This window comes from Lelliottia nimipressuralis (assembly GCF_041464075.1).
Taxonomy (GTDB): Bacteria; Pseudomonadota; Gammaproteobacteria; order Enterobacterales; family Enterobacteriaceae; genus Enterobacter; species Enterobacter nimipressuralis.
The window spans coordinates 2,179,789-2,295,131 of the sequence record NZ_CP167172.1; the positions used below are offsets into that span (position 1 = coordinate 2,179,789).

The following is a 115,343-nucleotide window of genomic DNA, read 5'->3' on the forward strand; positions in this document are numbered from 1 at the left end:
GCGTCATTATTGCGTCTGGACATCGTCATACCTCTTCTGTTTACGGCAGGATTTTCTTCAGCAAATGCTCAAGAGTGACCACTTCATCCGCCGTTAAGTTTTTTGTTAGTTCCTGGTGCAGTGTTTGTCCTACTAACTCATGACAGCGTTCGCACATGGCCGCACCATCGCTGGTGAGCTGCACCAGTACGCCGCGCTTGTCATTGGGGTTAGGTCGCCTTTCAATCCATCCTTTGCAGACAAGACGATCGAGCATGCGCGTGAGCGCGCCAAGGTCGACAGAGAGCACCTTTTTCAGCTCAACCGGGGTGATGCACACTTCGCAGCGAATGGAGCACAGCACTTTGAACTGGGTCGCAGTGATGTCCATCGGAGACAGATAGTCGTTGAGCAGGCGATCTTTTTTCTGGTTCACCATATGAATAAGACGGCCCAGTGGAATAATTTCGTTAAAAAGATCACTGGTGCTTTTCACAATGGTTGCCCTGGCAAGTAGTTTAATCACGGCAGATATTATTGCTCAGGCAAGTATAAGTCAACCGAATGTATCCGCCGATGCCACGATTTGCTAAAACGTTTCATGAACTTTTTTTGAGTCCTTTTAAATCATAAACATAACGCAGGGTTATCGTAATTCAGCGGAAAACACTGCTTACGTTGTCTGCGTGGCTGTGTCAGGCCATTTCACCGTATACTGTCAGTGTTGATTATGGATAAGGACGACGACGCACTATGGTGGAATTAATTCAGGCAATAGGACTTGGGCTGGTGGTGCTGTTGCCGCTGGCGAACCCGTTAACAACCGTGGCGTTGTTTTTAGGGCTGGCGGGCAACATGAACAGCGCCGAACGTAACCACCAGTCGTTGATGGCGTCGGTGTATGTTTTCATCATTATGATGGTGGCGTATTACGCCGGACAGGTGGTGATGAACACGTTCGGGATTTCGATTCCCGGGTTACGAATTGCAGGGGGCTTAATCGTCGCCTTTATCGGTTTCCGCATGCTGTTCCCGGCGCATAAAGCCCATGAATCGCCGGAAGCCAAAAGTAAATCGGAAGAGATGGAGTCTGAGCCTTCCGCTAATATCGCATTTGTACCGCTCGCCATGCCAAGCACGGCAGGGCCAGGGACGATAGCGATGATCATCAGCTCCGCGTCAACGGTACGTGACGGCACGACCTTCTCCGCGTGGGTCGTCATGGTGGCGCCACCGCTGATCTTTGCCATTATCGGCGTCATTTTGTGGGGATGTTTGCGCAGTTCCGGCGCGATCATGCGTTGGGTGGGTAAAGGCGGTATCGAGGCGATTTCTCGTCTGATGGGCTTCCTGCTCGTCTGTATGGGTGTGCAGTTTATTATTAACGGCGTATTGGAAATTATTAAGACCTACCACTAACACAGCCGGGCCTACACAATCTGTAGGCCCGGGCAATTGCTACTCTCTTCGGCAAAAATCACCCGTGATGTGTCTGTTCTTCCAGCGCCACCGGCCACTTGCGGAAGATCAGAATCGACCAGATCAACGCCGCCAGCGCCGGAATCGCCCCCAGATAGCCAATCGCTGACATAGAAAAATGCAGGCTGATCTGATTTCCCACCAGCGCACCCGCGCCGATGCCTAGATTGAAGATCCCGGAGAAGAGCGACATCGCTACATCGGTGGCATCCGGTGCCAGCGCCAGGACTTTAACCTGCATACCGAGGCCGATAATCATCATCGCCACGCCCCAGCAAATACTCAGTATCGCCAGATTTGTTTCGCTACCTGCCGCCGGCATCAGCAACACCAGACACAGCATCAGGGCACCGATAGCGCCGCTCACCAGCAGCGACGCGTGCTGATTGCCCAGTTTGCCAAACAGGATACTGCCGATAATGCCAGCCCCGCCGAGGAGCAGCAGAAGCACCGTTGCAAAATTAGCGCTAAAGCCCGCGACAACCTGCACAAAAGGTTCAATATAGCTGTAGGCCGTGTAGTGGGCGGTAACGACAATGACCGTCAACAGATAAATACTCATCAGCGCTGGGCGGCGGAACAGCACCGGCAGGCTTTTAAGCGAGCCAGAGTGTTCACTCGGTAATTTCGGCAGGAGTTTGATCAGGCACAGCAGGGTGATTAATGCGCCCATACCGATGGCAAAGAAGGTGGTTCTCCAGCCGAAATACTGCCCGACGATGCGCCCGATAGGCAGGCCGAGCACCATCGCCAGCGCGGTGCCGGTCGCCAGCAGGCTCAGCGCCTGCGCGCGTTTACCTGCAGGTGCCAGTCGAATGGCCAGCGAGGCGGTAATCGACCAGAAAATGGCGTGAGCGAACGCAATACCGATGCGGCTTATCACCAGCACGGTAAAGTTCCAGGCGAGGAACGACAGCACATGGCTGGCGATAAACAGCACAAACAGGCCAATCAACAGCTTGCGTCGCTCCATCTGGCTGGTCAGCAGCATAAACGGCAGGGACATCAGCGCTACCACCCACGCGTAGATGGTCAGCATGATCCCGACCTGCGCAGTTTCCATCTGGAAACTTTGAGCGATATCGGAAAGCAGACCCACGGGAACAAATTCCGTGGTATTGAATATAAACGCGGCAATGGCAAGCGTGACCACACGTAGCCACGCGACCTTGCGTGAAACTGTGTTCGAAGGCATAAGATTTGGGGTTCGTTGCTGAAAAGATGAGAGGGCGATCTTAAAGCCTTAACTGGCTAAAAGACAATCATTATGTGATGCAGATCTCAATATTTTGCTTATACGTCCTGTAGCGAAGGGCGTTGTTTTCCTTGAATATAAAGAACAGCACAATAAAAACAGGCGGTACGACGATGCAAGAAATTGATTTTTATCTGGTGGATGCCTTCAGCGATAAAGCCTTTGGTGGCAACGCCGCCGCAGTGTGTCCGCTGGAGGAGTGGCTTCCGGACGAGACGTTGCTCAGCATGGCGAAGCAACATAATCAGTCGGAGACGGCGTTCTTCGTGCGTACGGACGAGGGTTTTGAGCTGCGCTGGTTTACGACACTTGATGAGATTGATCTGTGCGGGCATGCCACGCTGGCGGCGTCGCATGTGATCTTCGAATATCTCGACTATCCGCATACGGAAATTACCTTCACTACCCGTTTTGTCGGCAAACTGACCGTGAAGCGCAACGGCGACTGGCTGACGCTCAACTTCCCGGCCTGGGCCAGTGAGGCCGTCGATAATCCTCCGGCGCTGCTGTTTTACTCCCTTGGGATCACCAGCGCGAAAGAGGTTCGCGTGGCGCGAGACTATATGGTGGTGCTGGAAAACCAGCAGCAGGTTGAGTCCATCAGCCCGGATATCTCATCCATGATCCCGCTCGACAAAATGGTCTGCATTACGGCGCCCGGCGACGAAGCGGATTTCGTCAGCCGCTTCTTCTGCCCTGGTGAAGGCGTGCCAGAAGATCCGGTGACGGGCTCCACCCACAGTATGCTGATTCCCTACTGGAGCGAAAAGCTCGGCAAAACGCAGATGCAGGCGCGCCAGGTGTCGGCGAGAGGCGGGGATCTGCGCTGTGAGCTGCTGGGCGACCGGGTGCTGATTGGCGGGCAAGCCACGCTGTATCTCAAAGGAAAAATCTTCCTGCGCCAGTAGTCTCCGTTTTTACGTCTACATGCCCGCAGCCTGCGGGCATGCTGCCAGTAGGGGGAGATGTTATCGCGGTTTAAATACAATGACTGTATATAATTACAGTGCCCCGCATTTTTGGCACCCTTTTTCAGGTAATCCTCAAACGAGGTACAGAGATAAGTTAAAAGTATGAACACCTGAACCGAGGTGGCAGCTATGTTGATAACAAACAACAAAAGGAGCCTGCCATGTATTCCATTACCTCTGAATCTGCCTCTCATCCGGATATTCTGGCGCTGATCGCCGCCCTGGACAGCTATCAAACTGAGCTTTACCCGGCGGAAAGCAACCATCTGGTCGATCTCACCCAGCTGGCGGCGGGGTCGCTTTTAATGATGGTGATCCGTGATAACCAGCTGAATGCCGTGGGCTGCGGGGCGATCGTGCTCAACGGCGACGGCAGCGGGGAGATGAAACGGGTGTACATCGATCCCACCCATCGCGGACAAAGGCTTGGGGAAAAACTGCTGGCGGCGCTGGAAGACGAAGCCCTGAGCCGCCACTGCCACACGTTACGCCTCGAAACCGGTATCAAGCAGCACGCGGCTATTCAGCTGTATGAGCGCTGCGGTTATCAGGCGCGCCCGGCGTTTCCGCCCTACGACGAAGATCCGCTAAGCCTGTTTATGGAGAAGGTGCTGGTGGCTGACGTTCGTTTAGCAGTGCTATAAACGCTTCCAGCTGACGCGTCATTGCGCCGCGTCGCCATACCAGCCAGGTCGTGAGCCAGCGCCAGTTTTCCGCCAGCGGCCACGCCTCCACCTGAAGATGCCCCGGCATGCTCTCCAGCATCGAGCGGGGCATCAGCGCAATACCTGCACCCGCAATCACACAGGCCAGCATACCGTGGTACGACTCCATCTCATGGATCCGCCCCGGCGTGGCGCGATCTGCGTGAAACCAGCTCTCCAGATGCCGTCTATAGGAGCAGTTGGCGCGAAACGCGTACACGTCCCGACCGCTCACCTGCGTGGCGCGCGACACCTTTTCATGCCCGGCGGCGGCAACCAGCATCATCTCTTCCTGATAGACCGGCATCCCGTCCAGCTCCGGATGCGAGAGCGGCCCGTCGACAAACGCCGCGCTCAACGTGCCCTCCAGTACGCCATCGATCATCGTGCCGGAAGGTCCGGTGGACAGGGCGAACTGAATGCGCGGATAGCGCTGGTTAAACTGCGCCAGGGATTCAGGAATCCTCACCGCGGCAGTGCTCTCCAGCGCCCCCAGAGCGAACAGCCCCTGCGGTTCATCCCCGGCGACCACCATCCGCGCCTCTTCGACCAGGGCGAGGATCTGCTTGCTGTAGCGCAGAAAGTTATGCCCGGCGGGTGAGAGGCGCAAACGCTGGTTTTCACGGATAAACAGCTCAACGCCAAGATCCGCCTCCAGCTGTCGGATTCGGGTGGTCAGGTTGGACGGCACACGATGCACCTTTTGCGCTGCCTGGGTGATGCTCCCGGTCTGCGCGACGGCGTTAAACATTTCGAGCTGAGTTAAATCCATGGCATTCTCTTTTCGTGAATAAGTGAGTCAGTATTATTCATTTTTAAGAAATAGCAGAGTGAGCCACAATCAATCAACCCTTATTACGTGGAGAAGACTATGACTCATTCACCGGCTACCCATGCGCTGTCAATTAATCCGGCTAACGGCGAAACCCTCGCGGCCTATCCATGGGCCACCGCGGCCGACGTAGAGCAGGCAATCGCGCTGGCGGATCGCGGTTTCTGTCAGTGGCGCAATGAAAGCGTTACTCACCGGGCGCAGAAACTGCGCGATCTTGCTACCGCACTGCGGGCGCGCGCAGAAGAGATGGCGCAAATGATGTCCCGTGAGATGGGTAAACCTATTTTGCAGGCACGCGCCGAAGTGACGAAATCTGCCGGTCTGTGCGACTGGTACGCCGAGCACGGCCCGGCGATGCTGGCTGCGGAACCGACGCAGGTTGAAAATCAAAAAGCGGTGATCGAGTATCGCCCGCTGGGACCGGTGCTGGCGGTGATGCCGTGGAACTTCCCGCTGTGGCAGGTGCTGCGCGGGGCGGTACCGATTCTGCTCGCCGGTAACACCTATCTGCTGAAACACGCGCCGAACGTTCTGGGGTCGGCGACGCTTATCGGCGAGATGTTCGCGGATGCCGGTTTTGCGCCAGGGGTGTTTGGCTGGGTCAACGCCACGAACGACGGCGTCAGCCAGGCGATTAACGATCGGCGCATCGCTGCGATTACCGTCACCGGGAGCGTACGTGCCGGGGCGGCGATTGGCGCACAGGCGGCTGCGGCCCTCAAAAAATGCGTGCTGGAGCTGGGTGGGTCCGATCCCTTTATTGTGCTGAACGATGCGGATCTGGATCTGGCCGTGAAAGCGGCCGTTGCCGGGCGCTATCAGAATACCGGACAGGTGTGCGCGGCCGCCAAACGCTTTATCGTCGAAGAGGGCATCGCAGAGCAGTTTACCGAACGCTTTGTTGCGGCCGCTGCGGCCCTGAAAATAGGCGCGCCCGATAACGAAGAGAACTATCTGGGGCCGATGGCGCGGTTCGATCTGCGTGATGAACTGCATCAGCAGGTACAGGCGACGCTTAACGAGGGCGCAACGCTTTTACTCGGCGGAGAGAAAGTGGCCGGTGCGGGGAATTACTATCCGGCGACCGTATTAGGCAACGTTACCCCAGAGATGACCGCGTTTCGTCAGGAGCTGTTCGGCCCGGTCGCCGCGATCACCGTGGCGAAAAACGCGGAACATGCCCTGATGCTTGCAAACGACAGTGATTTTGGTCTGTCGGCGACGGTGTTTACCGCCGATGCGCAACGTGCCGAGGCGTTTGCTCGCCAGCTGGAGTGCGGCGGGGTGTTCATCAATGGCTTCAGTGCCAGCGATGCGCGCGTGGCCTTTGGCGGCGTGAAGAAGAGCGGCTTTGGCCGTGAGTTATCTCACTTCGGTTTGCATGAGTTCTGCAATATCCAGACCGTATGGAAAGACCGCGTGTAGGTATTATTAAACTTGCTTAAAAGGCCTTCACCGCGAAGGCCTTTGTCATTTTTGTATCATGGTTCTGTCATTTGCGTTTCGTAGACTCCCACGTGTCTAACGTACTGTTACAGAAGAATATTATGAACCTAACGCAAATTTTTAGCCGTATTGCGAAGCGTCAGTTTGGTCTGCTGGCGGGCATCTTTTGTATTATCGGGCTTTTCTCCGCCCTGCAGCTCTCCTCGTCAATTCTCCTGACCGCCTCGCTTCGTGATGCCCAGCGCAATGAACAACAAAATCAGCTGACGCAACAGCAGCAAAGTAAACTGGATCTGGCGCGTGTCTCCCTGCTGGCGGCAAGCGATCTGCTCAATCGTTCGGGCGTCTATTTTATGCAGGATAAAGAGACCGGCTCTGAAGGGAGCTGGAACAGCCTGATGGATGAAGCACAAAAGGCGCTTAATGCTTCCCGGGAGGCGTGGAAGGGCTGGCTGACGCTGAATCCCCCCAAAGACGAGGCGCTGATTAATAGCTATCAGTTATTCTACGGCGCCATCAATGAGCAGGCGGAAGGGCTGGTAAAGACCCATTCCATTGACGCCTTTTTTGCCGTCCCCGCCCAGGCGTTTCAGACCGACTTTAATGATAACTACGCGCGCTATCAGCAGCTGAGCGAGCAACGAGCAGGAGAAGGGCGCCAGTCGCTGATGGATCGCCTCGCTGATTTGCAGTCGCTGTTCCTGCTGGCGCCAGTGGTCCTGCTACTGATTGCGGTGGCGGTGTGGTTTGGCATGTCGCGCTGGGTGATTGCCCCGCTGCGCAGGCTTATCGCTCATATCAACCAGCTTGCCGCCGGAGATCTCTCGGGTGCCGCGCCGGCTGTAAACAGTTTTAACCGCGAAATCGGGCAGTTGAGCGCCAGTATTAGCACCATGCAGCGCGGATTACAGCAGCTGGTGACGCAGGTGAGTGAAGCCACAACCGCAATGGTGGAAAACATCGGCGAACTGGCGGAAGGCAATCAAAAGCTGTATCAGCAATCCGCGCGGCAGGCCCAGGAGCTGAGCGACGTGACGGCGCACATCGCCACGCTGGAAACCCACGTGGAGGGCAATACCGGGTACGCGAAGCTCGCCAGCTCGCGTGCGGATGAAGCGCGTAAGACGGCGGCGGGGGGCGATATCATGATGTCGACCGTTAATGCTTCCATGCAGGCGATCGTAGAACGATCGTCAGAGATGCGCGGGATCGTCTCGATGATCGACAGCGTGGCGTTTCAGACAAACATTCTGGCGCTGAACGCCGCTATTGAAGCCGCCCATGCGGGCAATCAGGGGCGAGGGTTTGCGGTTGTCGCGCGTGAGGTGGGATTGCTGGCGAGAAAAAGCAGTCACTCGACGCAAACCATTCAGGAGCTGATTAATCATTCGTTACAGGGAATTGAAGACGGGTCGAAAGCGGTGGTGAAGCTTGAGAACAACCTGCAGCAGGTGACCGGGCTGGTGGCAAATCTGAGCGGTCTGCTTGACGATATTTCTGCCGCCACGATGAGTCAGGGGGAGAGTATTCATCATATGACGCGCCAGCTGCAGGCGCTGAATCAGGTGTCGCAACAGACGGATGTACTGGTGACCACCGCCTCCCAGGCGTCGCGTCGCTTACACGATGAGTCGTATTTACTGATGCAGGCGGTTTCGCGTTTTCGTCTTCCCGCCTGACGCGACACATTCGCCTCTGTTATACTCGCAGCCCGTTTTTGGCCTCCAGGCAAGGAGCAACATGTGGCTGCGGTCATTGATAATCAGATGCTGGAAGAGATTCTGGCGCAGGTTCGTCCGTTAATCGGGCAGGGGAAGGTTGCCGATTACATTCCGGCGCTGGCGTGCGTCAGTGGCAATAAGCTGGGTATCGCCATTTGCACCGTGAAAGGTGAGCTTTATCAGGCCGGCGACGCCGCCGAGCGCTTTTCGATTCAGTCGATCTCCAAAGTGTTAAGCCTGGTTGCGGCGATGCGTCAGTATGACGAAGACGAGATCTGGCAGCGGGTGGGGAAAGATCCTTCCGGTCAGCCATTTAACTCACTGCTCCAGCTGGAAATCGAACAGGGCAAACCGCGCAATCCTTTTATCAACGCCGGTGCGCTGGTGGTTTGCGACATGCTGCAAAGCCGTCTTAGCGCGCCGCGTCAGCGGATGCTGGAGATTGTGCGCCAGCTGAGCGGCGTTTCGGATCTGAGTTACGACGCTAACGTTGCTCGCTCTGAGTTTGAACATTCGGCGCGAAACGCCGCCATCGCCTGGCTGATGAAGTCTTTCGGTAATTTCCACAACGATGTGGCTACCGTGCTGCAAAACTATTTCCACTACTGCGCGCTGAAAATGAGCTGCGTGGAACTCGCGCGTACTTTCCTGTTTCTGGCTGACCAGGGCTTCTCCTCGCTGCATAATCAGGCAGTTGTGACGCCGATGCAGGCGCGTCAAGTCAATGCGCTGATGGCGACAAGCGGGATGTATCAGAACGCTGGAGAATTTGCCTGGCGCGTCGGGCTGCCCGCTAAATCAGGCGTCGGCGGCGGGGTGGTGGCGATTGTCCCGCACGAAATGGCGATTGCGGTCTGGAGCCCGGAGCTGGATGACGCCGGGAACTCGTTGGCAGGCGTGGCGGTGCTGGAGAAACTCACCCAGCGGCTGGGGCGGTCCGTCTACTGATGAACACCCTTGACGATCTGTTTGCCCGGCTGGGACGTTCAACGTTTCGTTCTCGCTTCAAACTGGGGGCGAAAGAGCGGCAGTACTGCTGGGACAAAGGGGCGGAAACTATCGATCAACACGCCGCGGATTTTGTTGCCCGTCGTCTGGCGGCGGCCATGCCCGTCAACGACGGCAAGCAGACTCCGATGCGCGGGCATCCGGTCTTTATCGCCCAGCATGCTACGGCAACCTGCTGTCGCGGTTGTCTCGCTAAATGGCACCATATTCCCCAGGGCGAGGCGTTAAACGCCGATCAGCAACGTTACATTGTGACGGTCATCCACCACTGGCTGGTGCTGCAAATGAACGCCCAACCTTGATGGGTTATGCATGCCGGCTATGTATGTTATAGATACGTGCTAATCTTTTATTATTCTGCTGATGACCGCGAAATAATTGCGCTAAGCAATTATATGGATTGATATTTGATGCCTTCTTCTTTGACATCCTTTAAGCCTTTTCTGCCCGATAATCCGCTTCGCAATGCGGTCGGTATTTTTATTCTGACCACGCTGTTCTATTTTATTGGCGCGGAACTGCGTCTGGTGGAAGCGCTATCACTGTTCTGGCCGCTTAATGGCGTGATGGCCGGGGTGTTTGCCCGTTACGCATATCTCAATCGCCTGCACTATTACGCGGTGTCCTATGTCGCGATGCTGATGTATGACGCGGTGACCACCAACTGGGGGATGGCCTCGGTGGTGATCAACCTCTCCAATATGGTGTTTATCGTGACCGTGGCGCTGCTGGTGACGCGGGACAGACGTCGGGGCCGCACGGTTCCGGACCCGATCAATGCCTTACGTTTGTTTAACTTTTGCCTTATCGCCGCGCTGCTGTGCGCGCTGGTGGGGGCGATGGGTTCCGTCGGGATCGACAGTCAAACCTTCTGGCCGCTGTTTGCCGACTGGTTTAGCGAGCAGTTCTCGACCGGCGTGCTGATTCTGCCGTGCCTGTTGACCGTTAAAATCCCTGAGATCAAGAACCCGGTGCGGGTAGAACACTTTATGCCCGTGGTGGCGCTGATCGTCTCTGTCCTGGCCTCGGTGGTGATCGGCGGGGCGGGCAGCCTGGCCTTTCCGCTGCCGGCGCTGATCTGGTGTGCGGTGCGTTATTCGCTTCCCGCGACCTGTCTGCTGACCTTTGTCACCGGCGGGGTGGAGATCATCCTGGTGGCGAACTCGATTATTAATATTGCCGTGGCGACGCCGCTTTCGACGCCGATGATGTTCTCTGCGCGTCTGGGCATCGCGACCATGGCAATTTGCCCGGTGATGGTCTCCGTGAGCGTGGCGGCGATTAACTCTCTGATTCATCAGGTGTCATTGCGCGCCGATTATGACTTCCTGACGCGCGTCTATTCGCGCTCAGGTTTGTATGAAGCGCTGAAACACGAAGAGTCCCATCGTCATCCCCGTTTTCTGACCGTGATGCTGCTCGATATCGACTACTTCAAAAGCATTAATGACAACTATGGTCATGAGTGTGGCGATCGGGTGCTGGCCTCTTTCGCCGGGCAGGTGCAGCAGGTGGTGGGCGAGGACGGGCTGGTGGCGCGCATGGGCGGGGAAGAGTTTGCGGTCGTGGCCAATACCGTTGATGCCCGTCAGGGCGTTGAGCTGGCAGAACGTATCAGAGAATCTGTTGCTTCGCATCCCTTCAGCTGGGGTCAGCACACGCTGTTTTTGACGGTGAGTATTGGGCTTGGGAGTGCGAAAGCAGAATCCTGGCAGCTCACGGAGGTCTTTAATAAGCTGTTAGCCGAAGCCGACGAGTATCTCTATCGTTCGAAAAAAGCTGGGCGAAATCGTACCAGTGCGCGTCATCCAGACGATCTGCGCGTCGTCGAACCGCAAAAAAGTACGGAACAGATGTAAACGTATCCATCCCAGGCAGAATGCGGCCCTGATGTTATCACTTTGCTGATAAATTGCTTGCTACGTATTTTTAAGCTCAATAAGATACCGGTGATAACACATCGGAAAAATCGCGTAATGAACGGAACTGATAAACTGAGTAAAAACCATCGCTTACCAGGGAGTCGTTTTGTTAAACGTATGTATCTGATGCGTATCCTGGGCACTTTTCTCTGCTTTATTCCTATTCTTTCTGTCCTGATTGAACATCAACGTTCAGTATGGCTAATGCTTTTGCTGGCGCTAAACGCGTTTGTCTGGCCGACCGTCGCCTGGCTGCGCGCCAGTCGGTCTTCTACGCCGCTGGCCGCAGAGCATCAAAATCTGGTGATCGATGCGGGGGCAGGAGGGTTCTGGATCGCGATGATGGCCGTGAATCCGCTGCCCTCGGTGGTGATTGCTACGATCCTGCTGGCCGATCGCCTGTCCGCAGGCGGGTTTGCCCTGATGAAGCGCGCGGCGATAGCCATGCTGGCGGTGTTTCTCGCTGCCTGGCTGTTGCAGGGCATGGCGATTATTATCACTGTTTCGCAACAGACCATGTTTGCCACCTTGCCCCTGATTGCCATCTACATCATTGCGCTTAGCGTGCTGACGGACAGTATTGCCATTCGTCTGCGGATCAAATCCCGCGAGCTGGAGCGGATCGCGATGATGGATCCGCTGCTGGATATCGCGAACCGACGCCTGCTGGAAAAGCGCATCGAACACGAGCTGAATAAACTTCAGCAGGCCTGCCGGGAATCGGCGCTGATGTTCATTGATATCGATAATTTTAAAGAAGTGAACGATCGTTTCGGGCATAAAGTCGGGGATGCGTTGCTCGCCTCGGTCTCGGAGATTTTACACATTGCCACACGTCAGACAGACACCCCGGCGCGGCTGGGCGGCGATGAGTTTGTGATCCTGCTTCCGGATACCAGCATCGATGAGGCGCACGTGGTGGCGTCGCGGATCATGGAGGCCGCCGCCATTATGCAAGATGTGGCGCATGAAACCGTCAATTGCACCCTCAGTATTGGCATCGCGGGGGCGACCCGCGAGATGTCAAACGTAACGGACTGGCTGCAGGCGGCGGACACCGCCCTTTACCAGGCTAAGCGCGGCGGTAAAAATCGAATTTTTGCGCACTGACAAGTCGTTTCTTTAGGCTAAGCTATTAAAAAGCTGCGTGTCAGGAGACATCATGAAAGCGCCCGCGATCCCTGCCAATGAATCAGACCGTCTGCTGTCCCTGCGTGATTCCAGGCTTTTGGAGTCGAACAACCATCAACCCTACGATCGCATCACCCGGCTGGCAAAACGCCTGTTTGCCGTGCCGGTGGCGAGGGTGAACCTGATCGACGAACGCTCGCTGGTGGCGCTCTCTTTAGACAATGCCATGGCCGCCGTTCTGCCGCGCAATCTCTCTTTCTGTGGGCATACGCTGTTTAACAATGCACCGCTGGTGGTGTCTGACCCGCGCCATGATCCCCGTTTTGCCGATAATCCGCTGGTAAAAGGCCAGCCTGGCGTACGTTTTTATGCCGGGTATCCGCTGCGTCTGCCCGACGGCGCTATCGTCGGCACGCTGTGTTTGATGGACTATTCCCCCCGCGATTTTGTTGCGGCCGATCTTAACGCCCTGAGCGACCTGGCAGCGCTGGCGGAAGACGAGTTCGCCGCCGCCTGTGCGGCGACGACGGATGAACTGACGGGGCTGTTTAACCGGCGTGGATTTAATCAGTTAGCGGCGTTTGCCTTATCCGGTGCCCGGCGTCGTGCAGAGCCATTGACGCTCGCCTGGATGGATCTGGACCGCTTCAGACAAATCAACGAACGTTACGGGCAGGCTGTAGGCGATGCGGCGCTGAAAGCCATGACCGAGCTGATGCGCACCTCATTCCGTGAGGCGGATCTGCTGGTGCGTTACGGTAGCGATGAATTCGCGGTTCTGTTTGCCGATACGGATGAGCAGGGGGCCTGGATTGCAATGCAGTATCTCAATGAGCAGGTCGCGGAATACAACCAGCGTGGGCTGTATCCCTGGAGCCTGACATTCTCCTGGGGAGTCTGTGAATTCGACCATCAGCAGGATGATTTGCAGCGCTGGCTACAGACCGCTCACGACAAAATCCTCGCCATGAAACAGCGATACAGTGCAGACAGCGGGCATAATAAAAGCCTATGAACGGCGCGCTTGCGTTAAATAATTGTTAAAGGCAATCTGAGGCGGTCTTTTCACAAGGAAATCCCATGACCGCCTCTCTGCACATTCACACCCTTTCACGTGACGATATTCTCTCGCATCTCGACTCACTGGCTGACATCCTCGAAAACTGCGTTAACGGTGGGGCGTCGGTGAGTTTTATGCTGCCTTTTTCGGCTGAAAAAGCGCGTCAGTTCTGGCTCGGCGTGGCGGAAAGCGTGGCCCGCCGGGAGCGCACCGTGCTGGCCTGTCGCGACGAAGGTGGCGAATTTTTGGGTACCGTGCAGCTCATTACCGATCAACCAGAGAACCAGCCGCACCGCGCGGATGTAGCCAAGCTGCTGGTCCACGAAAAAGCCCGCCGTCGTGGTGTGGCGATGCTATTAATGGAAGCCCTGGAAGCAGTGGCGGTGGAAGAGGGTAAAACCGTGCTGGTACTGGATACGGCTTCGGGCAGCGGCGCTGAGACGTTCTATCAGCGTGCGGGCTGGCAAAAGGTGGGTGAGATCCCGCGCTACGCCCTGATGCCGGACGGCGAAATGACGGCGACATCGGTGTTCTATAAGTTTTTATAATATTTTTCACAATTGCTTTATGAATTGATCAAAACAGGGTTTCATGGTCGAAAAGTTTGATAAGTTATTGGACCAATCTTATCGGGCTGTATGACTAATTAAAAAAGGAACCCCTTGTGAACACACTCAATCGTCGTGATTTTCCCGGTGCTCTCTATCCTGAACGTATCATCCAGTTTGGTGAAGGTAACTTTTTACGTGCGTTCATCGACTGGCAGATCGACCTGCTAAATGAGCACACCGATCTGAATTCCGGGGTGGTGATTGTTCGTCCTATCCAGAGCGATTTCCCGCCTTCACTGAGCACTCAGGATGGTCTGTACACCACGATCATTCGCGGCCTGAATGAGAAGGGCGAGGCTGTGAGCGATGCGCGTCTGATCCGCTCCGTGAATCGCGAAATCAGTGTTTACAGCCAGTACGACGAATTCCTTAAACTCGCACACAATCCGGAAATGCGCTTTGTGTTCTCCAACACCACCGAAGCGGGCATCAGCTATCACGCTGAGGACAAATTCGACGATGCGCCTGCCGTGAGCTATCCGGCAAAACTCACCCGTTTACTGTTTGAGCGTTTCAGCCATTTCAACGGCGCGGCCGACAAAGGCTGGGTGATTATTCCGTGCGAACTGATTGATTATAACGGCGATGCGCTGCGTGAACTGGTGCTGAAATATGCCCAGGAGTGGGCGCTGCCAGCGGCATTCACCCAGTGGCTGGTTGATGCCAACAGTTTCTGCTCCACCCTCGTGGACAGAATTGTAACCGGCTACCCGCGTGACGAAGTGGCTGCGCTTGAAACGGAACTGGGCTACCACGATGGCTTCCTCGATACCGCTGAACACTTCTATCTGTTTGTGATTCAGGGGCCTAAATCTCTGGCCGCCGAACTGCGCCTCGATAAATTCCCGCTTAACGTCCTGATTGTGGACGACATCAAACCGTATAAAGAGCGCAAGGTCGCAATCCTTAACGGCGCGCACACGGCACTGGTTCCGGTGGCCTTCCAGGCGGGGCTGGACACGGTCGGCGACGCGATGAACGACGAAGAAATCTGCGCATTTGTGGAAAAGGCCATCTACCAGGAGATCATCCCGGTGCTGGATTTACCAAAAGATGAGCTGGAATCCTTCGCCAGCGCGGTGACAGGGCGTTTCCGTAACCCGTACATCAAACACCAGCTGCTGTCGATTGCCCTGAACGGGATGACAAAATACCGCACCCGTATCCTGCCGCAGCTGCTGGCAGGCCAGAAGGCGACCGGGAAATTACCTGCGCGTCTCACCTTTGCGCTGGCCGCGTTGATCGCGTTTTATCGTGCAGAGCGTGAGGGTGAAAACTATCCGGTACAGGACGATCTGCACTGGCTGGAGCGCTATCAGCAGCTGTGGGCACAGCATCATGACAAGCAGATCAGCACCAGCGAACTGGTGAAAGCGGTTCTCAGCGTGAGCGATCACTGGGAGCAGGATCTGACGAAAGTGAGCGGATTGGTAGAACAGGTTACGCTCGATCTGGATGCGATTCTTCTGAAGGGGATGCGCGCGGCAGTCAAACCGCTGTGCTAATCCTCTCGCCCGGCTCCGGCCGGGTTTTATTTAAAGCATCATTAGTTACAACATACTAGATGTTCCCTTTTTTTATTACACACTTCAGCATCGTGCGCTTTTTGTCTCGCAGTTAAAAAGGGGCAGCAATCCTGTAACAAGCTTGCAACCGTGACGGCGATCACGTTTAATAGTCGCGCTCTTTATTGACCTGAAGCTGACTATGATTGTTCGTCCTCAACAGCACTGGCTGCGCCTGATTTTTGTCTGGCACGGCTCCGTCCTGTCTAAAATCTTTACCCGGTTGTTCCTTAACTTCCTGTTATCCATCGCTGTTATCGTGATGTTACCCTGGTACTCCTCCCTTGGGATCAAACTGACCGTTGCGCCGTTCAGCATTCTCGGCGTGGCGATCGCTATCTTCCTCGGGTTTCGCAATAACGCCTGTTATTCGCGCTACGTTGAGGCTCGCCAGCTTTGGGGGCAACTGATGATAGCGTCACGCTCGCTATTTCGCGAGGTGAAAAACACGCTCCCGGACGATCCGCATCTCAGCGAGTTTGTGCGTCTGCAGATCGCCTTCGCCCATTGCCTGCGCATGACGCTCAGACGCCAGCCGCAGGCAGAGCAGCTTTCACGCTATCTTTCTGCGTCACATTTACGCGCGGTGATGGATTCAAACTCGCCGTCGAACCGTATTTTGCTGATTATGGGCGAGTGGCTGGCGGTACGCCGTCGGGAAGGGCAGCTGTCAGATATTCTGTTCCACAGCCTCAACAATCGTCTTAACGACATGTCCGTGGTGTTAGCCGGGTGCGAGCGGATTGCCAATACGCCGGTGCCGTTTGCCTACACCCTGATTCTGCACCGCACGGTCTATCTGTTCTGCATCATGCTGCCGTTCGCCCTGGTGGTCGATCTGCACTACATGACGCCGTTTGTCTCGGTGCTGATCTCTTACACCTTTATCTCCCTCGATGCGCTGGCTGAAGAGCTGGAAGAGCCCTTCGGCGTGGAAAATAACGACCTGCCGCTGGATGCCATCTGCAATGCGATGGAGATCGACCTGCTGCAAATGAACGATGAGCCGGAAATCCCCGCCCGCGTGTTACCGGACAAGCATTACCAGCTCACGTAATGAATATTCAGGAACGCTGCAAGGCGTTCCATTCCTCGCGGGTGATTTCCCATAACTCCGAGTCCAGCTCGCCGCTGACGTAGGCTTTCTTTTCCGTTCTCACCAGGCGCATTCCACTGCTGGTAGAGATCCGCTGTGAGCGCTGGTTGACGGCGGCTTTTGGCGCACGCAGAAGCGGTTTGTTCAGCGTATTAAACCAGAAGTCCGTCGCGGCAATGCTCGCTTCGCGCATATAGCCCTGACCCTGCCATTCGGGTGCCAGCCAGAATCCCCGATTATTATCCTCGACGTCGTACAGGCAGATCAGGCCAATCAGCTGTTCGGGATTGTCTTTGCAACGAATCGTCCAGAACCACGCCACGCCATTTTCCACATCCGGCAGGGCAACGTTGTTCACGTATGTTTCTGCGCCATCGGACGGATAGGGCCAGGGTACGCTCGCCACCATATAACGAACGATCTCCCAGCGTGGATATAATGTCTGGATTTGCAGCGCATCTTCCGCTTCCAGCGGTTTGAGTAACAGACGTTCAGTGGTTAACGTGGGCGTTTTCACGATTCGGATCTCCATTATTTGTCGTTATGTTTTTGTTTGCCTTCTGCTATTTTCATGATTACCACATTCTGCTGTGACTGAATAGCCGAGGAAAATATGACGTTAAGACTGGCCGCACCGGAAGAGGCCGAAAGACTCTGGCTCGTTCGCAATCTGGCCATCCGTGCAGGCTGCCAGAGTAGCTATGATAGTGACGTGATCGCCCGCTGGACGCCGGAGGCAATGCCGGAAAGTTACCGTCAGGTGATAATCGATAATCCCTTTTACGTGGTCGACGATGAGAAGGGAGAAATCGTGGCAAGCGGTTATCTCGATCTGGCCGCCAGCAGCGTGGAAGCGATCTTTACCGTCCCCGACGCAGCCGGAAAAGGGCTGGCGGGGCGGATCATCGCGGCGATTAAAGCAGATGCACGCGCACGCGGCATTTCGCAATTAACGCTCTCCTCAACGCCCAACGCGCAGACTTTCTATCAGAAACAAGGCTTTGTAACCGTTAGCGAGGGATTTCATTATTCAAGAATGGCCGATGCGCAGCTGCGTTGTATTCACATGACCATCGATTTAACCGGCGAGGAGACCCTATGACGATAACCGTAAGGGCGTTGCGTGCAGAGGATTATGCCGACTGGCGGCCGCTGTGGGATGGCTACACGGCGTTTTACGAATGCAAACTCGATGAGTCCGTGACCGCGTCGACATGGGAAAGGGCGCTGAGCCCGCATTCTGCGCTGCTCTGTCGGGTCGCGGAAATCGACGGGAAAGTCGTGGGTTTCGCCCTGTGTGTGCTGCATGAAGGGACATTTTCAACCGCGCCCGTATGCTATCTGGAAGATCTGTTTGTCGATGCTAATGTGCGTGGGAGCGGGGCCGGAAAGGCGCTGATAGAGGCTCTCCAGGCGGAAGGAAAGCGCGAAGGGTGGTCAACGCTGTACTGGGTGACGCGTCAAAACAACCCTGCGCGAAAACTGTATGACAAGTTTAGTGAAGCGGACGATTTTGTACGTTATCGCCTGTCGCTATAAGTTCTTTTAAGGTTCACGACGGGCAACGATAAACAGGCGCGGGAAAGCCAGCAGAATCTGCCCGTTTTCCTGCAGCGGATACTGCTGCTCCAGAAGTTCAAGATAGCGATCCAGATAGTTCCGCTGCTCGTGTTCGCTCAGCTCCTGCAACCAGGGGCGCAATCCGGTGGCACTCACCCAGTCAACGATCGCCTGATGCGAACTCATTTTGTGATAGTAGATGGTGCGCCAGATATCCACGTCGCAACCCGCGTCCGTCAAAATATCAAAATAGGCATGAACGCCGGGCAGCGGATCGCGGCTGCGGTCCGGGAAACCTTGCTCATAAGCCACTTCACGCATCAAAACGTGCGATGGCTCATCGCGATTATCAGGCATCTGAATCGCCAGCACGCCGTTCATTTTGAGCAGAGAAACCAGGTGCGGGAGCAGTTCGTAGTGATCGGAAATCCACTGCAGCGACGCGTTGGCATAGACAAGATCAACCGAATGCGCCGGGCGATAGGTTTGAATATTGGCTTCAATAAACTGGCATTCGGGCAACGCAACCCGCGCCTGTTCCAGCATGGCCGGTGAATTATCCACGCCAACAATGTGTGCCGATGGCCAGCGCTGATGCAAAAGTGCGGTGCTGTTTGCCGGGCCACAGCCCAAATCCAGCACATCCGTCACCTCGTTCAGCGCCACTCTTGCCAGCAGTTCGGCGGCGGGACGAGTGCGTTCCGCGCCGTATTGCAGATATAAAGAAGGGTTCCAGTCGGCCATCATCGCATCTCCAGTTTGCGGGTTTCAGCAAGTGTAGATGATTGGCGATGGTTATGTTCAGGCGTTTAACCAGGCCTGGCCGTCAGCTTTCATTTTTCGCTCTAATTCACTGCCGCGCGTGGCAAAAACACGTTTAACCGGGAACCCGCTCTTTTCCAGCACGTAGGCGAGAGCAGCGTATTCACGCGGGTATTTCTCGGCAGTCGCCGCGTCTATCTCCACCACGCCCATCGGGAACGTAAAGGTGCCCATGTCGTAAATGCTCTGCCGATGGAACAGTTTCCAGACGCCGTCGCGTTTCTCCATCAGGTCGTAGAAACGGTTATGTCCGTTGCAGCCCACGTTCAGTTTGACGTTTTCGGCGATAATAATGGCGTTCGTCTCCACGATCGCTTTGTCACCCTTGAAGGTAATAATCGGGCTGCCCATCAGATGTTTGGTGCGGATATCCGATGCGCCCATACGCTCTGAACCCGTCACAAAATCACCGAAAAGCCCTTCAAACCAGGTGACTTCGATCGTGCCGTCAGGGTGAAAGAGTGAACGCAGCTGTTCCCATTCGTTCAAATCCCGGTGGATCCAGCCGTTGATCAGGTCGGTAATCTGCAGGCGATCTTCAGTTCTGTTTTCCATTTTTCGTGCTCCGCTAATGAAAGATGCATGGAGTATTCACCCTGCGTTCGATAACATCCAATAGAATAAAATGACAGATTAATCAGATTTAATGATTGCTGGAGGTGCGACATGGATTTACGCCAGTTACGCTATTTTCTGGCCGTGGCGGAAGAGAAGCATTTTGGCCGCGCCGCTCAGAGCCTGAACATTGTCCAGCCGGCGTTAAGTATGCAGATCCGTGCGCTGGAGGAGGAACTCGGCGGCGCGTTGTTGCTTCGGACCAGCCGAAGCGTCGAGCTGACCGAAGCGGGAAAACTGTTCCAGACCGAGGCGCGACGCACGCTGGAGCAGGCCGAGTTTGCCCGACACGCCGTTGCGCGATCCCTGCGCGGAGAGACCGGCACGGTGCGAATCGGGTTTGCCGGGAATGCCGTATTCAGCGGGAAACTGATGCGTGATTTGCGTCATTTTCGCCAACGCTATCCGGATGTGGAGATGATTTTGCAGGAGGTCCCGGCGCAGCAGCAGGTGGAAGCCATTCTCGCCGGGCGACAGGATATCGGCTACACGCCGGATCACAGCAAAACCCTGACCGCCGGAATCAGAGTGCAGAGGATAGGGGACTGGGACATTCTGGTGGCATTGTCGGACGAACACCCGCTGGCTGAGCGTCCGCTCTTCACCGTCGAGATGCTTGCCGGGCAACCGCTGATCCTCTACGACGCCCATGATACGCATGAAAATCTGTATCTCATGCTGAGCCAGCAGCTGCAAAACAGGCTGCAGATTGCGCACCGTTCTGACAGCACCCTGAGCGTCCTGGCCCATGCCGCCGCCGGAATGGGGCTTGCGCTGGTTCCCGCACCGCTGCAGCAGGTTAATATTCCCGGCCTGGTTTATCGCCATCTGAATGCCCCGGCGTTAACGGCCAATTTGCTGCTGATTAGCCGTGACACGGAGACAAGCGGCGCGGTGAACGCATTTCTGTCGTTAGCGGCACAGGGCGCTGCTCGTTGATCTGCCCCACGCCTCATTCTGGAGCGCGTTATTTGCCCCATTTCCGCGAACCGATGACGCACAGAATGACGCCTGCGGTGATAACGATCATTAACGGGCTGACGCTTTCGTGCAGGAGCGTCGCCGACAGCCCCAGCCCGAAGAACGGCTGTAACAACTGGAGCTGACCGACGGCGGCGATCCCGCCCTGCGCAAGTCCTTTGTACCAGAAAATAAAGCCAATCAGCATGCTGAAAAGAGAGACGTATCCCAGAGCCAGCCAGGCGGAATACCCGATGTGGCTGAAGGAGGCAGGCTGGGTCATCACCGTGGCTGTCAGCATAAAGGGCAGGGAAATCAATAGCGCCCAGCTGATGACCTGCCAGCCTCCGAGCACACGGGTCAGCCTGGCACCTTCGGCGTAACCCAGACCGCAGACGATCACAGCAGCGAGCATCAGCAGATCGCCAACAAGGGAGACTGTCGCGCTTTGTGAGAGGGCAAAGCCCATCACCAGAACGCTGCCCAGCACAGAGAACATCCAGAAGGCTTTTTTGGGCCGTTCACCGCCGCGCAGCACGCCGAAAATCGCGGTGCTAAGCGGCAGCAGGCCGAGAAAAACAATCGAGTGCGCCGAGGTGACATGCTGAAGCGCCAGCGCCGTCAGCAGCGGAAAACCGATCACCACCCCAAGCGCGACCACGACGAGCGGCAAAAAGTGCGACAACTGAGGGCGTTTTTCCTTAAACCCGACGATCAGCATCATGGCGAAAAGACCGGCAATGGATGCCCGCAGGAACGTCAGGAAAAAAGGATTCATATCCAGCACCGCCACACGTGTGGCGGGTAGCGAACCGCTGAAAATGATGACGCCCAGCAGCCCGTTCAGCCAGCCGGACATCGCGTTGGAATCCGTTTTATGCACTACGGAATTGACCACGAACACCTCATTATTTTCATTACGCCCGCAGGCTTGAGCATCTTTGAAGCCGATGGTAGTCTCACTAATCCGATACAATCAAAAAATTGTCATGGATACATTCGATGAAAGCCCGGTATAAAGCGATAGTGGATACCTTCGCAGCGTTGATTCGGGCGGGGACGCTCACGCCGGGCACCCGGCTGCCGACCCATCGCCATCTGTCACAGCGGGAAAAAATCTCCCTGGCGACGGCGACCCGCGTCTATACGGAGCTGGAGGCGATGGGGCTGGTGAGCGGCGAAACCGGGCGAGGTACGTTTGTCCGTGAGATTTCTGTTCCTTACGGCCACGGGGTCGATCAACAGGCCGTGGCATCCGATGTGCTGGATTTGAACTTTAACTATCCCGCGTTAGCGGGGCAGGGAGAGCTACTGCGCGAAGCGTTACGCCAGGTGTCGAACGCCGGTGATATCGAATCGCACTTGCGCTATCAGCCTCATGCCGGGAGGCTGACCGATCGCGAGATTATTGCCGGGCATTTCTCCTGTCAGGGATTTCGGCCTGCGCCGGACAATGTCGTCATCGTCAATGGCGCCCAGCACGGATTGACCGTCGCGGTGATGGGGCTGCTGCGCCCCGGCGATGTGGTGGCCGTAGACGCGCTGACCTATTCCGGGTTTAAAGCGCTGGCCACGTTATATCATCTGGAGCTGATCCCTGTCCCGTCGCGGGCTGACGGCCCGGACCTGAACGCATTACAGCAGATTTGCCAAAAACGCCCTGTTCGGGCGGTGTACACCATGCCCACGTTGCACAATCCTTTGGGCTGGGTGATGAATCGCGAGCAGCGAAAAGTGCTGGCCGGGATCGCCCGCGCCCACGATCTCATCATTATTGAAGACACAGCGTATGCCTATTTAATTGGCAGGCCACCGCCGCCGGTCGCGGTTTATGCACCGGAACGCACGGTTTACGTCACCGGATTTTCAAAGAACGTGGCGACCGGGCTACGGGTGGGCGCGGTGATCTGCCCTGAATCGTACCGTCCGGCCCTGGAACGCGCGGTTCGGGCGACCAGCTGGAATACGCCATCCATCATGACAACCCTGGTGTGTAACTGGATTCAGGACGGTACGGTGTCGCGTTTTGAAACGCTGAAAAGACGCGATGCGCGCGAACGGCAGGCGGTACTCAGGGAGTCTTTAGGCGAACTGGCGTGCATTACTCATCCAAATTCCTATTTCGCCTGGCTTCCCCTGGCTGAAGAGGCGCGCGCCGACCGGGTGGTAAAAGATCTGATGGACAACCATATCTCCGTTTCAACGGCAGAGCCATTCTGTACGGCGCAGACCATCCCCCAGGCCATCCGCATCGCGCTGGGGTCGGTGTCGATTGAGCATCTGCGCACCGCACTGGTCAAGGTGCGTGAAGCGATAGCGTTAGAGCAAAGCCGCTGAACAGAAGAGCGTAACTCAATCCACTTTCAGCATCGCTAACAAACGTTTCACCGTCCGGGAGCGTTCGAAACGACGCCAGCAGAGGGCGATATCCGTAAAGAGTTCCGGTGTGGTCAGGGCATGGTAGGTCACATCGGTCGGCGAAATGGCGGCCATCGACTGTGGCACCAGGGCGAACCCGCACCCTGCGGCGACCATGCTCAGGGATGACGAAAGCTGCGAGGATTGTAGCGTATGGTGCATATCAATTCCGGCCCGCTCGCAGTAGCTGTAAACGCGCTCGAAGAGGGCTGGCGCAACCTCCTGCGGGAATAGAATCATCGGCGTATCCCGAAGCTGGTCCAGCGCCAGCGCGTCGCACGCCGAAAGGGGATGCGTACGGTGTAACGCCACCACCATCGGTTCCCGGTCGAGTAATTTCAGCTCAAATTGCTTGCTGCTCTCGCACGGTAAACGCACAAAGGCGATATCCAGTTCCCCCTCCGCCAGCATCGTCATCAGCGAGGACATATTGGCTTCGACCTGGTGAACCGTCACCGCCGGGTTCTGAAGCTGATACTGATGAATTAGCGCAAAGATCTGCGGATGAAACGCATCAGAACTGGTGATCCCAATCGACAAATTCCCGCTTAGCCCGCGCGCAATGCCCCTGGCTTTCTCCAGCGCGGCATCGCTCATCGCGAGGATTTTGCAGGCGTCCTCATAGAACGCCTCTCCCGCCTCGGTGAGTTCCACGCCCCGCGTCAGGCGCCTGAACAGTGGGGTGCCCACTTCCTCCTCGAGCCGCTTGATCTGCTGGCTCAGGGGAGGCTGCGACATCCCCAGTGCTTTAGCCGCTTTGGTGAAGTGTCGTTCGCGCGCAACCGCGACGAAATACCGTAGATAACGAAGTTCCATATCAAAAACGTCTCAAACCCGCATGCTTTCTATATTGGAACTCTCTGCTGAATCGGGTCAACATTTATTTAACCTTTATAAATAAAGTTGAAGAGGAAACGCATGATGACGCATTCATCTGCATGCGATTGTGAGGCGAGTTTGTGCGAAACCCTTAGAGGATTCTCGGCGCAACACCCTGACAACGTGATCTATCAGACATCGCTAATGAGCGCCCTGTTGAGCGGCGTGTATGAAGGGGAGACCACCATCGCCAGCCTGCTCACGCACGGCGATTTTGGCCTCGGCACGTTCAACGAGCTGGATGGCGAAATGATTGCCTTCAGCAGCCAGGTCTACCAACTGCGCGCCGACGGTAGCGCCCGCGCGGCAAAGCCGGAGCAAAAAACACCGTTTGCCGTGATGACCTGGTTCCAGCCGCAATATAAGAAAACATTTGATGAACCGGTCAGCCGTCAGCAGATCCATGACGTGATAGACCAGCAAATTCCATCGGATAATCTGTTTTGCGCCCTGCGTATCGACGGCAACTTCCGCCACGCACACACCCGTACCGTTCCTCGTCAGACGCCGCCTTATCGCGCGATGACCGACGTGCTCGACGACCAGCCGGTGTTCCGTTTTAACCAGCGCAAGGGGGTTCTGGTCGGATTCCGTACCCCACAGCATATGCAGGGCATTAACGTGGCGGGTTACCACGAACACTTCATCACTGACGATCGTCAGGGCGGCGGGCATCTGCTCGATTATCAGCTTGAGCAGGGCGTACTCACGTTCGGTGAAATTCACAAGCTGATGATTGACCTGCCTGCCGACAGCGCGTTTTTGCAGGCTAATCTCCACCCGGGCGACCTCGATGCAGCGATCCGTTCCGTCGAAAACTAACAGGAGAATCATCGTGAACAGTGATAAACAGGCTCGTCAGTGGGCGCATGGTGCCGATATGATTGTCGGCCAGCTGGAAGCGCAGGGCGTGAAACAGGTTTTTGGTATTCCCGGCGCAAAAATCGATAAAGTCTTTGATTCACTGCTGGATTCTTCCATCAACATCATTCCCGTGCGTCACGAGGCGAATGCGGCGTTTATGGCGGCAGCGGTAGGGCGATTGACCGGTAAAGCAGGCGTGGCACTTGTCACCTCCGGTCCGGGCTGTTCGAACCTGATCACCGGTATCGCCACGGCCAACAGCGAAGGTGACCCCGTTGTTGCCCTGGGCGGGGCTGTGAAACGGGCAGATAAAGCCAAACTGGTCCATCAGAGCATGGACACCGTCAGCATGTTCAGCCCGGTCACCAAATACGCCGTGGAGGTGAGTTCTTCGGATGCCATTGCCGAGGTGGTATCCAACGCCTTTCGCGCCGCTGAGCAGGGCAGACCGGGTGGGGCGTTTGTAAGCCTGCCGCAGGATATTGTCGATCTGCCGGCCACCGGCGCGATTTTGCCCGCCAGCACATCGGCACTCATGGGCCCGGCTCCAGACGCGGCGATTAACGACGTCGCGAAGCTCATCGAAAACGCCAAAAATCCGGTCATTTTGCTGGGCCTGATGGCCAGCCAGCCCGCGAACAGCGCGGCGCTGCATACACTGCTGGAGAAAAGCGGTATTCCGGTCACCAGCACCTATCAGGCCGCCGGAGCCGTGAATCAACAGCACTTCACCCGCTTCGCCGGACGCGTCGGCCTGTTTAATAATCAGGCGGGCGATAGGCTGTTACATCTGGCGGATCTGATTATTTGCGTGGGATACAGCCCGGTGGAATACGAACCGTCTATGTGGAATAGCGGCGACGCCACTCTGGTGCATATTGATGTGCTTCCGGCCTATGAAGAGCGCAACTACGTCCCGGACCTCGAACTGGTGGGGGATATTGCCGGCACGCTAAACCGGCTCGCCAGCCGGATCAGTCATACGCTGGAGCTAAGCCCGCGCGCCACTGAAGTTCTCCTCGATCGCCGCCATCAGCGTGATTTGCTCGACAGACGTGGCGCATCGCTTAATCAGTTCGCCCTGCATCCGCTGCGCATCGTGCGTGCCATGCAGGACATCGTTAACAACGACGTGACGCTCACCGTCGACATGGGCAGTTTCCACATCTGGATTGCCCGCTATCTCTATAGCTTCCGCGCGCGTCAGGTGATGATTTCTAACGGGCAGCAGACTATGGGCGTTGCGCTGCCGTGGGCGATTGGCGCCTGGCTGGTCAACCCTGGCCGCAAAGTCGTCTCGGTATCCGGTGACGGGGGATTCCTGCAGTCAAGCATGGAGCTGGAAACCGCCGTGCGCCTCAAAGCCAACATTCTGCACATCATCTGGGTTGATAACGCCTACAACATGGTGGCTATCCAGGAAGAGAAAAAATACCAGCGCCTTTCTGGCGTGAACTTCGGCCCGGTGGATTTCAAAGCCTATGCCGATGCCTTTGGCGCGAAAGGCTTTGCCGTGGAGAGTGCCGACGCGCTGGAACCCACGCTACGTGCGGCGATGGAGGTCGACGGCCCTGCCGTGGTGGCCATTCCCGTCGACTATAGCGACAACCCGCTGCTGATGGGCCAACTCCATCTCAGTCAGATTTTGTGAACTACTTAAGGACAAAGACATGCATAAAGTTGCTCTCGTAACAGGCTCCGGTCAGGGAATTGGTAAAGCGATTGCGCTTCGCCTGGTAAAAGATGGTTTTGCGGTTGCTATTGCCGATTACAACGCCGATACGGCAAAAGCCGTCGCCGATGAAATCACCCGTAACGGTGGCAAAGCCGTTGCTGTGAAGGTGGATGTATCGAACCGCGAGCAGGTGTTTGCGGCAGTAGAGAAAGCCCGAACGGCGCTGGGTGGCTTCGATGTGATCGTCAATAACGCCGGGATTGCGCCGTCTACGCCTATCGAGTCGATCACGCCTGAGATTGTCGACAGGGTTTATAACATCAACGTGAAAGGGGTGATCTGGGGGATTCAGGCCGCAATTGACGCTTTTCGCAAAGAGGGGCACGGCGGTAAGATCATCAACGCCTGCTCCCAGGCGGGCCATACGGGAAATCCTGAACTGGCGGTCTACAGTTCCAGCAAATTTGCCGTACGCGGCTTAACGCAAACCGCCGCGCGAGACCTGGCTCCGCTCGGCATCACCGTTAACGCCTACTGCCCGGGTATTGTGAAAACGCCGATGTGGGAAGAGATTGACCGTCAGATTTCCGATGCCGCAGGCAAACCGGCGGGCTACGGCACTGAAACCTTCGCCAAACGAATCACGCTTGGCCGCTTGTCCGAACCGGAAGATGTCGCCGCCTGCGTCTCTTACCTCGCAGGACCTGATTCTAACTACATGACCGGTCAGTCTTTGCTGATTGACGGCGGAATGGTGTTTAACTAAAAAATAACGATAAGCTCTGACATGTGTTTCCCCTGCATCATTGCAGGGGCTTTTTTTATGCGCGGTTTTCTCTGTCGCCCGCTATCTGCTAATCCTTAATGCTTGACCCAGACCAGCTGTTCCACCGGGAAGCCCAGCTCACGCGCCGTCGCGAGGAAGTCCTGCTTGACCGTCTCTGGAAGGGTTGTTGAGCGAGAAAGTATCCATAAATAGTCGCGATTCGGGCCGCTGACCAGTGCGTGCTGGTAATCCTTATCCAGTTTAATCACGTTATAGCCGCCGTAAAACGGGCCAAAGAACGAGACTTTCAGCGCTGCAGTGGTGGGCGCTCCGGTGAAGTACGCTTTCCCTTCACTTTCTTTCCACCTGTTCTTAATCGGATCATATCCACGGTTGAGTACGGTAATCCCCCCGTCGCTACGCAGACCGTACGTCGCTGTAACCTGTTCCATCCCTTTTTCAAAGCGGTTTTCCAGGCGCGCGATTTCATACCATTTACCGAGGTAACGGCTGGCGTTAAAGTCGCTGACAGGCTTCACGCCCTTTGGTGGGGTCGGTGATTTACATGCAACCAGCGTGAGCGCCACAGCGATACCCGTCATCACAGGCCATAGTTTCATGCGAACTCCTTTCTTTTTAGTAACCGGGAGTTAAGTGTAGTGTAAACAACAGGTCAGAATGATTATCACAAAAAATTGAGTATTTCCTGATAAGACGGCTGACGGTGAAAAGCGAAGTTTGCTCAGGTTATTCTGTACGGGCCTGAAAAACTGAGCGCTTCCTTGAACAGTCGTTATTTCTTGATCTGTTTTCCGCGTTCATCCACAACAGGTTCACCATCTTCTTTCGTGAACGCACCGCGCTGCTCTTCCGTCAAAATATCCAGCACTACCTCTGATGGCCTGCATAAACGCGTCCCCAGAGGGGTAACGACAATGGGCCGGTTGATGAGAATAGGGTGCTGTAACATGAAATCAATCAACTGGTCATCGCTGAAAGAGTCGTCTGCCAACCCTAATTGCTCATAGGGTTCGACATTTTTGCGTAACAGCGCCCGAACCCTGATCCCCATATCTGCAATCAGTTTCACCAGCTCTTCCCGCGTGGGCGGGGTATCCAGATAGAGGATAATCTTGGGTTCCGTCCCGCTGTTGCGGATCATTTCAAGGGTATTTCGCGACGTGCCGCAGGCTGGGTTGTGGTAAATAGTGATGTTGCTCATATCAGTACCTCATTACACAGTGAAAGACAGGCGAAGCGCCAGCGCGGCCAGCGTCACAAATAGCACCGGGATGGTCATGACGATCCCGACCCGGAAGTAATATCCCCAGGTGATGGTCATATTTTTCTGCGCCAGAACATGTAGCCACAGCAGTGTCGCCAGGCTACCAATCGGGGTGATTTTGGGGCCCAGATCGCTGCCGATAACGTTGGCATAGATCATCGCCTCTTTGATGACGCCGGCCGCAGTACTGCCATCGATCGACAGGGCACCCACCAGAACGGTTGGCATATTGTTCATCACTGAGGAGAGAAACGCCGTCAGGAATCCGGTCCCGAATGTCGCAGCCCACAAACCGTGATCGGCCAGTTGATTGAGCAGAGCAGAGAGGGCGTGCGTCAGGCCCGCATTGCGCAAACCGTAGACCACGAGGTACATGCCCAGCGAGAAGATCACGATCTGCCAGGGCGCACCACGCAGCACGTTGCCGGTATTTATGGCATGCCCTTTTTTCGCGACGGCAAACAGAAGCAGCGCACCGACGGCAGCAACCAGGCTCACCGGCACGCCGAGCGGCTCGAGACCAAAGAATCCGACTAACAGCAGCACCAGAACCAGCCAGCCCATTTTAAAGGTCGCGCCATCGCGGATGGCCATTTTCGGTTGTTTCAACAGAGAGACGTCATAAACGGCAGGGATCTCTTTGCGAAAGAACACATGGAGCATAACCAATGTTGTAGCAATCGCCGCAAGGTTGACCGGGACCATTACTGCGGCATATTGCGCAAAGCCCAGTTGAAAGAAATCTGCCGATACGATATTCACCAGGTTTGACACGATCAGCGGCAGGCTGGCTGTATCGGCGATAAATCCGGCCGCCATGACAAAGGCCAGCGTGGCGCCTTTGCTGAAACCCAGCACGAGGAGCATCGCGATTACAATCGGGGTCAAAATCAGCGCGGCACCGTCGTTGGCGAACAGCGCGGCAACCATCGCACCCAGCAGGATAATCCAGGTGAACAGCAGGCGGCCACGTCCATTACCCCAGCGGGCAACATGCAGCGCGGCCCATTCAAAGAACCCGGACTCATCAAGAAGAAGACTGATGATGATCACGGCGATAAACGTGGCGGTGGCGTTCCAGACGATTTGCCAGACTACCGGGATATCTTCGGGATGAACGACCCCCGTCAGTAAAGCCAGACCTGCACCCAGCATGGCGCTCCAGCCAATGCCCAGACCCCGTGGTTGCCAGATAACCAGAACGAGGGTAAGCAGAAAAATTGCACCGGCCAATAACATCAGTTACTCCATTCATATCTATTCAGACGAATATGTAAACGCATTTCAGCATGCAGCCGGTGAAGCGTTGTTGAGCGTGTTGCGAATGTTTTCACGCTCACAGTTCCAGGCTGAGTCAATAATCGCCGCCGCCCACGCGGGCATATGTGGCGAAAGGCGATAGTGCACCCATTTCCCTTCACGACGATCGGAAACCAGCCCGGCCTCACGTAATAACGCCATATGGCGTGAAATTTTGGGCTGAGACTCTGCCGTTGCCGCACAGATATCGCATACGCAAAGCTCTCCGGACTCCCTGAGCAACATCACGATCGTTGAACGGGTTTCATCAGAAAGTAATTTAAAAAGCTGAACAGGCTGTAGCATGTTGCACCTCGATAAGATTTGACAACACATATGCTAATCCATATATGATAACTTTAAAAGTACAGCGTTTAAGAACGGAGCCATTTCATGAAACATTTACCCGCCATCGAACCACAATTCTTTGATGATACGGTCACCAGCAAAATTTCAGGCAGTGACCCAACAACGCCGCCACGCATTCTGATTCTCTACGGATCCATTCGGGAGCGTTCCTACAGCCGGTTTGCCGCAGAAGAAGCGGGGCGGTTATTGACCGAAATGGGCGCCGACGTGAAGATGTTTAATCCATCGGGTCTGCCATTGCCGGACGACGCACCGGAAACCCATCCGAAAGTGCTCGAATTGCGGGCGCTGGTCAGATGGTGTGACGGGATGGTCTGGAGTTCTCCCGAAAGGCATGGCGCAATGAGTTCGGTGATGAAAGCGCAGATTGACTGGATACCGCTGAGTGAAGGCGCGGTTCGGCCGTCCCAGGGAAAAACGCTGGCCGTGATGCAGGTTTGTGGAGGCTCGCAATCATTCAATACCGTCAACCAGATGCGAATCCTTGGCCGCTGGATGCGAATGTTCACCATTCCAAATCAATCGTCAGTGCCGAAGGCGTGGCAGGAGTTTGATGAAGAAGGACGGATGAAACCATCAGCCTGGTACGATCGAATCGTGGATGTGACAGAAGAGCTTTATAAAATCACGCTGATTCTGAAAAGACACGCAGGTTATCTGTCCGACCGATACAGCGAAAGAAAAGAGAATCACCAGGCGCTGTCGGCGCGAGTGAATCAGGCAAAAATCTGAGAACAGATTTCAGAGGGATGCTGAAAGACCGGAGTGAACGCGACTCCGGTTGTACATAATCAGCCTGATGTGGATGGCAGATTTGAGTAGTTATTTGGTTGGTGCGCATAATGTATATTATGTTAAATATGGTGGGTTTGTTCTTAAGTTCATGAGTTCCTCTCTTTCAGGAACTTACCGATGAATCAGTCAGTTGCCAAAGTTTAGTTGTGGACTTACGATGACTTCATAACACAAAAATTACGGGGCATCCGCTAAGTTCATGGCATATTCCATCTTACATTTATCGAGGAACAACCAGAGAACTCATCTCATAGTTGATGATGTGACTACCCTACCGGTCATGTTCGCCACAATTTATGGAATGAATGAACTGAGCAAGAAACATCTGGGGACTCAAGAAAACATTCTGTGTTCGCTGCGTTTCTTTTACGTCTATTACTTTAAGAAGCACAAACGAACATTTGACTACGATTTCTATCGGTCTGGCTACAATATCTCCTGTTTTATCAGGGAGCTTGATGGCTTCTTTACTTACCTGCTCGGGAAGCAGCACCTGAGTGACGAGACCGACATAATCTCTACCGGGTTTTTACATTCTGCACTCTCCAGAACCAACAAGTCCACCTATGGTAACCACGTCAGAAACGTTGGCCGATTCCTTAAGTATCTCAACTATAGATATATGAATCTGGCATACCAGGATATGTCACCTGTTGAAGCTCACCAGATTAACCAGGCGAACCACAGAGATCTCGCTGACAGAATTAAGGTCTTCAACAGAGTTGAAGTATCCAGGAACGAACCCGCACACCGATACAAAAGTATCACCAGTCAGCAAAGTGTCGAACTAACGAACATGCTAATCCCCTCCACTCCTGAATTTTCAGATATCGAGACCGGTGAATTATTCATGGCCGTGGTTAATCCCCAAAACCCATTCGATTCAGGATTTCAACAATACCGTAACTACCTTATCCACCGGTTAATGTTTAACTATGGCTTACGTGTTGGTGAAGTTCAATTGTTGTTGAAGGATTGCGTGGGGCCAACCCTTCCAGACTCACGAGGTAACATTCGTTTCATCCTGATTGTACAAAATCTACCAGATGATGTAGTTGATCCAAGGAAACAACAACCTTCACTCAAGACTGAGCATTCACAGCGACAAATCGAACTGACCGAAGATGACTTCATTATGTTTACCATTTATATGGAGCAATATCGGTTCCCATTATTTGAAGAGAAAAAAATTGATGACCATGAATTTGTTTTTATTAAAGGCTCAGGTAGGTTAACTCCATTAACTTACGATGCAATTAGAACATTTTATAAGGAAAAAATTGATCCGGCATTCATTGCCCTATTCCCTCATTATCGTTCGAAAAGTAATAAGATTATTAATAATATGGTTAATATAACACCACACGTGGGGCGACATACTTGGGCTAACATCACTCTTGAGTTTATTTACAATAGTCTCCTGAGTGAATCACTAATACTGGCGCAAGACTATGGTATTCGAGCAAGGATGAATGGAGTACTTGAACCAGCTATTGAACAACTTCGTGCTTTAGGCGGCTGGTCACTGACCAGTAAAATAAGCGGCGGATGATTACGGGACGCGACGACTCAAGAGTGAACTCCGATATCGCCATCTGCGTCCAATCACTGAGCTTCGATAGCCCTTCCTTGAATACGCGTTGCCGACTATTGCCGACAATTACGACCATGCTAATGCGATCAAGCACCGCCTCACTGCTGAAGAGATGTTCGATCGTTTTTCGCATATCCTCCACATAGCAAGTGGCAGCAAAAATCTCAGCAGCCAATCCAATCAGCATTTTCTGGATGTCGGCCTGCCGGGCAAATGTAGCTGGTTTGAGCCCAGTCGGCCAGCGAACTATCGCTGTCATTTCATCAGTATTGATCGTGTAGTCAGGTGCCAGCACTTCAGAACTATCTTGAAGTGATATAGTGAAGTTCTCTGTATGCGCTACGGCGCCGCTTTCGATTGCGGTTGCAAAAAATGCTTCAACGGATCCTATTACTGCTTCTGCGGCAAGAACTAAGGCATTGGAGCACGGGTGAAAGACTGCCACACGAATGCCCTGAACTCTTGAGACAAGGCACTGCGAGTCTGCCTCGTTGAAGATGACAGGACCATGCTGGTTGCTAGATACCGGTTGGCTAGCAAGCAAAGTAAATAACTCGGCCACCTTCTCTGGCGTCTCTTCTTGCGGTATTGATCCCTCCCGACGAAGTTCGGCTTCATGGCCGAGCGCGTAAATCAGCGAGTTTCGACTCTGTTGCAGACCGAGTCCACCAAGAACGTCAGGTAATCGCACAACGTGTTGAAGTTCTTCCGCTGTGAAATTTAGGATTTGGCTCGCCAGAATAAGATCTAACTCCGTAAGTCGCTTCGCGATACGATCTTTTGATGAGTCGTCGAGCGGAAGCATCGCCGTACAACCTCGAACTAACCGAACAGCTTCGAGAGCGTCTGGAAGATGCCGAAGTTCGACAGCAATCCAAGCGAGGGTCATAACCATGGGTACGATCGAAGCCGAAAGGTCACTGTCCTCCTCGGCTTCGATGAACATCGAAGCCATTGCAAAAATGCATGTAGCCCGCGCAGCCCAGAGCAATCCGGCACTACGATAAGCAAACGTGAGCAGTTGCAGCGCTTCGATCAGAGAATCGGCATATTCTTTTTTAGTGAGTTGACGCGCGGCTTTGCCCAACAAACGAATGATTTCGAAGTTATCTTCGAAATCGAGTTGTTGCGCTCGCTTGAGAAGCACTAACGCCCCCTGAGCCTCACCGGTACGCTCAGAAACAAACGCTGCTACCTCGTCAACCAGTTGGACATAACTACTGTCCTTACCGGCGACGAGCCCGAACACCTCAATCATTTTAGTCAAACGCTCAGCAGAAAACTCACCGAGACCTCTCGCACGCTTGACGACATCCGAGAACTGCGGCCATAGCGAACTCAGTTTTTCAGTATCTTGTTTAAGTATCGCCTGATTGACTTCTATGACGAGTAACGACGACAGGGCCTCCAAGGCATTATTTGGACGTTCTTTATTCTCAGCAATTACCTTTAACCTCTCGGTCAATCTAGATGCTCGCTCTTCAAGCCTAGCCTCTTCGACCGTCAAATGCTGATGAATGACCGAGTTGAATAGCAATTGTACTAGATTACAAAGAAACTCAAGGTTTATGGCGTGATCCGTGTCGCTCACCAGATTCGCAAACTCGTCGTACCTTCCGTTCAAATACGCGATGTCATCGAACCACCAAAAGGCGGTCCAGATGGACTCGTAGTGCGCTTCCAACTTCTGGCGATAAGTTCCATCTTGTTCAGCGAGTCGAATTGCACGAGCAAACCGACCATCTGTCTCGATTCGTGGGAGCTCTAGATTACGCGATAACTTAGCTGCCACCAGAGATTCCGTAACTCGTTGCATTTTCATCCCAGAAAATGCCTCCGGATTGCCGAGTGTTTTCTCGATGTCTTCAAGTTGCTGTGAGCGGGAGTAATCTGTGGGCCCCATACGCCTTGAGCCTGCAACCTCCTGCCCTACACCAAGGTAATTAAAGGCTAGGTCCTTACGATCATTACTGACGACCTGATCAACAATCCAACTCCGGTCAAGAATAGTGATGGTCACACCGTACTGTTTCGAAAGTTCATCCTCGACGCGGGCGCGATCCTTCGCCCGAGCAAACTGCGCTGTTACACAATAAACTTTCTGATAGCCACGCTGCGTAGCCACAATGCCTGCAACGTCATTGCGAACTTTCTCCGCCCACTTTTTCTTAGCACTGAAAGCGAATGCCCAACGCTCCTGTGCAGCATTTGCGTCCCCCATATACGTGAGAGTAGCAATCTCGTCGGCAATCGGAATAGTTTCTGAATCAGCTTTGCTGTCCCCTCCTCCCTCCGGACCGGTAGCAGGCTTCAAGTTTGGGCAGATCGTGCGTTCGCACAACTTGCGACAAAATATCTCGAAATCATGGGTCTGGTTACGCGATGTAATACTATCGAGGTGGTACTCAAGTGCCGAAGCATCGAGTTGATATGCTGTGCGATCGCTGGTATCCGAGTAAAATTCAGGACGCAGTTCGCGCATGAATTTTGATGGCGCTACCCCTTTTACTTGTTCTCTTTCAGCCATTCATTGCCTCTTAAATAAGAGTTCCGCCATCGTATACATGCGAAGAAAATGTTCGAATGTCACCATGCACTTCTGCGCCAAGCCTAGACCTCCAGCGCCCTAAACTAATGTTTCCAGCTCGCTGTAAGCCAAGCGCGACAAGCACCGTCCTGCCTTCGCTAGGTTCACCTGCAAGGCTATGCTACCTGTTCTCTGGATTTTACCCCGATTCATGGCATTCCCTGAATTTAAGTAGAGAAGGCTGAGGCCCGATACGTCTCTAATAAAGCAGCCTCGGCTCCAGTGAGGCCCAGTTTCGACCAATAGCAGCGAAGTGCGAAGGATCACCTGCGGCCCAGAATATGGAAAAAACGTCGACCAAAAGATTGAAGTTTACGCTTCCGCGTCGACTTTGAAAATTATCGCAGAGCTTTAATCTAAGAATATGATTAGAAAAAGTTGATATGTCACAGAAACGCATGTAAAAAAATTATCTCGGCTGAGACAATCAAATAATTTTGTAGGAGTAAGGGCAATATGGGAACTCCAGAAAACTACCACCTTAAGGGCTATGTAGACCACTCACTACCAGGTCAAATCGAGACGTTACATAAGGCGACGTTTTCTAGCAAAGAGGAAGTACTCACATCCAGCACGCTCTCACCTCAAGATGTTTTCATTTTAGTCGAAAGACTCCACTGGGCTTCAATTAGTGGCAATATAACTCATCATCTTGAAGAAGGTGCATCTAAAGTAATACTAAAATATCCATTTTCGCAATTTTGGGAAATTATCACTGACTCATTCGCTATCGCCCAGTACTCTAATGAGTACGGAATTGCGTTCCAGCATGATTTAAAATCAAAGCTAAAGCTGGAGAGCCTTAACTTTCCCCACTTCATTCGAATTATACTTTCAGCACATTCGATCGGCGAGGAATTTGATAGCATAAGTATTCCCCCTCACAATGCTGATATTGGGCATTTCGAGTGTCGAGCGGATATAATTTCTCATGCAGCTTATATAGAGGGTATGCTATACAAGATAATAACTGACAGCAAAAAAACCACATATAATCTTGCTGATAAAATGACATATAATAAAAAAATAGATTTTTGCGAAAAGGAGAAACTACTAAGCAATGAGCTTCTTTCAATTGTCAAATTGCTGAAAGATTTGAGAAATGAAGCTGCGCATCAGTTTTCGTTTGAGAAATGCGGCCCAACAGGAAACTATCTTAAAATTAACCCCGTCAGCGATAAGTTATTAGAGGAGATAAAGAGTTTTGTATGCGCCTGCGAAAAACGGTACTCTTTGAAGGAAGGGAGAATAAATCGCTTTGACAATGTTTTTCGAATGCTTGCAGGAGAGTTAAATGCCAAGGCCAATTTGGCCCAAATGATAACCTTAGGAAAACAATACCCAGCCGAGCTATCGAGTTACTTCTACGGATAACAGAATTTTATAAAACTTCAACTTCTAGAATGAGGGTTCGGTCTTTGTATCTGCTATGCATTAACCTCCTCCTTCTTGACTTTATTAATAAGATTGATGAGCTGAGAACCGAAGTTGCCTATAAGCTCTTCAATGATATCAATGGCGTTCTGATCGACAGAATAAACAGCGAACGCAGTTAATAAACGTTCATTTTTAACCCAGTCATGCGTGCAGAGCGGACAACAGCTCCCCTGTACCTGACTGACAAGCTGCAATCCCAGTGCGTGCAGTTCAGCGGTCTGATCATCCAGAGCCCTGACCGAGTATGTCATCCGCTTAAGTTCATCCGCTGCCTGTTGTTCTTTAACACGTAACGCAACAACCTCATCCCGCGACACGCGCCTGATACGAGACTGCCATTCCTCACGAGCCTGTCCTGAAATATACACACTGCGTGCCACATCCAGGTAGCGACTCAGTTCTTCGTAATAGCCCTGCAACGCGCCTGACGGGATATCCTTTTCAAAGTAGTTTTCAAGCAGCTGCGTATCCGTGAAACGGTGATTTGCGCTGACACCCGCCTGCTGCATTATCTGAGCATAATCCTGCGCCAGGGATCCTTGCGCAGCCATCCATTTCAGCCGTGTGTCTAGTTCCCGAATCTGACCGTCGTCACGCAGTTTTTGCTCCCCGGCATGTTGATGCTTCTGGTTGGCATCCTGCCATGCGGTGCGATGCACAAGGATTCGGGTGCGTAACTGCTGCTCCTCTCCGGATGCATGCTCAAAGGCTTCCCACCGGGCTGAAACATCAAGACAGATGGCTCCATAATTTTCCGTCTCACGTCTGTATTCCGCTATATCCGTTTGCGCACGTTGAAGGAAGGTTTCATGATTTGACTTGTCCAGCCCGGAATTCAGACTGACGGCAAGCTGCGAAATCAGCTCAGCCGCATCTGACGCAGGTTCATTTACTTTTTCAGCCTCATTGACGGCGCGGAGCTCTTCCCGGAGACGGTCTAGCCGCTGTGTCAACTGGCTGACACCGGGCAGATACTGGAGATAACTGTTGATGGACTGCTGTAGAGGTATGAGATGTCCGTACCCCAGAATGTTGGCAAAGACCTGTGAACGCTGTTCGGCTTGCGATTCATCGACCAGCAGGGATAAGGCATTAGAATAAAGCCACCGGCTATTGCGAAGCCAGGCCTGCTTTGTCAGAACCGCCTGGGGACGGTTCTTGCCCGCACCAATTTCCTTCGGAGAGAGTAGGCTAAGAAGAGACAGGGTGTTGCATTTAGTGATGACCTGTCCGTCGGATTTCTCCAGTCCCTTCAGCGTGCGCGTTAGCCGATACTGCTGACCGTTGATAATGCAGTCTGCGGCAACAAAGGTTTCTCCATCCCCCCACTTACAGGTCAGCGAACTTTCTGAAACGTCAGGTAATATGCCCGTCAGTAACCACTCCACCGCCTGACAAAGCGTGCTTTTTCCCGTACCATTTGCGGCATAAATAACGGTCAGTCCCGAGTTAAGCGGAATGGTCACCTTTCCGGGTATTCCCCTAAAACGGCTGATCGTCACGTTTAATATCTGAAGATTATACATCGCTGCTCTCCCACTTACTTCCATGGTTCAGGGCGATAGCACGCGGGGAATTTCCCGACTCAAATTCAGCCAGAAGCGCTTGCGTGCTGCCTGTGACCCTAAGGTCTACGGCAGAGATTCCCCGCTGCTCCAGCGGGGCAAGCCCCAGCATTGTGACGCGACCGATGCGTTTCCACTCCCCATTTTCCATCCACACGAAATGCTTTCTGACCAGACGGGTATTCTGCTCAATATCTGTAATCATGCCGTCAGGGACACAGTGAACTGACGGCATCGCATATATTACGCTTGCATCAATGACCCTACCCGTGCCTTCACGAGTCCGGGCCATAGCGTCCGCAATCCTTTCGCTGACGATCAATTCTCTTTCCATCTGGTCAGGTTTCGCGTTTAAAGGCCACAGCAGCATGCATGCATATTCGGATTCCCAGTAAAGACTGCCTTCAGACAAACCCTCAAGGTATTCTGCCGGAAATGTTTTCCTGAAGAATCCGGCAAAGGCTGCTTTTGTTTCAAATTCAGCAATCAAACTATCCATTTTTTACCGTCCATAAATTGCTCAGATAGCACTCAAGCTCAGCCAGATCGTCATTTCGCGTCCGGCTGAGCAGAGGATTAAGGGGGAAAAGCCAGGCTCTGCGCGTTGAACGTGGCGCAGCGAAGGAGTCAGCCTCCGCCGCAGGTTCAGCAATATTGGCGCGAGTTAGATCCTGTCGGATTGAACGACCGTGTGAAGGTAGGTCCTCTTCCACATCAGCAAACACGCTCAGGTCGCAATGCTCCCCCCCATCCTGTATCCATTGGGTCAGTATGGCGTCAACCTGCGTGTCACTCATTTCATCAGGTAACCATCCCATCACGGACTCAGGTGTCCCCACACCGTTCCATAAAAGATGCCCCGTCACGGCATGATTACCGTTCCAGCTGAGGCTGGGGTGCATTGAAAGGTAGCTTAGCGCTCTGATCACTTTACGAATGCCCCGGCGCTGTTGAAGGAATGTGTTCATCTGCGGATAGACATAGGACCTGGGCCCGCTCAGTGCATAATGAACAAAATAGCCGGCATAGGGAGGGGCACATGTCACCAGCGCGTGCCGAAATGCATTCACCCCCTCCTGTACAAGGAATTGCGGGGGATCAGTGAAGGGATCCAGCAGCACCCGCTGAAGCTCAAGTTGTATACCATCGGCTACCTCGTAAAAACACCCATTGTGCCATTGCCACATGTAAGAGGATGTCGCGGTAAATTCATCACCCGCCGAATTAAACCGAAGACAAAACATCGCAGAGGTCACGCTCTTATCCCGGATTAACAGGGCCGGAATCGGCCCGTTATCGGCGTGAAAAAGATCATCACCTGCACTGGCTGGGTAAATTCCTGAGGCATAACGTATGCCGTCCGTAATCTCCACTTGTGACTGATGGCAGAAAATGACCCCTAGAAAACGCTTCTGCCGTAGGCTCTCAAAACGGCGGATTTGTGCGTTAAAATGCTCCTGTGTCAGCGCACAGGATGATGAGACCAGAAGGACGTTGGGTCGCCGGTGACCGTCATCAGCAATGCTCAGAGAGAGACGGTCATCCAGTACCGTGCCGGAAGAACCGGCCGGAGTGTAATAATCGGTGTTCAGAACGGGCCAGAGATTCACATCATTAAACGCCAGGCGAAGCGCGCGCCCTGCATAACTCAGCGCGGCATCGCAGTCGCAGGTTTCCAGTAAAATAAAGCGGTGAATATCGCCTACACCGGACTTTACCCAGCACCAGCCCGCCTGATACTGAGCCCTTCCCGGGTAAAGACCCTCGCTGTCAGCAGAAAGCCAGCCGTCGTTTTTCCAGGTGTTTAGCATGGTCCCGGGCACGATGCCGCAGCCTGCCTGTAAAATAACGGTGCCCTGACATTCACTGATAAGCGCATCAATGGAGCACTGGTCAGCAGGGTCAAAAGCATTCGCGGGGCAGACCAGCATGACCGGATAGTTTCCGGCCACCTCGGGCATTTTATCTTTTAGGAATTCGCCCAGCATACGCACAGAAAGTCTTTCACCCGCAGGAAAAATAAATGCGTTCAGCCGGCCTGCGGATAACAGGTTTTCATTTCCGTAATGGGTATAAACGTTTTCTGCATGCATGGCGCGTACATCCGCCGCAATAGCGCCCTCTGGATAAACCTCCCGGAAAAAATCCAGAACGCTCTGTTGAGAAAAATACACTTCACGGCGAAAATAGATGCTCATGAGGTTGTCGGACGCACGCACAAGTGGCGAGAGCGATTCACGGGTGTAAAGCTCAATATTCAGTCGCTCAAACTGCGGATACACCATGTCATATAATGCCTGTCCGGTTTTTTCCTTAAGCAGCGGGGATTTTCTGAGCAACGCATATTTGTCCCGGACGGCAACCAGTGCTTTGAGGTAATCCGTTTTTCGGCCGATAAGATCGGCCAGCGCAGTAGAGTTTCGCTGGAAATACTGCTGTGTTTCGCCGTTAACGTTATCAGAAACTACGAGAATATAGCGGAATGGGAGACCGTCAGGAGGAAGCAAATCACTTATCACCAGACTGCGCAGGCAGATTTTTATCCACTCATCGCGAACTTCTGGCATGGTAAACGCTTTCGAACTGTACCGTTTACATTGTACGATGCCCGCAATCACTCGGTCTTTCATCAGTTGAACGTCTATACCGTTATCGGAACCATCATTTATCCGAAAGGCAGTGTCATACCAGTCCCAGGTCGCCTCAACCTTTTTCTCATCAAATAAATCCCGGACGATTAATTCGAATGCTCTGGGGTCAAGCGTGCCAAAAGGCAACTGTCCGCAGTCATGAGCATAAATATCCCGAGCGTTGTCGTGAGCCCGCGCTCTCTCCCGAACATCGTCTTCATCGCTGTAAATATGAATACAGGCGTCCATTCACCATCCCTTAGACAACGTAGTCAATATTTTTTGTATCATTTTAAGGCACTTTACTCCCAATTGAGTCGGGCACAAAACCTGAAATGCTAAAAATTTCATCGCCATCAGTAACAGGTATTTACCGCACGCCATGTTTTAATGCCTAGCAGGGCTATCCCGAATGGATGAGATCCGGATTCAAAAATACACTTGCTGCAACCTGCTGAATCAGAAGGGGATGTGCTTAAGCGTTAGCTTCAAGAATTTCAGGCGCGTGGCTGGCAGATCCTTGCGAGATTCGCAGTTGCCCAATGTTAAATCTATACGTTGGAGCGCATTCAGGTTAAAACCTGTGAGGGCCCGGGCGGCGCGACTGACCTTTCAGCTTCTCCCTCCAGGCAAATAAGGATGGCGAGAACGGCTCACGAATCCAGCTCACAGGGGAATAAGTCATCAGAAATCGTTATTGACCTGCTCCCTATCAATTAACATATTTCAATGTTATCAATGTCTGCTTTTGGCACAAAGCGGACTCCCGCGCTCAAGGCTCTGGCAACTAAGATATAGCTCCTACAAGCTTTGCCCTTCCCTTCCCAACAACCAAATCGCTTGCCTGGAAGCAGTGTTAGGGGATAACACGATGCGCTCTGGAACGCGATGATTCTGAAGCGCGCTACGACCTCACCATCTCCTTCCATGTACCGGAGAACAGTGTCGATCTGCTGATTCCAGTACAGAGTAAAATGGATACGCTCATCGCCAGTCAGGTCGAAATGACGTCCTGAAAAAAGTGATGCGTTTTAATCTGAACCTCATCAAAATCCCCCCTCTGGCCCGGACTTAGACTTACCGGGTTATTTCTTCGCCAGGAGAAGATAGTGGCTTAAGACGAACGGTTTTTCTGACGGGGTGACCTCATGTTGTATTAACAAACGGGGAGCAGGTCATGGCCATGTACATGACCGGTGAGCTGGTACATCATATTGATGAAATTATGACTCTTTTTTACGTTGGGAGCCCCTCAGACGTACTGCTCTGCGGGGTGATTAGCTGATGAATAACCGTCTCGCCAGCAAACTCTGCCGAATCACCAGGGTATGCCTTTCGAGCCTGATGGTTTGGAGCTACGCGTAAGATAGCATTGCTGGTTTTGTCACGTAGATGCACTGCACAGGCGTGAACGGGAAAGTCGGAATATCACGAAATTTTTTTGCGAAGCCATCTTGTTAAGCCACTGTCCAGAATGAGTTCGGCTAACTTATCGGGGCCAATTAATGTAATGCCGTCGGCTTTGATACTTTCGGATAAAGATCCGCTGTGCCAGATAAAAAACATTCTTTTATAAGCAGTAGTTTCCCTGAAAACTTTTTCATACTCTCTAAGAGCGTCAACGTTCGCTCGCGATTTTATCTGCACAATTGCTCTCTCACTGGTAGTGGGCAATTCAAGCTCGAGATCCAGCGTTTTTTGTGTTTTTCCGACAATGCTGGTGCGTCGCCAGCCACTGGTTGAAAAAATAAGGTCAATCAGTAGTTCGAAATCCTGCCAGGTCAACAGTTGACACAGATTTTTAATCGCGGTCAGATACGCCTCCTCAGCCTTTTTCGCAGCTGAAACGGCAGGTAGATCCTCATCGTTTATTTTTCGAATAACATAATCCTGTGCGCTTACGTTGCATATCGTTCCCCGGTATCCCTGAACTTTTAAGAGGTCTCCGCTCAGGTGATCTGTCGTTAGCTGCACACCAGCGATACTTGTATTCTTCCACCCCTCAACTGTCTTTCGGAGTCGACTACCATCCTCCAGGACATCTACCGGGCCAGTGGGAAGACACCAGTAGAGAAACCCACCCCAAAAAGTGATGAATACTGTCTCTGCTCCTGCCGTGTAGAAAGTTTTAATCTGCCTTAAATCACTGGTCGCGACGGCTTTCCGCATATCACGGATATTGAGCCAAATATCATGGACATCTTCCCATCGCCCCTCAACACAGAGATTGTCCGGGGTTTCATGATAACCAAACCGAAGTGTGCCATTCGAAAGACACTCGCGCTCCCATTCACCAGCCTCGCCAAGCTTGATAAACTGCACTACTGTCGGGGTGATTTTTTCCATAATGTTCCGGCGGGGTTAGGGTATCTGCTGATATAAAACAGGAGATGTTCAGTTATTTCAATCCAAACTGGCAATGCGTCGTGAGAGAATCTATGCAGACGTCAACACTCTATGTCATCGGAAATGGCTTCGATCTGTGGCATTCCATCCCGTCAAGCCTGGGGCATTTTAAGGACTTCCTCCGGACATCAAGTCCGGCTATCTACCTGGACGTTGAAGAATATTTGCCCGTGGGTGATGACTGGTGTGATCTTGAAACTGCCTTAGCTGGTTTTGATGCCGACATGCTTATCGACAATCTTGGCCATTTCATGAGTTCTTACGACGATGAGGACTGGAGTGATGCCGGTCATCATGATTTTCAGTATGAGGTGAAGCAGGTAGTCGGACGCCTTTCTAAGTACCTGCGTTTCCAATTCGGAGTGTGGATCCGACAGTTGCCGATACCCTCGTTTACAAATGCACCTAACCGTCTGTCAATGCTGGATCCACAGGCTTTTTTTCTGAGCTTTAATTACACCGATACTCTCAGGCGAATCTACAGAGTCGAACCAGAGCGTGTTCTTCACATCCACGGTTCTGCTGAAACGAGGGACGATGATTTAATTCTGGGACATGCCTGGGAACCTGGATCCCGCCGCTCTCTCAACGAAAGATCCGATATAGCTGAGATTGATACCCGGCTCATGGAAGCGAACAGCACTATTGATAACTATTTCTTCGCGACTTTTAAGCCTTCACAGAAGCTCATAGCTAAACACCGGTTTGTTTTTGAGGAGTTGAGTGAAGTAAAGAAGGTGGTGATTTTAGGACATTCTCTTTCTGAAGTTGATGCGGCTTATTTCCAGGCTCTTTTTCAGCAGAAATCCGTTGCAGCGGCACAATGGGTAATAGCGTGCCGCAGCGAAGAAGAGTGGGATGAGAAATCCCGCAACCTTGAACTAATGGGTATCAGACCAGCTTCTGTCAGAAAAGCGGTCTGGGATAAGCTGTAATTGTGTCCAGCGCCTGATAGGTTCGATCGTATCCCCATCTGAAACTCGAGCCAAAGAATTACGATCTCCTTTCAGAGGCAAATTAACGACAGCTTAGAGCGTAAAACTGGCGGTCAGATACTTAGAGCCTCTTAACAATCATTCATTTCACATGGACAAAATGTCCTTGGGCGGCGTCAGTCCGGCGGCCTTTGAACAGGCCTCGTCGTGAGGACAGGAAATGTCTACTGTTGTGGGGTCAGTCCACACAACTCAAACAATAATGGCTCTGTCGCGTTAGACGCAACGCAATTTCGCCCTGTCAGGGAGTTAAATTTTTCCAGATGTCATAGCCGATATAAGCTAGCGTTGAGGTAGCAAACAGGGCAAAAATGATGACAACGTAGCGGAATCTACCCTGACTTGCGACAATTTGCGCCTCCAGATAGCTCTTTTGCTGGCTCACTGCCTCGGTCAACGCCTGCTGGCTGGTTTGCAGAGACTCAATTGCCTGGGTTAGTGGGGTCAAATGCTGCACCAGTGCTGCCGGGACGTCGGAAGACAACGTTTCAAGGCTGCTTAACACTTGCCTCCGATCGCTTTCCTGCCGTTCCGCGAGCCTGGTTCGCGTCGTTTGCACTCCTTGGCTCACGCCCTTTAGCTGCTGGTCAAATTCGCTTATCGACTGCTTTATTTGCTGTTGGGCCTGCATGATACTTTCCAGCCGTTCAGCCAACCGCTGGTCACGCTCTCGTGTCGACTGTTGCTCGCTGGCATTCGCAGCGCAGGTTTCCTCCAGGAAGCGGTTAGCATTCAGCAGTTGCTGCAATAAGGCCTCAGCACTGTCGATACCCGTTTGCTGATACTGCTGTATTGCTGCCTGGACACTCTCATTTTGCTGGCCAAGAACATCCGACAGTTTTTCAAAGACCTCACCGGTCGCGGCTTTCAGCTGGCTATCATAGTGTGCCGATTGTTGGCTAAGCGCGGTACTAATATTCTGTTTTTTTTCTTCAACCTGCGTCGAAATAAAATCTCTCAGCTTACTTATCGCCCCAGGGACATCGTCGTCTTGCAGCTCACGTAACGATTTTTTCAGTGGATTAATGATTTCTTCGGTGTTTGCACCTACCGCATTAATGGCATCATTGATTTCTTCAACCTTATCTTTGGTGTCCAGAACCTCTGTGTTGAGTTTTTTTAACGAACTCTCAAGGGGATTGAGCGGCTCCTTGAGTATTTTTACCATTAACTCGGCGAGCGATTTTTCTTTATTTTTTATTTCACTGGTCACGTTCATGCCTTATCCAGAATACTTTTCAGTTAAATTCATTAAATCTTCCCGCTGATTTTTCAACGCAACGCAGGAGAAAACTTGTAATAACGCATCACAATCATCACGTTCCTGAAAGACTGAATCCAGACGCGTACTTAATGTTTTGAGATACTCTTCATCTAGAAAGTGAACAAACTGCTCACAGCGGACAAGATCCTCTTGTGATTCAACAGCAATTCTCTTTAACTCGTCTTCGCACGATACGGCCTGTTGCTTAAGTGATATCTGTTTCTGAAGGGATTTATTCTGCTCTACCCGCAACTCCTCGAGAATTACCCCATCTTTGGTGAGTTCGCTTTTGTATTGATTATGGACGTTCTCTGCGGCAGTCATCCATTGTGAGGTCCACAACCGAATGACTTCCACTTTGGCATTATCAGCGGCATAGATGACACTGTTTTTATCCGATAAATAATTCGCAGAACTAAGATAGGTGTCGATCCAGTAGTCATTGAGCCTATAGCGAATAGCACTGAAGTTTTCATCAAGAATATCCTGAACCGCCTGTCTCGTAGGTTCAACTTTGTTGCGGGCCACTTTTTGCCAGTAGACCGTCTTATTTTTCACATCCAGCTGGATATTCTTAATTTTAGAGCAATAGTCGGCGATCATGCTATGTAAAGTGGTACATTTTTCACTGCTGTAACTTCCCTTCAATTTAAAGTTTGCGGCCTCTTCCGCAGCTTTATCGATAAGCCGTCGGCTGACAGGTAAAGCGTTATCTTTTAATAACCTCTCCGTTTTTTTTAATTTCTGTTGCGTCTGAGTAATAGCGTTTTTCCAAACCGTCAGTTTATCTTTTGTCTCTTGTTGCTGTTTTTTTAGCCCCAGCAGTTCTCTTTCGATTGCCGCCGTTTTTTCCTCCTGGATATATTTAACGCTGAGGTGGGTATCCAGGGTACTTCGCAGCCGTCCGAGTGGGCTTGTCGATGTTGCAATTTGTTCCAACAGTTCGCTACGCAAGTGGCTGACCATGGGGGCAACCCGGGCGTAAAGGGCGGTATCGTTTTCGGCCATACTCAGCCAACTGCTGCCAAACTCGAGCGGAAAGTAGAGGTTCCGATCTTTCGCCGCGTCGCTTAGGTTGCTAAAGCGTTCAATCTGTTCAATAAGGCGCTGACGTAACTGCGCGATATCGATAGCCGGATCGTTGCGAATCAGCGTCTTCACCGACTGCGCTGAGTAAGAATAGGTCGTCACGATACGAAACCGATGCGGCATCGCCTGCCAGTCCTCAATACCCGGCAGGGTGATAACCTGTGGCTGCAGGAAGCTCAAATCGTCGCCACGACCAATCAGCAGGACCAAATCAGCGAAGGGAAGATAGGTCTTCGCCATGTGATTTACATGCTTTTGCTCTTCCATATTGGCGGGATTATCACCAGGCAGATCCAGAATACGCACGCCGGGCGCTCCCGAAGTTTTTATCCTGAAAAAACGCCTCGGAATATGCACAATACAGGGAGAATCAACAACCAGTTCACCCCGTTCCATCTGCTTTCTGAGCTGCGCTAAGGTCTCTGTCATATCGTCGTCAGAGGCAAACCAGTGCGTTTTCGATTGCACAAACAATCCCCAGCGCTGGTCCGTTGAACGACGATATTCCATGGCGGTGGCGGTGGATGATTTTCCAGCTTCCCGCCCGCCGCGTAGCACGTGCGATAGCGTTGCCATCTGCTGCAGATCGATACCCATCAGGTCGAGCAGTAAGGTGGTTTTGCCGACCTGCGTCTTACCAAATATGACCACGTACGGTTCGGCATCGCTTTCCTTAAGTTGTATCCTTTCCTGAACGTCATGACTTAATGTCTTAATCAGCCGATCGTAGGCGCGAAAAGCCCACTCCGACTGCCGTGACTCTAACCGCTGCCAATAATCAATAACTTTCCCGGACGTCATCTCACTCACCACGGCTGGTGATTAATACTTGCAGGCCCGTAGCCGATGAACCCAGCTCATTGCGCAGGTCGTCGATAAGGGCATTCACATCGGCGATGGCTTTCGCGAGCCGATCCTTGCGCATCAGCATTTCGTCCATGTGATAACGCGCACGTAACGTTTCGCTAATCCGCTTACGCGCCGCGCTCATCGTGTCATCGAATTGATTGCGTAAATGCTCAATATGGTGGTCATGAACACTGGCAAGCATGACGTGTGCCTGGCTGCTCGCTTTTTTCTCAAAAGTACGCATTCGCGTTACTGCAGCCGCGGTCACGTAGGCCGCCGCCACAACGGCTGTTACCGCAACGGCAGCAGGATGCATCATCACCGGTGCGGGGGGAAGAGGTGAACCCGTCGGGTCAGCAGAAGGCTTATCCTGGCCAAAGAGCGCGCCGAGAATATCGGAATCGCCATCGCTGACAACGTCAATCGCCAGCACCGCGGCCAGTGATTTTATTGCAGTCTTGCCAAGATCAACCCCTGCGTTGAGAGTTTGAACCCCTTCTGCCGCGACGTTACCCGCGGATGTCTCACCATCGTCCTGCTCAAGCGTGACGTAGGGCCGCAGCTCTTTGCAAATCTCAGGCATGGCGTACACAAGGCGGGTGTACTCTAGCGAGAGCACCGGGATCAATTCCACGCTCTTCCTCAGCTGTTTATTCACCACTGGGATGTTTTCCGCATTCGACGTGGCACCATGATTTAGCAACATTTTGATATTACTTATTTTTTCCGCATCCAGCTGTTCGTGTTGCACGGGCTGCCCGGCGCTATTCATATAGCCAAGTGCTACCAGCTTCTCCAGCTTCGGTGATGCAGGCAAGTTTGGGCGATCGTTGCCGTTTGGAATGGGCTTGAGTTTCGCCGCCGTCAATTGTTGCAGACTGTTCACATAGTCGTCGAAGAAATCAGCTGATGCGTCCTGCCATGAATCCTGAACAAGTTGCTGCAATTTGCCTTTTGTCTCACTGGTGGTATCAAATGCATTCGATATCCAGTTGGCAAATCCCTCATGCTCCTTGACCAGCCTACGGTCCATATTAGCCTTCGCCGCCTCAAAAGTTTTAGCGATGCACATTTTTACCTTTTTGGTATGCTCCTCCCGCAGTTCCTGCACGGCAGTGTCAAACACTTCCAGAGCTTCGGCCAGCACCTGGCTGCCATCGTCCTGGCCGCCTTTATCACTGTGGTAATACAGACGTGACTGGGTACGGATCATATTCATGACGCGCGGCAGATCCTTACTAACAATCCCAGTAAGGTGGGTTAACTGGAGATAACGGTTGGTTTGTCCGGAAAAGTTAAGGTCGTCAATGGCCCGACGAAGGTGCGGCATCCATTCTTTTACGTATTCCGGATCGTCGGTGCCGGTTAAAATAATGTTGTTATCGGCATATTCGGCAGCGACATTGAAGGTTTCGGCCGCGCTTTTTCTTAATTCAGCTTGACGTTGCGGATTGTGGCGCAACGCTTCTGTCTTGGAGATAACAATATAAGGTTTACAATTCTTAAGCTCTTTTTCCAGCATATCTTTGACGATTTCGAGCTGCTGCTGGTTTGCCAGTCGCGTCTCATCGGTCACGATAATACAACCGCCTGCCGCTATCATCGCCTGACGCATCAGTTCCTGCCACTCACGATTTTCACGCTCTTGTTTTTCATAACCAGGAAGCAGTAACCAGGCCTGGTTATTGCGGGTAAAATATCGCTGCGGTACCTTCAGTATCGGCAGTAAATCCCCGGCATCAGGATCGCAGACCGCGCGCTGAAACTCGTTGACGTCGACGCCGATATCATCCAGCGTCAAACCATTTCCAGTTTCGACCAGGCGGCGGACGTAACCCTGCGCTACTTTAGTCTCACGACTCTCGAGGATCAGTACCGGCATTTTCTCGCCGCGTCCTTCATTACTGCGTAACCAGCCGCTATTGTCATGATGCAGGTTATACAGGCTCGCCATCAGCGTTGTTTTACCCGCCCCTTGCGAGCCGCCTATCGCCACGATCCAGGTATCGGCGAGCACCTCAGCAAGCAGCAGTCGTCGCATGACCTCAAGTAATTTTTCATCAAGCTCCTCACCGTCAAGTGCGGAACAGGCCCCACGTAAACGACGCAAAGCATTATTCAGAGCCTTGAGCTGAATTTCAGGTGATTCCATTGGCATTTCTTATCCTCAGTAGGTCTTAATTATCCATCCTTATCGGTCGGCCCGTAGCCTGGTACGATAAGAACAACGGCGGTTGGTTTTGAAGTTGGAGTGAGTAACGTTCCTTTCAAAGAACCTTTTGTCCCAGCAGCATCCACGACAGTTTCGGAAAAGGTCACCGGCACAGCCACCAGTCGTACAAATGTACACGCGCTTAAAAAAGCAATGGAAGCGGTAATATGTATCGGTGATGTTCCTGTAATAATTAGCGCACCAGTCAATTTATATTAAAAATATGACCTGCTCTTCATGGATTAATACATCAGCGGCGTTAGTAAAGTCCGCTCCTGGCACACGTCAAAGGTCTCATCCGCATAGTCAAATGCGCCCTGAAGGGACCAGTCGCTCACAGGCTATAATTAGAAGCTTGTGTGTAGTCACTGTAGTTGCTTCAACGGATAAGAATTGGAGCTGCTGGAACCGTCGCTGTAGGCCTCAGTAATAATGATTTTTTTACCCTCAACAGTATATCTGACCGTGCTGTCTGCAGGATCATCCCGCCAGCGACCGGTGCTGTCAGGATTGTCAGATGCCCACATCACTTGATTGCCGATAAGTTTGCACTTGATGGCCCAGCGGGTTCCATCGTTCTGTCGGATATAATGTACGTAAGCAATACCTGACTCGACTTTATCCAGCCGCATGATTTTGAGGTCACGACCGAACATTGCCGCAGAAACAGCCTTGCAAACCTGACCCACCGTCACTTCAGAAGCCAGTACCGGAGCAGCAAACACGAGCGGAACAAGAAGCAGCAGTTTATTCATATGGATCCATCCTTTTAGTTATGTTCTTGAATAACGCTTATCGTATATTTCGGCAACCTGAAACATTTCTTGACGAATATTTAGCATTAGGATGACAGGACTGACTAATAAAATCCCTGGCGTAATCTCACGCACTCCCTGACGGTTAGCCCTGCTCCTGCTGTACATCCTCAGCGTGGTACGCGAACAAAACATCGGGCATGAGGCCCGTTTTCTCTATGGTTGCCAGCACGGACTGCGTTGAAGCCTCAGCGATAACCTTCATCGCTTTATCACGAATTTCGACATACGCTGGGTCTTCACGGGGCACGAAAGGCTCAAGGAGGTGGGCGATGGCTTTACCGTTAACAGAAAGGCTGAACGTGCCAGCGGCACGATCCACATTCCAGATGTAGATGAGTGGCCATAAACCCAGTTCGTCGCATTCGGCCTCACTGCGGATCCCCGGCAGATACACAGGCATTGACAGCTTTTCATCACTCAGCGTCAGCGCGATAAACTGTTGCGCCGTCAGTCGGGAACCCTGCCCGGGCGCAGCGTCAGGTTTTTTCTTTTTAAAGAATCCGAACATGGTCTTTCCTTGTTTATGATGAATCGGAGGGATAGTCACTGTCTTACAGAGCGGATGAATCAGAGCGTCACGGACCACAGCGCAGACTCGCGGTAACTCTCATTCGGCAAAAGTGATTTTTACACATTTCATGTCACCAGAAACGAGAATTACTTATCGCTTTTCCTGGCAAGACAGCCATGATGATGGCCAACACATTGCTAGCGTGGATGCTGGCACTATCACGAAGCAACGAGGGAGATTCCTTCGATTACATATGCAGCATTATTGGTTGCCGTTTTATTGGGAAGTGGAGTCGTCACTTTTCTTAACGTCCTTCTGCCCTCTTCCGCCAGATCGAACCTCATAAAGTTGTTTAGAAATCAGCAGGTATTCAATGGCAGGCCATGCTGTGGTTCACGCTGCATTTCAAAGGCGTCACCAACATCAGCAAATGCTCCGGACAAAGACGCGCAGTTCATTTGGGCCAGATGCCCAAACGTCCTCTTCCTGCTACTAACCAATCCTGTCATGCATCCATTTGATATGGCCCCTTTGAGCGAAGAACGGAAGTTAAAGTCGCGATGCCAAATTTATCTCGCAATATAAACCCGCCCCACAAAATGGTTTACAGCCCCACCGGTTGACAACGATCTTGACACTTACCGCCCACGGAGAGAACACCCCAAAAACTATCTTGGGATGTTACAATTTCCAGTGGGCTTCTTGTGTGGAATACCCTCTTTTAGAATAGGTTTTTAGTTAGTCGCACATCTTATAAGATCCAAAATTTGGGAAATATAGAGTGTCTCTTCAACAACTTTTGTTTTCTTAAAATGTTCAGAATGAAACTTCAAATGTTTTTCCAGCGTATTTGTCCAAGAGCTATCTTTTAGGTTTCCTTCAACCTCAATAATTTTCTCAAAACAGAATATCATTCTGGCCACGTACCAAACATATTGATCATACATAGGGTCTCGCTCCTGTCGACAATCTGCGCTATAACCTTTCGAAAAATGAGGGTTCTCCATCGCTAGTTGCAAATATGCCTGGTAGGCCGTATCTGCAATGGTTTTCTTAGCGATTTCTTTGTTTTCACTGATAGTTGATTTGGCAACTAAAATTGCCCAAATAGCTACCCCAGCACTGACTAATGGAGAAGCAATGGTAGCTAACTTAACTAATGTTTCCATATAAATCCTTAATGTTTTCGATTAAATCCAGCAGGCTGGGTTTTGGTTTTTTTATATTCTTTAATCTTTCGTCTAAATGCTGCTAAATCTATATCAGCAGTACTAATTGCTATTTGACCAGTTCCATGAGCATGAGAAATCAGTTTGTGATGTTTCTCTTTGTATGGGGCTTGCATTGTTGAGCCACCATATTCTCCAGTATTCGTAATAACAACATGCTGATACATATGCCATTGTAGAGCTGAAGCCATATTGTCAAACGTGTCTACATCTTTATTGTACGCTGCAATGACAAACATATCAGTCAAATCTCTCAGATCCGCAGCAAGCTTTATATCTGTCGCATCGTAACAAATCGCACCAGTTAATTTAAATGGTCCTTCGGTGTGACCCTCAATAGAAATAATATGTTGAGATGGTCTATATCCATGAACACCCAGAGTCATTTCACCACTGGTCATATGAAATTTCCCTTGATCACGAACACGCCATTGAGTCCCCGATTCGGACGAATCTGGAATAATCCAGCGAGCTTTGTTAACTATTTGACCATCTTGTTCACAGAAGACAAAACCGCAAAAAATGATGGATCTGGTTCTAAATGCCAGTGCTCTTACTATATCTTCATCTTCCGGGTGAACAGCCAACTCAGAAAAGACAATCAGATCAGCGGTACTTGTATGATTTCTAGACTCAGTTTTAAGTTTTGCATCTAAAGTCTGCTCTGTCAGTTTACAAATTTCTGCAAGGTGCTCTCTGTGTTTCCAACGCACCTCTGGATTATCAAGTGTTACGTCAGAAGGGTGAAAATGCTTATCCTTCGGAAATAATTGCTGAACCGTAACAATTCTAAAATAGTTAGATGCCAATTCAGGTCTGCTGACAACAGTAGGTAAGGTCGGAACACTCGATGAAGTGCATATTTGCGTGTTCAGGTAGCCTAACCTTTCCAACAAGCATTTTTTAAACTCACCAAGGCTGGTAATTGACAATATATCTTCTTGATTTATATATGAAGATGAAAAGCCGGGCCATTGCAATCCATGCTGAAGAAAGCTTGCAAACCAATCAGTTATAGTTGCATATGAACCAACAATTGACTCTGGTGTATGTAACATTCCCATACGTCGCTTGTAAAACTGAGAATGGATCCCATCATACTCTACTCTATCAGGCTTTAAATCATTTCGCTGTGTGTAATCTACATTACCTAAAGCAGCACTTCTTAGTACACTGCAAACCCAATATATTTTTTTTTCATCATTGTTGGCTTGCTGACAATTCACCAACCATTTAGGGCTTTCATAGCGAGGATCTTGAGCTATTTTATCTATCGAACATGAAATAATAGAATTTTGGCGCCATAATTCAGTCCATGATGTTAAATGGCCTTCTAATTTCACTTTTATTTCATGTGGGGAATACTGCTTTCCATTAGATTGCCATACGTTTTTCTCTGTATCTTCTAAAAGATTAACTAATGCTATACCTAGTTTGAGAAGCGCATGTTCGTATTTAAATGGATTTTCCTTAAAACTTATCACTGAAGAAAGATAGTGGTCCGAACCATTTGGTTTCGACTCATTTTTTGGTATGGCCCATCTAAATTTGTTGATCCTAACTTTATCTTGCGTCCTAACAAACTCTTTCCAAATGCTATTCCAAAACTCACCACCACGGTAAGCAAATTTCTCGACGATTGAGTCTACTACTTCAGTAGTATTTGTATGAGAAAGTAAAAAAGCAACATTTGCTTGGTAGTCTTTACTAATCTGAGCAGATAATTCAAATAGGTATCCATCACTACTACTCAACGGTTCTAAATGTCGTTTAATTAAGACATGTTGAAGCTTTGAAAGATCAGAAGAAGATTTTTTACTAGCTATAAATGGCTTATTGATCACTGCAAGATAAAATAGTGCTTGCTGATATGCGTAGTTTGGAATAACGGATCTACAAGAAAGTAGTTTATGGGCAAATGATGTAACTTCACTCATCAATTTCTTATAATCAGAGGTACACTCAGGGGATAGTTTTCGATAGATATCAACAACGCTACGAAATATATCAGAGAGAAGATACAACATGATATATCTATCGCATTTATCACGATTACGTTGTATTCTTAAGAATATAATTTCAAGAATTGTTTTATAAGCATCTAGATTAGGGTTTATGGTTATCGCTTTGCGGAAAATAACCATAATTGATGGATCTTTTAACCAGGTTTTTAATAATTTTTTTGCAATCAACGCAGATTCATTATCAAACTGCTTTCTTTCTGCAGGTGAGATTAGTTTGCTTTTATTAGCCAAACTGGTTTCCAGCCTATGGGCAGAAAATCTACGTAAAGATTCTAATTTAATCGATTTATCATTGTTAAATCCAGAAAATAAACCATCTGCATCATCTAAAAAATTATCTTGTTCAGTCAATAATAATTGTTGGAGCGCCGGTATGTTATTATCTAATCCATTACGCTCCGGAATACTCGAAGTTCCTACTTCATTCTGGATTTCATTGATTCGATTTGTAAGGCTACTTCCGTTATCAATATCTGAGAGTCCCAATATATAAGTTTTTTTATCATTGATTTTTAAATATGGTTCGTTACCTGACTCATCTTGATCTAACGTTTCATCGAGGATCCTCTGAACTAACTCATGAATGGATTTCTTAATTTCCTCATTTGTTAATGCTTCTCCAGAAATCACCAATCTAATATCATCGACGTATCGACAATAATCATGCAGTACAATTTGGCTATCGTCTATCTTAGTACGGAGGTTAGAAGTTAAAGATTCGTCAAACTCAATGAGATATGCGTTAGCCAAAGCTCCGGCAGATGCTAAACCTTGTGGGAGTCCAACATTTTCTTCTCCAATATCCAAATTTTTAAGTAAAGATAAAGAGTCTTCAGGCCACTCCCAATTTAAAATCTGACTCGCTAAATCCCAAAACTCATTCTCATTTATAATATTATGACCATAATGGTCAGAAGATATTTTCTTAAGTTTTTCTAAGAGCTTGCTTATTTTTATAGAACCGAAAAAATTTTTCAGATCCAAACTGACAATATAAACATCATCAATTTCACTAATTTTATTTACAGTTTCCCTACCTATATAGACAGGTCTTTGTAGAAAGTTTCGATAATCGGAGGAGAATTTCCTATAATACTCGCTACCGCCCCAACGAAATCTCGCCCTTTCATTGTCCCAATCACAGACAAGCCTATTTCCGTAACTAACAACCTTTTTATTTACATGCTCAGCATAGCCAAGATTACGCAATGAGCAGTCTTTCTGTCTCGTTTCTATCGCATCAGCAAGACACATGGTTACTGCTGTTGCAAAAGACTGATCCTTAATAGATATATTAGCTAAAGGTCTTAGTTTTCTATCATCTTTATTAGTAGTCCACTTACCTTTATTAAAGAACCAGCTTGCTCCTTTTGGAGCTGGTATTAATTCAATATCACTTTTAGACAGATTCCTATTTACGGCCTCACTTGACCAACTAGTGACCTCATCACTAATATCAAACGCACACTTGTCTAGCGCTAAAAGATCTGCATACCAATTATGAGTTCTTACAAAACGATCCGTTTTTTTCCAAGCTAGCCCTAAAATAAATGAGTCCTTAAGGTAGTCAAAGTTTGGTTCGAGGTTGTAATACTTTTTATTAAGTAGTTTCATTTTTTCTCAACTTAATGCTAAGCGTTTTACTCATTTCAACTACAGTATTGAAATTCACTGTTTGTATCACCTAATATAACTATACTACCGTTCCTGAATCGAATAATCCACGGGAAGTGTCAAAAGTTTGTCATGTCTAATGGGCTCACCTGATAAATCAGTCGTGTCTGTCATGCCATAAACCAAGTGGTTTTCCGGTTCTTTGGATGATAAGACAATCCCCCAACCAATCGATATGGGCATAAGTAGAATATTCTCCCACTCTAAGACATTTCGATGAAGCGTTCGAGTTTTACTGAACGCTGCATCAAGACCATTCTCATATAAGCCTTGGGTGATACTTAAGTTTGGTTATCAACGTCCGCTTCTGGCACAAAGCGGACTAACTAACGGATCTGAAGGTCCGCTGTGAGCGATAAGCGGGCCTAAATAAAAATGTGATATTAATCACGAAATCTGAAAGGCAGGCTCATGAACAAACAATCGCAATTTTGTATAAATTATGGCCCGATTTTCACACAGTTATGAACTCAAACTGAGTTCATAACTGTGTGATTTTGATTGTTTCATGAATAAAGTTATTTTAATACAGGATATTGCAAAATTTTTTGATTATAGATTTAGTTATGTAGCACCCGTAAACCCAGAATAGTTAAATGCGGGATCTAATAAAACAAACGCATTACCAGACCAGCTCTACTCTTCTACAGCTGCCTTTACTCCCCTTGATGCACGATATGGCTTGAAACTGCACGCAATTGACGATTAACATAAGCCTCGAAACAAAATACGCACAAACGTGCAAACTCATGCACTCTTACTTACTGAGGTTGATATGACACAACAGTTGATTTTAATCGCCGGCCCCTATCGTAGCGGCACCGATGGCGTGCAGGCGCGCATTGATGAAAACCTTGCCCGCCTTGAAAACGCGGCGTTAGCCGTCTATCAACGTGGCCACGTTCCGGTTATCGGCGAATGGCTGGCCTTACCGTTGGCAAAAATGGCAGGCTCGAAATCGATGGATGATGAAATCAGTGAAGCGATGCTCTATCCCGTCGCGCACCGACTCATTGCAAAATGTGATGCTATCTACCGGATTGCCGGCGCGTCCAAAGGTGCCGAAATGGACATTGAGGTGGCGCAAACGCTGGGGGTTAAGATTTACACTGCGCTTGAGGATATCCCACAGGTTTGATGTTGCCTGCTGGCCTGTCGGCGTACCGACAGGCCGGATCATAAAAGCTTTTCGCGTGGGTTATGCCTCTTCCCGTTCAGAGGTCATCACCACGGAAATCCCCTTTTCTTTTACCGCGTTAATCCAGGCTCTATCGGTATCGTCTTCAACGACAATAGTGTTCACCAGCGAAAGATCGCCAATCACAAAAGATGACGCGGTATTGATTTTTTCGGGGGAAGCCAGCACAACCGTTTCGGCGGCTCTGCCGGAAAATGCACGTTTGATGCTCGCCTCTTCAAAATCACCGGTCGTCAGGCCCGCATCAGGATGGATGCCGGTCACTCCCATAAAGAACAGGTCCGCATGGATTTTTTCGATGCCTTCGATAGCAGCCGCGCCGACCGTAACAATAGAGTGTTTATACAGACGACCACCGATCAGGATAACCTCAATGGAGGGATGTTCGACAAGTCCCAGCGCAATGCCTGGGCTGTGCGTGACCACGGTTATCTTCAAATCAGGAGGTAAAAACCTAATCAACTCTGAAGTGGTCGTGCCGCCGTCAATGATCACCACCTGGCCGTCAGAAATCAGCTGCGCACCTTTACGGGCGACATTTTTCTTGGCATCCATCTTTACCGATTTACGCTCAGCAAACGGAGCAATGGCCGAGGATGACGGCAGCGCTCCGCCGTGAACTCGCTGTAAACGCCCTTCTGCCGCCAGTTCGCGTAAATCACGCCGAATGGTGTCTTCAGACACCGTGAAGAGCGTGCTGAGCGCTTTCGACTGGACCTGACCTTCAGCCTCGAGCTTTTCAAGGATCAATTGTTTTCGCTGTGTTGTGAGCATAAGGAACTCCTGATATTGCACGATTAGTCTTGAAACTGCACGACAATGCTGTTTATGATAATTACTCTACGTAAGGAGGAACAAACGTGCAATCAAAACGTGCAGATGTACGCATCATTGAAAGTGAGACACTGTCAGATAACTGGTACATCCTGAAAAAATATACCTTTGATCTGCATCGGCGCGATGGTGAATGGCAGCGGCAAAATCGCGAAGTTTACGACCGGGGAAACGGAGCCACCATCCTGCTTTATAACCGGGATAAAAAGACAGTGATCCTGACCCGCCAGTTCCGCTTCCCTGTCTTTATTAACGGGCACGAAGATGACCTTATTGAAGCTGCTGCGGGCTTGCTTGATAACATGGATCCGGAAAGCCGGATTAAAGCAGAAGCGGAGGAAGAGACCGGCTATAGCGTTTCCCGCGTTGAGAAAATTTTTGAAGCTTACATGAGCCCAGGCTCCGTCACTGAAAAACTCTATTTTTATCTCGCCGAATACCAGTTGAAAGACAAAACCAGTGAAGGCGGTGGACTCAAAGCGGAGGGTGAAGATATCGACGTACTGGAAATGACGCTGGAAGAGGCACTGCGCGGCATTGAAACGGGCAGGATTGTCGACGGGAAAACCATCATGCTGCTTTATCATGTTGCCCTGAAAGGCATTCTGTAAATGCCGTAGGACAGATACCTGCCGCAGTGCAGGTGTCTGCGGGTGTTAAGCATGCACAACGGAGATGCAAAGATGGCCGACTGGAACCCTTCCCTTCACCTGTGACGCGGAGCCGAACGTATTCGGCCCCGCCGCTGAATTGCTCGCCAGAATTCCCCTGTATGATGTGTCATTGCTCAACGTCAGCCCTGAACAACGTTATGACCGGGCCTCTTTAAGCAGTTGCTGGATAACTTTTTCCTGCTGTTCATAGTTACCTTCGCCAAAAGAGGTATACCGTAACTGCCCTTTGGCATCGAAATAGTAATGTGCCGGCCAGTACTGGTTTCCGAAGGCGTTCCAGATCTGGTAGTTATCATCCGTCACGACCCGATACGGCAGTTCCCATTTCTTCACCGCCTTTTTCACTGACGAGAGCGGTTTTTCCCACGGATATTCAGGCGTATGCACGCCGATTACCACCAGACCCTGGGACTGATATCGCGTGGCCCAGTCGCGGACATGCGGGAGCGTATGCTGGCAGTTGATACAGTCCCAGGTCCAGAAATCAATCAGTATTACTTTACCCCGCAATGATTCAGACGTGACAGGGTCACCATTAATCCACCCGGTTCCTCCACTTAACGAAGGCAACTGACTCATGGGTTCGGTCATTACCACCGGCCGCAGTTTTACTGGGGCAGTGGCGGGCTTAGCCAGGGTCAGCAGCGTCGTTTCAAGACGGTCTGCCACTCCATTTGCACCTTTCAGCACCGAGTTCATCCCCGTGGCGTTGAACGCAACAGCCGCTAACATCACCACACCCGCCCCCTTGCGCAATCTCTCCATCAGCGCTGATTTGGCCCGCAGCGGTGCCATCAATTTTCGACCACCGGCCATCAGCAGGCTCAGCATAAGCGCACATCCGCTGCCATACGCCGCCAACAGCGCGCCGGTGGTGATGGCCGAATGACCCGCAATATTGATACTGAAAATAGCCCCGAGGATCGGTCCGGCACAGGGAGACCAGAGCAGACCGACGGCAAGTCCGGCGAGGAAAGCGGAAAACATTCCACGCGTTTGTCCGCTGCGGGTGTTGAGGATATTGCCCGCGTTGACCGCAGGCCCGGCTACACGCTGGGCGAATGATGGGAAAATTAAGGCCAGCGCGGCCGTACCCAGAATAATGAGTGCCAGCCAGCGCCCTATTATCGTGGCATCCGTGATCCATTCGCTGGCAACAGTGACAACCATCGCCACCACGGTAAACATCACGATCATCCCTGCCAACAGAGCCAGGATATGTCTTCGCTGCCCCTGAAAACCGGCAAACAGAAGAGGAATCACCGGGAGCGTACATGGACTGAGCAGGCTTATCATCCCGCCCAGAAAAGCGATTATCAAAAACATAAAAACCTCACATTACAGATGGCCTGCGACGCTGCAGTGAGGGTATTTCATCGTAAGGATGTGTTTGGGATGTGTGCAAAAAAGAGGCGATTTGTCTGCTCTCGTATCGCTAACGCAACCGGATACAAAACCGTACAATTAGCGACGCGGTAGTGTTACCGTGACCTTCAGCCCGCCTTCAGGCCGGTTTGCCAGCCGCAGTTTCCCGTCAAGCTGTGCGGTCAGTTGTGCGGCAATCGCCAGCCCCAGGCCGGTTCCGCCGGTATCACGGTTACGCGATGTTTCTACACGATAAAAAGGCTGTAATACCGCGTCGAGTTCAGCATCGGGTATCCCCGGCCCGCCATCCAGAATATGGATAGCAATGTCTCCTGCAGAAGAATCATCAATCTCAATAACGGCATAGCTACCAAACTTAAGCGCGTTATCCAGGAGGTTGGTCATCACCCGGCGAAGTGCCTGCGGCCGAGTCACTATCGGCAGGCGAGTGTCGTTTGCCTGAAACTGCACGTTTTTACCAATGTCCTGATAATCACAGGCAATGCTGTTTATCCAGGCATTCAGCTCCAGCTTTAGTGAGGTTTCCTTCAGGGATTCTGATGACCGGGCATAGGCAATCCCCTCCCGCACCAGACGGGTCATGTTATCGAGGTCGTTCAATAACTTGTCGCGTAACTCGGGTTGATCGGTCATCTCGACGCGCAATTTCATGCGCGTGATGGGCGTCTGCAGATCGTGAGAAATAGATGCCAGGATCTGCGCGCGTTCGCGGAGATAGGACTGAATACGCGCCTGCATCGCGTTAAAGGCATGCGCGGCTCTTTGCACTTCTACCGGCCCCTTCTCCTTCATTGGTGTGTTTGCCGCCGGGTCAAGCGCTTCAACCGCACGGGTAAACTGTAAAAAAGGTCGAATCACCTGACGAACGGCGATCAAGGCGCAGGCCGCAAGCAGCAACAGCTGCAATACCAGCACGACAGGTAACCAGCTGGCGACTGGTGGCATGCGTGGTGTCAGATCGATGGTTAACGGTGCGCCATCGCGTAAGGTGAGATGCGCCTGAATATGGGAAATGGGACCGGGAACGGCGGTAAACGTGAGCGGATGATCAGCCGCAAGGGTCTTTTTTAGCGTTCGAATGGCATCGCGTGAACGCTTATCCTCAGGCGGTGCGCCTGGTTCTCCTGGCCCGAGAATATAGCGATAGTTACCGCGCTCAAGCCGCGGCAGCCAGGCTTCCCGCTCCTGAGCGGGAAGCCTGTCAAGAATGGCCACGCTGGTGGCAACATCGTTTTCCAGATTACCCAGCATTACGGCGCGGGCGCTGTGCATGCGTTCAACCATCACCAGCGTCAGGCTGAGGGTATTGGCCAGTAAGAGTCCAGCCAGCACAATGACCAACAGCCGGGACAACAACGAGCGTGGCCAAAGCGTCATTCATTGGCCTCTTTTATGGTCACCGGCATTGTAAAAACATAGCCTTCACTGCGCACGGTCTTTATATAGGCCGGCGTGCGGGCATCTTCATTCAGACGCTGACGAACCCGGCTCACCAGCAGATCAATCGATCGTTCAAACAGCTCGGCATCGCGCCCTTGGGTCAGATTGAGCAGTTGATCCCGGGTGAGGACGCGCTGAGGGTGATCGAGGAACACGCGCAGCAAACGATATTCCGCCCCGCTGAGCGCCACCACCATCCCTTCACTGTCGATTAAATGACGGGCCACGGTGTCCAGCTGCCATTCACCGAACGTGACCAGTCGCCCGGCCTCTGTCACCTGTAAATTGGGGGGCATTGTGCGGAAACGACGTAAAATGGCTTTTATCCGCGCGAGTAACTCGCGTGCAACAAAAGGCTTCACGACGTAATCGTCTGCGCCCATCTCTAGCCCCAGGATCCGGTCTGTTTCCTCGTTACGCGCCGTGAGCATCAGAATGGGCAAGTCTTTATGTTTACCGCTTCGGAGCTGACGACACAACGTTAATCCGTCATCGCCGGGCATCATGACATCCAGCACCACAAGATCGATATGTTGTTTATCAAGCACAACTCGCATCTCTTTGCCATTTGCCGCGCCAGAGGCGCGATATCCGGACTTAACGAGGTAATCGACAATCAGCTCACGAATATCCCTGTCGTCATCGACGACAAGGATATGATCAATATGCTCCACAGTAATCTCCAGACTGAAGGGTAACGTATTGAAAATAGCACGTTTCAGAGTTTATCTGCGTCAACAACTGCGTTAACGAAATCCTGCGGATCTTCCTGCGGTGGATTGTGACCTACGGTTTTGCCAAAGGTACGGTGTTCATATTTACCGGTGAATTTCCCGGCGTAGGCCTGTGGAGCAGGATGCGGCGCCCCGTTGTTTCCGCCTTCGATGGTGATCGTCGGGACGGTAATATTCGGAAGCGTTGCCAGTTTTTGCTCATAGCTGTCATATTTGCGCTCCCCTTTTTCCAGCCCTAAACGCCAGCGATAGTTACTGAGCGTCACCGCGACATGGTCCGGGTTATCAAGGGATTTTGCACTGGCGTCAAACGTTGCATCGCTAAATTTCCAGTCAGGTGATGCCTGGGACCAGATCAAACGGGCGAAGTCATGGGTGTTTTTGGCATAGCCTTCAGCGCCACGTTCGGTGGCGAAATAGAACTGATACCACCACTGAACTTCTGCTTTCGGCGGTAAGGGTTGTTTGCCAATCTGCTGGCTGCTGATCAGGTATCCACTGACGGAGACCAGCGATTTAACGCGTTCTGGCCACAGCGCCGCGACGATGTCCGCCGTACGGGCACCCCAGTCGTATCCTGCAAAAACGGCCTGCTTGATGTTCAGGGCATCCATCAGGTTCACAACGTCTTTCGCCATGGCCGAAGGCTGGCCGTTACGCGGCGTTTTATCTGAGAGGAAACGAGTAGTTCCGTAGCCACGTAGAGACGGCACAATCACCCGATATCCTTTGGCTGCAAGCGCGGGAGCGACTTGCGCATAACTATGAATATCGTAGGGCCAGCCGTGTAATAAAATGATCGGTTGACCATTTTTCGGCCCGATGTCGATATAACCGACGTTAAGATCGCCGGCGTCAATCTGCTGAGGATGATCAAAAGCCGTCGCGAAATCAGTACCGGTTGCTTCGGCCTGACAGGATATGACGGTACCAAGAGAAACGGTTAACGCCAGAGTTGAGTATGCAAGTTTGCTGAACATGTTCTTATCTCCGATTGAGTGCGATTCACGGGGATATAACAACATCGGTTTGTATAACGGATATGTGCGAATGGGCCTTTATTGCAAGCCTGTGTATGTATCAGAGACGTTGATACAGTGTGATACAAAAACAGGTCATTGCGTCTTAAAGCAAGACGCGATAAAGAACATAATCGTCGGCTTCGCCAATGCGAAAAGCCCTGGATTGTTTGCCGATAACCCGACTTTCTTGTACCCTTCCCTTGCACTCCATGACGACTCACAGCAGAAACCGGACTTCACTATGGCAGCTCATATTTCCAAAGATCCTTTGCATGGCGTAACGCTTGAAATGCAAGTCAACGCACTGGTTGCCCGTTACGGTTGGGTTCAGTTGGGCAAACTGATCAACATTAACTGTTTCAAAAGCGACCCTAGCGTTAAATCGAGTCTGAAGTTTTTGCGTCGTACTCCCTGGGCACGTGCTGAAGTTGAAGCCCTGTATCTGGACTCGCTGGACGATGCGGCACCTCAAGAATCTGACCCGCTTCATGATGACCCTTGGGCTAACAGCCGACTGAAAAAGAGTTAACATCAGATGCCCTTTCACGTTAAACGTTCTGGCGCACTTATTCTTCTCGCGCTGCTGCTCGCCAGCTGCTCATCCAAACCGCCGGTTTCCTTAGTCACCCCGCTTCCGCCGGTGACCAAACATCCACTGCCTGATAAATCACGTGATCATGGCCCGATGCGCGGCATTTGGCTGGCGACCGTGTCTCGTCTCGACTGGCCACCGGTCTCCTCCGTCAATATCAGCAACCCGGCTACCCGCAACAGCGTGCAGCAAAAAGCGCTGACCGATAAGCTCGATAAACTGAAAAGCCTCGGTATTAACACGGTATTTTTCCAGGTCAAACCGGATGGCACGGCGCTGTGGCCGTCAAAGATTTTACCCTGGTCTGACACGCTCACCGGACACGTCGGGCAAGATCCAGGCTACGACCCGCTGATGTTTATGCTCGATGAGGCGCACAAACGCGGTATGAAAGTCCACGCCTGGTTTAACCCTTACCGGGTCACGACCAATACTAAACCGAGCACAGTCGCGGAACTGAATCGCACAATTTCGCTCAATCCGGCCAGCGTGTTTGTTCTGCATCGTGACTGGATCCGCACCGCCAGCGATCGCTACGTGCTCGACCCGGGTATTCCTGAAGCCCGCGACTGGATCACCAGTATTGTGGCCGAAGTCGTTTCCCGTTATCCGGTCGATGGTGTGCAGTTCGATGACTATTTCTACACCGAAACGCCAGGCTCGACGCTTAATGATTATCAGACGTTCCAGAAATATGGTGCCGGGTTTGCGTCCAAAGCCGACTGGCGCCGACACAATACTCAGCAGCTCATTGAACAAGTTTCGCGTTCGATTAAGCAGCTGAATCCCGGCGTCGAATTTGGCGTCAGCCCTGCGGGCGTCTGGCGTAATCGCTCCCACGATCCGTTAGGATCTGAAACGTCCGGGGCGGCAGCCTATGACGAAGCCTTTGCTGATACCCGTCTTTGGGTGAAGCAAGGTCTCCTGGATTATATTGCCCCTCAGGTTTACTGGCCCTTCTCACGCAAAGCCGCGCGTTATGATGTGCTGGCAAAATGGTGGGCAGACGTCGTTAAGCCGACCAACACGCGCCTTTATATTGGTGTCGCGCTGTATAAAGTGGGTGAACGATCTAAAAATGAGCCAGACTGGACCGTTAATGGCGGTGTGCCGGAGCTGAAAAAACAGCTCGATTTGAACGAATCGGTACCGCACATCGACGGTACGATTCTGTTCAGAGAGGACTATCTCAGCCAGCCGCAGGCGCAGGAAGCGGTCAGCTACATCAAAACTCGCTGGGGTTCGTGAACCCCGGCTAGTCGGGTTTTGGACCGAACATTTCCAGTAATTGCTTCTGATCGGGCATCCCGACCACCTGCTGCAACTCGTTTCGGTCATTCATGTAATAGATTGCGGGCGTAGCGTTTGCGCCCAACTCATCCATCAATTTCTGGTGCTGCTGGAGCAAATTGAAGGTCTCTCGCGATGAGGTGCCTTTCAGCTCCGGCAGAATTTTACCGCCGGAGAGTTCATACTCTTTCCACGCCACAACCGGATCGGCTGCATTCAGAATGGCTGTCGCATTTGGGCCACTTTTCGGATTCAAAAACGCCACCAGCAGCGTATTTAACTGCACTTTCTCGGCTTTTACCCACGGCTGGGCTTCGGCCCAGAATTTTTTGCAGTACGGGCAGAACGGATCGGCAAAAACATACACCTTCCGGGGAGCAGTCTGTGCGCCCTCTTTCAAGGGCTGCGTTTTGTTGAGCGTATCCCACATCTGACGGCCTAACGGGATGTAAATCTCTTTCTGGAAATAGGCTTCGCTGATATTTTTCCCTTTATCATCATAAAGATAACCAGAGATAATATGCTTCCCGTCAGGCGTCATAAACAGCGTGACGCCCATATCCTGATACTGCCCGATCCAGCTTTTTACTCCGCCGGGAGCATCAATTTCTTTGATATTATGAATGCCCTGCTGCTCGCCAAACTGCTTCACAATCGGCGGAATATCGCTGGCTGCCATGGCCAGCGCGGGAATAAACCATGTGGTCATAAGAAGAAGATTGCGCATAACACACCTGTAAAAAGAAGACGCACCGATAATAGACCATAACGATGGATATCCCCTTACCTGGTGTGTAAGGTTTTGTCTTTGTCACTTTTTTCCTGAACCAATAAGCGCCAGTCCCCTGCTTACAACCAGGCGTTTATATATGCGGAGAGAAAATTTTCATCACGCGTTAATGCATCATCAGTGGCCAGTGAATATCCCCGACACCGTTGAGCTGCGGACGGGAAAACAGGAAGCCCTGGAAACGTCTGATCCCGGCCGATTCCAGCCAGCACCACTCTTCCATCTTCTCGATACCTTCTGCCACCAGCGTAATTTCCAGATCGGTACAGCAGCTGACAATCGATTTCACGATCGCCTGCTTCGGGCCGCTGAGGTGAATATCGCTGACAATTTCCCGATCAATTTTGATCTTATCCGGCTGGAATTTGGTGAGCAGCGACAGCCCGGCATATCCCGAACCGAAATCGTCGATAGCCAGACCGATCCCCGCCGCCCGCAGTTGTTTGATGGCGCTATTAAACTGTTTAAAGCCGGAAATCATCTCGTTTTCCGTCACTTCCACCACCACTTGCTCAGGCAGAAGGTGGTGTTTCGCGATATTTTCCAGCAGGAAACTCACCGCATCAGGCACATTGATTAGCGAGCCAGGCAGCAGATTGATGGCAATCTTATGACTGCCAATGCCGATTTTTTCTGCCAGCGCAAAGACATAGGCCTTGGTCTGAAGATCGATTTCATAGAGTTTGTCAGGATGAATGGCGTTAAAGAATCGCTCCGGACTTCCCCCGTCATTGCCGCGAATCAGCGCCTCCAGGGAGGTGATTTTCCCCTCTGATGGCTCAACAATCGGCTGGAAAGCAAACTGGCATATCTGGTTCGTCATTAACCCCTCGACGCCTCGTCCAAAAGGTGCCAGTTCTGATTCCAGTTTCCAGCTTTCGGGGCGAAATGCATCGTTCGCACCAGGCTGCTTTTTATGCGTGATAAAGCGCTGAATAAATTTAAATACTCGATCTTCAGAAGTGAGGTAGCTTTCGAGTTTGCTGTAGCGCAGCACCGATTGCAGCACGGATTTTGGCGTATCTACCTGCAGGTCGAACAGCAGCATGCCAACGTTTTCGAAGCGACGGCGTGGACCGTAATCGCGCATCAGTTCCACGACGCCGTTATGCCGTTTGTCAGCCCGGATTTTCTGGAAAAGCGTAACGACGTTCTCTTCTTTTCCCTCAAGGATTTGCAGAAACTCCGCGCCGTTAAACAGCAGAATGCCGGTAATGTTTAGCCCGGCATTACGCTGTTTTGCTTTTTCGACCAGTGAAATGAGCTCGAATGGTTCACAGGATGAATTTAACTGGCTTCGATAAATGAGTGTAGTCAGCACGGTAAGTCAGTCTCGCCATGATAATTTCGCCTTTAAGCGATTGTTTATCATAATTTATAGCCGCCGACTAATAATATTGCCTCAACAAATCATTTTCAGATTTTTTAGTGCAAACATAACCAGCACAAATGTAGTAATTGTCACTTTGCCCTCTTTTATCCCCGCAAGGGGATATTTTCCGTTTATCCCTTTGCGGGGATAATTCGCTGATTAATCCGCTCCAGCATGTAGCTATAGAACGGATTCGAGGTCACGCGCATCAGTGAATCCATCCCTACCACCAGCACCGAGGTTTCGCCGCGCAGGGCAATATTTCCCAGGTTGATACCGTAATGGTGCGGATTCACAGGCTCGCTGCCGTACAGATCGTCCGTTGGCGGGAACGGAATCGCCACATGCGATAAGGAGTAGAGATCGCGCGGATACGGCGTCGTGAGCGGTTGAACCGTATCATTCACCGCCCCGGGCGCCGTGGTGCGGGCTTCAGTGTTTAACGTCTGCGCCGAGGCATTGCTCACCACCGTGATCGCGAAGCGGCGCGGCGCAGTCGGCAGCAGCCCATTCACCGCCACATACGAACCCGGCCTGAACAGCGGGCGCAGCGTGCTCGCCTGGTTGATATCGAATATGACCAGCTCGCTCCCGTTCTCCGGCAGCAGATTAAACAGCGAATCGACCACCCCGCGCGTGCTGACAGTGGAGTCCATCACCGACTGAAACGCCAGCACCGGCGGGAACGAGGCCAGTTTGTTCTGGCGCGCCTGATTGTTAAGCTGCTTTTGCAAAGCCTGCGTTAACTGCCAGGACTGGCGCGCAGCATTCACCGGAAAGGAGTTGTATTTAAACGGATTATATTCGGGAAGAACGCTGAGCCACGCCGCTTTGGCAAACGACGGTAACAGCGCGGGTAAACCCGCCAGACCGGCAAAACGCGCAAACGCGTGGACGCGGATCATAGGAGACAGCAGGATCAGCTGTTGCGGTTTGCGAAGACGGGGATCGTCATTGGCGTCAAGGGCATATTTCATCGCCAGCGCCCCGCCGTTGGAATAGCCCACCAGATGCAGAGGCACATCGCTGCCCGCAAGACGCGTGGCTTCGCGAACCGCCATACGCGCCACGGCCAGCCACGCTTCCCAGTCGACATTCGTTAGTGCACCCGGTGCCGTACCGTGTCCGGGCAAGCGTGGCGCAATGGCCACAAACCCGCGCTGTTGATAATCAACGGCGATACTGCGTACGCTATAGGGCGAATCCGTCAGCCCGTGCAACAGCACAACGGCGCCCTGCGGTTTACCTTCCGGCATCAGCACAAACGAACGATTGCCGTCATCAGGAAACTGCCCCGGCCACATAGGGCTGTGACGATAATAGCGGTTCAGCGGTGTCTGATCCGCTTTATCCAGTTTGTCCGTCACGTCCTTTTGCAGATCGTGGAAAATCGCCGTTTCACGCGTCAGATAATCACTGAAACTGGCGCGTTCAACCTCCTGCACAGACATCTCGTGCGCCGTCCAGGTATGCCAGGGATGCAGCGCCGGGCCAGTTTCGGTCTTATAGACCCGCACAGCCAGCAGCACGATCAGCACAATTCCCAGCACCATAGCGGCACGTTTCATCAATGCCCACATACGCACCCGTATCCGCCACGGCAGATTAGCCATTCCCGTCTCTCTTTCTGTAAAAAATAAGGACCTATCTTAAAAGAGATAACGCACGATGCCAAAAGTGCAATCCTGGCGTACAGTCATTTGATGCGTCTGACACTCCTTCTGCTGCTTCTGCCCATGTCTGTTTTTTCGGCGCCGCTCGTGCCGCCCCCCGGTTTTGTCAAAGCCCAGCCGCACAGACTGCATGGCAAATGTATTCCTCTCCCCGCGCCGTACACCGCCAATCTTGAATTTCGCAGTAAATACGACGGGTCGGACAGCGCTCGTGCGACGCTAAACCCGCAGGCGGAAAGCGACTTTCGCACCCAGACAAAGGCCATAACCGATTTTGAACGCGGGATTGCCGAAATGGTCTGGCGCTATAAACAGAGCGGCGATGAGAAAACGCGGGAGTGTGTTCTGAATGGCTTTACGAGCTGGGCAAACGCCGGGGCGTTAACCTCGACGCAAACCAACCACACCGGGCGGTCGATGCGTAAATGGGCGCTGGCGACCCTCGTCACCAGCTGGATTGAACTGAACGCACCGGCAAAAGACAATGGTGCGACGACGCGTTGGTTGTCGTTGCTTGCCGATCAGGTGAAAGAGGACTGGGACGGTCTGCCCCTTTCTAAAACCAATAATCACAGCTACTGGGCCGCATGGTCAGTGATGGCGGCGTCGGTCGCACTCGATCGTCGGGATCTGTTCGACTGGTCGTTAAAAGAGTATCGCATCGCAGCGAGCCAGATTACCGCGAACGGCGTATTACCCAACGAGCAAAAACGCGGCCCGCGCGCCGTGGCCTATCATCACTATGCCCTTCAGCCGCTGGTGATGATCGCAAGCTTTGCGAAAGCTAATCAGGTGGATATCACCCAGCAAAACCGTGGTGCACTCAAAAGGCTCGCGGGGTATGTCCTGACGCACGATACCCATGATGAGTGGTTAGAGCCGTATTGTGACCTGACGACATGTGACAGTGTCACGCTTGCGCGAAGAGACAGACTGCGCCCAATAAAAAACCGCCGTCTCGGCGGTCAGCTAACGCTCATCTACGCACAATAGCCGGGCAGCGCCCGGCTTTGCAGAGATTAGTTCAGTTTATAATCCAGCGTGATTTCCGCCTTCAGAACCTGAGAGACCGGGCATCCGGCTTTCGCTTTCTGGATAATGCCGTCGAACTGCTGCGGCTCGATGCCAGGTACGGTTACCTTGCTTTGCAGCGCGATTTTGGTGATCGCAAAGCCGCCGTCAGTTTTATCCAGCGACACATCTGCCGTGGTATCAATGGAATCCGCGGTGTAACCCGCCTCTCCCAGCATCAGTGACAGCGCCATTGAGAAACAGGCGGCATGCGCTGCGCCAATCAGCTCTTCCGGGTTGGTCCCTTTTTCGCCTTCGAAACGGGTATTAAAGCCGTAAGGTTGTTGATTCAGGACGCCGCTTTCCGTAGAAACCGTTCCTTTGCCGCGTTTAATATCGCCAGACCAGTGTGCCGAACCGTGCTTATGAATCGTCATTATTGCTCTCCTTTTGGCTTACAAAGGATTAAGTATAGAACGTCAACACCAATGTGAGAGGAACACGGAACACTCTTAGGCGTTTGCTCACTTCGTCATCAACGACTCGCTCAATGCATCCAGGAATAAGCGCTGGGCCGCAGGCTGATAATCCCTGGACTGATAGATCCCAAAAATGCCGATCGGTTTCGGCGTGAATGCGCTGAGGACGGGAACGAGCTTGCCGCACTCCAGCGCGGGCTGCGCTTCCCACGCCGGTAGCATCGCGATCCCGCAGTGGTGGATGGCGGCCTCCATCAGCAGCGACGAAATACTGGCGCTCAGATTGCCGCTCACCGCAACGGAAACGACCTCTCCCGCGTCGGTGAGAAAATTCCACGACTGACCGGCAAAGAAGCTGTAATGCAGGCAGTTGTGTTGCGCGAGATCCTCAAGGCTTTGCGGCGCGCCGTGGTTAGCCAGATACTCTGGTGAGGCGCAAAGCACCGAGCGGCACTCACCCAGACGGCGGGCGATCATTCCAGGTTCCGGGTTGTCGGTAATGCGGATCGCCACGTCGATGCGCTCACCCACCAGGCTGACGGGATGATTATTAACGTCCATTTCGACGCGCACTTTGGCATGACGCGTCAGAAAATCCGGCAGCATCGGGGCGACAATCTGCATCGCCGTGAAGTGGGCGCAGGCTACACGCAGCGTACCGGACGGCGTTTCGCGGGAGGACTGATCCTCAATCTCCTGCGACAGCCGTGTGAGATTGCGGGTTTTCTGCAGCACCTTTTCCCCGGCAGGCGTCAGCGTCAGTTTACGCGTGGAGCGGTGCACCAGCCGCGTTCCGGCCCATTTCTCCATCTGCTCCAGATAACGGCTTACCATCGGGCGAGAAATGCCCAGTGCGCGGGCCGCAGCGCTGAGACTCCCCAGCTCGCAAATACGGTTATAGACCTGGGCGGCAATCACGCGATCCATTGTTATGACTCCATCTGCTCGATTTATGAAACTAAGCATGTCTTGTTTCAGGAATTCTGGCAAATCGAGAGATCCGTACAATAGAGACTTTCCGACACTACCGAGACAAAATGATGAAGCTCAATCGCCTTGCCCTGCTGTGCGCCCTGTTCGCGCCCGCTGTTTTTGCCGCGCCCTTAACGCTGGATACTTATAACCCACAGGAGAAAGGTATCTTCGCCGTATCTTCGACGCTGGTTTCCGGGCCGAAAGAGGCCGTGCTGTTCGATGCGCAGTTCAGCGTCAAAGATGGCGAGCAGCTGGTCGAGAAAGTGCGCCGCAGCGGTAAAACCCTTAGCAAGATTGTGATCACCTCCGGCGATCCGGATTTTTACTTCGGCCTTCAGCCACTGGTGAAAGCCTTCCCGAATGCCAAAGTGGTGGCGACCCAGGCGGTGGTGGATCACATCAAGGCCACCAAAGATGCCAAACTGGCCTTCTGGGGGCCGCAGATGAAGGACGGCGCGCCGTCGGAACTGATTGTCCCGCAGGTGATTGCCTCAACCACCTTTATGGTGGACGGCGAGAAAATCGATATCGAGCAGGCAGACAGCTACGCCGCCTACGTGTGGATCCCGTCGGCCAAAGCCATTCTCGGCGGTACGGGCGTTTCGTCCGGCATTCACCTCTGGACGGCAGACACGCAAACCAAAGCCAGCCGCCAGCAGTGGTTGTCCACCCTGGATGAAATGGCCGCGCACAAACCCGAGCGCGTTATCCCAGGCCATTACCTCGGTACACCGCCAGCCGGTACCGCTGCCATCGATTTTACCCGCACCTACCTGCAGCAGTTTGAGCAGGCACTGGCGGCGCATAAAGCGTCAACTGGCGTGATCGATACCATGAAAAAACAGTGGCCGAATCTTGCCGAAGTCAGCTCCCTGGAATTGAGCGCGAAGGTCAATACCGGCGAAATGAAGTGGTAACAGGCTAACGGTCTCCTGCTATATTTATTCTTTTTATAGCAGGAGATGATTATGCAACCCTCAGTAAGAGGAATTGACCACATTGGTATTACGGTTCCTGACATTGAACAAGCCACGTTATTTTTTGAGAAAGCGTTCGCAGCAAAAGTTATATATCGTTCAGCAGATCCTGGCAGTGAAAATATTGATGACGAAGCCCAGGAAAATACCTTAAGACTATTTCCAGGGACCAAAGTCCGCGCTATCAGGATGCTGGCAATGCCTCATGGCCCAGGTATTGAACTGTTTGAAATGCACGGCCCAGAACAGCAATCCGCTGCCCGTCCCAGTGATTTTGGCCTGCAACACTTTGCTGTCTATGTCGATGATTTTGCACGTGCCATCGCGTGCTTTACCGCTGCTGGCGGCGAGATGTTTACCGAGCCAAAACCCCTTTCATTCCCCCGCTGAACGGGGTGAAGGCAATGCCTTTTGCTACGGCAAAACCCCCTGGGGAAGCGTGGTTGAATTGATATCATGGCCGTCCCCAATGCCCTACGAAAAATATACGAATCTGCGTCGCTGGAAACCCTGAGTTAACGAAAAAAACGTTAAATATGATATTTTTATTTCCAGGATGAATCTGAACCACAGCGGGAAGAATATTTGCCATTCTGAATGTGAATTATGAATTGCGTACCGGATTATTAAACAGATAACGACACGGAGGCAGCATGTTTACACATTACTCAGCAAATACTCATTCCGCACAACCGGCCCTGGTGAATGCGATTGAACAGGGCCTGCGCGCCGAGCATGGCGCGGTCACTGAAGATGACATTTTGATGGAACTCACCCGCTGGGTGGAGGCCTCAGATAATGACATCCTCAGTGATATCTACCAGCAGACCATTAACTATGTGGTGAGTGGTCAACATCGCCCCCTGTAAAATACCTGCTATGCTGGATCTGCAACCTAAGGGGTTACATTTCGTTTGCGAGAGCAAACTGGTCCTTAAAACTATCAACAGGATTGAGGAGTTAATATGAAATCGAACCGTCAGGCACGTCACATTCTGGGACTGAACTACAAGCTGTCTAACCAACGTAAAGTGGTGATCGAGGGCAGCAACGAAACGGTAGTCACCCACACGCACGGCAGAAAACGCCACGCAGACAAATAATTCACGTCACTGAATCACGACACCATCGGCAAAACCGATGGTGTTTTTGTTTGTGTGTTGCGGTAATTAACATTTAGCTCCTTTATAATGCCAGTCGACGTCGCCCTGCCAGCAAGCCAGAAAGATGACAATACGCAGTGCCAGGGACGGATATTCAAAAAATCGAGTGAGTGACATGGACAACAAAGAAAAACATCATCGTTCCCTTTATATCCCCTACGCGGGGCCGGTTCTGCTGGAGTTCCCGCTGCTGAATAAAGGCAGCGCCTTCAGCGCGGAAGAGCGCAGCAGTTTTAACCTGCTTGGCCTGCTGCCGGAAGTGGTTGAAACCATCGAAGAGCAAGCCGAACGCGCCTGGATCCAGTACCAGGGCTTCAAAACCGAAATCGACAAACACATCTACCTGCGTAACATCCAGGACACCAACGAAACCCTCTTCTACCGTCTCGTGCAAAATCACCTCGAAGAGATGATGCCGGTGATTTACACCCCGACCGTCGGGGCGGCCTGTGAGCGCTTCTCCGAGATCTACCGTCGTTCGCGCGGCGTGTTTATTTCCTACCAGAACCGCCACAACATGGATGACATCCTGCAAAACGTGCCGAACCACAACATCAAAGTGATCGTGGTGACGGACGGCGAGCGTATTCTGGGCCTCGGCGATCAGGGTATCGGCGGCATGGGTATTCCTATCGGCAAACTTTCGCTCTACACCGCCTGCGGGGGCATCAGCCCGGCGTACACGCTGCCGGTGGTGCTGGATGTCGGCACCAATAACCAACAGCTGCTGAACGATCCGCTGTATATGGGCTGGCGCCATCCGCGCGTAACGGACGATGAGTATTATCAGTTCGTCGACGACTTCATCCAGGCCGTAAAACACCGCTGGCCAGACGTGCTGCTGCAGTTCGAAGACTTCGCGCAGAAAAACGCCATGCCGCTGCTCAACCGCTATCGCGATGAGATCTGCTCTTTCAACGACGACATTCAGGGCACCGCAGCGGTGACCGTTGGCACGCTGATCGCCGCGAGCCGCGCGGCTGGCAGCCAGTTGAGCTACCAGAAAATTGTCTTCCTCGGTGCAGGCTCTGCCGGCTGTGGGATCGCAGAACAGATCATCGCGCAAACCCAGCGCGAGGGCTTAAGCGAAGAGCTGGCCCGGTCGCGGGTGTTTATGGTCGATCGCTTCGGTCTGCTGACCGACGGAATGCCAAACCTGCTGCCGTTCCAGACCAAACTGGTGCAGAAACGCGAAAACCTGAAAAACTGGGATACGGATAACGAAGTGCTCTCCCTGCTGGACGTGGTGCGCAACGTGAAGCCGGATATTCTGATCGGCGTTTCGGGGCAAACCGGGCTGTTCACGGAAGAGATCATCCGTGAAATGCACAAACACTGCCCGCGCCCTATCGTGATGCCGCTCTCTAACCCGACCTCTCGCGTCGAAGCTACGCCGCAGGACATCATCGCATGGACGGAAGGCAATGCGCTGGTCGCGACCGGCAGCCCGTTTGATCCGGTAGTGTGGAAGGACAAAATCTACCCCATCGCGCAGTGCAACAACTCCTATATCTTCCCGGGAATTGGTCTGGGTGTGATCGCATCCGGTGCGTCGCGCATTACGGACGAAATGCTGATGTCTGCCAGCGAAACTCTGGCCAAGCACTCTCCGCTGGTGACCAACGGCGAAGGTCTGGTGCTGCCAGAACTGAAGGATATCCATACCGTATCGCGGGCGATTGCCTTTGCGGTCGGCAAAATGGCGCAGCAACAGGGTGTGGCGGTGAAAACCTCCGCCGATGCATTGCAGCAGGCCATCGACGACAACTTCTGGATGCCGGAATACCGGAACTATCGTCGTACCTCGATTTAAACCTTCCCTCTGTAAGTCGCCGGGTAGCACAACGCCACCCGGCAAACGCCAGGCCCGGTGGCGCTCTGCTTGCCGGGCCTGTAAATCCCCGCTACACTCCCTTCATCCATAAACCCACTGAATAAATAAGGAGGCTAATTATGCTGTATAGTGAAATTTTCAATGTTTCACATACATTTGGTGATCGCACCAGCTCAAGCGTTATCGGTATCGTGCTGCGATAACTTCTGCTTGAGCGAAGACACCCACACCTGAATCCCTTCCCTCGGGCTTACTGAGTTATCGTCAGCGATGTTTGACGAGGCATTTCCATGCCTGTAACACTTGAGTAAGCAACAATGAGCACATTACTAACTGCACAATCTCTCCGCGTTGAAACAGCGTTTAACACCCTTTTCGACTCGCTCTCCTTTACCCTGAAAAAAGGCGACCGCATTGGTCTGCTGGGCGATAACGGCTGCGGCAAAAGTACCCTGCTGAAGATCCTCGATGGCACCGAGTCCCCCTCTGTCGGCACGGTGGCGCTCGCGGGCCACTGCCTGATGGCGCGCGTGGAACAGCATCTGCCGGAATCGATTTATCCTCTGTCGATGCTCGACGCCGTGATGGCGCAACTGCCCGCAGCGGAACGCGACAGCCTGCGCTGGCGCGCCGAAACGTTGCTTGGCGGTATGGGTTTTACCGCGCAGGATATGGCCTTACAGTCGTCGACCCTGAGCGGCGGGCAGCACACACGGTTGCTGTTGGCGCGGGCGTTGATCAGCGATCCCGATCTGCTGCTACTGGATGAACCCAGCAACCACCTCGATCTGCCAACCATGCTCTGGCTGGAGCAGTTTTTACAGAACTGGTCCGGCAGCTTTGTGCTGGTGTCCCATGACCGACAGCTGCTCGATGCCGTCACCAACGGCAGCTGGATTTTGCGCGATAAAACGCTGCACAGCTTCGCCCTCCCTTGCTCCGCCGCCCGTCAGGCGCTGGCGGCAAAAGACGAAAGCGATGCCCTGCGGCACAAGGCCGAGCAAAAAGAGATCGACCGCGTTGCGGCCAGCGCCAAACGGCTGGCGACCTGGGGCAAGGTCTACGACAACGAAGATCTCGCCCGCAAAGCGAAACAGATGGAAAAACAGGTCGAACGCCTGAAAGAGAGCCAGACCGATCTCACGGCGGGCAGTCCGTGGACGTTAACACTGCGTGGCGATGCGCTGCGTGCCGACCGGTTGCTGGAGATGACGCATCTTCCCGTCCCTCCGGCGCCCGGCTTGCCCGCGCTATTTGACGTGGATATCGCGAGGCTTAAGAGCGGCGACCGCGTGGCGATTATGGGCCGTAACGGCTGCGGGAAATCCTCGCTGATGAAGCTTATCTGGCGGCAATTTGTCACAGAACAGTCGACGGATGAACTGAAAATCCATCCCCGCCTGACCCTGGGCTACTACGACCAGACGCTGCACCAGCTGCCGGACGATGCCCCGCTGCTGGAGGCGCTGGAGCCGTTCGCGCCAGACCCGCAGGTGCGTAAAATGGCACTCATCAGCGCCGGTTTTCCGTGGGTGCGCCACGGGCAGAAAGTCAGTACCCTCAGCGGCGGCGAACGTTCTCGCCTGCTGTTTGTCGGCCTGACGCTCGCCCGTTACAGCCTGCTGATGCTTGATGAGCCGACCAACCACCTGGATATGGAAGGCAAAGAGGCGCTGGCCGAAACGCTGCAACAGTTCGAAGGCGGCGTGCTGCTGGTGAGTCACGACAGGCAGCTCATCAGCCAGAGCTGTAACCGCTTCTGGTTGATTGAGGACGGCAGACTTAGCGAATGGCATGACGCCGAAGCGGTGTTTGCCCGTCTGCGGGAAAGCGGCGGATTAACCCCATCTGACGTGTCAGCCAATATAGCGCAATCAGCGCCGACAGAGTTTGACGATCTGCTCGAAAGACTGGTGGCGCTGGAGACGCTGCTGGCTGAGGATATGGCGCGTAAGTTGAAGCATCAAAAACCTCAGCTTCAGCAACAGTGGCGCGAGGAGATTGCCCGGCTAGAAGCACAGCTGTAACCCTGCGCCCGGCTGCACGTTCAGCCGGGCCAGTTTATTATTGCGGTGTTTTCGCTTTCCAGGCGTCCCACGCCTGTTTGATTTCCTGCTTCGCGGTGGCGGCATCGTTAAAGCCATTCAGCTCCACTTTTTTACGCCCTTCCGGCAGCTCTTTATAGACGCGGAAAAAGGATTCGAGGCGCTGCACTTCGATTTTCGGCAGATCGCTCAGCTCCTTAATGTCGTCATAAGTCGGGTCGATTTTGCTCGCCGGGACAGCCACAATTTTGTCGTCTTTATCCCCGCCATCCACCATCTTCAGCACGCCAATCGCACGCAGTTTGATAAGCGTACCCGGTGCCATCGGCGCGCGGGTGTAGAAAATCACGTCCAGCGGATCGCCATCGCCCGCAAGGGACTGCGTCAGGGAGCCATAGTTAGCCGGATAAGCCACCGGCATCGACTGGAAACGATCGGCAATAATAAAACCGGTTTTGGCATCGGTTTCATATTTGATGATACCGCCCGCCGGGATTTCGGTGACGGCATAAAACTCTTCCGGATTATTTTCCGGCTGTGGGAATTCCAGGATATTTTGCGCCTGCACAGAGGCGGAAATAAGAACGCTAACGGCCAGTAAGGTTTTGAACAGCTTCATGTCTTTTAACTCTTCGGTTATTGGGAAGCCAACACGTTACGTTTTCCAGATGACAGAACCATGACGTTTTTTTGTCAGTTTCTCATCCCCACCTGTATTCAGGGCTTGAATGGTTTATTGATGCTTTAATCGCCTGAATGACAACGAAATTATTACATTATGTTGCCCCGCCCTTGTATAAAACCGCCAAAGCATTAATCCTTAAGGAGTAAGAACGATTCTCATCTTTCTTACTGGCTATGCAGATACCGAACATGAACATGGAGATACATATGAAGGCTGCTGTCGTTACTCAAGATCATCAGGTTAATGTCACCGATAAAACCCTGCGCGCGCTGCAACACGGCGAAGCGCTGCTGAAGATGGAATGCTGTGGCGTCTGCCACACGGATCTTCACGTGAAGAACGGCGATTTTGGCGATAAAACCGGGGTGATCCTCGGCCATGAAGGGATTGGCATCGTCAAAGAAATCGGTCCTGGCGTCACCTCACTGAAAGTGGGCGATCGCGCAAGCGTGGCCTGGTTCTTCCAGGGCTGCGGTCATTGCGAATACTGTAACTCTGGCAACGAAACCCTGTGTCGCGACGTGAAAAACGCCGGGTATTCCGTTGATGGCGGGATGGCTGAAGAGTGCATCGTAACCGCCGATTATGCGGTAAAAGTGCCGGACGGCCTGGAATCCGCAGCGGCCAGCAGCATCACCTGCGCTGGCGTCACCACCTATAAAGCGGTAAAAATTTCCCACATCAAACCGGGCCAGTGGATTGCGATCTACGGTCTGGGTGGGCTGGGCAACCTGGCGCTGCAATACGCGAAAAACGTCTTTAATGCCAAAGTCATTGCCATCGACGTGAATGATGCGCAGCTGAAACTCGCCGCCGACATGGGTGCCGATCTGACAATCAACTCCCGCAACGAAGATGCGGCGAAAGTGATTCAGGAAAAAACCGGCGGAGCGCATTCTGCGGTCGTCACCGCGGTGGCGAAAGCCGCGTTTAACTCTGCGGTCGATGCGGTGCGTGCCGGTGGCCGTGTGGTGGCTGTCGGTCTGCCGCCAGAAGCCATGAGCCTGGATATTCCACGTCTGGTACTGGATGGAATTCAGGTGGTCGGTTCTCTGGTGGGGACTCGTCAGGATCTGGTAGAAGCCTTCCAGTTTGCCGCCGAAGGCAAAGTGGTACCGAAAGTCACGATGCGTCCGCTGGGCGACATCAACGCGATTTTCAAAGAGATGGAACAAGGCCAGATCCGTGGCCGTATGGTGATTGATTTCCGTTCTTAATGGATTCAGGACGGGCTGCGGCGATCCGTGATCCAGTCCTGTACGTCAATCAGGAATGTATCAGGTGCTTTACGGTACATTTTGCGCGCCAGATCGAGAATGGTGTGGCGCGCCAGTTCTTCTTCCATCCGCTGCTGGGCGCTGTCCATCACCGAACGCACGCCGCATGGCCCGTCGCAAACCCACGCAGGCGGAGCTTCATCAAACACCGCCAACCGCTGGCGCACTTCCCGACATTCAAACATATTCTTCTCGCCATCAATGGCATGCACCACATCCAGCACTGAAATGAGTTCTGCCGGACGCGCGAGTTTAAACCCGCCGCCCTTGCCTTCCGTGCTGTTGACCAGTCCCGCCCGCGAAAGACGGGTGAAGATTTTGCCCAGATAATCGTAAGGCACACCCTGCAGTTCCGCCATCTCCCGGACGCTCAACTCTCGCTCGTTGCCTTTGGCATCCACCATGCACATCAGACTATGAATGGCGTACTCCACACCGGAACTGTAAAAGGCCATGATTAACTCCGCTCTCATTATTCGTGGTTATTATAGCCGCGTTCGTAAGCAGAAAAACAGCCCATGACTCCCTCGCCAGTTAACTCTCTGATTTTCAGCTCATCTTACATGTGTTCGCCAGTTAACTCAGAAAAAAGTTGTCGGAGTTAACTCCGACAAGTATAGTTGCAGTCAGGTCAGACACAAAGCCTGATGAGCAAAAGGATCGAAAATGAAAAAGCATATTTTAATTGTGGGCAGTGGTTTTTCCGGTATGTGGGCAGCGGTGAGCGCAGCGCGCCTGGCGGAGCTGAACGGGAGCACCGATCTGCGTATTAGCGTGCTGGCTCCGCAACCTGAGCTGCGCGTGCGCCCGCGTTTCTATGAAGAGAACGTCGCCGGACTGGTGGCTCCCCTGACGGAACTGTTCGCCGAACTGGACGTTGAGTACATTAAGGGAAGCGCAGAACGCATTGATACCAAAGAGAAATCCGTGTGGTATCGCGACAGCCAGGGCAACACTTCCCTCATAACGTATGACCGCCTGGTACTGGCCACCGGCAGCCAGGCCAAACGCCCGGCGGTGGCCGGTCTGACTGAATTTGCTTTTGATATCGATCAGCTTGAATCTGCTCAGGTGTTCGAAAAACACCTCGATGCCCTGGTTCATCAGCCCTCTACCCCGGCGCGTAACACGGTGGTGGTCTGTGGGGGCGGGTTTACCGGCATTGAGCTGGCAACCGAATTACCGGCGCGTTTGCGTGCCCGTTTTGGTGATGATACGCAGACTAAAGTCATCGTAGTTGAGCGCGGTGCGGTTATCGGCGGTCGTTACAGCGAAGCGTTGCGCGATGTAATTGCGAATGCCAGCGAAGAACTGGGCGTGGAGTGGCGTCTGAACAGCGAAATCGAAGTGGTCGATGCGCAAGGCGTCATTCTCAAGAGTGGCGAACGCATTGACGCGTCCACCGTGGTCTGGACCGCTGGCGTGGAGGCTCATCCGTTGACGACTCAGATTGACGGCGAGCGTGACGCTCAGGCGCGTCTGCGGGTGAACGAACTGCTGCAAATCCCTGCGCACCCGGACGTCTTCGCCACCGGCGATACCGCCCATGCGAAAACGGATGATGTGGGGAATACGGCGCTGATGACCTGTCAGCATGCGATCCAGCTCGGAAAATTTGCCGGACACAACGCCGCTGCCAGTCTGCTGAACGTCGAGCCCTACCCGTACCGCCAGGTGAATTATGTCACCTGCCTCGATCTCGGTGCCTGGGGCGCGGTGTACACCGAGGGCTGGGAGCAAGAGGTGAAACTGGTCCGTGAAGAGGCGAAAAAACTCAAAATTGCCATCACCAACGAACTGATCTATCCACCCGCGGCCGATCGCGCAGTTGCCTTTGCAGCAGCGGATCCCCTGGCGAAGTTTGTGTAAAGAGTTCATCCGCTCCTGACCGGGGGCGGCTTGTATATTTCCGATTTCCGGCAATCCTTATCTCAATTCCTTTGTTCCTTTGTTTTCAGCCGCGCCCGATGATGAATCCGACGCTAAAACGAAGATAACAAAGGAATTCACCATGCAAACCCCTTTTCGCCTGCCGCTGCTGACGGCGCTGATCCTCGCGGCGACGGCTGCACACGCCGCCGACACACCGGTTAAAGGCGGCACGCTTGTCTATCTGGAACAACAGGCGCACACCAATCTCTATCCCCCAGCGGGCGGCTTCTACCCGAACGGCGGCATTCTGAATCAGATCACCGACAAGCTCACCTGGCAGAACCCGAAAACGCTGGAGGTGGAGCCGTGGATCGCCGAAAGCTGGTCCACCAACGCCGACAAAACCGAATACACCTTTAAAATCCGCCCAGGGGTGACGTTCTCCGACGGCACGCCGCTCGACGCCAACGCGGTGGCCAAAAACTTCGACACTTACGGATTGGGCAACAAAGCCCAGCGCCTGCCGGTTTCCGAGGTGATCAACAACTACGATCGCAGCGAAGTGATCGATCCGCAGACGGTGAAGTTCTACTTCAAAAAACCGTCGCCAGGATTCTTACAGGGCACCGCCACTATTGGTTCTGGGCTGGTGTCACTCAGCACCCTGAAGCGCAACTTTGAAGAGCTGGGCGACGCGCGCCACATCATCGGCTCCGGCCCGTTCGTGGTGAAAGATGAAAAACTGGGCCGGGAAGTGACCCTTGAGGCGCGCAAAGCGTACCAGTGGGGCCCGAAAAATCTCGCCCAGCAAGGCCCGGCAAATCTGGATGGCATTAAATTTATCGTCACGCCGGAAGACAGCGTGCGCGTCGGCGCGCTGCTGGCAGGCCAGGCTGACTTTATCCGTCAGGTGCAAGCCTACGACGAAAAACAGGCCACCGAACAGGGCTATAAAATCTACGCTGCCCCAACGCGCGGCGTAAACGACAGTATCAGCTTCCGCCCGGACAATCCGCTGGTGTCTGACCTTCGCGTGCGACAGGCGCTGCTCCATGCCACCAATGCGAAACAGGTCATTGAAACCCTCTTCTCACCGAATTACCCGCAGGCAAAATCGGTAATTGCCGATTCTGCCGCCGGCTTTGTCGATCTCAGCGACAAGCTGACCTTTGACGCGGCGAAAGCCAACGCGTTGCTCGATGATGCGGGCTGGAAAACCGGCGGCGACGGTATCCGCGCCAAAGACGGACAGCGCCTGGCGCTGACGGTCTATGAATCCCTGCCGCAGCCGCAAAACAAAGAGGTGCTGCAACTGGTGGCTCAGCAGTGGCGTCAGGTCGGCGTGGCGCTGAGCGTCAAGGCGGGTGATGCGGGCAGTCGCACGCTGGATAACCTCGATCCGCTGAAAACGCCGCTGACGGTGTCGGAAGTCGGCCGCGCCGATCCTGACGTAGTGAAAAGCATGTTCTATCCGGCCAACCGCGACGCGCTGCTGCAAAAAGGTGGCTCCAGCGACAAGGTGAAAAGCTTCCGCGACGACAAACTCAACGAACTGCTGGTGAACATCTCCGCCGAAGTCGATCCGCAAAAACGCCTGCAGCTGACGGGCGACGCCCAGTGCTATCTGCTGGATAACGCCTACGTAATTCCGATTTTTGAAGAGCCGCAGGTCTTCGCCGGTGCGCCATGGCTGAAAGGGGTGAACTTCGAAGCGGTAGGACGTCCGTCGTTCTACGGCGCGTGGATTGAGAAACACTAAGGGGGCGATGATGAGCCATTATCTGCTGCGACGGGCCGGAATGGGGCTGCTGGTCCTGTGGGCCGCCTTTACCCTCTCCTTCGTGCTGCTTCAGGTGCTGCCGGGGGATGCGGTGCTGATTAAATTTCAGAACCCGGATCTGGGCTTAAGCCCGGCGCAAATCGAAGAGATGCGCGTCGCCTACGGTGCAGACAGCCCGCTCTGGCAGCAGTATTTCCACACGCTGTTTGCCATGCTGCGCGGCGATTTTGGTTTTTCATTGCAGGCGGGCGTGCCGGTGAGCGAACTGATCGCGAGCAATCTGCCGGACACCCTGAGTCTCGCCGTGCCGGCGTTCCTGCTTGCCGTAATACTGGCCTTCGTGCTGGCGTTTGCCGCACGTCTGCCGGGGCTGCGCTGGGTGAGTAACGCCATTCAGTCCGTGCCGGTACTGTTTATCTCGCTGCCGACCTTCTGGCTCGGCATCGCGCTCATCCAGCTGTTCTCATTCCAGCTACGGCTGATTCCGGTGATTAACCCGTCGCCATTGCAGGGGTTGATCCTGCCGATCGTTACTGTCGCCATTCCGATCTCCGCCCCGCTGGCGCAAATTCTGATGCGCAGTCTCGATCAGGTGTCCGCTCAGCCGTTCGTCGCCGTCGCGCGCGCCAAAGGGCTGAGCGAAACCGGTGTGCTGTGGCGTCACGTCACGGGCAATGCGCTGCTGCCGGTGCTGAATATCGCCGGGATTTTGCTCGGCGAACTGATTGCCGGGGCGCTGATTACCGAAACCGTATTTGGCCGCAGCGGTCTGGGCCAGCTGACGCAGCAGGCCGTCAACAACCAGGATATCGCCGTATTACAGGCGGTGGTGATGATCTCGGCCCTGGGCTTTGTGCTGATAAACCTGCTGGTGGATCTGCTGATGCCGCTGTTTGATCCTCGTCTGCAAACCGTCACCGGAGGTGCATCATGAGTCTGGTGGACTATGCCGCTGCGGCGCGAAAACGCGTCCCGGCCCTTCGCACCGTCGACATTCAGCCCGGATTATGGCTGGCGTGGGGCGTGATTATCGTTGCCGCTCTGGCCGCACTGGCGCCGGGTTTGCTCACCCACTACAGCCCGATTGAAGGGATCGCAGGCGCACAGCGTTTAGCTCCCCAGGCGGGACACTGGCTGGGAACCGATCAACTTGGCCGTGACGTCTACGCGCGCATTGTCTATGGCGCATCCCACTCACTCAGCGCCGCCCTGGCGGCCGTGGCGATGGGATTAGTGGCTGGCACCGCAATTGGGGTTATCGCCGGTGCCTTCGCCGGGCGCGTGGAGTCGGTGCTGATGCGTTTTATCGATGTGCTGCTGTCGATTCCCTCGCTGCTGCTCTCCCTGACGGTGATTATTTTGCTCGGTTTCGGCACGGTGAACGCGGCTATTGCCGTCGGTGTGGCGTCGATTGCCAGTTTTGCCCGCCTGGCGCGCGGCGAAGTGGTGCGTATTCGTCACGCAGATTACGTCGAAGCGGCCTACGGCAGCGGCGGCACCTTCTGGGCAGTGCTGTGGCGTCACATTTTACCGAACTCCCTGACGGCGGTGCTGGCCTTCGCGACCCTGCAGTTTGGTCAGGCAATCCTCGCCCTCTCGACGTTAAGTTTCCTCGGCTACGGCACCCCGCCGCCCGTCCCGGAATGGGGACTGCTGATTGCCGAAGGGCGTAACTATCTCTCTACCGCCTGGTGGCTGACCACCTTCCCCGGCATCGTGGTGATCGCCGTGGTGCTTGCCACCAACCGTATCAGCCAACAGTTAAGCGGAGGCCGCTCATGACCGTTCTGTCCGTGGAAAATCTGACTTTAAGCTACCGCATCGGTCGCCAGTGGCGTGAAGTGGTCCACAACGTCAGTTTCACCCTGAAACGCGGGGAAATGCTGGCCTTTGTGGGCGAGTCTGGCTCCGGGAAAACCACCACCGCGCAGGCGATTATCGGCTTGCTGGCGGACAACGCCCGTCGCGACAGCGGCAAAATTGTGCTGAACGGCGAAGAGATCAGCCAGTGGTCAGCAAAACGGCTCAACAGCCTGCGCGGAGCGCGTATCAGCCTGGTGCCGCAGGACCCTGGCAACTCCCTGAATCCGGTCAAAACCATCGGCGCCCAGGTGGGCGAAGTGCTGAATATTCACCAGAAAATCACAAAGACCGAGCAAGAAAATCAGGTGCTGGCGTTGCTGACCAAAGTCGGGCTAAGCCACCCGGCGCAGCGGATGAAGCAATATCCGCATCAGCTTTCCGGCGGGATGAAACAGCGGGTGCTGATCGCCATCGCCATCGCGTTGCGCCCGGATGTGATCATCGCCGATGAACCAACCAGTGCGCTGGATGTGACGGTACAAAAACGCATTCTCGATCTGCTGGATATCCTGCGCCGCGAATCGGGAACGGCGGTGCTGTTCGTCACCCACGATCTGGCCCTGGCCGCTCAGCGTGCCGATCGCTTACTGGTCTTTCGGCACGGTGAAGTTCAGGAACAGGGGGCAACTGCCGACGTGGTGCGCGCCCCGCAGCACGCCTATACCCGCCAGTTGCTGAGCGATTTGCAGGGTTCGCGCTTGACCATTGCGCCCGTCTCAGGCCTTCGGCTGGCCTCTCCTGCCATTCGCGCTCAGGCCATCAGCAAGCAGTTCACTCTCAGTAAAGGCCACACTTTACAGGCGCTGGATAACGTCAGTTTTGATGTGCAGCGCAGCAGCACGCACGCGCTGGTCGGGGAGTCGGGATCGGGGAAAACCACTCTGGCCCGCATATTACTGGGGTTTGAGCAGGCGGACAGCGGGCGCGTCACCCTCGATGATATCGATGCGACCCAGCTCAGCGTGGAAGCACGCCGCCAGCTGCGGCAGAAAATTCAGTTCGTCTACCAGAATCCGTTTGCCTCCCTCGACCCACGGCAAACGCTGTTTGAGATCATCGAAGAGCCGCTGAAAAACTTCAATAAACTCGCCCGAGCGGAGCGCAAATCCCGCGTCGAGGCGGTGACCACCCGCGTGGCCCTCCCGCTTGAGCTGCTGAGTCGTACCCCTCGCGAGCTGTCCGGCGGCCAGCGTCAACGCGTGGCCATCGCTCGTGCGCTGATTCTGGAGCCAACCATTCTGGTGCTGGACGAAGCGACCTCTGCGCTGGATGTCACAGTGCAGGCGCAAATCCTCGCCCTGCTGCAACAACTCCAGCAGCAGCTGGGGCTGACCTATCTGTTTATCACCCACGATCTGGCGACCGTTCGCCGCATTGCGCACAGCGTCACAGTGCTGCGCAGCGGTCAGGTTGTTGAACATGGCACGGTGGAGGCGCTCTTCTCCTCGCCACAGAGCAGCTATACCCGCGAGCTGATCGACGCCATCCCCCATTTTTCACCCGTTACGAAGGAGTACGCATGACGCGTAAACGCCTGGGATTCTTTACCCGCCTGCTCGACGACGCGCCTGCGAAAGAGCGCTATCGTCTGGCAACAGAACAGATCCGCCATGCCGAGCGCCATGGTTTTCATGCGGCCTGGATTGCTCAGCACCATTTCCATGAGCGCGAAGGCGGCCTGCCGTCGCCGCTGGTGTTCCTCGCTCACGTTGCGGCCCAGACCCAAAGCATCCGTCTGGGCACGGCGATTATTACCCTGCCGATGGAAAATCCGCTGCGCGTGGCGGAAGACGCGGCGGTCCTCGATCTGCTGGCGGACGGTCGCCTTGAAGTCGGTTTTGGCTCCGGCGGTACGCCAACCTCGTTTCTGCCTTTCGGCCTGACGTTCGACGAGCGCGGCGCGACCTTTGCCGACCATCTGCACCTGATTCAGAGCGCCTGGCGCGGTGATTCCCTGACGCATCCGGATAACCATCTCTATCCACCTGCGCCGCAGCTGGCAGAGCGCGTGTGGATTGCGACCTTTTCCGTTGAAGGCGCCGTGCGCGCCGCCCGGGCCGGGCACGGGCTGATGCTCTCCCGCACTCAGCCTCGCCCGGCTGACCAGCCAGGGCTAACTCTCGACCAGATTCAGAACCCGATTGTGGATGCCTATCTCGCCGCGCTGCCCTCGGGAGTGGCACCGCGAATTCTGGCCTCGCGCACGGCGTTTGTGGCCGACAGCGATGCGTATGCTCTGAACGTCGCAACGCCCGGGTTAACCCGACAGGCAGAGGCGCACCGAGCGGCGGGTCATACCGTAACCGGTGACAGTGTCACAGATTTTATTCGCCAGTTCGACGCCCATATCGGCGCACCGCACACCGTGCTGGACTCCCTTGCTCAGGATTCCGTCCTCAAACGGGCGACGGATATTTCATTCCAGGTCCATTCCGTTGAGCCGTCCCATCGGGACACCTTACGTTCAATTGAGCTTATTGCTGAACATATCGCCCCTCATATTCTTTAAGGAGTCCCTATGTCTTTAAGTCAGGATATTGTTGCCGAATTAGCGGAGATTGCCCCCGGTTCGCCGCTGGCAACGGCTCGCGCCACGCGCGATGCCGCCACCCGTCATGCCCAGGGCAGCTATGAAACACTTTTTAGCCAGCAGGATGCGGCGTTCCCCCTTGATGAACGCGCGGCGGTGGCCGCTAAAGTGGCAAAATGGCACCGCGTCGATGCGCTGGCCGCCCACTACGCCGGTTTCGGGCTGGCTGATCCGACTTCCGCACGCCTGACGCCCGCGCTGACCTTTGCGCGTCTGCTGACGTTTTCCCCGGTCGAGGCCACGCCCGGCGCATTAAGCGCGCTGACGCAGGCGGGATGGAGCAAAGAAGCCATTGTGACGCTGGCTCAGCTGATTGCGTTTGTGAGTTTTCAGAGCCGTCTCGTCGCCGGGTTGCGCCTGCTGAATGACAAAACCGTGGCGGCAAGCGACACCCCGGTGGTGGCGGGGATCTGGCACAGCACGCCTGAGACAAAAAGCGGCAAACCGGCGCCGGTACAGTTCACGCAGCAGGAGCTGGGCTGGGAGCCGTGGCTGGCGTCAAAACCGCTGGCAGAGTTCAACGCCGACGAGCAGGCTATTCTTGCGAAATTTGGCCATACGGACTCAGACTATTTCCGCCTGCTGGGGCGCAATTTGCCGGTTCTGGAACAGCGCACGCTGACCGATAAAGGGATTTTTTATACGCCAGGCGGCCTGCCGCGCGCGGAGCGTGAACTGGCGGCAACGGTGACCAGCAAGATCAACGGCTGCATTTACTGCGCATCTGTCCATGCGCGTAAGGCGAGCCAACTGTCGAAGGACGATAATGCCGTAGACGCGCTGCTGGCCGTGCGGCCGGGGCAGTCCCTGAGCGAGGGGCAATCGGCGCGCTGGAAGGCGGAAATTGATTTTGCAGCGGCGCTGTCCGTGACACCACCCGCTGTTACACGCGCGCATCTCGCGGCACTGGAGAAGCAGTCTCTGGACACACTTGAACAGCTCGATCTGGTGCAATCTGCGGCGTTCTTCGCCTGGGCCAACCGCTTAATGCTGACCCTCGGCGAACCTTACCTTCCGTAACGTAAATCAGGCTAACGCGCTGGCGTTAGCCTCCGCCCGTTTGGCTTTCTGACGGCCATACAGCAGCAGCGATGACATGGCGGCGAATGAGAGGAACGCCGCCGGTAACGTCACGTAGCTCCAGCTGTAGCCGAGAACGATCATCATCCCGCCGAAATACGCCCCAATCGCACTGCCAAGATTAAAGGCCACCTGCCCGCCCGCCGCGCCCAGCAGCTCACCGCCCTGCGCATTTTGCAGCAGCATAATTTGCAGCGGTGCCGACAGCGCGAACAGCCCCGCGCAGCAGATAAAGCCCATCATCAGAGACGCAGCCTGATTTTCACCGAAGGCAAACAGCATCAACAGCGACACCACGATCACCAGATCAGTGGTCGCCGCAATGCGCAGCGGGCTGTAACGACCGGAAAGTTTGCCGCTGAGCAGATTACCCAGCACCATGCCCAGCCCCATCAGCATCATGATGACGGTCATAAATCCGGCGGAGAATCCGGAGACGTTGACCATAAACGGCTTCACAAAGCTGAACCATGCGAAGACTCCGGCATTACCGAACATCGTCGCGGCAAAAATCAGCCAGGGTTCCGGTTTCTTCAAAAAGTGAAATTGCTCCGTGAGTCGGGTTTCGGTTTTATCGTACAGAGTCGGCACCCAGAAAATGACCGACAGGATCACCAGCGCGTCAAACGCCGCAATCAGAAAGAAGGTGTAGCGCCAGTTATATTCATGCCCAAGCCAGGTGCCGAGCGGAACGCCCACCAGGTTGGCGACCGTCATTCCGGCAATCATCCCCGATACGGCTAGGGTGACTTTTCCCGGCGGCGCTATCTTTGAAAGGATGATCGCCCCGACGCCGAAGAAGGCCCCGTGAGGAAAGCCGGACACCAGCCGCCCAATGGCCAGCCAGAAATAGGATGTTGAGAAGGTAAAAATGGCGTTTCCGACCACGCACAGCGCGACCAGAAAAAGCAGTACCGTTTTTAACGAGAACTTATTTGAAAACAGCGCGATGATCGGCGCACCAATAACCACGCCAAAGGCGTAGTACGAAATCATGCTCCCGGCAGAGGGGATCGAAATGCCGGTATCGTGCGCCAGCTCGGTCAGCACGCCCATGATGCCAAACTCGGCCATGCCCAATCCAAAAGTACCCAGCGCCAGTGAAAAAATGGTTTTTTTCATACCACAGCCATTTGTTAAAAATTTGCAACAGCCATTATTGAACAAACTGGTATGGTGAGCCAGTTCCAATTGGCGCTCTGACACGTTAATCCATTCATTCGGTCTGGCTTGTGAATATCCTTAACCGATAATCGCGACGCCCAGGCGTTCCATAATTTGCGCAACCTGATAGCTATCGAGCTTCACCCCCTGCAAATCGACGCCGCGCACGTCCAGATCGCCGAGTTCAGAATTGGTCAGATCGCAATGAGTGACGTTAACCGCCCGCCAGTCGAATGACGAAAACTCCCCGCCCGACAGATCGGAGCCGCTAAACGTTGCGCCGAAGATCTGCGCGCCGTTCCAGCGGTTTTCCCACAGCTCGCATTTTTCGAGCACCACTTTGGAAAAGTTGGCGTAGCTGAGATTGCTTTTGGTGATGTACGCGCTGCAAAACCAGCTGCGGGAGGTGATCATGTTCATAAAGCTGGTGCCGCGAAAGTCTGCGCCCTGCGCGCGGCACTCGCGGATTTCAATCCCCAGCGCGCTGGCGTTCCTGAAGTCTGCCATCGTTAAATCGCAATTTTTGAAAATAGCGTCTTTCAGCGTGGCGCGGGAGAAATTCCCGCCCTGCTGGCTTTCGCGATCGTAAAACTGACAGCCGATAAATTCCGTGCCGGTCAGATCGACGCCAGAAAAGTCGCAGTGGCGAAATGTCCCGTTCTCAATTTTCTCGCCCGTAAACTGGTTTTTGCCAATTCTTACCCCGTCCAGCGTCAGCATTTTACGACCACCTGTGTTTATATACAGTAATACCGTATTCTAACCCGATCCTATGGCGTTGTGTAAATAATTCCCGCGAGGATTTGCGAGCACGATTACACTTCAAAGTGTTCTTACCCTCCCTTCTGTCGAAGAGGATTGCCATGGGAAACATCAAGAAAGCGAAAAGCCCGGCGGAAAATGTGAAACGCGAACCGCTGAAAGAGAAGGAATACGAAAAGGAGCTGCGGCGTCTGCACGTTGAGCTGGTCAAGCTTCAGCAGTGGGTCGTCAGTAAAGGGCTAAAAGTCTGCGTGGTGTTTGAAGGCCGCGACGGTGCAGGCAAAGGCGGAACGATTAAAGCCATCACCGAGCGCGTCAGCCCCCGGGTGTTCCGTGTCGTTGCGCTGCCCGCGCCGACAGAGAAAGAGAAAAGTCAGCTCTATTTCCAGCGCTACGTGCCGCATCTGCCCTCGGCGGGAGAAATCGTGATTTTCGATCGCAGCTGGTACAACCGTGCGGGCGTTGAACGCGTCATGGGCTTTTGTACGCCTGAACAGGTGCAAAAGTTTCTGGATGGCACGCCGACCATGGAACGGGCGATGGTGGATGCGGGGATCATTCTGATCAAGTATTGGCTCGAAGTGACGCCCAAAGAGCAGGAGCGCCGCCTGCGGGATCGTATTGATGACGGGCGTAAAACCTGGAAGCTGTCACCAATGGACATCAAATCGTTCAGACTGTGGGATAAATACACCGAAGCGCGCGATGCGATGTTTGCTGCCACCGATACCGCCTGGGCGCCGTGGTTTGTCGCTCGATCTGAGGATAAAAAACGGGTGCGACTGAATGTCATCTCGCATTTGCTGTCGCAGATCCCCTACAAAACCCTGCCCGTCGAGCCGGTAAAACTGCCGAAGCGTAAAGTGGGTAAAGTAAAACCGACGGATTATCCGTTCCGCTATATTGCGGAGCGGTTCTGAAAAGCGCCCGGGGCAGCCGATAAAACACTCGCCCCAGGGCTGCACAAACGCAGCGCCGCCGGCAAATACCGACGGCGCATGAGATTACTTCATCCCTTCCGTGCTCTCTTTTTTCGCTTCCAGTCTTTCGACATCACGATACCAGCGCGGATGGTGTTTTTGCGCCCAGCGGCGGCTTACCTTCCCTTCGATCATCCCTTTAATCGATCCTTTCACCCAGAAAGCCATATACATATGGATCAGGATGGCATGGATCAGAATGATGGCGACGGTCGCATGGATCAGCAGGCTGTAGCGAATCACCTGAATCGGGAAATAATGGGCAAAATAGGGACGCCAGATAATCACCCCGGTCACCAGCAGCACAAAAATCATGCTCATGATGGTCCAGAACATCATTTTCTGTCCGGCGTTGTACTTGCCCACTTTCGCGACTTTGTGCTCGTTGCCTTTCAGCACTTCGACAATCCCTTTCACCCACGGAATATCCTGCTTATCCGGGATGTTGTGATGCACAAAGCGCACGAACATAAACATCAGCACCACGAAAATCAGCACGCCAAAGAACGGGTGCAGAATACGGCCCATCTGCGGCGTCCCGAAGGTTTCGGTCAGCCACTGGAGCGTCGGGAAGAAGAAAGAGATCCCGGACACCGCCACCAGAAAGAAGCAAATGACCACCGTCCAGTGACAGGCGCGGTCGACAAACTTGGTGCGCACAATCATCTTCGACTTACTCATGATGTTCATCCTCGTCGTCATCCACCTCTTTGTTTGGCCCGATACCGATGTAGTGATAAATCAAACCGGCAAAGGTGGCGATAAATCCGGCCGCCGCGAGCGGTTTGAGCGCCCCTTTCCACAGGTTGATGGAGGTATCAATCGCCGGATCTTTAGGCAGATTGTGATACAGCTCTGGCTGGTCGTTGTGATGCAGAACGTACATCACATGCGTCCCGCCGACGCCCTGCGGGTTGTAAATCCCCGCGTGGTCATATCCGCGTGCTTTAAGCTTATCGACGCGTTCCTGCGCCACCTCGAGCATCTCTTTCTTGGTACCGAAATGAATTGCCCCGGTTGGACAGGTTTTCACGCAGGCAGGCTCCTGCCCGACGCTGACCCGATCCACGCAGAGGGTGCATTTGTATACCCGGTTATCCTCTTTGTTCAGACGCGGCACGTTGAACGGACAGCCGGCGATACAGTAGCCGCAACCGATGCAGTTATCCTGCTGAAAATCGACGATCCCGTTGGCGTACTGAATAATCGCCCCGGCGGACGGGCATGCCTTCAGGCACCCCGGATCCTCGCAGTGCATACAGCCGTCTTTACGAATCAACCACTCCAGCTTGCCGTTCTGATCGGTTTCGCTAAAACGCATTACCGTCCAGGATTTGGCGCTGAGATCCGCCGGATTATCGTAAACGCCCACGCAGTGTCCGACCTCATCGCGGATGTCGTTCCACTCCGAACAGGCCACCTGGCAGGCTTTGCAGCCCACGCAGGAAGAGACATCAATCAGCTTGGCGACTTCCGCTTTATAGTCCCGCGCACGAGGCGCGGGAGTCATGCCGTTGGTCGCGGAGCGTTTGATAATGTCTTGTGTTTCCATAGCCATTGAATCGCTCCTTACGCTTTCTCGATGTTGACCAGAAACGCTTTATATTCCGGCGTTTGCGAGTTGGAATCGCCGACGTTTGGCGTCAGGGTGTTGGCGAGATAGCCTTTTTGCGCCACCCCTTCAAAGCCCCAGTGCAGCGGAATGCCCACGGTCTCGACCTGCTGGCCGTTGACGTGCAACGTCTGCAGACGACGCGTAACCACCGCCACCGCGCGAATAAAGCCGCGTTTGCTGCTCACCTTCACGCGATCGCCGTTGGTGATGCCTTTCGAGCGCGCCAGGGTTTCACTGATTTCGACAAACTGTTCCGGCTGCGCGATGGCGTTAAGCCGCGCGTGTTTGGTCCAGGTGTGGAAATGCTCGGTCAGACGATAGGTGGTCCCGACGTACGGGAACTTATCTTTCTTACCCAGACGCAGCGCGTCGTCTTCATACAGGCGAACCACCGGGCTGGAAACCACGTTCGGATGCAGCGGGTTGGTGCCGAGCGGTGTTTCCATCGGCTCGTAGTGCTCTGGGAACGGCCCTTCTGCCAGCTTATCGAGCGCAAACAGACGCCCCAGCCCTTCTGGCTGCATGATAAACGGCCCGGTCGCACTGCCCGGCGGCGCGGTGTTGAAGTCCGGGATATCGTTCCCTGTCCACTTCGAGCCGTTCCACGCGATCAGTTTGCGTTTCGGATCCCACGGTTTGCCGTTGATATCCGCCGATGCACGGTTGTAAAGCACGCGACGGTTGAGCGGCCACGCCCAGGCCCAGCCGAGCGTATTGCCCAGTCCTGACGGATCGGCGTTATCGCGGTTGGCCATCTGGTTGCCCTGCTCGGTCCAGCTTCCTGTGTAGATCCAGCAGGAGGAGGCCGTTGAACCGTCATCGCGCAGCAGCGCAAAGCTGTTCAGCAGCTGACCTTTTTTCGCCAGCAGATTGCCGTTGGCGTCATAAAGATCTTCCAGCGCATAGCCGTTGTTCTCTTTCGCCACCTCTTCCGATTCCGGATGGTCCGGCTGCTTGTAATCCCAGCGCATTTTCAGCAGCGGTATCGCCCCTTTACCACCCATTTGGGCGTACATCTCGCGCAGACGATGGTAAATACCGGCCAGAATTTCGCCGTCGTTACGCGCTTCGCCCGGTGCATCCTGGCCTTTCCAGTGCCACTGCAGCCAGCGGCCAGAGTTGGCGATGGAGCCATCTTCTTCCGCGAAACAGGTCGACGGCAGACGGAAGACTTCGGTCTGAATCGACGCCGTATCAACGTCGTTCATCTCGCCGTGGTTCTGCCAGAAGTTTGAGGTTTCCGTTACCAGCGGATCGATCACCACCATGTACTTCAGCTTACTGAGGCTGCGCACAACCTTGTTTTTATCCGGGAAAGAGGCCACCGGGTTAAAGCCCTGGCAGATGTAGCCTGTGACGTTGCCCTTATCCATCATGTTGAAATACTTGATGACGTCGTAGGCCTGGTCCCATTTCGGCAACCACTCAAAGCCCCAGTCGTTCTCTTTCTGCGCCGCATCGCCGTAGAAAGACTTCATCAGGCTGACGAAGAACTTCGGATAGTTGCTCCAGTAGTTCACCTGCTCCGGCAGTGTCGCTTTTGGCGTGTTGGCCGCGAGATAGGTCTGCAGATCGGTCTGTTTTTCCGACGGCAGCGTCAGATAGCCGCTCAGGCTGGTGGAGAGCAGCCCCAGATCGGTTAGCCCCTGAATATTGGAGTGTCCGCGCAAGGCATTCACGCCGCCGCCCGCCATCCCCATGTTGCCGAGCAACAGCTGAATCATCGCCATGGTACGGATGTTCTGCGCACCAACGGTGTGCTGCGTCCAGCCCAGCGCATACAGGAACGTGGTGGTGCGATCGGCCGCACTGGTCGAGGCCAGCACTTCACACACTTTCAGGAAGTCCGCTTTCGGCGTTCCGCAGATGTTTTCCACCACGTCCGGCGTGTAGCGAGAAACGTGCTGCTTCAACAAGTTCCACACGCAGCGCGGATCGGTCAGGGTTTCATCGCGTTTCGCAAAACCATTTTCATCGAACTGATAGTTCCAGGAGGATTTGTCGTACTGACGTTTTTCTGCGTCATAGCCGCTGAAAAGCCCGTCATCAAAGGCAAAGTCGTCCCGCACCAGCAGATTCGCGTTGGTGTAGTGTTTAACGTATTCGGCGTTGATCTTGTTGTTTTCAATCAGATACAGCAGCACGCCAGACAGGAACGTGATGTCCGTACCGGAACGAATCGGCGCATAGATATCCGCCACCGATGCCGTACGCGTAAAGCGCGGATCGACGACGATCAGCGTCGCATCGTTGTTATTTTTCGCTTCCATCGCCCAGCGGAATCCCACTGGATGGGCTTCAGCGGCGTTACCGCCCATCACCACCACGACGTTGGCGTTTTTGATATCAACCCAGTGGTTGGTCATCGCACCGCGACCAAATGTTGGAGCAAGACTTGCTACCGTTGGTCCGTGTCAGACGCGCGCCTGGTTATCGACGGCCAGCATGCCAAGCGAGCGCACAAATTTTTGCGTCAGCATGCCGGTTTCATTACTTGCCGCAGATGCGCAGAGCATCCCGGTGGAAAGCCAGCGGTTCACGGTGTCGCCCTGCTCGTTCTTTTCAACGAAATTGGCGTCACGGTCGTCTTTCATTAATTTGGCGATGCGGGTAAAGGCATCGTCCCAGGAGATGCGCTGCCATTTATCAGAGCCAGGCGCGCGGTATTCCGGGTAACGCAGGCGATTGTCGCTGTGGACATAATCCAGCAGGCCTGCACCTTTCGGGCAAAGTGCCCCACGGCTCACCGGATGATCCGGATCCCCTTCAATATGGTAAATCGCTTCTTTGGCGTTTTTCGCGCCATCGCCCAGGCTATACATCAATAGCCCGCATCCCACGGAGCAGTATGTGCAGGTGTTACGGATCTCTTTGGCGCGCAGCAGTTTATAGTTACGCGACTGAGCCAGCGCGAGTTTAGGCATAAAGCCCAACGCAGCAGCTGTTGTTCCGGCCATACCGCCCGCGCAGATTTTAAAAAACTTTCTGCGGCTGACGTCCATTGCTGTCCTCGTTATCTGTAGGAGACTTCGCGCCGCAAACTAGCAGCAAAGCCCCTGATTTTTTTGCGTCAAATCAATCTCCTCGATCTTCGCCCCCTAAATAGTCCGCTCTTGCGGCTTTGCTTAACCCTTTGGGATTAGCGGTTCGTAGATTGATTCGCGAAAACGCGGGAAAGAGTGCTATAAATTTGCCCCTGAATTTCGTTGGCGTTTGGGAAAGCAATGGACAGAAAAAGAGCAACATTGATTGGGCTGGCCGCGATTGTGCTGTGGAGCACCATGGTGGGATTAATTCGCGGCGTGAGCGAAGGACTGGGGCCTGTCGGTGGTGCGGCAATGATCTACACCCTCAGCGGTTTACTCTGTTTAGTCACCGTGGGATTCCCGACTATCAGACGCTTCTCACCGCGCTATCTTATTGCGGGTAGCGTGCTGTTTGTGAGCTATGAAATATGTCTCGCCCTTTCGCTGGGCTACGCCAGTACTCGTCATCAGGCTATCGAAGTGGGAATGGTGAATTATCTCTGGCCGAGCCTGACGATTATGTTTGCCATTTTGTTCAATGGGCAGAAATCGACTCTGTGGATTGTGCCGGGATTATTGCTGGCCTTGTTCGGTGTCTGCTGGGTATTAGGCGGTGAGAAGGGTCTGCATATCGACGAAATAACCGCCAATGTGATCTCCAACCCGCTGAGCTATGGGCTGGCGTTTGCCGGCGCGTTTATCTGGGCGGCATACTGCACTGTTACCAGCAAATACGCTAAAGGGCAGAACGGGATTACGCTGTTCGTGTTACTCACCGCGCTGGCGCTGTGGCTGAAATATCTGTTCAGCGATCAGCCGGAAATGATATTCAGCGTGCCGGTGGTGATCAAACTGCTCATGTGCGGAATTGCCCTCGGCTTTGGCTATGCGGCGTGGAATATCGGCATTCTGCATGGCAATGTTTCTGTGCTCGCCACCGTCTCTTATTTCACCCCGGTACTGTCCGCGGCACTGGCGGCTGTTCTGCTTAACGCCCCGCTCTCATTTTCCTTCTGGCAAGGGGCGCTGATGGTCTGCGCAGGCTCGCTGCTGTGCTGGTACGCCACCCGAAAATAATTCCACTCAGGGGGAAATCTCCCCCTTCTGTTTTATCTGCATAAATAAAATGTGATCCTGCATCAGATTATCTATATTTCACATAGTGTTTACATTTAAACTCTGTTTATATTCCCCGCGCTCGTAACGTCTTCTTACATTCTTATTGACATAAACTGACACCCCTCTGGGATTAATAAACGCCTATTAATCGCCATGGATATAGCCGAACACGCAATAGTTTATGACTGAATATTTCAGTAATGCTCGCCTGTTCTCACAGCAAATGACTCATAACTATTTGATTCTTCGTTATCACCCTTCATTAAATTGCGGTAATTCATCTATAATTACGGTTAATTTCGCAATGAAATTAAAACCATCGATAATTATATTGGCAATAACTATAAATATTAGAAAATACTCAATTACCGAATGATAAATAATCAAATCTGCGGAATATTGGCCGTTTTATCAGACACCGGTCACACTAATTGAAATTATCAGCAATAAATTGAAACTTATTATTGAAATGCGGCTACAACATTTCTAAAAATAGCATGCCATTGACGAACGACCTCGTTTAGAAATCGTTTATTAATGGCTCAGGAAATGCCCAAAAGAAAATTATAAGGATTATTAAAATGAAACTTAAATTAGTTGCAGTGGCAGTGACTACTCTGTTGGCAGCAGGCGCGGTAAACGCGGCTGAAGTCTTTAACAAAGACGGTAACAAACTGGATCTGTACGGTAAAGTAACAGGTCTGCACTACTTCTCTGACGACGCTGGCAACGACGGCGACAAAACTTACGTGCGTCTGGGCTTCAAAGGCGAAACTCAGATCAACGACCAGATGACCGGTTACGGTCAGTGGGAATATGAGTTCAAAGGCAACAACGACGAATCCAACGGCGACAAAGGCAACAAAACTCGTCTGGCGTTCGCGGGCCTGAAATTCAACGAATTTGGTTCTTTCGACTACGGTCGTAACTACGGCGTAGCCTACGACATCGGCGCATGGACCGACGTTCTGCCAGAATACGGCGGAGATACCTGGACTCAGACTGACGGCTTCATGACTGGCCGTACTACGGGTGTTGCAACCTACCGTAACGCAGACTTCTTCGGTCTGGTTGATGGTCTGAACTTTGCTGCACAGTACCAGGGTAAAAACGACGACCGTGATATCACCACCGCGAACGGCGATGGCTGGGGTCTGTCTTCTACCTATGAAATCGACGGTTTCGGCGTGGGTGCGACCTATGCGAAATCTGACCGTACTGACAACCAGGTTCGCGCTGCAAGCAACCTGAACGCAGGCGGCGAAAACGCAGAAGTTTGGGCTGCTGGCCTGAAATACGATGCGAACAACATCTACCTGGCAACCACCTACTCTGAAACCCGCAACATGACCAACTTCGGTGACGGTTACATTGCGAACAAAACTCAGAACTTCGAAGCGGTTGCTCAGTACCAGTTCGACTTCGGTCTGCGTCCTTCCCTGGCATACCTGCAGTCCAAAGGTAAGGACATCGGTTCTTACGGTGACCAGGATCTGGTGAAATACATTGAAGTGGGTACCGTTTACTACTTCAACAAAAACATGTCCACCTACGTTGACTACAAAATCAACCTGGTTGACGACAATGCCTTCACCAAAGCTGCTGGTGTGAGCACCGACAACATCGTTGCACTGGGTCTGACTTACCAGTTCTAAGTGTTTGTCTGTTAAAAAAGCCAGCCCTCGTGGCTGGCTTTTTTTATCGCAGTCCACTGGCGTGATAAAGGAGTACGCCATGCACCTCTATACCGGACGCTGCCTGTGTGGAATGAGCCACTTTAGCGTCAACATCGAGGCCCTCGACGTCTATGCCTGTCACTGTACGATGTGTCAGAAATGGTCGGGGGGCATCGCGATGTATCTGGAAACTCAGGGCGAACCCATCGTGGAAGACGGTTCGATCTCCCCTTCGCACTTCTCGTCGTCTGTGCGCGGCGAACGCTGGTTCTGCCCCGGCTGCGGCTGCCCGCTGTGGTTTGAGCTTACCCCCACTGGCCGCTATTTTGTCCCCTGGACGCTGCTTGAGCTGAGTGAAGATGAACGCCGTCGCCTGGTTCTGGCCGCCGAGATCTACACCGAAACGCAGCCCGCGTTCTGGCGTCTCACCGGACAATACGCTCGATTCAGTGGCACCGAGATCGAAGCGCTGGACAAAAACTGCTCGTTTACACCGTAGCGCTGACCGCCGCGCGCCTGAGCCAGGCTTGCAGCAACTTGCCATCTTCGGTCATATCCGAATCCTGACGGACGCACAGGTAATAATCGCGCCCGTCATCGATTGGCGCATCAAAGATTTTCACCAGCTCGCCGCTCTCAAGATAGGGCGCGATCAGCGGCTCACGCATCAACGCGCAGCCCAGTCCGGCCTGCACACCCGCCAGCGTCAGTAAGCCATCTTCAAACAGCGGGCCGCTCTTGCGCGCAGGCCGTTTAACGCCCTGCTGGATAAACCACTGCTGCCAGGTGCTGCGCTCTTCATCGTGCAGCAGGGGCATCTGGAGCAGCTGTTCCGGCGTATCCATATGCCCGTGGACACGTAAAAACGCCCGGCTGCACACCGGCACCATCTGGCCTGAAATCAGTTTTTCACTCTGATACCCCGCCCACTGGCCGTTACCAAAGCGAATCGACATATCCGACGCATCGCTCAGATAGTTGCGATGGTTGGCATACACCACGTTAATTTCCGTCTGCGGATTGGCGCGCATAAACGCAGGCAGGCGCGGAATAAACCAGCCCATACCGAACAGCGGAATCAGGCTGATGGTCACCTGACGGGTCTGGGCCTGCTCCACCAGGTGCTCCGTCGCCTGACGCAGCACGTTGAACGCCGCGCGAATAGAGCGGTAATAGTCGCGGCCCTGCTGGCTCAGGACCAGCCTGCGCCCCTGGCGCTCTGTGAGCGGCATTTGCAGATACCCTTCCAGCACCTTGAGCTGATGGCTGACGGCAGACGGCGAGATCGCCATCTCCTGCGCGGCCAGCGTCACGCTTCCCAGCCGGGCAATCGCCTCAAAGGCCCGCACGGCACGCAGGGGCGGATCGTTCGCCAGACGGCTTTCGGCATAAGCAGGCAGCTGCAGTGATTGTTCTGTTTTATTCATATGTTGATTTTAGGGCCGTAATTTCGCTCAGATGACGTTTCACTATTCTCTTTAAAATCATCGCGATAAATCAATCTCGAATTATCATAAGAAATAATATATGCGTATTTTACAATTTAATTCAATTATTGGATGTTACCCGCTGAAAGAGCAATCTGTCGGGTAATAACGTTGGACACACTGATACAACAACTGATTAATGGCGTGATGCTGGGCAGCATCTACGCGCTGATCGCGCTGGGCTATACCATGGTGTATGGCATTTTGCGCATTATTAACTTTGCCCACGGCGACATATTGATGGTCGGCGCGCTTACCACCCTGTCGGCCCTGAACGCGCTGAACAGCACCTTCCCGCATATGCCTCAGCTGCTACAGCTCGGCTTCGCGCTGGTTGTCGCCATGGCGGTCTGCGCCCTGCTGGCGATGGCCGTTGAACGTTTCGCCTATCGACGCCTGCGCAACGCGCCGCGTCTGGCGCCACTGATCTCCGGGATTGGCGTTTCGGTGTTACTGCAAACCGTGGCAATGATTATCTGGAGCCGCAACCCGCTGATGTTCCCGCAAATCCTGCCGATGGACGCGATTGCCGTCACCTCCGGCAGTGCGAACCATCCCCCGGCGATCATTACCGTCACCGGCATTGTTACGGTATCGCTGGCACTGGCGGTGATGATCGGCCTGTGGCTGCTTGTCGAATACACCCGTCTCGGGCGCGGGATGCGCGCGGTGGCGGAAAACCCGCGCGTGGCCACGCTAATGGGGGTCAATCCCAACGCCATTATCACGCTGACTTTCGCCATCGGCGGCATCTTCGCCGCGCTCGCAGGCGTAATGATGGCGAGTAACTACGGCAACGCCAGTTTCTCGATGGGCTTTTTGCCCGGCATTAAAGCATTCACCGCCGCTGTTCTGGGCGGAATCGGCAATATTCGCGGTGCGATGATCGGCGGGATCCTGCTTGGGATCATTGAATCGCTGGGCGCGGGCTATCTGGGTGAACTCACTCACGGCGTGTTTGGCAGTAACTACCAGGACGTCTTTGCGTTCATCGTGCTGATTCTGGTGCTGGTGTTCCGCCCGGCGGGTCTGCTGGGCGAACGCGTGGCGCACAGGGCGTAGGGAAAACTATGACAACAACATCATTACAGGCACCCGCCTCGCAGCGCCGCTTCTGGTCCGGCATGACCCTGTTCGTCCTCGCCCTGCTGATTGCCCCCGTGGTGGCAAGCCAGCTCGGCGGCAACTACTGGGTGCGCGTTATCGATTTCGCTCTGCTGTACATCATGCTGGCGCTCGGGCTGAACATCGTCGTGGGCTACACCGGCCTGCTGGATATGGGCTTCATCGCGTTTTATGCCGTCGGCGCCTATCTTGCGGCGCTGCTGGCGTCCCCACATCTGCTGGAGACGTTCCCCCTTCTCGCCGTCTGGTTCCCGGATGGGCTGCACACCTCTTATCTGCTGATTATTCCGCTGGCGGCGCTGGTCGCGGCGGTGTGCGGGATTATTCTGGGCGCGCCCACGCTCAAACTGCGCGGCGATTATCTGGCGATTGTCACCCTCGGTTTTGGGGAGATCATCCGTATTCTGATGCGTAACCTCGACCGCCCGGTGAACATCACTAATGGCGCAAAAGGCATTACCGGCGTCGATACGCTCAATCTGTTTGGCCTGAAGTTCAGCGGCGTATACCACTGGTTTGGCATGAAAGTCCCGGCCCTGTGGCTGTGGTATTACCTGCTGATGCTGGTGATCGTGCTGATTATTTTTGTCTGCCTGCGCCTGCAACATTCGCGCATTGGCCGCGCATGGCACGCCATACGTGAAGACGAAGACGTGGCCCGCGCGATGGGCATCAACGTACGCAACTATAAGCTGCTAGCCTTTGCGATGGGTGCCTCTTTTGGCGGCGTGGCGGGAGCGCTGTTTGGCGCATTCCAGGGCTTCGTGTCACCGGAATCCTTCACTCTTCAGGAATCCATTGCCGTGCTGGCGATGGTGGTGCTCGGCGGAATGGGCCACATCCCTGGCGTGATCCTCGGCGCAGTGCTGCTCACCGCCCTGCCGGAGATCCTGCGCAGCCAGGCCGCGCCCGTTCAGCAGGCACTGTTCGGCACCGTGCTGATCGACCCGGAAATCCTGCGTCAGCTGTTCTACGGCCTGGCGCTGGTGCTGGTGATGCTGCTGCGCCCGTCCGGGATCTGGCCGGTTCGCCACAAGGAGGTCAAGGCATGAGCCTGCTCACCGTTCGCAATATGTCTAAACGCTTTGGCGGCCTGACCGCCGTGGACGATGTTTCGCTCTCTATCAAACAGGGCGAAATCTACGGTTTGATTGGCCCTAACGGCGCAGGGAAAACCACCTGTTTTAACCTCATTACCGGTCTGTATCCGGCGGACAGCGGCGAGTTTTCGATTGCCGATAAGCCCTATTTTCCGAAGCAGATCGACAAAGTAACGGCTGCCGGGATCGCCCGCACGTTCCAGAACGTGCGTCTGTTTAATGAGATGTCGGTACTGGAAAACGTGATGGTCGGGCGCCATGTGCGCACCCGCAACGGCTTGTGGGCCGCGCTTTCGCATCACAAACGGGCGCGCGCCGAAGAAGCGCAAACCCGCGAGCTGGCCTGGCACTGGCTGGAGTATACCGGCATCGCCAGATTCGCCCATTATCGCGCCTGCGATCTGGCCTACGGACATCAGCGTCGGCTGGAAATCGCCCGCGCGCTGGCGACCGATCCGCTGCTGCTGGCCCTCGACGAACCGGCTGCTGGCATGAATGCGGCTGAGAAAAACGCCCTCGGCGAACTGCTCATCCGCATTCGTGACGATGGCAAAACCCTGCTGATGATTGAGCACGACGTGAAGCTGGTGATGGGTATCTGCGATCGCCTGACGGTGCTTGATTACGGCAAAACGCTGGCCGTCGGCACACCCGACACCGTTCGGCGTGACCCTGCGGTGATCGCCGCCTGGCTTGGAGGCAACGCCCATGTCTGAGTTACTGAAAGTCGAACGTCTGGACGTGCATTACGGCGGGATTCAGGCGGTGCGCGATGTCTCGTTCACCCTGCAAGAAGGCGAACAGGCGACGCTGATTGGCGCTAACGGCGCTGGAAAAAGCTCAACCGTACGCGCCATCACCGGGCTGGAAAACTTCGGCGGCACTGTTGCGTTTAACGGCCAGCCGGTGCGTAAACGCAAAGCCGAAGCACTGCTTCGAGACGGGCTGGTGATGGTTCCGGAAGGTCGCGGCATCTTTGCGCGCATGACGGTGCTGGAGAATTTACAGATGGGGGCCTGGCTGCGGCGTGACACGGTCAAGGTGAAAGCCGAAATGGACGAGATTTTCGACCGTTTCCCGCGCCTCGGTGAGCGTCAACATCAGCTCGCCGGGCTGCTTTCGGGCGGTGAACAGCAGCTGCTGGCGCTGAACCGCGCCCTGCTCAGCCAGCCGCGCCTGCTGATTCTTGATGAGCCGTCCATGGGGCTGGCACCGAAGATGGTCGAGAACATTTTTCAGGTTATTAAAGGGCTGCGTGAGCGCGGCGTGGCCCTGCTGCTGATCGAACAAAACGCCCGGCTGGCGCTGGAAGTGACGGATAGCGCCTGGGTGATGGACAGCGGCAGCATTGTGCATCAGGGCGACTCGAAAGCGATGCTCAATGACGATCAGATTGCACAAATTTATTTGGGCGAAATGCCCGTTTAACACACCAACCAACACCAGGGAAATATAATGAAAACCGTAAAAATCAGTGCGCTCAGCGCCGCTCTTCTGCTCAGTGGTTTTGCCTCTTCCGCGTCTTGGGCGGCGGAAAGCGAAACCGTGGTCATCGGCCTTGCAGGCCCGCTCACCGGCCCGTCGGCACGTATCGGCAAAGATCTGGAGAACGGCGCGCAGCTGGCGATTGACGATATCAACAAACAGCATCCAACCATCGGCGGCAAAGCAGTGACCTTCAAACTGCAGTCCGAAGATGACCAGTCCGATCCGCGCACCGCGGTGGCTGTCGCTCAGCGTCTGGTCGATAGCGGCGTCGCGGGCGTAGTCGGCCACTGGAATACCGGTACCAGTATTCCCGCAGCGCGTGTGTATCACGATGCCGGTATCGCCCAGGTAGCGCCCGTCGCCACCGGTCACGCCTATACCAAACAGGGTTTTGACACCAGTTTCCGCGTGATGGGCCACGACGATGACGGTGGTCAGTTCGCCGGCGAATACGCGGTGAAAACGCTGAAAGCCAAACGCATTGCGGTGATCGACGACCGTACCGCGTTCGGCCAGGGACTGGCGGATGAATTTATCAAATCGCTGGACGCGCAGGGCGTGAAGATCGTCGACCGCCAGTACGTTGACGACAAAACTGTGGACTTTAGCGCCGTTTTAACCGCCATTCGCAGCAAAAACGCCGATCTGGTGTTCTTCGGCGGCGTTGATAGCCAGGCCGCTCCGCTGGCGCGTCGTATCAAACAGCTGGGCATGAACGCCACGCTGATGGGCGCAGGCGGTTTTGTCAGCCAGACGTTCCTGCAGCTGGCACAGAAAGAAGGCGAAGGTGTTGTCGCGCTGGAGCCAGGTCTGCCGGTCGATCAGATGCCGGGCGGTAAAGCCTTTGAGCAGGCGTATCAGTCGCGCTACCACACCCATATCGAACTGCACGCGCCGTTCGCCTATGACGCCACCCGCGTGCTGGTTGCCGCCATGGAAAAAGCTAACTCTGTCGATCCGGCTGAATATCTGCCCGCCCTGCGCGCCATCAGCTATTCCGGCGTCACCGGACAGATCGCCTTTGATGCACAGGGCAACCTGAAATCCCCGTCCTTTACCGTCTACAAAGTGGTCGATGGCAAATGGCAGCCGCAAACCGTTCTGGGCGGCGCAAAAACGAAGTAACGCAGTGAGGCAATGTGATGAGTGATAACAATGAGCTGGGCATTCTCGCCCGCCGCAAAATAGAAGCAGAAATTATTAAACCTATTTACGAAATCCTCGTGCGCGAAATAGGGAAAGCCCGCGCCCAGGCGGTAATTGGGGAAGCCATCGAACAGGCGGCGATTGACGCAGGGGCACATTTTGCCCGTCAGGAGCCGAACGGCGCGGATGTGAAGAGTTTTATCGCCCTGCAATATCTCTGGGAGAAAGACAACGCGCTGGACGTGAAAGTGATCGACGCCGACGACCAGCAGTACAACTATAACGTCACCCGCTGCCGGTATGCCGAGATGTATCACGAAATGGGGCTGGGCGAGATCGGTCACCTGCTGTCATGCGCCCGCGATGAGAAATTCATCGTCGGCTACGCGCCAGACGTCGAACTGACGCGCACCACCACCATCATGCAGGGCGGAAAATGCTGTGATTTCCGCTACCACACGAAAAAGGACAAAGCATGATCCACATCGATGCGCAGCGGCTTTGGTCCACGCTCGGGATGATGGCGCAGATCGGCGGCACGCCCGCCGGTGGCGTAACGCGTCTGGCGCTGAGCGACGAAGATCGTATTGCCCGCAACCTGCTGCGCGACTGGGCGCGGGAAGCGGGTTTTACCTGCGACGTCGACAGCATGGGCAACATGTTTATTCGCCGCGCCGGGAAAAACCGCGCCCTGCCACCGGTGATGACCGGCTCGCATGTGGATTCCCAGCCGCTGGGTGGAAATTACGACGGGATCTACGGCGTGCTGGCCGGGCTGGAAGTTCTGCGCACCCTCAACGATCATCACGTGGAAACCGAGCGCGACATCGTGCTGGTGAACTGGACGAACGAAGAAGGCGCGCGTTTCGCCCCGGCGATGCTGGCATCCGGCGTCTGGTCCGGGCAATTTAGCGAAGAATACGCCCTCGCTCGTAAGGATAACGCAGGCATAACCGTAGGCGAAGCGCTGGAAGCTATCGGCTATCGCGGCACCCTGCCTGCGCGCGCGTTTCCGGTTCACGCCTGCTATGAACTGCATATCGAACAGGGACCGATTCTGGAAGATGAGGTTATCGATATCGGACTGGTGCGCGCCGCGATGGGCCAGCGCTGGTTTACCCTGACGCTGGACGGTTTTGCCGCGCACGCAGGGACGACGCCGATGCACAGTCGTCGCGATGCGTTAACCGCCTTCGCTGAACTGGCGCTGATGGTTGAAGAGATTGGCTATCAGCACAAACCGGACGGCCGCGCGACCATCGGCATGGCGCAGATAACCCCAAATTCGCGCAACGTCGTGCCGTCGCGTGTGGTGTGCAGCGTGGAGTTCCGCCATCCGCAAAGCGACGTGCTGGAAGCGATGGAAGCCGCGCTGCGTGAGGCGGCGCAAGGTCTCGCCACACGAGGGGTTACGGCAAAGGTCGAACGAATCTTCGACTACGCGCCTATCGCCTTCGACGAGCAGTGCCTTATGCGCAGTGAAAAAGCGGTCGAAGCCCTCGGCTATTCATCAAAACCGATGGTCTCCGGCGCCGGGCACGACACCTGCTACATCAGCAAAATCGCCCCGGCCAGCATGATCTTTATTCCCTGCGAAAAAGGCATCAGCCACAACGAAGCGGAAAACATTCTGCCGGAGTGGTCTAAGAAAGGGGCGAATGTCCTGTTGCACAGTGTACTGAGTGCGGCGCAGGAGAAATAATTCGTGAAAAAAACGCCCGGTAAGCGCAACGCTACCGGGCGTTTTTTATGTCTGCTCCACCCTCTTCTTCTCTATTCCAGCGAAACGCCTCCTAACGGTCGCTTTTGATTATGAATGCGGTAGATAAAGCATCCCTCTCATTTATTCTTATTTTATATTGCCTGCCAATAATGAACGGTGAATAATCGCTCAACGTTTCGCTAAAATATACGTAGTGAAACATCTATAAATGGAATGAATATAAAGGGATGAATCATATGGCCGGATTAGTTTATCTGTCGCTTGTCGGCGAAATGCAGGGATTAATTTCTTCAGGATGTTTGAGTCAGGCATCTGTCGGTAATAAAGCGCAAGTTGCGCACAGCGATCAAATTCTTATTTATTCTCTCTCCCATGCCCTTTCTCGGGAAAGAAACGTTAATCATCATCATGTCAGTATCGTTAAGCCACTTGATAAATCCTCGCCACTGCTGGCCAAAGCCATCACGGATAATGAGTCTCTCAGCTGTGTTTTCGATTTTTACCGTACCGATAAAGCAGGCCGTATGGAGTGTTATTACCAGTTAAAGCTGACAGATGCGCGGATTGCTGAGCTGGACTTACATATCCCCCACTCAGTCACTCAGAGCGAAAAAGAAGCCCAGGAGACAATCTCATTTAGCTATAAATCTATTGGCTGGGAACATATCAATGCCGGGACCAGTACGTACAGCCTTTGGGAAGAAAATATATTCTAGGGATAGCAGTTATATGAACAGTTACGAATCATCAAGAGATACCGGCTGGTCTGGCTATGTGGGAGAACTACTGCGGGGGCAACAGCCCATTAATCAGTTGATCCCGACTCATCCCTATATTGATACTCTACCCCAAATGGAAAAGTTGCTGGAGAAAAACACCCAATACTTCATGTTGCTGACCATAGAGGAAGCGCGAGGTGTATTGAGCGACCTTATAGGTCAGACGGATAATTTTCTTTCATATAAAATCGGTGCTGGCAATTTCAAAGACATCTGGGACGGAGCATTCAGTAGCAGTAGATTCTCAACTTATCTGAATGAAGCTAACCAGTTGCGCTTTAATCTCAAGAGTATAGGGATCACGGCTAAAACCTGTCGATACGGTGGAGTTACCTATATAAAAATCAGTGGGTACCCGAGCCTGCGTCGCATCCTGAACGGTACCCGCTATCGCGCGAATAATCTGCAACTGTTGGAACTGGGTATTGGTTGGCGAGGTTTAGGGTATAACTTGTATCAGGGTGCTAAGTTTTGTGTTTACTTTTCCCTGGCTTTTAGGGCAATAGAGTTAATTTTTAAAAATGATTATACACTTATTGATTTCTTTGGCGATGTTGTCATAGATGCAGCAAAAACTATTGTTTCCTGTGTAACTATTGGTGTTGTTGGACTAATGCTTACGCTAATCAGCACTCCTGTCATCGTTACCACAGGAATTATTATCCTTGCAGGCGTGTCCTTAAACAGGACATTAAATATATTGGACGAACAAAATGGATGGTCTTATAGATTTAAAGAACAAATAAACAAGTTATTAATAAAAGAACAGGAAATGCTTAAATGGAATAATTTGCATATGAATTCAGGTTTGGGTCCCTCCATCTTCATGGATTATTAAATAGGTTTCTCATGATCATTAAATTATTAAATAAGATAGCATTTACTATAATTTCTATTATACTCATTATAATACTAAGTTTACTTTTTTATTCCTCTATTAATATACCGTATCATGACTTCATGTTGTTTTTTAGCAATAGCGATTTTTTTTGGTTTGATGGACGACATCTGGCAATGGTGTCATTCACTCCGTGCCTGATATATGCCATTGTAATGATTTCATGTGTTCCATTTACTAAAGATAATAAGGTACCTAAGGCATTCAGTTATTCAGGAAATCTGCTTGCGCTGGTGTCGATAATGTTCTTGGTTCTATTTAATATTGTATCATTATTTGTTTATTTTTATATCATATTCATGAGTTCTTATCAGATATGCAAGGAATCTCCAATGTTGTCCCACTATTTTGCAACTAATCCCGCTATCTGCAAGACTATCGTAAATCATGATTTAAGTTAGAAATAGACAAGCCCGACAACTGTCAAAGAAAAGTGAGTTATATGAAGGGCTTGATTTATTCCGCGTTCAAAAAGGTATGGATGATGGACATTAATATTTTAAAGAGAACATGGTCATTCATTAGATGTATTATTGTGATTACAATCTCGATTGTGATCATTTCGTACTCCATTGATATACCTTTTCATGATTTGATGCTATTTTTCAGGGGAAATGATTACTTTTGGTTCGATGGACGGCACCTTTCACTTATATCATCCATACCAGCTTTTATTTACCTTAGTGTAATGATGGCTACAGTTCCATTCACGAAGGATAACCAAATACCAAAATCATTTTATTTCTGGGGAAATGTACTGGGACTTATCTCACTTGTAATATTTATGTTGTTTAGCATATTATCATTGATGACATATTTTTACATTGGCTATTTCACTCCTTACCAGTTATGTAAGGAACCATTCACGTATTCTCATTACTTTGCCAAAATTCCAGCAATCTGCAAAACCATCGTAAACCGTGAGTTAAATTAATTCATTTCTTTGGCGGCATCATTCATGAATGGAATAATATGCATATGAGCTCTGGCTTATCTAATACATTTCCATTCTCTTATTAAAAGGAAGTGTCATGTTTATTAAGGTTGTGAAAAAAATTGCCTTTACCATTCCCATACTTTTGTGTATTGCATTCTTTATTGAAATTATCCGCTATTCAATCGAAATCCCTTATCATGACTTAATGCTTTTTTTTAGCGATAGTGATTTTTTTTGGTTTGATGGGAGGCATTTAGCTATGCTTGCAGGTGTACCTGCTTTAGCATATGGTATTATTATAATTGCTTTTGTACCATTCACAAAAGCCAATAAAGCGCCTAAGAGATTTGATTACTCAGGAAATCTTTTAGGGTTGGTTTCAATAATATTCCTGGTGTTATTTAATATATTGTCACTATTGATTTATTTGTACATTTCCTTTTTCACCCCTTATCAAATATGCAAGGAGCCTCCAGTGTTATCCCACTATTTTGCAACTGATCCCGCTATCTGCAAGACCATCGTAAATCATGACTTAAGTTAATATAAAATATGTAACACAGAAAAACCCGGTAACTCTGTTACCGGGTTTAATGTTACTTCTGCTCCACCCTCGCCAGACTAAACCATATCCCGCACGCCAGTATCATCAGCATGGCACCGGCGCTGCCAAGGGCGACGCTGTGCGAGGTGATAAACGCGGCTTTAGCGGCTTCAATCGTCGCGTCTGCCAGCGTCGGCGTAAGTTCTTGCGCAACTTTGACCGCTTCACCAATCGACGAAGAGGCTTTGTCGGCAAGCGTGGCGCTCAGCCCCTGCGGCAGCTCGATAGAGGCCGAGAAGCTGCGGGTAAGCATCAGGCCAAAAATCGCGATCCCAAGACCGGCGCCTAACTCGTAGGACATCGTTTCGATAGCCCCTGCGGCGGCCGCTTTTTCCTTCGGCGCGGCGGCCATGATCGCGGAAGTCGATGCCAGCAGCGCACTCGCAGCGCTAAAACCGAGCAGCACCATCAGGCTCCATGCCTGCCATTGCTGAGTGCTGAAATCGAGCATCGACAGCCCGATAAAGCTCACCGCGCTTAGCCCCATGCCGCCTGCGGCGACCAGCCGCAAACCGAGTTTTCCGACCAGCACGCCCGCAATCGGCCCGCTGAATCCGCTGGCGACCATCAGCGGCAGCATAAACATGCCCGCTTCAAACGGCGTGAAACCATGCACAAACTGCAGCTCCTGCGCCATCAGCAGTTCAAAGCCCACCAGCGCGATCATTGCGGTCATCGCCATCACCACGCCACTCAAAATAATGCGGTGGCAGAACAGGCGCATGTCGATCATCGGCTTGCTGGCTCGCAGCTGAATACGCACGAAGATGAACAGCATCACCGCGCCGGTGAGCAACGTTGTCGCCACGATAGCCGGTGAAAGTGTGCCTTTCAGCGCTGTTTTCGCGCTGTAAACCAGCAGCAGAATTGCCACGATCAGCATTAGCGCGTGCGAAATGTTCAGCGTCTGCTCCGGGCGCCCTTGCTGTTTCGGCACAAAACGCGCCGCCAGTGCCACCACGACCACCACGATCGGTACGTTGATCAAAAATACCGATCCCCAGTAGAAGTGCTCCAGCAGCAGGCCGCCCACCAGCGGGCCAAACGCCGCTCCGCCGGAACCGACCGCAGCCCAGACACCTAACGCGATATTACGATGACGCGCTTCGACAAACAGCGTGCGGATCCCCGCAAGCGTCGCCGGGATAATCATCGCCGCACCAATCGCCAGCGTCGCGCGGGCCGCAATCAGCCAGGCCGCGGACGGGGCAAACGCAGCCGCCAGTGACGACAGTCCGAACAGGATACTGCCGAGCATCAGCAGCTTTTTAAAGCCGATACGATCCCCGAGCGCGCCCATCGGCAGCACCATGCCCGCCATCACCAGCGAGTAAATATCAATAATCCACAGCAATTCGTTACCGCTGGCCCCGAGCGTCATACTCAGCGTTGGCGCGGCCACATGCAGTACCGTTGCGTCAATCGCGACCGGAATATACACCAGCACGATAATCACTAACGCTAACCACCTTTGAAACATAAATTTCCCTTTCACACTAATCTGGACACGTGTCCAGGATGCGATCCTACGGAAAGTTGAACGCGTGTCCAGCTTTTTGTTACACTCGTTTCGTCGCCATTGAGAGTGAGAGAACATGAGCTATTTGAGCAAGGATGAACGGCGGGAAGATATCCTGCAGGCCGCGATGCGGGTCGCGTTAAACGAAGGGTTCAGCGCCATGACGGTGCGGCGCATTGCAGGCGAAGCGGGTATTGCCTCCGGCCAGGTACATCACCATTTCGCCAGCGCCGGAGAGCTGAAAGCATTGGCCTTCGTGCGTCTGATCCGTGAACTGCTCGATGCCGAGGTGGTGGGCGACTGTCGCCATCGTCTGCGCGCCATGCTTGGCAGCGATGAGGGTCTGTTCGAGCCTTATATTCGTCTGTGGCGGGAAGCGCAGATCCTCGCGAGCCGCGATCCGGACATTAAAAGCGCCTATGTGCTGACCATGGAAATGTGGCATCAGGATACCGTCGCCATTATCCGTCAGGGCGCCGAAGAAAAGGTATTTACACTCTCAGACCGCCCCGAAAATATCGCCTGGCGATTGATAGGTTTAGTCTGCGGACTGGACGGTATTTACGTGTTAAATATGCCCGAAATGGATGACGACGCCTTTAATAAACATCTTGATAAATTAATTTCTCTGGAATTGTTTAATACTCCCAATTGAGTATTTAAAACCGCAATTTTTTACAATTAGTAACACATAAAGCGAATCATCTCTCCTCTCGTAAACTCAGGGATTCGCTTTCTTATCTATCCTTTCAGAAGCATCTGAATAATTCCAAAAACCTTAATCGTATAACGTCAGCCATCTGACTGTTTTCACTTCTCTTTTCTGTTTTTTACGGGTAAGTACGAGGGCGATATGTCACAACAAAGTGAGAAGAATAATCATTATCTTTTAAACAACTGGAAACCGGAAAACGCGGCATTTTGGGAGAATAAAGGAAAACACATCGCGCGACGAAATCTTTGTATATCCGTCGCTTGTCTGCTACTGGCCTTCTGCGTGTGGATGTTATTCAGCGCGGTTGCGGTAAATCTCAATAAAGTCGGCTTTAATTTCACCACCGATCAGCTTTTCATGTTAACCGCATTACCTTCTCTTTCTGGCGCAATATTACGCGTGCCCTATTCCTTTATGGTGCCGATATTTGGCGGACGTTACTGGACAATATTAAGCACCGTTATTCTGATTATTCCCTGCGTGTGGCTGGGGATCGCCGTGCAGAATAGCGCCACGCCCTACTGGGTGTTTATCATCATCGCCCTGCTGTGCGGATTTGCCGGTGCTAACTTTGCCTCCAGCATGGGCAACATCAGCTTTTTCTTCCCGAAAGCAAAACAAGGCAGCGCGCTGGGCATTAACGGCGGGCTGGGTAATCTCGGCGTCAGCGTGATGCAGATGGTGGCTCCGGCGGTGATCTTCCTGCCGATGTTTGCGTTTCTCGGCGTCCTTGGCGTACCGCAGGATGACGGTTCTGTGCTGTCGCTGGCTAACGCCGCGTGGATCTGGGTGCCGCTACTGATTATTGCCACTCTCGCCGCCTTTTTCGGCATGAATGATATTGCCAGCTCGAAAGCCTCGATTGCCAGCCAGTTGCCGGTGCTGAAACAGCCGCACCTGTGGTTACTAAGCCTGCTCTATCTGGCGACGTTTGGCTCTTTTATCGGTTTTTCCGCAGGCTTTGCGATGCTCGCCAAAACCCAGTTCCCTGATGTGAACATTCTCCACCTCGCCTTCTTTGGCCCGTTGATTGGAGCGCTGGCGCGCTCGGCGGGTGGCGTGGTGTCGGACAAACTCGGTGGTGTGCGCGTAACGCTGGTGAACTTTATCCTGATGGCCGCCTTCAGCGCCCTGCTGTTCCTGACGCTCCCCGGCTCCGGTTCCGGCAATTTCACCGCCTTCTATCTGGTGTTTATGGGCCTGTTCCTGACCGCCGGTTTAGGCAGCGGCTCCACCTTCCAGATGATCGCGGTGATCTTCCGCCAGATCACAATTTATAACGTCAAGCTGCGCGGCGGAACGGAAGAGCAAGCCCAGCAGGAAGCGGTGTCTGATACCGCGGCGGCGCTCGGGTTTATCTCCGCCATCGGCGCGGTCGGCGGCTTTTTCATTCCTAAAGCCTTCGGTACCTCGCTGGCGATGACCGGTTCCCCCGTCGGCGCGATGAAGGTCTTTTTGGTGTTCTATATCGTCTGCGTGTTTGTCACCTGGCTGGTGTATGGCCGTCGGCAGAAACACGTCAAATCATAACTATTCCGTTCAACACTTTTGTGAGCAGTGTAACCACGGGGTGGGCGTCGCCCCGTCAGGAGAAACGTCATGAGTAAATTGTTGGATCGCTTTCGTTATTTCAAACAAAAAGGCGACACCTTCGCCGACGGCCATGGGCAGGTGATGCACACCAACCGCGACTGGGAGGACAGCTATCGCCAGCGCTGGCAGTTCGACAAAATCGTGCGATCCACCCACGGCGTTAACTGTACCGGCTCCTGCAGCTGGAAAATCTATGTCAAAAACGGCCTAGTGACCTGGGAAACGCAGCAGACCGACTACCCCCGCACCCGCCCTGACCTGCCCAATCATGAACCCCGCGGCTGCCCGCGCGGCGCGAGTTACTCCTGGTATCTCTATAGCGCCAACCGCCTGAAATACCCGCTGGTGCGCCGAAAATTGATCGAACTGTGGCGCGAAGCGCTGGGCCAGCACAGCGACCCGGTGCTGGCGTGGAATGCCATCATGAGCGATCCACAAAAGACCAGCAGCTACAAAAAAGCGCGCGGCCACGGCGGTTTTATCCGCTCTAACTGGAAAGAACTCAACCAGCTGATCGCCGCCGCGAACGTCTGGACAATCAAACATTACGGCCCGGATCGCGTCGCCGGATTCTCGCCGATCCCGGCAATGTCGATGGTCTCTTACGCCGCCGGTACGCGCTATCTCTCACTCCTCGGCGGCACCTGCCTGAGTTTTTACGACTGGTACTGCGATTTGCCGCCCGCCTCGCCAATGACCTGGGGCGAGCAGACCGATGTGCCGGAGTCGGCCGACTGGTACAACTCCAGCTACATCATCGCCTGGGGCTCGAACGTGCCGCAGACGCGCACACCGGACGCTCACTTCTTCACCGAAGTGCGTTACAAAGGCACCAAAACCATCGCCATTACCCCGGATTTCTCGGAAGTCGCTAAGCTGAGCGATCAGTGGCTGGCACCGAAGCAAGGCACCGACAGCGCTCTGGCAATGGCGATGGGCCATGTGATCCTCAAAGAGTTCCACCTCGATAACCCGAGCGAATATTTCCTCAACTACTGCCGCCGCTACACCGACATGCCGATGCTGGTGATGCTGGATGCGCGGGACGACGGCAGCCTGGTCCCTGGCCGGATGCTGCGCGCCTCGGATCTGGCCGACGGGCTGGGTGAGGAAAATAACCCAGAATGGAAAACCGTCGCCTTTGATATCGCCGGTGGCCTGGTGGCGCCTAACGGCTCGATTGGTTTCCGCTGGGGTGAAAAAGGCAAATGGAACCTGGAGCCGCTGGCTGCCGGTCAGGAGACCGAGCTGACGCTCTCGCTGCTCATCACCCACGA

At 53.1% G+C, this 115,343-nt stretch carries 103 protein-coding genes and 1 pseudogene (2 of these 104 only partly in view); 60 read left to right on the top strand and 44 right to left on the bottom strand.

Going from position 1 to position 115,343, the window contains the following annotated elements:
* Nucleotides 1-23 carry the 5' portion of an MDR efflux pump AcrAB transcriptional activator MarA gene (gene marA, locus ACB496_RS10245; RefSeq protein ID WP_142503360.1) on the bottom strand. The gene continues 361 nt to the left of window position 1, outside the view, so the window shows 23 of its 384 coding nt (coding positions 1-23); it begins with the start codon at nucleotides 21-23; its stop codon lies off the left edge, out of view.
* Between the two features lie 17 nt (nucleotides 24-40).
* Nucleotides 41-475: a multiple antibiotic resistance transcriptional regulator MarR gene (gene marR, locus ACB496_RS10250; RefSeq protein ID WP_100780183.1), complete on the bottom strand. Its 435-nt coding sequence runs from the start codon at nucleotides 473-475 to the stop codon at nucleotides 41-43.
* 257 nt (nucleotides 476-732) lie between these two features.
* Here marR and ACB496_RS10255 point away from each other — a divergent pair, with 257 nt between their 5' ends.
* Nucleotides 733-1,398 (top strand): MarC family NAAT transporter, encoded by a 666-nt coding sequence (locus tag ACB496_RS10255; protein ID WP_100780182.1) that lies wholly within the window; start codon nucleotides 733-735, stop codon nucleotides 1,396-1,398.
* Nucleotides 1,399-1,456: 58 nt separating this feature from the next.
* Here the strand turns inward: ACB496_RS10255 and ACB496_RS10260 are convergent, their stop codons facing one another.
* Nucleotides 1,457-2,653: a sugar transporter gene (locus ACB496_RS10260; protein ID WP_107703584.1), complete on the bottom strand. Its 1,197-nt coding sequence runs from the start codon at nucleotides 2,651-2,653 to the stop codon at nucleotides 1,457-1,459.
* Between the two features lie 173 nt (nucleotides 2,654-2,826).
* On the opposite strand from ACB496_RS10260, the gene ACB496_RS10265 reads away from it, so the two are divergent.
* A complete protein-coding gene (locus ACB496_RS10265) occupies nucleotides 2,827-3,621 on the top strand; it encodes a PhzF family phenazine biosynthesis protein (RefSeq protein ID WP_312069057.1) in 795 nt (264 codons plus the stop codon).
* Nucleotides 3,622-3,845: 224 nt separating this feature from the next.
* Nucleotides 3,846-4,328, top strand: a complete 483-nt coding sequence (locus tag ACB496_RS10270) for a GNAT family N-acetyltransferase (RefSeq protein ID WP_102103711.1) — start codon at nucleotides 3,846-3,848, stop codon at nucleotides 4,326-4,328.
* Here ACB496_RS10270 and ptrR read toward each other — a convergent pair.
* Entirely contained in the window at nucleotides 4,282-5,160 is an 879-nt protein-coding gene (gene ptrR, locus ACB496_RS10275; RefSeq protein ID WP_371975115.1) for a putrescine utilization regulator PtrR, read from the bottom strand. The two genes, ACB496_RS10270 and ptrR, sit on opposite strands and share 47 nt — an antisense overlap.
* A 99-nt stretch (nucleotides 5,161-5,259) precedes the next feature.
* Here ptrR and sad point away from each other — a divergent pair, with 99 nt between their 5' ends.
* The 10 genes from sad to ACB496_RS10325 all read left to right on the top strand — a co-directional run bounded on the left by sad (nucleotide 5,260) and on the right by ACB496_RS10325 (nucleotide 16,744).
* Entirely contained in the window at nucleotides 5,260-6,648 is a 1,389-nt protein-coding gene (sad, locus tag ACB496_RS10280) for a succinate-semialdehyde dehydrogenase (RefSeq protein ID WP_371975116.1), read from the top strand.
* 122 nt (nucleotides 6,649-6,770) lie between these two features.
* Nucleotides 6,771-8,348 carry a methyl-accepting chemotaxis protein gene (locus ACB496_RS10285; protein ID WP_371975117.1) on the top strand — a complete coding sequence of 526 codons (1,578 nt, stop codon included), beginning with the start codon at nucleotides 6,771-6,773 and terminating at the stop codon, nucleotides 8,346-8,348.
* 87 nt (nucleotides 8,349-8,435) lie between these two features.
* Complete coding sequence (gene glsB, locus ACB496_RS10290) at nucleotides 8,436-9,338, top strand: glutaminase B (RefSeq protein ID WP_371975222.1); 903 nt, start codon at nucleotides 8,436-8,438, stop codon at nucleotides 9,336-9,338.
* Nucleotides 9,338-9,700: a DUF4186 domain-containing protein gene (locus ACB496_RS10295; protein ID WP_100780174.1), complete on the top strand. Its 363-nt coding sequence runs from the start codon at nucleotides 9,338-9,340 to the stop codon at nucleotides 9,698-9,700. Before glsB ends, ACB496_RS10295 begins: the two co-directional genes overlap by 1 nt.
* A 108-nt stretch (nucleotides 9,701-9,808) precedes the next feature.
* Nucleotides 9,809-11,257, top strand: a complete 1,449-nt coding sequence (locus ACB496_RS10300; protein ID WP_371975118.1) for a diguanylate cyclase — start codon at nucleotides 9,809-9,811, stop codon at nucleotides 11,255-11,257.
* Between the two features lie 180 nt (nucleotides 11,258-11,437).
* On the top strand, nucleotides 11,438-12,430 hold the full coding sequence (locus ACB496_RS10305; protein WP_107704269.1) for a diguanylate cyclase: 993 nt from the start codon (nucleotides 11,438-11,440) through the stop codon (nucleotides 12,428-12,430).
* Nucleotides 12,431-12,482: 52 nt separating this feature from the next.
* The gene (locus tag ACB496_RS10310; protein ID WP_371975119.1) at nucleotides 12,483-13,466 is read left to right on the top strand and encodes a sensor domain-containing diguanylate cyclase; all 984 of its coding nucleotides are present in this window, start codon (nucleotides 12,483-12,485) and stop codon (nucleotides 13,464-13,466) included.
* A gap of 65 nt (nucleotides 13,467-13,531) precedes the next feature.
* Nucleotides 13,532-14,059 carry an N-acetyltransferase family protein gene (locus ACB496_RS10315; protein WP_371975120.1) on the top strand — a complete coding sequence of 176 codons (528 nt, stop codon included), beginning with the start codon at nucleotides 13,532-13,534 and terminating at the stop codon, nucleotides 14,057-14,059.
* 116 nt (nucleotides 14,060-14,175) lie between these two features.
* A complete protein-coding gene (locus tag ACB496_RS10320; RefSeq protein WP_371975121.1) occupies nucleotides 14,176-15,627 on the top strand; it encodes a tagaturonate reductase in 1,452 nt (483 codons plus the stop codon).
* Between the two features lie 202 nt (nucleotides 15,628-15,829).
* A complete protein-coding gene (locus ACB496_RS10325) occupies nucleotides 15,830-16,744 on the top strand; it encodes a bestrophin family protein (RefSeq protein WP_100780169.1) in 915 nt (304 codons plus the stop codon).
* 7 nt (nucleotides 16,745-16,751) lie between these two features.
* Here ACB496_RS10325 and ACB496_RS10330 read toward each other — a convergent pair whose 3' ends face one another.
* Nucleotides 16,752-17,300 carry a GNAT family N-acetyltransferase gene (locus tag ACB496_RS10330; protein ID WP_371975122.1) on the bottom strand — a complete coding sequence of 183 codons (549 nt, stop codon included), beginning with the start codon at nucleotides 17,298-17,300 and terminating at the stop codon, nucleotides 16,752-16,754.
* A 96-nt stretch (nucleotides 17,301-17,396) separates the two neighbouring features.
* Here ACB496_RS10330 and ACB496_RS10335 point away from each other — a divergent pair, with 96 nt between their 5' ends.
* Together ACB496_RS10335 and ACB496_RS10340 are read left to right on the top strand one after the other, a co-directional pair.
* Complete coding sequence (locus tag ACB496_RS10335) at nucleotides 17,397-17,885, top strand: GNAT family N-acetyltransferase (RefSeq protein ID WP_371975123.1); 489 nt, start codon at nucleotides 17,397-17,399, stop codon at nucleotides 17,883-17,885.
* On the top strand, nucleotides 17,882-18,322 hold the full coding sequence (locus tag ACB496_RS10340) for a GNAT family N-acetyltransferase (RefSeq protein WP_319418467.1): 441 nt from the start codon (nucleotides 17,882-17,884) through the stop codon (nucleotides 18,320-18,322). Before ACB496_RS10335 ends, ACB496_RS10340 begins: the two co-directional genes overlap by 4 nt.
* A 6-nt stretch (nucleotides 18,323-18,328) precedes the next feature.
* On the opposite strand, the gene tam is transcribed toward ACB496_RS10340, so the two are convergent.
* Nucleotides 18,329-19,087, bottom strand: coding sequence for a trans-aconitate 2-methyltransferase (tam, locus tag ACB496_RS10345; RefSeq protein ID WP_371975223.1), 759 nt, complete (start codon nucleotides 19,085-19,087; stop codon nucleotides 18,329-18,331).
* Nucleotides 19,088-19,144: 57 nt separating this feature from the next.
* A complete protein-coding gene (locus ACB496_RS10350; RefSeq protein WP_194512472.1) occupies nucleotides 19,145-19,720 on the bottom strand; it encodes a nuclear transport factor 2 family protein in 576 nt (191 codons plus the stop codon).
* Nucleotides 19,721-19,831: 111 nt separating this feature from the next.
* Between ACB496_RS10350 and ACB496_RS10355 the strand changes: the two genes are divergently transcribed.
* Entirely contained in the window at nucleotides 19,832-20,719 is an 888-nt protein-coding gene (locus ACB496_RS10355) for a LysR substrate-binding domain-containing protein (protein ID WP_371975124.1), read from the top strand.
* 28 nt (nucleotides 20,720-20,747) lie between these two features.
* Here the strand turns inward: ACB496_RS10355 and ACB496_RS10360 are convergent, their stop codons facing one another.
* Nucleotides 20,748-21,638, bottom strand: a complete 891-nt coding sequence (locus ACB496_RS10360; RefSeq protein WP_371975125.1) for a DMT family transporter — start codon at nucleotides 21,636-21,638, stop codon at nucleotides 20,748-20,750.
* Nucleotides 21,639-21,742: 104 nt separating this feature from the next.
* Between ACB496_RS10360 and ACB496_RS10365 the strand changes: the two genes are divergently transcribed.
* A complete protein-coding gene (locus ACB496_RS10365; protein WP_371975126.1) occupies nucleotides 21,743-23,077 on the top strand; it encodes a PLP-dependent aminotransferase family protein in 1,335 nt (444 codons plus the stop codon).
* A 15-nt stretch (nucleotides 23,078-23,092) separates the two neighbouring features.
* Here ACB496_RS10365 and ACB496_RS10370 read toward each other — a convergent pair whose 3' ends face one another.
* Nucleotides 23,093-23,974, bottom strand: coding sequence for a LysR substrate-binding domain-containing protein (locus ACB496_RS10370; protein WP_371975127.1), 882 nt, complete (start codon nucleotides 23,972-23,974; stop codon nucleotides 23,093-23,095).
* 105 nt (nucleotides 23,975-24,079) lie between these two features.
* On the opposite strand from ACB496_RS10370, the gene budA reads away from it, so the two are divergent.
* Genes budA through ACB496_RS10385 form a run of 3 tightly spaced genes read left to right on the top strand, consistent with a single transcriptional unit; the run spans nucleotide 24,080 to nucleotide 27,342 of the window.
* A complete protein-coding gene (gene budA, locus ACB496_RS10375; RefSeq protein ID WP_100780161.1) occupies nucleotides 24,080-24,859 on the top strand; it encodes an acetolactate decarboxylase in 780 nt (259 codons plus the stop codon).
* Entirely contained in the window at nucleotides 24,831-26,552 is a 1,722-nt protein-coding gene (gene alsS, locus ACB496_RS10380; RefSeq protein WP_371975128.1) for an acetolactate synthase AlsS, read from the top strand. Before budA ends, alsS begins: the two co-directional genes overlap by 29 nt.
* A gap of 19 nt (nucleotides 26,553-26,571) precedes the next feature.
* Nucleotides 26,572-27,342, top strand: a complete 771-nt coding sequence (locus ACB496_RS10385) for a (S)-acetoin forming diacetyl reductase (RefSeq protein ID WP_231275597.1) — start codon at nucleotides 26,572-26,574, stop codon at nucleotides 27,340-27,342.
* A 95-nt stretch (nucleotides 27,343-27,437) separates the two neighbouring features.
* Here the strand turns inward: ACB496_RS10385 and ACB496_RS10390 are convergent, their stop codons facing one another.
* The 4 genes from ACB496_RS10390 to ACB496_RS10405 all read right to left on the bottom strand — a co-directional run bounded on the left by ACB496_RS10390 (nucleotide 27,438) and on the right by ACB496_RS10405 (nucleotide 30,232).
* Nucleotides 27,438-27,962: a lipocalin family protein gene (locus ACB496_RS10390; protein ID WP_102103728.1), complete on the bottom strand. Its 525-nt coding sequence runs from the start codon at nucleotides 27,960-27,962 to the stop codon at nucleotides 27,438-27,440.
* 173 nt (nucleotides 27,963-28,135) lie between these two features.
* A complete protein-coding gene (gene arsC / locus ACB496_RS10395; protein WP_371975129.1) occupies nucleotides 28,136-28,564 on the bottom strand; it encodes a glutaredoxin-dependent arsenate reductase in 429 nt (142 codons plus the stop codon).
* Between the two features lie 12 nt (nucleotides 28,565-28,576).
* Complete coding sequence (locus ACB496_RS10400) at nucleotides 28,577-29,866, bottom strand: arsenic transporter (RefSeq protein ID WP_371975130.1); 1,290 nt, start codon at nucleotides 29,864-29,866, stop codon at nucleotides 28,577-28,579.
* A 45-nt stretch (nucleotides 29,867-29,911) separates the two neighbouring features.
* A complete protein-coding gene (locus tag ACB496_RS10405; RefSeq protein ID WP_102103731.1) occupies nucleotides 29,912-30,232 on the bottom strand; it encodes a metalloregulator ArsR/SmtB family transcription factor in 321 nt (106 codons plus the stop codon).
* A gap of 87 nt (nucleotides 30,233-30,319) precedes the next feature.
* Between ACB496_RS10405 and arsH the strand changes: the two genes are divergently transcribed.
* Nucleotides 30,320-31,027, top strand: a complete 708-nt coding sequence (arsH, locus tag ACB496_RS10410; protein ID WP_231275593.1) for an arsenical resistance protein ArsH — start codon at nucleotides 30,320-30,322, stop codon at nucleotides 31,025-31,027.
* 706 nt (nucleotides 31,028-31,733) lie between these two features.
* On the top strand, nucleotides 31,734-32,642 hold the full coding sequence (locus tag ACB496_RS10415; protein WP_371975131.1) for a hypothetical protein: 909 nt from the start codon (nucleotides 31,734-31,736) through the stop codon (nucleotides 32,640-32,642).
* Here ACB496_RS10415 and ACB496_RS10420 read toward each other — a convergent pair.
* Nucleotides 32,581-35,211 carry a tetratricopeptide repeat protein gene (locus ACB496_RS10420; RefSeq protein ID WP_371975132.1) on the bottom strand — a complete coding sequence of 877 codons (2,631 nt, stop codon included), beginning with the start codon at nucleotides 35,209-35,211 and terminating at the stop codon, nucleotides 32,581-32,583. The two genes, ACB496_RS10415 and ACB496_RS10420, sit on opposite strands and share 62 nt — an antisense overlap.
* Nucleotides 35,212-35,727: 516 nt before the next feature.
* Between ACB496_RS10420 and ACB496_RS10425 the strand changes: the two genes are divergently transcribed.
* On the top strand, nucleotides 35,728-36,645 hold the full coding sequence (locus tag ACB496_RS10425) for a hypothetical protein (protein WP_371975133.1): 918 nt from the start codon (nucleotides 35,728-35,730) through the stop codon (nucleotides 36,643-36,645).
* A gap of 53 nt (nucleotides 36,646-36,698) precedes the next feature.
* Here the strand turns inward: ACB496_RS10425 and ACB496_RS10430 are convergent, their stop codons facing one another.
* The 4 genes from ACB496_RS10430 to ACB496_RS10445 form a co-directional block, all read right to left on the bottom strand.
* Nucleotides 36,699-38,234 carry an AAA family ATPase gene (locus ACB496_RS10430; RefSeq protein WP_371975134.1) on the bottom strand — a complete coding sequence of 512 codons (1,536 nt, stop codon included), beginning with the start codon at nucleotides 38,232-38,234 and terminating at the stop codon, nucleotides 36,699-36,701.
* On the bottom strand, nucleotides 38,227-38,772 hold the full coding sequence (locus tag ACB496_RS10435; RefSeq protein ID WP_040017492.1) for a hypothetical protein: 546 nt from the start codon (nucleotides 38,770-38,772) through the stop codon (nucleotides 38,227-38,229). The genes ACB496_RS10430 and ACB496_RS10435 overlap by 8 nt, the downstream gene beginning before the upstream one ends.
* Complete coding sequence (locus ACB496_RS10440; protein WP_371975135.1) at nucleotides 38,765-41,152, bottom strand: ABC-three component system protein; 2,388 nt, start codon at nucleotides 41,150-41,152, stop codon at nucleotides 38,765-38,767. Before ACB496_RS10440 ends, ACB496_RS10435 begins: the two co-directional genes overlap by 8 nt.
* 1,179 nt (nucleotides 41,153-42,331) lie before the next feature.
* Nucleotides 42,332-43,249 carry a restriction endonuclease gene (locus tag ACB496_RS10445; RefSeq protein ID WP_371975136.1) on the bottom strand — a complete coding sequence of 306 codons (918 nt, stop codon included), beginning with the start codon at nucleotides 43,247-43,249 and terminating at the stop codon, nucleotides 42,332-42,334.
* Between the two features lie 92 nt (nucleotides 43,250-43,341).
* Here ACB496_RS10445 and ACB496_RS10450 point away from each other — a divergent pair, with 92 nt between their 5' ends.
* Nucleotides 43,342-44,244, top strand: a complete 903-nt coding sequence (locus ACB496_RS10450; protein WP_371975137.1) for a bacteriophage abortive infection AbiH family protein — start codon at nucleotides 43,342-43,344, stop codon at nucleotides 44,242-44,244.
* Nucleotides 44,245-44,545: 301 nt separating this feature from the next.
* Here ACB496_RS10450 and ACB496_RS10455 read toward each other — a convergent pair whose 3' ends face one another.
* From ACB496_RS10455 to ACB496_RS10485, 7 genes are all read right to left on the bottom strand, one after another.
* On the bottom strand, nucleotides 44,546-45,523 hold the full coding sequence (locus ACB496_RS10455; RefSeq protein ID WP_371975138.1) for a hypothetical protein: 978 nt from the start codon (nucleotides 45,521-45,523) through the stop codon (nucleotides 44,546-44,548).
* Nucleotides 45,524-45,526: 3 nt separating this feature from the next.
* Entirely contained in the window at nucleotides 45,527-47,458 is a 1,932-nt protein-coding gene (locus ACB496_RS10460; protein WP_371975139.1) for a hypothetical protein, read from the bottom strand.
* A 1-nt stretch (nucleotide 47,459) separates the two neighbouring features.
* A complete protein-coding gene (locus ACB496_RS10465; RefSeq protein WP_371975140.1) occupies nucleotides 47,460-49,664 on the bottom strand; it encodes a hypothetical protein in 2,205 nt (734 codons plus the stop codon).
* A 419-nt stretch (nucleotides 49,665-50,083) separates the two neighbouring features.
* A complete protein-coding gene (locus ACB496_RS10470; RefSeq protein ID WP_371975141.1) occupies nucleotides 50,084-50,473 on the bottom strand; it encodes a hypothetical protein in 390 nt (129 codons plus the stop codon).
* A 145-nt stretch (nucleotides 50,474-50,618) separates the two neighbouring features.
* Nucleotides 50,619-51,044 (bottom strand): hypothetical protein, encoded by a 426-nt coding sequence (locus ACB496_RS10475; RefSeq protein ID WP_371975142.1) that lies wholly within the window; start codon nucleotides 51,042-51,044, stop codon nucleotides 50,619-50,621.
* 737 nt (nucleotides 51,045-51,781) lie between these two features.
* Nucleotides 51,782-52,216 (bottom strand): restriction endonuclease, encoded by a 435-nt coding sequence (locus ACB496_RS10480; RefSeq protein WP_371975143.1) that lies wholly within the window; start codon nucleotides 52,214-52,216, stop codon nucleotides 51,782-51,784.
* 8 nt (nucleotides 52,217-52,224) lie between these two features.
* The gene (locus ACB496_RS10485; RefSeq protein ID WP_371975144.1) at nucleotides 52,225-55,914 is read right to left on the bottom strand and encodes a reverse transcriptase domain-containing protein; all 3,690 of its coding nucleotides are present in this window, start codon (nucleotides 55,912-55,914) and stop codon (nucleotides 52,225-52,227) included.
* 835 nt (nucleotides 55,915-56,749) lie between these two features.
* Here ACB496_RS10485 and ACB496_RS10490 point away from each other — a divergent pair.
* Nucleotides 56,750-57,112: an NUDIX hydrolase gene (locus ACB496_RS10490; RefSeq protein WP_371975145.1), complete on the top strand. Its 363-nt coding sequence runs from the start codon at nucleotides 56,750-56,752 to the stop codon at nucleotides 57,110-57,112.
* 60 nt (nucleotides 57,113-57,172) lie between these two features.
* On the opposite strand, the gene ACB496_RS10495 is transcribed toward ACB496_RS10490, so the two are convergent.
* The gene (locus ACB496_RS10495) at nucleotides 57,173-57,946 is read right to left on the bottom strand and encodes a DeoR/GlpR family DNA-binding transcription regulator (protein WP_371975224.1); all 774 of its coding nucleotides are present in this window, start codon (nucleotides 57,944-57,946) and stop codon (nucleotides 57,173-57,175) included.
* A gap of 86 nt (nucleotides 57,947-58,032) precedes the next feature.
* Between ACB496_RS10495 and ACB496_RS10500 the strand changes: the two genes are divergently transcribed.
* Entirely contained in the window at nucleotides 58,033-58,617 is a 585-nt protein-coding gene (locus tag ACB496_RS10500) for an NUDIX domain-containing protein (RefSeq protein WP_371975146.1), read from the top strand.
* A 198-nt stretch (nucleotides 58,618-58,815) separates the two neighbouring features.
* Here the strand turns inward: ACB496_RS10500 and ACB496_RS10505 are convergent, their stop codons facing one another.
* From ACB496_RS10505 to ACB496_RS10520, 4 genes are all read right to left on the bottom strand, one after another.
* Nucleotides 58,816-60,006, bottom strand: coding sequence for a cytochrome c biogenesis protein/redoxin (locus ACB496_RS10505; RefSeq protein ID WP_371975147.1), 1,191 nt, complete (start codon nucleotides 60,004-60,006; stop codon nucleotides 58,816-58,818).
* A 138-nt stretch (nucleotides 60,007-60,144) separates the two neighbouring features.
* The gene (locus tag ACB496_RS10510; protein WP_371975148.1) at nucleotides 60,145-61,443 is read right to left on the bottom strand and encodes an ATP-binding protein; all 1,299 of its coding nucleotides are present in this window, start codon (nucleotides 61,441-61,443) and stop codon (nucleotides 60,145-60,147) included.
* The gene (locus tag ACB496_RS10515) at nucleotides 61,440-62,180 is read right to left on the bottom strand and encodes a response regulator (protein ID WP_025204193.1); all 741 of its coding nucleotides are present in this window, start codon (nucleotides 62,178-62,180) and stop codon (nucleotides 61,440-61,442) included. Before ACB496_RS10515 ends, ACB496_RS10510 begins: the two co-directional genes overlap by 4 nt.
* 44 nt (nucleotides 62,181-62,224) lie before the next feature.
* The gene (locus ACB496_RS10520) at nucleotides 62,225-63,220 is read right to left on the bottom strand and encodes an alpha/beta fold hydrolase (protein WP_371975149.1); all 996 of its coding nucleotides are present in this window, start codon (nucleotides 63,218-63,220) and stop codon (nucleotides 62,225-62,227) included.
* 283 nt (nucleotides 63,221-63,503) lie between these two features.
* Here ACB496_RS10520 and ACB496_RS10525 point away from each other — a divergent pair, with 283 nt between their 5' ends.
* Together ACB496_RS10525 and ACB496_RS10530 are read left to right on the top strand one after the other, a co-directional pair.
* Nucleotides 63,504-63,791: a VF530 family DNA-binding protein gene (locus ACB496_RS10525; RefSeq protein ID WP_102103736.1), complete on the top strand. Its 288-nt coding sequence runs from the start codon at nucleotides 63,504-63,506 to the stop codon at nucleotides 63,789-63,791.
* A 6-nt stretch (nucleotides 63,792-63,797) separates the two neighbouring features.
* Entirely contained in the window at nucleotides 63,798-65,102 is a 1,305-nt protein-coding gene (locus tag ACB496_RS10530) for a glycoside hydrolase family 10 protein (RefSeq protein WP_371975150.1), read from the top strand.
* A 7-nt stretch (nucleotides 65,103-65,109) separates the two neighbouring features.
* Here the strand turns inward: ACB496_RS10530 and dsbG are convergent, their stop codons facing one another.
* The 3 genes from dsbG to ACB496_RS10545 all read right to left on the bottom strand — a co-directional run bounded on the left by dsbG (nucleotide 65,110) and on the right by ACB496_RS10545 (nucleotide 68,919).
* A complete protein-coding gene (gene dsbG, locus ACB496_RS10535) occupies nucleotides 65,110-65,871 on the bottom strand; it encodes a thiol:disulfide interchange protein DsbG (RefSeq protein WP_371975151.1) in 762 nt (253 codons plus the stop codon).
* Nucleotides 65,872-66,040: 169 nt separating this feature from the next.
* On the bottom strand, nucleotides 66,041-67,255 hold the full coding sequence (locus tag ACB496_RS10540) for a diguanylate phosphodiesterase (RefSeq protein ID WP_371975152.1): 1,215 nt from the start codon (nucleotides 67,253-67,255) through the stop codon (nucleotides 66,041-66,043).
* A gap of 182 nt (nucleotides 67,256-67,437) precedes the next feature.
* Nucleotides 67,438-68,919: an alpha/beta hydrolase gene (locus ACB496_RS10545; RefSeq protein WP_371975153.1), complete on the bottom strand. Its 1,482-nt coding sequence runs from the start codon at nucleotides 68,917-68,919 to the stop codon at nucleotides 67,438-67,440.
* Between the two features lie 123 nt (nucleotides 68,920-69,042).
* Between ACB496_RS10545 and ACB496_RS10550 the strand changes: the two genes are divergently transcribed.
* Nucleotides 69,043-69,972 carry a mannuronate-specific alginate lyase gene (locus tag ACB496_RS10550; protein WP_371975154.1) on the top strand — a complete coding sequence of 310 codons (930 nt, stop codon included), beginning with the start codon at nucleotides 69,043-69,045 and terminating at the stop codon, nucleotides 69,970-69,972.
* Nucleotides 69,973-69,998: 26 nt separating this feature from the next.
* Here the strand turns inward: ACB496_RS10550 and ACB496_RS10555 are convergent, their stop codons facing one another.
* The gene (locus ACB496_RS10555) at nucleotides 69,999-70,427 is read right to left on the bottom strand and encodes an OsmC family protein (RefSeq protein ID WP_100780129.1); all 429 of its coding nucleotides are present in this window, start codon (nucleotides 70,425-70,427) and stop codon (nucleotides 69,999-70,001) included.
* A gap of 87 nt (nucleotides 70,428-70,514) precedes the next feature.
* Nucleotides 70,515-71,396 (bottom strand): LysR family transcriptional regulator, encoded by an 882-nt coding sequence (locus ACB496_RS10560; RefSeq protein WP_371975155.1) that lies wholly within the window; start codon nucleotides 71,394-71,396, stop codon nucleotides 70,515-70,517.
* A gap of 113 nt (nucleotides 71,397-71,509) precedes the next feature.
* Between ACB496_RS10560 and ACB496_RS10565 the strand changes: the two genes are divergently transcribed.
* The 6 genes and pseudogenes from ACB496_RS10565 to ACB496_RS10590 all read left to right on the top strand — a co-directional run bounded on the left by ACB496_RS10565 (nucleotide 71,510) and on the right by ACB496_RS10590 (nucleotide 77,445).
* The gene (locus ACB496_RS10565; protein WP_314522254.1) at nucleotides 71,510-72,361 is read left to right on the top strand and encodes a Vmh family MBL fold metallo-hydrolase; all 852 of its coding nucleotides are present in this window, start codon (nucleotides 71,510-71,512) and stop codon (nucleotides 72,359-72,361) included.
* A gap of 51 nt (nucleotides 72,362-72,412) precedes the next feature.
* Nucleotides 72,413-72,935: pseudogene (locus tag ACB496_RS10570) on the top strand (VOC family protein).
* A 139-nt stretch (nucleotides 72,936-73,074) separates the two neighbouring features.
* Entirely contained in the window at nucleotides 73,075-73,290 is a 216-nt protein-coding gene (bdm, locus tag ACB496_RS10575) for a biofilm-dependent modulation protein (protein ID WP_100780123.1), read from the top strand.
* A 96-nt stretch (nucleotides 73,291-73,386) separates the two neighbouring features.
* Nucleotides 73,387-73,524, top strand: coding sequence for a stationary-phase-induced ribosome-associated protein (gene sra, locus ACB496_RS10580; protein WP_102103745.1), 138 nt, complete (start codon nucleotides 73,387-73,389; stop codon nucleotides 73,522-73,524).
* 175 nt (nucleotides 73,525-73,699) lie between these two features.
* On the top strand, nucleotides 73,700-75,397 hold the full coding sequence (locus tag ACB496_RS10585) for an NAD-dependent malic enzyme (RefSeq protein WP_371975156.1): 1,698 nt from the start codon (nucleotides 73,700-73,702) through the stop codon (nucleotides 75,395-75,397).
* 338 nt (nucleotides 75,398-75,735) lie between these two features.
* Complete coding sequence (locus tag ACB496_RS10590; RefSeq protein WP_371975157.1) at nucleotides 75,736-77,445, top strand: ABC-F family ATP-binding cassette domain-containing protein; 1,710 nt, start codon at nucleotides 75,736-75,738, stop codon at nucleotides 77,443-77,445.
* Nucleotides 77,446-77,482: 37 nt separating this feature from the next.
* Here the strand turns inward: ACB496_RS10590 and ACB496_RS10595 are convergent, their stop codons facing one another.
* Complete coding sequence (locus ACB496_RS10595; protein ID WP_123427881.1) at nucleotides 77,483-78,082, bottom strand: inorganic diphosphatase; 600 nt, start codon at nucleotides 78,080-78,082, stop codon at nucleotides 77,483-77,485.
* Between the two features lie 272 nt (nucleotides 78,083-78,354).
* Between ACB496_RS10595 and adhP the strand changes: the two genes are divergently transcribed.
* The gene (gene adhP, locus ACB496_RS10600; protein WP_102103749.1) at nucleotides 78,355-79,365 is read left to right on the top strand and encodes an alcohol dehydrogenase AdhP; all 1,011 of its coding nucleotides are present in this window, start codon (nucleotides 78,355-78,357) and stop codon (nucleotides 79,363-79,365) included.
* A gap of 5 nt (nucleotides 79,366-79,370) precedes the next feature.
* On the opposite strand, the gene ACB496_RS10605 is transcribed toward adhP, so the two are convergent.
* The gene (locus ACB496_RS10605; RefSeq protein ID WP_129035283.1) at nucleotides 79,371-79,880 is read right to left on the bottom strand and encodes an Rrf2 family transcriptional regulator; all 510 of its coding nucleotides are present in this window, start codon (nucleotides 79,878-79,880) and stop codon (nucleotides 79,371-79,373) included.
* A gap of 211 nt (nucleotides 79,881-80,091) precedes the next feature.
* On the opposite strand from ACB496_RS10605, the gene ACB496_RS10610 reads away from it, so the two are divergent.
* From ACB496_RS10610 to ACB496_RS10640, 7 genes are all read left to right on the top strand, one after another.
* Nucleotides 80,092-81,294: an NAD(P)/FAD-dependent oxidoreductase gene (locus ACB496_RS10610; RefSeq protein ID WP_371975158.1), complete on the top strand. Its 1,203-nt coding sequence runs from the start codon at nucleotides 80,092-80,094 to the stop codon at nucleotides 81,292-81,294.
* 142 nt (nucleotides 81,295-81,436) lie between these two features.
* The gene (locus tag ACB496_RS10615; RefSeq protein WP_371975159.1) at nucleotides 81,437-83,056 is read left to right on the top strand and encodes a TIGR04028 family ABC transporter substrate-binding protein; all 1,620 of its coding nucleotides are present in this window, start codon (nucleotides 81,437-81,439) and stop codon (nucleotides 83,054-83,056) included.
* A gap of 10 nt (nucleotides 83,057-83,066) precedes the next feature.
* Nucleotides 83,067-84,011 carry an ABC transporter permease gene (locus ACB496_RS10620; RefSeq protein WP_371975225.1) on the top strand — a complete coding sequence of 315 codons (945 nt, stop codon included), beginning with the start codon at nucleotides 83,067-83,069 and terminating at the stop codon, nucleotides 84,009-84,011.
* The gene (locus ACB496_RS10625; protein WP_371975160.1) at nucleotides 84,008-84,859 is read left to right on the top strand and encodes an ABC transporter permease; all 852 of its coding nucleotides are present in this window, start codon (nucleotides 84,008-84,010) and stop codon (nucleotides 84,857-84,859) included. Before ACB496_RS10620 ends, ACB496_RS10625 begins: the two co-directional genes overlap by 4 nt.
* A complete protein-coding gene (locus ACB496_RS10630) occupies nucleotides 84,856-86,463 on the top strand; it encodes a dipeptide ABC transporter ATP-binding protein (RefSeq protein WP_371975161.1) in 1,608 nt (535 codons plus the stop codon). The genes ACB496_RS10625 and ACB496_RS10630 overlap by 4 nt, the downstream gene beginning before the upstream one ends.
* A complete protein-coding gene (locus ACB496_RS10635; protein ID WP_371975162.1) occupies nucleotides 86,460-87,449 on the top strand; it encodes a putative FMN-dependent luciferase-like monooxygenase in 990 nt (329 codons plus the stop codon). The genes ACB496_RS10630 and ACB496_RS10635 overlap by 4 nt, the downstream gene beginning before the upstream one ends.
* A gap of 9 nt (nucleotides 87,450-87,458) precedes the next feature.
* Entirely contained in the window at nucleotides 87,459-88,550 is a 1,092-nt protein-coding gene (locus tag ACB496_RS10640; protein WP_371975163.1) for an alkylhydroperoxidase domain protein, read from the top strand.
* A gap of 6 nt (nucleotides 88,551-88,556) precedes the next feature.
* Here the strand turns inward: ACB496_RS10640 and araJ are convergent, their stop codons facing one another.
* Nucleotides 88,557-89,732 (bottom strand): MFS transporter AraJ, encoded by a 1,176-nt coding sequence (gene araJ / locus ACB496_RS10645; protein WP_371975164.1) that lies wholly within the window; start codon nucleotides 89,730-89,732, stop codon nucleotides 88,557-88,559.
* 120 nt (nucleotides 89,733-89,852) lie between these two features.
* Complete coding sequence (locus tag ACB496_RS10650) at nucleotides 89,853-90,494, bottom strand: Qnr family pentapeptide repeat protein (RefSeq protein WP_371975165.1); 642 nt, start codon at nucleotides 90,492-90,494, stop codon at nucleotides 89,853-89,855.
* A 143-nt stretch (nucleotides 90,495-90,637) separates the two neighbouring features.
* Here ACB496_RS10650 and ppk2 point away from each other — a divergent pair, with 143 nt between their 5' ends.
* A complete protein-coding gene (gene ppk2, locus ACB496_RS10655) occupies nucleotides 90,638-91,456 on the top strand; it encodes a polyphosphate kinase 2 (protein ID WP_102103757.1) in 819 nt (272 codons plus the stop codon).
* An 84-nt stretch (nucleotides 91,457-91,540) separates the two neighbouring features.
* Here the strand turns inward: ppk2 and fdnI are convergent, their stop codons facing one another.
* From fdnI to fdnG, 3 genes are read right to left on the bottom strand one after another with little or no spacing between them, the layout of a single operon-like run.
* Nucleotides 91,541-92,197, bottom strand: coding sequence for a formate dehydrogenase-N subunit gamma (gene fdnI, locus ACB496_RS10660; protein ID WP_100780102.1), 657 nt, complete (start codon nucleotides 92,195-92,197; stop codon nucleotides 91,541-91,543).
* Nucleotides 92,190-93,074 (bottom strand): formate dehydrogenase subunit beta, encoded by an 885-nt coding sequence (gene fdxH, locus ACB496_RS10665; protein WP_371975166.1) that lies wholly within the window; start codon nucleotides 93,072-93,074, stop codon nucleotides 92,190-92,192. The genes fdnI and fdxH overlap by 8 nt, the downstream gene beginning before the upstream one ends.
* An 11-nt stretch (nucleotides 93,075-93,085) precedes the next feature.
* Nucleotides 93,086-96,133: a formate dehydrogenase-N subunit alpha gene (gene fdnG / locus ACB496_RS10670; RefSeq protein WP_371975167.1), complete on the bottom strand. Its 3,048-nt coding sequence runs from the start codon at nucleotides 96,131-96,133 to the stop codon at nucleotides 93,086-93,088.
* Nucleotides 96,134-96,355: 222 nt separating this feature from the next.
* Between fdnG and yddG the strand changes: the two genes are divergently transcribed.
* The 3 genes from yddG to ACB496_RS10685 all read left to right on the top strand — a co-directional run bounded on the left by yddG (nucleotide 96,356) and on the right by ACB496_RS10685 (nucleotide 99,451).
* Nucleotides 96,356-97,234, top strand: a complete 879-nt coding sequence (gene yddG / locus ACB496_RS10675; RefSeq protein ID WP_371975168.1) for an aromatic amino acid DMT transporter YddG — start codon at nucleotides 96,356-96,358, stop codon at nucleotides 97,232-97,234.
* Between the two features lie 623 nt (nucleotides 97,235-97,857).
* Entirely contained in the window at nucleotides 97,858-98,931 is a 1,074-nt protein-coding gene (gene ompC, locus ACB496_RS10680) for a porin OmpC (RefSeq protein ID WP_100780096.1), read from the top strand.
* 79 nt (nucleotides 98,932-99,010) lie between these two features.
* A complete protein-coding gene (locus ACB496_RS10685; protein WP_100780095.1) occupies nucleotides 99,011-99,451 on the top strand; it encodes a GFA family protein in 441 nt (146 codons plus the stop codon).
* On the opposite strand, the gene ACB496_RS10690 is transcribed toward ACB496_RS10685, so the two are convergent.
* Nucleotides 99,441-100,379, bottom strand: a complete 939-nt coding sequence (locus ACB496_RS10690) for a LysR substrate-binding domain-containing protein (RefSeq protein ID WP_100780093.1) — start codon at nucleotides 100,377-100,379, stop codon at nucleotides 99,441-99,443. The genes ACB496_RS10685 and ACB496_RS10690 overlap by 11 nt on opposite strands.
* Before the next feature lie 171 nt (nucleotides 100,380-100,550).
* On the opposite strand from ACB496_RS10690, the gene ACB496_RS10695 reads away from it, so the two are divergent.
* From ACB496_RS10695 to ACB496_RS10740, 10 genes are all read left to right on the top strand, one after another.
* A complete protein-coding gene (locus ACB496_RS10695) occupies nucleotides 100,551-101,501 on the top strand; it encodes a branched-chain amino acid ABC transporter permease (RefSeq protein WP_107703530.1) in 951 nt (316 codons plus the stop codon).
* 8 nt (nucleotides 101,502-101,509) lie between these two features.
* Nucleotides 101,510-102,616 carry a branched-chain amino acid ABC transporter permease gene (locus tag ACB496_RS10700; RefSeq protein WP_100780092.1) on the top strand — a complete coding sequence of 369 codons (1,107 nt, stop codon included), beginning with the start codon at nucleotides 101,510-101,512 and terminating at the stop codon, nucleotides 102,614-102,616.
* On the top strand, nucleotides 102,613-103,380 hold the full coding sequence (locus ACB496_RS10705) for an ABC transporter ATP-binding protein (protein WP_371975169.1): 768 nt from the start codon (nucleotides 102,613-102,615) through the stop codon (nucleotides 103,378-103,380). Before ACB496_RS10700 ends, ACB496_RS10705 begins: the two co-directional genes overlap by 4 nt.
* The gene (locus ACB496_RS10710; protein WP_371975170.1) at nucleotides 103,373-104,092 is read left to right on the top strand and encodes an ABC transporter ATP-binding protein; all 720 of its coding nucleotides are present in this window, start codon (nucleotides 103,373-103,375) and stop codon (nucleotides 104,090-104,092) included. Before ACB496_RS10705 ends, ACB496_RS10710 begins: the two co-directional genes overlap by 8 nt.
* A gap of 27 nt (nucleotides 104,093-104,119) precedes the next feature.
* Nucleotides 104,120-105,277, top strand: a complete 1,158-nt coding sequence (locus ACB496_RS10715; protein ID WP_102103765.1) for a branched-chain amino acid ABC transporter substrate-binding protein — start codon at nucleotides 104,120-104,122, stop codon at nucleotides 105,275-105,277.
* Nucleotides 105,278-105,294: 17 nt separating this feature from the next.
* Nucleotides 105,295-105,777 carry an L-2-amino-thiazoline-4-carboxylic acid hydrolase gene (locus ACB496_RS10720; RefSeq protein WP_100780087.1) on the top strand — a complete coding sequence of 161 codons (483 nt, stop codon included), beginning with the start codon at nucleotides 105,295-105,297 and terminating at the stop codon, nucleotides 105,775-105,777.
* Nucleotides 105,774-107,000 carry a Zn-dependent hydrolase gene (locus ACB496_RS10725; RefSeq protein WP_371975171.1) on the top strand — a complete coding sequence of 409 codons (1,227 nt, stop codon included), beginning with the start codon at nucleotides 105,774-105,776 and terminating at the stop codon, nucleotides 106,998-107,000. Before ACB496_RS10720 ends, ACB496_RS10725 begins: the two co-directional genes overlap by 4 nt.
* 257 nt (nucleotides 107,001-107,257) lie before the next feature.
* Entirely contained in the window at nucleotides 107,258-107,737 is a 480-nt protein-coding gene (locus ACB496_RS10730; protein ID WP_371975172.1) for an Hcp family type VI secretion system effector, read from the top strand.
* A 13-nt stretch (nucleotides 107,738-107,750) separates the two neighbouring features.
* The gene (locus ACB496_RS10735; protein ID WP_371975173.1) at nucleotides 107,751-108,638 is read left to right on the top strand and encodes a hypothetical protein; all 888 of its coding nucleotides are present in this window, start codon (nucleotides 107,751-107,753) and stop codon (nucleotides 108,636-108,638) included.
* Between the two features lie 1,091 nt (nucleotides 108,639-109,729).
* Nucleotides 109,730-110,179, top strand: a complete 450-nt coding sequence (locus ACB496_RS10740) for a hypothetical protein (protein ID WP_371975174.1) — start codon at nucleotides 109,730-109,732, stop codon at nucleotides 110,177-110,179.
* A 52-nt stretch (nucleotides 110,180-110,231) separates the two neighbouring features.
* Here the strand turns inward: ACB496_RS10740 and ACB496_RS10745 are convergent, their stop codons facing one another.
* Nucleotides 110,232-111,719, bottom strand: coding sequence for an MFS transporter (locus tag ACB496_RS10745; protein ID WP_371975175.1), 1,488 nt, complete (start codon nucleotides 111,717-111,719; stop codon nucleotides 110,232-110,234).
* A 115-nt stretch (nucleotides 111,720-111,834) separates the two neighbouring features.
* On the opposite strand from ACB496_RS10745, the gene ACB496_RS10750 reads away from it, so the two are divergent.
* The 3 genes from ACB496_RS10750 to ACB496_RS10760 form a co-directional block, all read left to right on the top strand.
* Nucleotides 111,835-112,413 (top strand): TetR family transcriptional regulator, encoded by a 579-nt coding sequence (locus ACB496_RS10750; protein ID WP_371975176.1) that lies wholly within the window; start codon nucleotides 111,835-111,837, stop codon nucleotides 112,411-112,413.
* A gap of 198 nt (nucleotides 112,414-112,611) precedes the next feature.
* Nucleotides 112,612-114,003 carry a NarK family nitrate/nitrite MFS transporter gene (locus tag ACB496_RS10755; protein WP_371975177.1) on the top strand — a complete coding sequence of 464 codons (1,392 nt, stop codon included), beginning with the start codon at nucleotides 112,612-112,614 and terminating at the stop codon, nucleotides 114,001-114,003.
* A gap of 69 nt (nucleotides 114,004-114,072) precedes the next feature.
* On the top strand, nucleotides 114,073-115,343 hold the 5' end (the start) of the coding sequence (locus tag ACB496_RS10760; protein WP_371975178.1) for a nitrate reductase subunit alpha. 2,470 nt of this gene lie beyond the right edge of the window; the window shows 1,271 of its 3,741 coding nt (coding positions 1-1,271); it begins with the start codon at nucleotides 114,073-114,075; the stop codon falls past the right edge of the window.

What these genes read in the sequence shown, in the direction of transcription:
- ACB496_RS10255 (WP_100780182.1), top strand. Translation starts at nt 733, where the DNA reads ATGGTGGAATTAATTCAGGCAATAGGACTTGGGCTGGTGGTGCTGTTG.
- ACB496_RS10260 (WP_107703584.1), bottom strand. Translation starts at nt 2,653, where the DNA reads ATGCCTTCGAACACAGTTTCACGCAAGGTCGCGTGGCTACGTGTGGTC.
- ACB496_RS10265 (WP_312069057.1), top strand. Translation starts at nt 2,827, where the DNA reads ATGCAAGAAATTGATTTTTATCTGGTGGATGCCTTCAGCGATAAAGCC.
- ACB496_RS10270 (WP_102103711.1), top strand. Translation starts at nt 3,846, where the DNA reads ATGTATTCCATTACCTCTGAATCTGCCTCTCATCCGGATATTCTGGCG.
- ptrR (WP_371975115.1), bottom strand. Translation starts at nt 5,160, where the DNA reads ATGGATTTAACTCAGCTCGAAATGTTTAACGCCGTCGCGCAGACCGGG.
- sad (WP_371975116.1), top strand. Translation starts at nt 5,260, where the DNA reads ATGACTCATTCACCGGCTACCCATGCGCTGTCAATTAATCCGGCTAAC.
- ACB496_RS10285 (WP_371975117.1), top strand. Translation starts at nt 6,771, where the DNA reads ATGAACCTAACGCAAATTTTTAGCCGTATTGCGAAGCGTCAGTTTGGT.
- glsB (WP_371975222.1), top strand. Translation starts at nt 8,436, where the DNA reads ATGCTGGAAGAGATTCTGGCGCAGGTTCGTCCGTTAATCGGGCAGGGG.
- ACB496_RS10295 (WP_100780174.1), top strand. Translation starts at nt 9,338, where the DNA reads ATGAACACCCTTGACGATCTGTTTGCCCGGCTGGGACGTTCAACGTTT.
- ACB496_RS10300 (WP_371975118.1), top strand. Translation starts at nt 9,809, where the DNA reads ATGCCTTCTTCTTTGACATCCTTTAAGCCTTTTCTGCCCGATAATCCG.
- ACB496_RS10305 (WP_107704269.1), top strand. Translation starts at nt 11,438, where the DNA reads ATGTATCTGATGCGTATCCTGGGCACTTTTCTCTGCTTTATTCCTATT.
- ACB496_RS10310 (WP_371975119.1), top strand. Translation starts at nt 12,483, where the DNA reads ATGAAAGCGCCCGCGATCCCTGCCAATGAATCAGACCGTCTGCTGTCC.
- ACB496_RS10315 (WP_371975120.1), top strand. Translation starts at nt 13,532, where the DNA reads ATGACCGCCTCTCTGCACATTCACACCCTTTCACGTGACGATATTCTC.
- ACB496_RS10325 (WP_100780169.1), top strand. Translation starts at nt 15,830, where the DNA reads ATGATTGTTCGTCCTCAACAGCACTGGCTGCGCCTGATTTTTGTCTGG.
- ACB496_RS10335 (WP_371975123.1), top strand. Translation starts at nt 17,397, where the DNA reads ATGACGTTAAGACTGGCCGCACCGGAAGAGGCCGAAAGACTCTGGCTC.
- ACB496_RS10340 (WP_319418467.1), top strand. Translation starts at nt 17,882, where the DNA reads ATGACGATAACCGTAAGGGCGTTGCGTGCAGAGGATTATGCCGACTGG.
- tam (WP_371975223.1), bottom strand. Translation starts at nt 19,087, where the DNA reads ATGGCCGACTGGAACCCTTCTTTATATCTGCAATACGGCGCGGAACGC.
- ACB496_RS10350 (WP_194512472.1), bottom strand. Translation starts at nt 19,720, where the DNA reads ATGGAAAACAGAACTGAAGATCGCCTGCAGATTACCGACCTGATCAAC.
- ACB496_RS10355 (WP_371975124.1), top strand. Translation starts at nt 19,832, where the DNA reads ATGGATTTACGCCAGTTACGCTATTTTCTGGCCGTGGCGGAAGAGAAG.
- ACB496_RS10365 (WP_371975126.1), top strand. Translation starts at nt 21,743, where the DNA reads ATGAAAGCCCGGTATAAAGCGATAGTGGATACCTTCGCAGCGTTGATT.
- ACB496_RS10370 (WP_371975127.1), bottom strand. Translation starts at nt 23,974, where the DNA reads ATGGAACTTCGTTATCTACGGTATTTCGTCGCGGTTGCGCGCGAACGA.
- budA (WP_100780161.1), top strand. Translation starts at nt 24,080, where the DNA reads ATGACGCATTCATCTGCATGCGATTGTGAGGCGAGTTTGTGCGAAACC.
- alsS (WP_371975128.1), top strand. Translation starts at nt 24,831, where the DNA reads ATGCAGCGATCCGTTCCGTCGAAAACTAACAGGAGAATCATCGTGAAC.
- ACB496_RS10385 (WP_231275597.1), top strand. Translation starts at nt 26,572, where the DNA reads ATGCATAAAGTTGCTCTCGTAACAGGCTCCGGTCAGGGAATTGGTAAA.
- ACB496_RS10390 (WP_102103728.1), bottom strand. Translation starts at nt 27,962, where the DNA reads ATGAAACTATGGCCTGTGATGACGGGTATCGCTGTGGCGCTCACGCTG.
- arsC (WP_371975129.1), bottom strand. Translation starts at nt 28,564, where the DNA reads ATGAGCAACATCACTATTTACCACAACCCAGCCTGCGGCACGTCGCGA.
- ACB496_RS10400 (WP_371975130.1), bottom strand. Translation starts at nt 29,866, where the DNA reads ATGTTATTGGCCGGTGCAATTTTTCTGCTTACCCTCGTTCTGGTTATC.
- ACB496_RS10405 (WP_102103731.1), bottom strand. Translation starts at nt 30,232, where the DNA reads ATGCTACAGCCTGTTCAGCTTTTTAAATTACTTTCTGATGAAACCCGT.
- arsH (WP_231275593.1), top strand. Translation starts at nt 30,320, where the DNA reads ATGAAACATTTACCCGCCATCGAACCACAATTCTTTGATGATACGGTC.
- ACB496_RS10415 (WP_371975131.1), top strand. Translation starts at nt 31,734, where the DNA reads ATGTCACCTGTTGAAGCTCACCAGATTAACCAGGCGAACCACAGAGAT.
- ACB496_RS10420 (WP_371975132.1), bottom strand. Translation starts at nt 35,211, where the DNA reads ATGGCTGAAAGAGAACAAGTAAAAGGGGTAGCGCCATCAAAATTCATG.
- ACB496_RS10425 (WP_371975133.1), top strand. Translation starts at nt 35,728, where the DNA reads ATGGGAACTCCAGAAAACTACCACCTTAAGGGCTATGTAGACCACTCA.
- ACB496_RS10430 (WP_371975134.1), bottom strand. Translation starts at nt 38,234, where the DNA reads ATGTATAATCTTCAGATATTAAACGTGACGATCAGCCGTTTTAGGGGA.
- ACB496_RS10435 (WP_040017492.1), bottom strand. Translation starts at nt 38,772, where the DNA reads ATGGATAGTTTGATTGCTGAATTTGAAACAAAAGCAGCCTTTGCCGGA.
- ACB496_RS10440 (WP_371975135.1), bottom strand. Translation starts at nt 41,152, where the DNA reads ATGGACGCCTGTATTCATATTTACAGCGATGAAGACGATGTTCGGGAG.
- ACB496_RS10445 (WP_371975136.1), bottom strand. Translation starts at nt 43,249, where the DNA reads ATGGAAAAAATCACCCCGACAGTAGTGCAGTTTATCAAGCTTGGCGAG.
- ACB496_RS10450 (WP_371975137.1), top strand. Translation starts at nt 43,342, where the DNA reads ATGCAGACGTCAACACTCTATGTCATCGGAAATGGCTTCGATCTGTGG.
- ACB496_RS10455 (WP_371975138.1), bottom strand. Translation starts at nt 45,523, where the DNA reads ATGAACGTGACCAGTGAAATAAAAAATAAAGAAAAATCGCTCGCCGAG.
- ACB496_RS10460 (WP_371975139.1), bottom strand. Translation starts at nt 47,458, where the DNA reads ATGACGTCCGGGAAAGTTATTGATTATTGGCAGCGGTTAGAGTCACGG.
- ACB496_RS10465 (WP_371975140.1), bottom strand. Translation starts at nt 49,664, where the DNA reads ATGCCAATGGAATCACCTGAAATTCAGCTCAAGGCTCTGAATAATGCT.
- ACB496_RS10470 (WP_371975141.1), bottom strand. Translation starts at nt 50,473, where the DNA reads ATGAATAAACTGCTGCTTCTTGTTCCGCTCGTGTTTGCTGCTCCGGTA.
- ACB496_RS10475 (WP_371975142.1), bottom strand. Translation starts at nt 51,044, where the DNA reads ATGTTCGGATTCTTTAAAAAGAAAAAACCTGACGCTGCGCCCGGGCAG.
- ACB496_RS10480 (WP_371975143.1), bottom strand. Translation starts at nt 52,216, where the DNA reads ATGGAAACATTAGTTAAGTTAGCTACCATTGCTTCTCCATTAGTCAGT.
- ACB496_RS10485 (WP_371975144.1), bottom strand. Translation starts at nt 55,914, where the DNA reads ATGAAACTACTTAATAAAAAGTATTACAACCTCGAACCAAACTTTGAC.
- ACB496_RS10490 (WP_371975145.1), top strand. Translation starts at nt 56,750, where the DNA reads ATGACACAACAGTTGATTTTAATCGCCGGCCCCTATCGTAGCGGCACC.
- ACB496_RS10495 (WP_371975224.1), bottom strand. Translation starts at nt 57,946, where the DNA reads ATGCTCACAACACAGCGAAAACAATTGATCCTTGAAAAGCTCGAGGCT.
- ACB496_RS10505 (WP_371975147.1), bottom strand. Translation starts at nt 60,006, where the DNA reads ATGTTTTTGATAATCGCTTTTCTGGGCGGGATGATAAGCCTGCTCAGT.
- ACB496_RS10510 (WP_371975148.1), bottom strand. Translation starts at nt 61,443, where the DNA reads ATGACGCTTTGGCCACGCTCGTTGTTGTCCCGGCTGTTGGTCATTGTG.
- ACB496_RS10520 (WP_371975149.1), bottom strand. Translation starts at nt 63,220, where the DNA reads ATGTTCAGCAAACTTGCATACTCAACTCTGGCGTTAACCGTTTCTCTT.
- ACB496_RS10525 (WP_102103736.1), top strand. Translation starts at nt 63,504, where the DNA reads ATGGCAGCTCATATTTCCAAAGATCCTTTGCATGGCGTAACGCTTGAA.
- ACB496_RS10530 (WP_371975150.1), top strand. Translation starts at nt 63,798, where the DNA reads ATGCCCTTTCACGTTAAACGTTCTGGCGCACTTATTCTTCTCGCGCTG.
- dsbG (WP_371975151.1), bottom strand. Translation starts at nt 65,871, where the DNA reads ATGCGCAATCTTCTTCTTATGACCACATGGTTTATTCCCGCGCTGGCC.
- ACB496_RS10545 (WP_371975153.1), bottom strand. Translation starts at nt 68,919, where the DNA reads ATGGCTAATCTGCCGTGGCGGATACGGGTGCGTATGTGGGCATTGATG.
- ACB496_RS10550 (WP_371975154.1), top strand. Translation starts at nt 69,043, where the DNA reads ATGTCTGTTTTTTCGGCGCCGCTCGTGCCGCCCCCCGGTTTTGTCAAA.
- ACB496_RS10555 (WP_100780129.1), bottom strand. Translation starts at nt 70,427, where the DNA reads ATGACGATTCATAAGCACGGTTCGGCACACTGGTCTGGCGATATTAAA.
- ACB496_RS10560 (WP_371975155.1), bottom strand. Translation starts at nt 71,396, where the DNA reads ATGGATCGCGTGATTGCCGCCCAGGTCTATAACCGTATTTGCGAGCTG.
- ACB496_RS10565 (WP_314522254.1), top strand. Translation starts at nt 71,510, where the DNA reads ATGAAGCTCAATCGCCTTGCCCTGCTGTGCGCCCTGTTCGCGCCCGCT.
- bdm (WP_100780123.1), top strand. Translation starts at nt 73,075, where the DNA reads ATGTTTACACATTACTCAGCAAATACTCATTCCGCACAACCGGCCCTG.
- sra (WP_102103745.1), top strand. Translation starts at nt 73,387, where the DNA reads ATGAAATCGAACCGTCAGGCACGTCACATTCTGGGACTGAACTACAAG.
- ACB496_RS10585 (WP_371975156.1), top strand. Translation starts at nt 73,700, where the DNA reads ATGGACAACAAAGAAAAACATCATCGTTCCCTTTATATCCCCTACGCG.
- ACB496_RS10590 (WP_371975157.1), top strand. Translation starts at nt 75,736, where the DNA reads ATGAGCACATTACTAACTGCACAATCTCTCCGCGTTGAAACAGCGTTT.
- ACB496_RS10595 (WP_123427881.1), bottom strand. Translation starts at nt 78,082, where the DNA reads ATGAAGCTGTTCAAAACCTTACTGGCCGTTAGCGTTCTTATTTCCGCC.
- adhP (WP_102103749.1), top strand. Translation starts at nt 78,355, where the DNA reads ATGAAGGCTGCTGTCGTTACTCAAGATCATCAGGTTAATGTCACCGAT.
- ACB496_RS10605 (WP_129035283.1), bottom strand. Translation starts at nt 79,880, where the DNA reads ATGGCCTTTTACAGTTCCGGTGTGGAGTACGCCATTCATAGTCTGATG.
- ACB496_RS10610 (WP_371975158.1), top strand. Translation starts at nt 80,092, where the DNA reads ATGAAAAAGCATATTTTAATTGTGGGCAGTGGTTTTTCCGGTATGTGG.
- ACB496_RS10615 (WP_371975159.1), top strand. Translation starts at nt 81,437, where the DNA reads ATGCAAACCCCTTTTCGCCTGCCGCTGCTGACGGCGCTGATCCTCGCG.
- ACB496_RS10620 (WP_371975225.1), top strand. Translation starts at nt 83,067, where the DNA reads ATGAGCCATTATCTGCTGCGACGGGCCGGAATGGGGCTGCTGGTCCTG.
- ACB496_RS10625 (WP_371975160.1), top strand. Translation starts at nt 84,008, where the DNA reads ATGAGTCTGGTGGACTATGCCGCTGCGGCGCGAAAACGCGTCCCGGCC.
- ACB496_RS10630 (WP_371975161.1), top strand. Translation starts at nt 84,856, where the DNA reads ATGACCGTTCTGTCCGTGGAAAATCTGACTTTAAGCTACCGCATCGGT.
- ACB496_RS10635 (WP_371975162.1), top strand. Translation starts at nt 86,460, where the DNA reads ATGACGCGTAAACGCCTGGGATTCTTTACCCGCCTGCTCGACGACGCG.
- ACB496_RS10640 (WP_371975163.1), top strand. Translation starts at nt 87,459, where the DNA reads ATGTCTTTAAGTCAGGATATTGTTGCCGAATTAGCGGAGATTGCCCCC.
- araJ (WP_371975164.1), bottom strand. Translation starts at nt 89,732, where the DNA reads ATGAAAAAAACCATTTTTTCACTGGCGCTGGGTACTTTTGGATTGGGC.
- ACB496_RS10650 (WP_371975165.1), bottom strand. Translation starts at nt 90,494, where the DNA reads ATGCTGACGCTGGACGGGGTAAGAATTGGCAAAAACCAGTTTACGGGC.
- ppk2 (WP_102103757.1), top strand. Translation starts at nt 90,638, where the DNA reads ATGGGAAACATCAAGAAAGCGAAAAGCCCGGCGGAAAATGTGAAACGC.
- fdnI (WP_100780102.1), bottom strand. Translation starts at nt 92,197, where the DNA reads ATGAGTAAGTCGAAGATGATTGTGCGCACCAAGTTTGTCGACCGCGCC.
- fdxH (WP_371975166.1), bottom strand. Translation starts at nt 93,074, where the DNA reads ATGGCTATGGAAACACAAGACATTATCAAACGCTCCGCGACCAACGGC.
- yddG (WP_371975168.1), top strand. Translation starts at nt 96,356, where the DNA reads ATGGACAGAAAAAGAGCAACATTGATTGGGCTGGCCGCGATTGTGCTG.
- ompC (WP_100780096.1), top strand. Translation starts at nt 97,858, where the DNA reads ATGAAACTTAAATTAGTTGCAGTGGCAGTGACTACTCTGTTGGCAGCA.
- ACB496_RS10685 (WP_100780095.1), top strand. Translation starts at nt 99,011, where the DNA reads ATGCACCTCTATACCGGACGCTGCCTGTGTGGAATGAGCCACTTTAGC.
- ACB496_RS10690 (WP_100780093.1), bottom strand. Translation starts at nt 100,379, where the DNA reads ATGAATAAAACAGAACAATCACTGCAGCTGCCTGCTTATGCCGAAAGC.
- ACB496_RS10700 (WP_100780092.1), top strand. Translation starts at nt 101,510, where the DNA reads ATGACAACAACATCATTACAGGCACCCGCCTCGCAGCGCCGCTTCTGG.
- ACB496_RS10705 (WP_371975169.1), top strand. Translation starts at nt 102,613, where the DNA reads ATGAGCCTGCTCACCGTTCGCAATATGTCTAAACGCTTTGGCGGCCTG.
- ACB496_RS10710 (WP_371975170.1), top strand. Translation starts at nt 103,373, where the DNA reads ATGTCTGAGTTACTGAAAGTCGAACGTCTGGACGTGCATTACGGCGGG.
- ACB496_RS10715 (WP_102103765.1), top strand. Translation starts at nt 104,120, where the DNA reads ATGAAAACCGTAAAAATCAGTGCGCTCAGCGCCGCTCTTCTGCTCAGT.
- ACB496_RS10720 (WP_100780087.1), top strand. Translation starts at nt 105,295, where the DNA reads ATGAGTGATAACAATGAGCTGGGCATTCTCGCCCGCCGCAAAATAGAA.
- ACB496_RS10725 (WP_371975171.1), top strand. Translation starts at nt 105,774, where the DNA reads ATGATCCACATCGATGCGCAGCGGCTTTGGTCCACGCTCGGGATGATG.
- ACB496_RS10730 (WP_371975172.1), top strand. Translation starts at nt 107,258, where the DNA reads ATGGCCGGATTAGTTTATCTGTCGCTTGTCGGCGAAATGCAGGGATTA.
- ACB496_RS10735 (WP_371975173.1), top strand. Translation starts at nt 107,751, where the DNA reads ATGAACAGTTACGAATCATCAAGAGATACCGGCTGGTCTGGCTATGTG.
- ACB496_RS10740 (WP_371975174.1), top strand. Translation starts at nt 109,730, where the DNA reads ATGTTTATTAAGGTTGTGAAAAAAATTGCCTTTACCATTCCCATACTT.
- ACB496_RS10745 (WP_371975175.1), bottom strand. Translation starts at nt 111,719, where the DNA reads ATGTTTCAAAGGTGGTTAGCGTTAGTGATTATCGTGCTGGTGTATATT.
- ACB496_RS10750 (WP_371975176.1), top strand. Translation starts at nt 111,835, where the DNA reads ATGAGCTATTTGAGCAAGGATGAACGGCGGGAAGATATCCTGCAGGCC.
- ACB496_RS10755 (WP_371975177.1), top strand. Translation starts at nt 112,612, where the DNA reads ATGTCACAACAAAGTGAGAAGAATAATCATTATCTTTTAAACAACTGG.